The 115,343-nt window shown below is 31.7% G+C and carries 126 protein-coding genes, 3 tRNA genes and 4 pseudogenes (2 of these 133 only partly in view); 57 read left to right on the top strand and 76 right to left on the bottom strand.

Going from position 1 to position 115,343, the window contains the following annotated elements:
• From modA to DZ68_RS0106385, 8 genes are all read right to left on the bottom strand, one after another.
• On the bottom strand, window positions 1-736 hold the 5' portion of the coding sequence (gene modA, locus DZ68_RS0106425) for a molybdate ABC transporter substrate-binding protein (RefSeq protein WP_024787805.1). 11 nt of this gene lie to the left of the window's left edge; 736 of the gene's 747 nt are visible here — the first part of the coding sequence; the start codon lies at window positions 734-736; the stop codon falls past the left edge of the window.
• 78 nt (window positions 737-814) lie between these two features.
• A complete protein-coding gene (wtpA, locus tag DZ68_RS0106420; RefSeq protein ID WP_024790905.1) occupies window positions 815-1,768 on the bottom strand; it encodes a tungstate ABC transporter substrate-binding protein WtpA in 954 nt (317 codons plus the stop codon).
• A 168-nt stretch (window positions 1,769-1,936) separates the two neighbouring features.
• Complete coding sequence (locus DZ68_RS0106415) at window positions 1,937-2,878, bottom strand: formate dehydrogenase subunit gamma (protein WP_024787804.1); 942 nt, start codon at window positions 2,876-2,878, stop codon at window positions 1,937-1,939.
• Window positions 2,879-2,887: 9 nt separating this feature from the next.
• A complete protein-coding gene (gene fdh3B / locus DZ68_RS0106410; RefSeq protein WP_024787803.1) occupies window positions 2,888-3,484 on the bottom strand; it encodes a formate dehydrogenase FDH3 subunit beta in 597 nt (198 codons plus the stop codon).
• Window positions 3,485-3,494: 10 nt separating this feature from the next.
• The gene (locus tag DZ68_RS11235) at window positions 3,495-6,320 is read right to left on the bottom strand and encodes a formate dehydrogenase subunit alpha (RefSeq protein ID WP_255327380.1); all 2,826 of its coding nucleotides are present in this window, start codon (window positions 6,318-6,320) and stop codon (window positions 3,495-3,497) included.
• A gap of 9 nt (window positions 6,321-6,329) precedes the next feature.
• Window positions 6,330-6,527 (bottom strand): twin-arginine translocation signal domain-containing protein, encoded by a 198-nt coding sequence (locus DZ68_RS0106395; protein ID WP_024787800.1) that lies wholly within the window; start codon window positions 6,525-6,527, stop codon window positions 6,330-6,332.
• A gap of 63 nt (window positions 6,528-6,590) precedes the next feature.
• Entirely contained in the window at window positions 6,591-7,325 is a 735-nt protein-coding gene (locus DZ68_RS0106390; protein WP_024787799.1) for a molecular chaperone, read from the bottom strand.
• Window positions 7,315-8,976 carry a 4Fe-4S dicluster domain-containing protein gene (locus DZ68_RS0106385; RefSeq protein ID WP_024787798.1) on the bottom strand — a complete coding sequence of 554 codons (1,662 nt, stop codon included), beginning with the start codon at window positions 8,974-8,976 and terminating at the stop codon, window positions 7,315-7,317. The genes DZ68_RS0106390 and DZ68_RS0106385 overlap by 11 nt, the downstream gene beginning before the upstream one ends.
• A gap of 89 nt (window positions 8,977-9,065) precedes the next feature.
• Between DZ68_RS0106385 and DZ68_RS0106380 the strand changes: the two genes are divergently transcribed.
• Genes DZ68_RS0106380 through DZ68_RS0106370 form a run of 3 tightly spaced genes read left to right on the top strand, consistent with a single transcriptional unit; the run spans window position 9,066 to window position 12,299 of the window.
• Entirely contained in the window at window positions 9,066-10,160 is a 1,095-nt protein-coding gene (locus DZ68_RS0106380) for an ABC transporter substrate-binding protein (protein WP_024787797.1), read from the top strand.
• Window positions 10,157-11,641, top strand: a complete 1,485-nt coding sequence (locus tag DZ68_RS0106375; protein ID WP_024790904.1) for a sensor histidine kinase — start codon at window positions 10,157-10,159, stop codon at window positions 11,639-11,641. Before DZ68_RS0106380 ends, DZ68_RS0106375 begins: the two co-directional genes overlap by 4 nt.
• A complete protein-coding gene (locus DZ68_RS0106370) occupies window positions 11,628-12,299 on the top strand; it encodes a response regulator (protein WP_024791904.1) in 672 nt (223 codons plus the stop codon). Before DZ68_RS0106375 ends, DZ68_RS0106370 begins: the two co-directional genes overlap by 14 nt.
• Here the strand turns inward: DZ68_RS0106370 and DZ68_RS0106365 are convergent.
• From DZ68_RS0106365 to fdhF, 14 genes are all read right to left on the bottom strand, one after another.
• A complete protein-coding gene (locus DZ68_RS0106365) occupies window positions 12,283-13,011 on the bottom strand; it encodes a winged helix-turn-helix domain-containing protein (RefSeq protein ID WP_051428196.1) in 729 nt (242 codons plus the stop codon). The two genes, DZ68_RS0106370 and DZ68_RS0106365, sit on opposite strands and share 17 nt — an antisense overlap.
• Window positions 13,012-13,020: 9 nt before the next feature.
• On the bottom strand, window positions 13,021-13,809 hold the full coding sequence (fdhD, locus tag DZ68_RS0106360) for a formate dehydrogenase accessory sulfurtransferase FdhD (protein ID WP_024787793.1): 789 nt from the start codon (window positions 13,807-13,809) through the stop codon (window positions 13,021-13,023).
• A gap of 167 nt (window positions 13,810-13,976) precedes the next feature.
• Complete coding sequence (locus tag DZ68_RS0106355) at window positions 13,977-14,855, bottom strand: formate/nitrite transporter family protein (protein WP_024787792.1); 879 nt, start codon at window positions 14,853-14,855, stop codon at window positions 13,977-13,979.
• An 86-nt stretch (window positions 14,856-14,941) separates the two neighbouring features.
• Window positions 14,942-15,382, bottom strand: a complete 441-nt coding sequence (locus DZ68_RS0106350; RefSeq protein ID WP_024787791.1) for a hydrogenase maturation protease — start codon at window positions 15,380-15,382, stop codon at window positions 14,942-14,944.
• On the bottom strand, window positions 15,382-15,723 hold the full coding sequence (locus tag DZ68_RS0106345; RefSeq protein ID WP_024787790.1) for a formate hydrogenlyase maturation HycH family protein: 342 nt from the start codon (window positions 15,721-15,723) through the stop codon (window positions 15,382-15,384). Before DZ68_RS0106345 ends, DZ68_RS0106350 begins: the two co-directional genes overlap by 1 nt.
• On the bottom strand, window positions 15,720-16,550 hold the full coding sequence (locus DZ68_RS0106340) for an NADH-quinone oxidoreductase subunit B family protein (RefSeq protein ID WP_024789927.1): 831 nt from the start codon (window positions 16,548-16,550) through the stop codon (window positions 15,720-15,722). The genes DZ68_RS0106345 and DZ68_RS0106340 overlap by 4 nt, the downstream gene beginning before the upstream one ends.
• Window positions 16,547-17,080 (bottom strand): formate hydrogenlyase complex iron-sulfur subunit, encoded by a 534-nt coding sequence (locus tag DZ68_RS0106335; RefSeq protein WP_024790903.1) that lies wholly within the window; start codon window positions 17,078-17,080, stop codon window positions 16,547-16,549. Before DZ68_RS0106335 ends, DZ68_RS0106340 begins: the two co-directional genes overlap by 4 nt.
• A gap of 9 nt (window positions 17,081-17,089) precedes the next feature.
• A complete protein-coding gene (locus DZ68_RS0106330) occupies window positions 17,090-18,826 on the bottom strand; it encodes a hydrogenase large subunit (RefSeq protein ID WP_024787788.1) in 1,737 nt (578 codons plus the stop codon).
• A 9-nt stretch (window positions 18,827-18,835) separates the two neighbouring features.
• Window positions 18,836-20,317: a hydrogenase 4 subunit F gene (locus tag DZ68_RS0106325; RefSeq protein ID WP_084021799.1), complete on the bottom strand. Its 1,482-nt coding sequence runs from the start codon at window positions 20,315-20,317 to the stop codon at window positions 18,836-18,838.
• A gap of 3 nt (window positions 20,318-20,320) precedes the next feature.
• On the bottom strand, window positions 20,321-20,965 hold the full coding sequence (hyfE, locus tag DZ68_RS0106320; protein WP_024790902.1) for a hydrogenase 4 membrane subunit: 645 nt from the start codon (window positions 20,963-20,965) through the stop codon (window positions 20,321-20,323).
• 1 nt (window position 20,966) lies between these two features.
• Window positions 20,967-21,893 carry a respiratory chain complex I subunit 1 family protein gene (locus DZ68_RS0106315; RefSeq protein ID WP_024787785.1) on the bottom strand — a complete coding sequence of 309 codons (927 nt, stop codon included), beginning with the start codon at window positions 21,891-21,893 and terminating at the stop codon, window positions 20,967-20,969.
• 12 nt (window positions 21,894-21,905) lie between these two features.
• On the bottom strand, window positions 21,906-23,876 hold the full coding sequence (locus DZ68_RS0106310) for a proton-conducting transporter membrane subunit (RefSeq protein WP_024790901.1): 1,971 nt from the start codon (window positions 23,874-23,876) through the stop codon (window positions 21,906-21,908).
• Between the two features lie 3 nt (window positions 23,877-23,879).
• Complete coding sequence (locus DZ68_RS0106305) at window positions 23,880-24,452, bottom strand: 4Fe-4S dicluster domain-containing protein (RefSeq protein ID WP_024787783.1); 573 nt, start codon at window positions 24,450-24,452, stop codon at window positions 23,880-23,882.
• A gap of 1 nt (window position 24,453) precedes the next feature.
• The gene (fdhF, locus tag DZ68_RS11365; protein WP_084021798.1) at window positions 24,454-26,685 is read right to left on the bottom strand and encodes a formate dehydrogenase subunit alpha; all 2,232 of its coding nucleotides are present in this window, start codon (window positions 26,683-26,685) and stop codon (window positions 24,454-24,456) included.
• Window positions 26,686-26,821: 136 nt separating this feature from the next.
• On the opposite strand from fdhF, the gene DZ68_RS0106290 reads away from it, so the two are divergent.
• The 10 genes from DZ68_RS0106290 (at window position 26,822) to selD (ending at window position 37,166) form a co-directional block, all read left to right on the top strand.
• On the top strand, window positions 26,822-27,463 hold the full coding sequence (locus tag DZ68_RS0106290) for a Crp/Fnr family transcriptional regulator (protein WP_024790900.1): 642 nt from the start codon (window positions 26,822-26,824) through the stop codon (window positions 27,461-27,463).
• Between the two features lie 194 nt (window positions 27,464-27,657).
• Window positions 27,658-28,971, top strand: a complete 1,314-nt coding sequence (locus tag DZ68_RS0106285; protein ID WP_024787779.1) for a double-cubane-cluster-containing anaerobic reductase — start codon at window positions 27,658-27,660, stop codon at window positions 28,969-28,971.
• Entirely contained in the window at window positions 28,971-29,738 is a 768-nt protein-coding gene (locus tag DZ68_RS0106280; protein ID WP_024787778.1) for an acyl-CoA dehydratase activase, read from the top strand. Before DZ68_RS0106285 ends, DZ68_RS0106280 begins: the two co-directional genes overlap by 1 nt.
• Entirely contained in the window at window positions 29,731-30,321 is a 591-nt protein-coding gene (yedF, locus tag DZ68_RS0106275) for a sulfurtransferase-like selenium metabolism protein YedF (protein ID WP_024787777.1), read from the top strand. The genes DZ68_RS0106280 and yedF overlap by 8 nt, the downstream gene beginning before the upstream one ends.
• Window positions 30,322-30,329: 8 nt before the next feature.
• Window positions 30,330-33,758 carry a molybdopterin-dependent oxidoreductase gene (locus DZ68_RS0106270; protein ID WP_024787776.1) on the top strand — a complete coding sequence of 1,143 codons (3,429 nt, stop codon included), beginning with the start codon at window positions 30,330-30,332 and terminating at the stop codon, window positions 33,756-33,758.
• A gap of 11 nt (window positions 33,759-33,769) precedes the next feature.
• Entirely contained in the window at window positions 33,770-34,894 is a 1,125-nt protein-coding gene (locus DZ68_RS0106265; protein WP_024787775.1) for a transglutaminase domain-containing protein, read from the top strand.
• Window positions 34,894-35,478: a mercuric transporter MerT family protein gene (locus DZ68_RS0106260; protein ID WP_024787774.1), complete on the top strand. Its 585-nt coding sequence runs from the start codon at window positions 34,894-34,896 to the stop codon at window positions 35,476-35,478. Before DZ68_RS0106265 ends, DZ68_RS0106260 begins: the two co-directional genes overlap by 1 nt.
• Window positions 35,479-35,760: a heavy-metal-associated domain-containing protein gene (locus DZ68_RS0106255; protein ID WP_024787773.1), complete on the top strand. Its 282-nt coding sequence runs from the start codon at window positions 35,479-35,481 to the stop codon at window positions 35,758-35,760. It abuts the gene before it with no gap.
• Complete coding sequence (locus DZ68_RS0106250; protein WP_024787772.1) at window positions 35,757-36,113, top strand: DsrE/DsrF/TusD sulfur relay family protein; 357 nt, start codon at window positions 35,757-35,759, stop codon at window positions 36,111-36,113. The genes DZ68_RS0106255 and DZ68_RS0106250 overlap by 4 nt, the downstream gene beginning before the upstream one ends.
• A 9-nt stretch (window positions 36,114-36,122) precedes the next feature.
• Window positions 36,123-37,166, top strand: a complete 1,044-nt coding sequence (gene selD, locus DZ68_RS0106245; RefSeq protein WP_084021797.1) for a selenide, water dikinase SelD — start codon at window positions 36,123-36,125, stop codon at window positions 37,164-37,166.
• Between the two features lie 10 nt (window positions 37,167-37,176).
• Here the strand turns inward: selD and selB are convergent, their stop codons facing one another.
• Window positions 37,177-39,006, bottom strand: a complete 1,830-nt coding sequence (selB, locus tag DZ68_RS0106240; RefSeq protein WP_024787770.1) for a selenocysteine-specific translation elongation factor — start codon at window positions 39,004-39,006, stop codon at window positions 37,177-37,179.
• Complete coding sequence (selA, locus tag DZ68_RS0106235; RefSeq protein WP_024787769.1) at window positions 39,003-40,352, bottom strand: L-seryl-tRNA(Sec) selenium transferase; 1,350 nt, start codon at window positions 40,350-40,352, stop codon at window positions 39,003-39,005. Before selA ends, selB begins: the two co-directional genes overlap by 4 nt.
• A 62-nt stretch (window positions 40,353-40,414) precedes the next feature.
• Between selA and DZ68_RS0106230 the strand changes: the two genes are divergently transcribed.
• Both DZ68_RS0106230 and DZ68_RS0106225 read left to right on the top strand, forming a co-directional pair.
• Window positions 40,415-40,723, top strand: coding sequence for a NifB/NifX family molybdenum-iron cluster-binding protein (locus DZ68_RS0106230; RefSeq protein WP_024787768.1), 309 nt, complete (start codon window positions 40,415-40,417; stop codon window positions 40,721-40,723).
• A 63-nt stretch (window positions 40,724-40,786) separates the two neighbouring features.
• Complete coding sequence (locus tag DZ68_RS0106225; RefSeq protein WP_024787767.1) at window positions 40,787-41,653, top strand: YfdX family protein; 867 nt, start codon at window positions 40,787-40,789, stop codon at window positions 41,651-41,653.
• 71 nt (window positions 41,654-41,724) lie between these two features.
• On the opposite strand, the gene DZ68_RS0106220 is transcribed toward DZ68_RS0106225, so the two are convergent.
• Both DZ68_RS0106220 and DZ68_RS0106215 read right to left on the bottom strand, forming a co-directional pair.
• Window positions 41,725-41,823, bottom strand: a tRNA-Sec gene (locus DZ68_RS0106220).
• Between the two features lie 70 nt (window positions 41,824-41,893).
• Complete coding sequence (locus DZ68_RS0106215; protein WP_024787766.1) at window positions 41,894-42,238, bottom strand: hypothetical protein; 345 nt, start codon at window positions 42,236-42,238, stop codon at window positions 41,894-41,896.
• A 301-nt stretch (window positions 42,239-42,539) separates the two neighbouring features.
• On the opposite strand from DZ68_RS0106215, the gene DZ68_RS0106210 reads away from it, so the two are divergent.
• From DZ68_RS0106210 to DZ68_RS0106195, 4 genes are all read left to right on the top strand, one after another.
• Window positions 42,540-42,842 carry a F0F1 ATP synthase subunit C gene (locus tag DZ68_RS0106210; RefSeq protein ID WP_024787765.1) on the top strand — a complete coding sequence of 101 codons (303 nt, stop codon included), beginning with the start codon at window positions 42,540-42,542 and terminating at the stop codon, window positions 42,840-42,842.
• 434 nt (window positions 42,843-43,276) lie between these two features.
• Complete coding sequence (gene thrS, locus DZ68_RS0106205) at window positions 43,277-45,112, top strand: threonine--tRNA ligase (RefSeq protein WP_024787764.1); 1,836 nt, start codon at window positions 43,277-43,279, stop codon at window positions 45,110-45,112.
• Complete coding sequence (infC, locus tag DZ68_RS0106200; protein ID WP_024789897.1) at window positions 45,109-45,639, top strand: translation initiation factor IF-3; 531 nt, start codon at window positions 45,109-45,111, stop codon at window positions 45,637-45,639. Before thrS ends, infC begins: the two co-directional genes overlap by 4 nt.
• Window positions 45,639-46,862, top strand: coding sequence for a molybdopterin molybdotransferase MoeA (locus tag DZ68_RS0106195; protein ID WP_024787762.1), 1,224 nt, complete (start codon window positions 45,639-45,641; stop codon window positions 46,860-46,862). The genes infC and DZ68_RS0106195 overlap by 1 nt, the downstream gene beginning before the upstream one ends.
• On the opposite strand, the gene DZ68_RS0106190 is transcribed toward DZ68_RS0106195, so the two are convergent.
• The 6 genes from DZ68_RS0106190 to DZ68_RS0106170 form a co-directional block, all read right to left on the bottom strand.
• Complete coding sequence (locus DZ68_RS0106190) at window positions 46,855-47,172, bottom strand: hypothetical protein (protein ID WP_024790899.1); 318 nt, start codon at window positions 47,170-47,172, stop codon at window positions 46,855-46,857. The genes DZ68_RS0106195 and DZ68_RS0106190 overlap by 8 nt on opposite strands.
• Window positions 47,173-47,183: 11 nt before the next feature.
• Complete coding sequence (locus DZ68_RS10490) at window positions 47,184-47,594, bottom strand: hypothetical protein (protein ID WP_051428193.1); 411 nt, start codon at window positions 47,592-47,594, stop codon at window positions 47,184-47,186.
• Window positions 47,587-48,138 (bottom strand): rhodanese-like domain-containing protein, encoded by a 552-nt coding sequence (locus DZ68_RS10485; RefSeq protein ID WP_051428191.1) that lies wholly within the window; start codon window positions 48,136-48,138, stop codon window positions 47,587-47,589. Before DZ68_RS10485 ends, DZ68_RS10490 begins: the two co-directional genes overlap by 8 nt.
• The gene (locus DZ68_RS0106180; protein WP_035907181.1) at window positions 48,128-50,164 is read right to left on the bottom strand and encodes a molybdopterin oxidoreductase family protein; all 2,037 of its coding nucleotides are present in this window, start codon (window positions 50,162-50,164) and stop codon (window positions 48,128-48,130) included. The genes DZ68_RS10485 and DZ68_RS0106180 overlap by 11 nt, the downstream gene beginning before the upstream one ends.
• A 202-nt stretch (window positions 50,165-50,366) precedes the next feature.
• Window positions 50,367-50,442, bottom strand: a tRNA-Asn gene (locus DZ68_RS0106175).
• 46 nt (window positions 50,443-50,488) lie between these two features.
• Window positions 50,489-51,202: an SDR family oxidoreductase gene (locus DZ68_RS0106170; RefSeq protein ID WP_024787759.1), complete on the bottom strand. Its 714-nt coding sequence runs from the start codon at window positions 51,200-51,202 to the stop codon at window positions 50,489-50,491.
• 13 nt (window positions 51,203-51,215) lie between these two features.
• Here DZ68_RS0106170 and DZ68_RS0106165 point away from each other — a divergent pair, with 13 nt between their 5' ends.
• Window positions 51,216-51,941, top strand: coding sequence for a YdcF family protein (locus DZ68_RS0106165; RefSeq protein ID WP_024787758.1), 726 nt, complete (start codon window positions 51,216-51,218; stop codon window positions 51,939-51,941).
• Here DZ68_RS0106165 and DZ68_RS0106160 read toward each other — a convergent pair.
• From DZ68_RS0106160 to fabG, 3 genes and pseudogenes are all read right to left on the bottom strand, one after another.
• Window positions 51,934-52,803: an AEC family transporter gene (locus DZ68_RS0106160; protein WP_024787757.1), complete on the bottom strand. Its 870-nt coding sequence runs from the start codon at window positions 52,801-52,803 to the stop codon at window positions 51,934-51,936. The genes DZ68_RS0106165 and DZ68_RS0106160 overlap by 8 nt on opposite strands.
• Entirely contained in the window at window positions 52,800-54,314 is a 1,515-nt protein-coding gene (gene thrC / locus DZ68_RS0106155; RefSeq protein ID WP_024787756.1) for a threonine synthase, read from the bottom strand. The genes DZ68_RS0106160 and thrC overlap by 4 nt, the downstream gene beginning before the upstream one ends.
• A 148-nt stretch (window positions 54,315-54,462) precedes the next feature.
• Window positions 54,463-55,204 (bottom strand): annotated as a pseudogene (gene fabG, locus DZ68_RS10160) (3-oxoacyl-ACP reductase FabG).
• Between the two features lie 44 nt (window positions 55,205-55,248).
• On the opposite strand from fabG, the gene mraY reads away from it, so the two are divergent.
• The 7 genes and pseudogenes from mraY (at window position 55,249) to DZ68_RS10150 (ending at window position 59,583) form a co-directional block, all read left to right on the top strand.
• Window positions 55,249-56,304, top strand: a complete 1,056-nt coding sequence (gene mraY / locus DZ68_RS0106145) for a phospho-N-acetylmuramoyl-pentapeptide-transferase (RefSeq protein ID WP_024787754.1) — start codon at window positions 55,249-55,251, stop codon at window positions 56,302-56,304.
• Window positions 56,305-56,356: 52 nt separating this feature from the next.
• Window positions 56,357-57,163 (top strand): signal peptide peptidase SppA, encoded by an 807-nt coding sequence (gene sppA, locus DZ68_RS0106140; protein WP_024787753.1) that lies wholly within the window; start codon window positions 56,357-56,359, stop codon window positions 57,161-57,163.
• Window positions 57,160-58,331, top strand: a pseudogene (murD, locus tag DZ68_RS10155) (UDP-N-acetylmuramoyl-L-alanine--D-glutamate ligase). Before sppA ends, murD begins: the two are co-directional and overlap by 4 nt.
• Before the next feature lie 84 nt (window positions 58,332-58,415).
• Window positions 58,416-58,491, top strand: a tRNA-Phe gene (locus tag DZ68_RS0106130).
• A gap of 97 nt (window positions 58,492-58,588) precedes the next feature.
• Entirely contained in the window at window positions 58,589-59,011 is a 423-nt protein-coding gene (locus DZ68_RS0106125) for a thioredoxin family protein (RefSeq protein WP_024790898.1), read from the top strand.
• Window positions 59,012-59,074: 63 nt separating this feature from the next.
• Window positions 59,075-59,215 (top strand): hypothetical protein, encoded by a 141-nt coding sequence (locus DZ68_RS11070; protein ID WP_236618678.1) that lies wholly within the window; start codon window positions 59,075-59,077, stop codon window positions 59,213-59,215.
• A 23-nt stretch (window positions 59,216-59,238) separates the two neighbouring features.
• Window positions 59,239-59,583, top strand: a complete 345-nt coding sequence (locus DZ68_RS10150) for a formyltransferase family protein (RefSeq protein WP_051428189.1) — start codon at window positions 59,239-59,241, stop codon at window positions 59,581-59,583.
• On the opposite strand, the gene DZ68_RS0106115 is transcribed toward DZ68_RS10150, so the two are convergent.
• From DZ68_RS0106115 to DZ68_RS0106080, 8 genes and pseudogenes are all read right to left on the bottom strand, one after another.
• Complete coding sequence (locus tag DZ68_RS0106115) at window positions 59,573-59,863, bottom strand: hypothetical protein (protein ID WP_024787750.1); 291 nt, start codon at window positions 59,861-59,863, stop codon at window positions 59,573-59,575. The two genes, DZ68_RS10150 and DZ68_RS0106115, sit on opposite strands and share 11 nt — an antisense overlap.
• Before the next feature lie 257 nt (window positions 59,864-60,120).
• On the bottom strand, window positions 60,121-60,477 hold the full coding sequence (rplS, locus tag DZ68_RS0106110) for a 50S ribosomal protein L19 (RefSeq protein ID WP_024787749.1): 357 nt from the start codon (window positions 60,475-60,477) through the stop codon (window positions 60,121-60,123).
• 106 nt (window positions 60,478-60,583) lie between these two features.
• Entirely contained in the window at window positions 60,584-61,267 is a 684-nt protein-coding gene (trmD, locus tag DZ68_RS0106105; protein ID WP_024787748.1) for a tRNA (guanosine(37)-N1)-methyltransferase TrmD, read from the bottom strand.
• On the bottom strand, window positions 61,264-61,815 hold the full coding sequence (gene rimM / locus DZ68_RS0106100) for a ribosome maturation factor RimM (protein ID WP_024790897.1): 552 nt from the start codon (window positions 61,813-61,815) through the stop codon (window positions 61,264-61,266). Before rimM ends, trmD begins: the two co-directional genes overlap by 4 nt.
• Window positions 61,808-62,047: a KH domain-containing protein gene (locus tag DZ68_RS0106095; protein ID WP_024787746.1), complete on the bottom strand. Its 240-nt coding sequence runs from the start codon at window positions 62,045-62,047 to the stop codon at window positions 61,808-61,810. Before DZ68_RS0106095 ends, rimM begins: the two co-directional genes overlap by 8 nt.
• A pseudogene (gene rpsP, locus DZ68_RS10145) lies at window positions 62,047-62,288 on the bottom strand (30S ribosomal protein S16). Before rpsP ends, DZ68_RS0106095 begins: the two are co-directional and overlap by 1 nt.
• 79 nt (window positions 62,289-62,367) lie before the next feature.
• On the bottom strand, window positions 62,368-63,717 hold the full coding sequence (ffh, locus tag DZ68_RS0106085) for a signal recognition particle protein (RefSeq protein ID WP_024787744.1): 1,350 nt from the start codon (window positions 63,715-63,717) through the stop codon (window positions 62,368-62,370).
• Window positions 63,718-63,794: 77 nt separating this feature from the next.
• Entirely contained in the window at window positions 63,795-64,529 is a 735-nt protein-coding gene (locus DZ68_RS0106080) for an RluA family pseudouridine synthase (RefSeq protein WP_024787743.1), read from the bottom strand.
• Between the two features lie 199 nt (window positions 64,530-64,728).
• On the opposite strand from DZ68_RS0106080, the gene DZ68_RS0106075 reads away from it, so the two are divergent.
• The 12 genes from DZ68_RS0106075 to purF all read left to right on the top strand — a co-directional run bounded on the left by DZ68_RS0106075 (window position 64,729) and on the right by purF (window position 77,248).
• Window positions 64,729-65,067 carry a hypothetical protein gene (locus DZ68_RS0106075; protein ID WP_024787742.1) on the top strand — a complete coding sequence of 113 codons (339 nt, stop codon included), beginning with the start codon at window positions 64,729-64,731 and terminating at the stop codon, window positions 65,065-65,067.
• Window positions 65,068-65,175: 108 nt separating this feature from the next.
• Window positions 65,176-66,681, top strand: a complete 1,506-nt coding sequence (locus tag DZ68_RS0106070) for a DUF3373 family protein (protein ID WP_024787741.1) — start codon at window positions 65,176-65,178, stop codon at window positions 66,679-66,681.
• Window positions 66,682-66,779: 98 nt separating this feature from the next.
• Complete coding sequence (locus DZ68_RS0106065; RefSeq protein ID WP_024787740.1) at window positions 66,780-69,452, top strand: molybdopterin-dependent oxidoreductase; 2,673 nt, start codon at window positions 66,780-66,782, stop codon at window positions 69,450-69,452.
• A gap of 3 nt (window positions 69,453-69,455) precedes the next feature.
• Entirely contained in the window at window positions 69,456-70,124 is a 669-nt protein-coding gene (locus tag DZ68_RS0106060; protein WP_024787739.1) for a 4Fe-4S dicluster domain-containing protein, read from the top strand.
• Window positions 70,125-70,133: 9 nt separating this feature from the next.
• Complete coding sequence (locus DZ68_RS0106055) at window positions 70,134-71,438, top strand: sulfide reductase (RefSeq protein ID WP_024787738.1); 1,305 nt, start codon at window positions 70,134-70,136, stop codon at window positions 71,436-71,438.
• Between the two features lie 247 nt (window positions 71,439-71,685).
• A complete protein-coding gene (locus DZ68_RS0106050) occupies window positions 71,686-73,152 on the top strand; it encodes an NAD(P)/FAD-dependent oxidoreductase (RefSeq protein WP_024787737.1) in 1,467 nt (488 codons plus the stop codon).
• 16 nt (window positions 73,153-73,168) lie between these two features.
• Window positions 73,169-73,357, top strand: a complete 189-nt coding sequence (locus DZ68_RS0106045) for a hypothetical protein (RefSeq protein WP_024787736.1) — start codon at window positions 73,169-73,171, stop codon at window positions 73,355-73,357.
• Window positions 73,358-73,399: 42 nt separating this feature from the next.
• The gene (trxA, locus tag DZ68_RS0106040; protein ID WP_024787735.1) at window positions 73,400-73,717 is read left to right on the top strand and encodes a thioredoxin; all 318 of its coding nucleotides are present in this window, start codon (window positions 73,400-73,402) and stop codon (window positions 73,715-73,717) included.
• A 48-nt stretch (window positions 73,718-73,765) separates the two neighbouring features.
• Entirely contained in the window at window positions 73,766-74,152 is a 387-nt protein-coding gene (locus tag DZ68_RS0106035) for a hypothetical protein (RefSeq protein WP_024787734.1), read from the top strand.
• Window positions 74,153-74,241: 89 nt separating this feature from the next.
• The gene (gene trxB, locus DZ68_RS0106030; RefSeq protein ID WP_024787733.1) at window positions 74,242-75,144 is read left to right on the top strand and encodes a thioredoxin-disulfide reductase; all 903 of its coding nucleotides are present in this window, start codon (window positions 74,242-74,244) and stop codon (window positions 75,142-75,144) included.
• Complete coding sequence (gene dapB / locus DZ68_RS0106025; RefSeq protein WP_024787732.1) at window positions 75,141-75,908, top strand: 4-hydroxy-tetrahydrodipicolinate reductase; 768 nt, start codon at window positions 75,141-75,143, stop codon at window positions 75,906-75,908. The genes trxB and dapB overlap by 4 nt, the downstream gene beginning before the upstream one ends.
• 2 nt (window positions 75,909-75,910) lie before the next feature.
• On the top strand, window positions 75,911-77,248 hold the full coding sequence (gene purF / locus DZ68_RS0106020; RefSeq protein WP_035907728.1) for an amidophosphoribosyltransferase: 1,338 nt from the start codon (window positions 75,911-75,913) through the stop codon (window positions 77,246-77,248).
• Here purF and DZ68_RS0106015 read toward each other — a convergent pair.
• The 3 genes from DZ68_RS0106015 to DZ68_RS0106005 all read right to left on the bottom strand — a co-directional run bounded on the left by DZ68_RS0106015 (window position 77,243) and on the right by DZ68_RS0106005 (window position 79,551).
• Window positions 77,243-77,698: a Fur family transcriptional regulator gene (locus DZ68_RS0106015; RefSeq protein WP_024787730.1), complete on the bottom strand. Its 456-nt coding sequence runs from the start codon at window positions 77,696-77,698 to the stop codon at window positions 77,243-77,245. The two genes, purF and DZ68_RS0106015, sit on opposite strands and share 6 nt — an antisense overlap.
• 218 nt (window positions 77,699-77,916) lie before the next feature.
• On the bottom strand, window positions 77,917-79,062 hold the full coding sequence (locus DZ68_RS0106010; protein ID WP_024787729.1) for an OprD family outer membrane porin: 1,146 nt from the start codon (window positions 79,060-79,062) through the stop codon (window positions 77,917-77,919).
• Window positions 79,063-79,131: 69 nt separating this feature from the next.
• Window positions 79,132-79,551 carry a transcriptional repressor gene (locus DZ68_RS0106005; RefSeq protein WP_024787728.1) on the bottom strand — a complete coding sequence of 140 codons (420 nt, stop codon included), beginning with the start codon at window positions 79,549-79,551 and terminating at the stop codon, window positions 79,132-79,134.
• Between the two features lie 232 nt (window positions 79,552-79,783).
• Here DZ68_RS0106005 and DZ68_RS0106000 point away from each other — a divergent pair, with 232 nt between their 5' ends.
• The 8 genes from DZ68_RS0106000 to DZ68_RS0105965 all read left to right on the top strand — a co-directional run bounded on the left by DZ68_RS0106000 (window position 79,784) and on the right by DZ68_RS0105965 (window position 84,692).
• Complete coding sequence (locus DZ68_RS0106000) at window positions 79,784-79,975, top strand: hypothetical protein (protein WP_024787727.1); 192 nt, start codon at window positions 79,784-79,786, stop codon at window positions 79,973-79,975.
• A 10-nt stretch (window positions 79,976-79,985) separates the two neighbouring features.
• Window positions 79,986-80,672, top strand: a complete 687-nt coding sequence (locus DZ68_RS0105995) for a FeoA family protein (protein WP_024787726.1) — start codon at window positions 79,986-79,988, stop codon at window positions 80,670-80,672.
• Window positions 80,673-80,684: 12 nt separating this feature from the next.
• On the top strand, window positions 80,685-80,906 hold the full coding sequence (locus tag DZ68_RS0105990; protein WP_024787725.1) for a FeoA family protein: 222 nt from the start codon (window positions 80,685-80,687) through the stop codon (window positions 80,904-80,906).
• On the top strand, window positions 80,903-81,130 hold the full coding sequence (locus DZ68_RS0105985; protein WP_024787724.1) for a FeoA family protein: 228 nt from the start codon (window positions 80,903-80,905) through the stop codon (window positions 81,128-81,130). The genes DZ68_RS0105990 and DZ68_RS0105985 overlap by 4 nt, the downstream gene beginning before the upstream one ends.
• Window positions 81,131-83,242 (top strand): ferrous iron transport protein B, encoded by a 2,112-nt coding sequence (gene feoB, locus DZ68_RS0105980; protein ID WP_024787723.1) that lies wholly within the window; start codon window positions 81,131-81,133, stop codon window positions 83,240-83,242.
• Between the two features lie 9 nt (window positions 83,243-83,251).
• Entirely contained in the window at window positions 83,252-83,401 is a 150-nt protein-coding gene (locus DZ68_RS10760) for a FeoB-associated Cys-rich membrane protein (RefSeq protein WP_156920223.1), read from the top strand.
• Between the two features lie 46 nt (window positions 83,402-83,447).
• Complete coding sequence (locus tag DZ68_RS10755; protein ID WP_156920222.1) at window positions 83,448-83,603, top strand: hypothetical protein; 156 nt, start codon at window positions 83,448-83,450, stop codon at window positions 83,601-83,603.
• A gap of 153 nt (window positions 83,604-83,756) precedes the next feature.
• Complete coding sequence (locus DZ68_RS0105965) at window positions 83,757-84,692, top strand: TIGR01212 family radical SAM protein (protein ID WP_024790896.1); 936 nt, start codon at window positions 83,757-83,759, stop codon at window positions 84,690-84,692.
• On the opposite strand, the gene DZ68_RS0105960 is transcribed toward DZ68_RS0105965, so the two are convergent.
• The 3 genes from DZ68_RS0105960 to DZ68_RS0105950 all read right to left on the bottom strand — a co-directional run bounded on the left by DZ68_RS0105960 (window position 84,689) and on the right by DZ68_RS0105950 (window position 87,557).
• Window positions 84,689-85,270, bottom strand: a complete 582-nt coding sequence (locus DZ68_RS0105960) for an MBL fold metallo-hydrolase (RefSeq protein WP_024790895.1) — start codon at window positions 85,268-85,270, stop codon at window positions 84,689-84,691. The genes DZ68_RS0105965 and DZ68_RS0105960 overlap by 4 nt on opposite strands.
• Before the next feature lie 207 nt (window positions 85,271-85,477).
• Window positions 85,478-87,037, bottom strand: coding sequence for a ribonuclease Y (gene rny, locus DZ68_RS0105955; RefSeq protein ID WP_024787720.1), 1,560 nt, complete (start codon window positions 87,035-87,037; stop codon window positions 85,478-85,480).
• A complete protein-coding gene (locus DZ68_RS0105950) occupies window positions 86,964-87,557 on the bottom strand; it encodes a 5-formyltetrahydrofolate cyclo-ligase (protein WP_024787719.1) in 594 nt (197 codons plus the stop codon). Before DZ68_RS0105950 ends, rny begins: the two co-directional genes overlap by 74 nt.
• A 40-nt stretch (window positions 87,558-87,597) precedes the next feature.
• Between DZ68_RS0105950 and DZ68_RS0105945 the strand changes: the two genes are divergently transcribed.
• The 4 genes from DZ68_RS0105945 to radA are packed head-to-tail and all read left to right on the top strand — an operon-like array spanning window position 87,598 to window position 90,398.
• Window positions 87,598-87,999: a hypothetical protein gene (locus DZ68_RS0105945; RefSeq protein WP_024787718.1), complete on the top strand. Its 402-nt coding sequence runs from the start codon at window positions 87,598-87,600 to the stop codon at window positions 87,997-87,999.
• On the top strand, window positions 88,000-88,872 hold the full coding sequence (gene ftsY / locus DZ68_RS0105940; protein ID WP_024787717.1) for a signal recognition particle-docking protein FtsY: 873 nt from the start codon (window positions 88,000-88,002) through the stop codon (window positions 88,870-88,872).
• Complete coding sequence (locus DZ68_RS0105935) at window positions 88,865-89,113, top strand: hypothetical protein (protein WP_024787716.1); 249 nt, start codon at window positions 88,865-88,867, stop codon at window positions 89,111-89,113. Before ftsY ends, DZ68_RS0105935 begins: the two co-directional genes overlap by 8 nt.
• Window positions 89,100-90,398: a DNA repair protein RadA gene (radA, locus tag DZ68_RS0105930; protein WP_024787715.1), complete on the top strand. Its 1,299-nt coding sequence runs from the start codon at window positions 89,100-89,102 to the stop codon at window positions 90,396-90,398. Before DZ68_RS0105935 ends, radA begins: the two co-directional genes overlap by 14 nt.
• Window positions 90,399-90,416: 18 nt before the next feature.
• Here radA and DZ68_RS0105925 read toward each other — a convergent pair whose 3' ends face one another.
• The 27 genes and pseudogenes from DZ68_RS0105925 to DZ68_RS11230 form a co-directional block, all read right to left on the bottom strand.
• Window positions 90,417-90,995 (bottom strand): V-type ATP synthase subunit D, encoded by a 579-nt coding sequence (locus tag DZ68_RS0105925; RefSeq protein ID WP_024787714.1) that lies wholly within the window; start codon window positions 90,993-90,995, stop codon window positions 90,417-90,419.
• Window positions 90,988-92,313 (bottom strand): V-type ATP synthase subunit B, encoded by a 1,326-nt coding sequence (locus DZ68_RS0105920; protein WP_024787713.1) that lies wholly within the window; start codon window positions 92,311-92,313, stop codon window positions 90,988-90,990. The genes DZ68_RS0105925 and DZ68_RS0105920 overlap by 8 nt, the downstream gene beginning before the upstream one ends.
• 1 nt (window position 92,314) lies before the next feature.
• Window positions 92,315-94,030 carry a V-type ATP synthase subunit A gene (locus DZ68_RS0105915; protein WP_024787712.1) on the bottom strand — a complete coding sequence of 572 codons (1,716 nt, stop codon included), beginning with the start codon at window positions 94,028-94,030 and terminating at the stop codon, window positions 92,315-92,317.
• Window positions 94,024-94,527 (bottom strand): hypothetical protein, encoded by a 504-nt coding sequence (locus tag DZ68_RS0105910; protein ID WP_024787711.1) that lies wholly within the window; start codon window positions 94,525-94,527, stop codon window positions 94,024-94,026. The genes DZ68_RS0105915 and DZ68_RS0105910 overlap by 7 nt, the downstream gene beginning before the upstream one ends.
• Window positions 94,505-94,798: a V-type ATP synthase subunit F gene (locus DZ68_RS0105905; RefSeq protein ID WP_024787710.1), complete on the bottom strand. Its 294-nt coding sequence runs from the start codon at window positions 94,796-94,798 to the stop codon at window positions 94,505-94,507. The genes DZ68_RS0105910 and DZ68_RS0105905 overlap by 23 nt, the downstream gene beginning before the upstream one ends.
• Complete coding sequence (locus tag DZ68_RS0105900; protein WP_024787709.1) at window positions 94,795-95,073, bottom strand: ATP synthase subunit C; 279 nt, start codon at window positions 95,071-95,073, stop codon at window positions 94,795-94,797. The genes DZ68_RS0105905 and DZ68_RS0105900 overlap by 4 nt, the downstream gene beginning before the upstream one ends.
• Window positions 95,048-96,763 (bottom strand): V-type ATP synthase subunit I, encoded by a 1,716-nt coding sequence (locus DZ68_RS0105895; RefSeq protein ID WP_024790894.1) that lies wholly within the window; start codon window positions 96,761-96,763, stop codon window positions 95,048-95,050. Before DZ68_RS0105895 ends, DZ68_RS0105900 begins: the two co-directional genes overlap by 26 nt.
• A complete protein-coding gene (locus DZ68_RS0105890) occupies window positions 96,763-97,497 on the bottom strand; it encodes a V-type ATPase subunit (RefSeq protein ID WP_024790893.1) in 735 nt (244 codons plus the stop codon). Before DZ68_RS0105890 ends, DZ68_RS0105895 begins: the two co-directional genes overlap by 1 nt.
• Window positions 97,485-97,790, bottom strand: coding sequence for a hypothetical protein (locus DZ68_RS0105885; RefSeq protein WP_024790892.1), 306 nt, complete (start codon window positions 97,788-97,790; stop codon window positions 97,485-97,487). The genes DZ68_RS0105890 and DZ68_RS0105885 overlap by 13 nt, the downstream gene beginning before the upstream one ends.
• Before the next feature lie 31 nt (window positions 97,791-97,821).
• Complete coding sequence (locus DZ68_RS0105880; protein ID WP_024787705.1) at window positions 97,822-98,640, bottom strand: DnaJ domain-containing protein; 819 nt, start codon at window positions 98,638-98,640, stop codon at window positions 97,822-97,824.
• Window positions 98,621-99,352, bottom strand: a complete 732-nt coding sequence (locus tag DZ68_RS0105875; protein WP_024787704.1) for a class I SAM-dependent methyltransferase — start codon at window positions 99,350-99,352, stop codon at window positions 98,621-98,623. The genes DZ68_RS0105880 and DZ68_RS0105875 overlap by 20 nt, the downstream gene beginning before the upstream one ends.
• Window positions 99,353-99,472, bottom strand: a pseudogene (locus DZ68_RS11360) (modification methylase); the annotation flags it as partial. It abuts the gene before it with no gap.
• Window positions 99,473-99,566: 94 nt separating this feature from the next.
• Window positions 99,567-100,325: a site-specific DNA-methyltransferase gene (locus tag DZ68_RS10135; RefSeq protein ID WP_035908502.1), complete on the bottom strand. Its 759-nt coding sequence runs from the start codon at window positions 100,323-100,325 to the stop codon at window positions 99,567-99,569.
• Window positions 100,312-102,183, bottom strand: coding sequence for an AlwI family type II restriction endonuclease (locus DZ68_RS0105860; RefSeq protein WP_024790891.1), 1,872 nt, complete (start codon window positions 102,181-102,183; stop codon window positions 100,312-100,314). The genes DZ68_RS10135 and DZ68_RS0105860 overlap by 14 nt, the downstream gene beginning before the upstream one ends.
• A complete protein-coding gene (locus DZ68_RS0105855) occupies window positions 102,180-103,199 on the bottom strand; it encodes a DNA adenine methylase (protein WP_024787700.1) in 1,020 nt (339 codons plus the stop codon). The genes DZ68_RS0105860 and DZ68_RS0105855 overlap by 4 nt, the downstream gene beginning before the upstream one ends.
• On the bottom strand, window positions 103,199-104,161 hold the full coding sequence (gene ribD / locus DZ68_RS10130) for a bifunctional diaminohydroxyphosphoribosylaminopyrimidine deaminase/5-amino-6-(5-phosphoribosylamino)uracil reductase RibD (RefSeq protein WP_035907725.1): 963 nt from the start codon (window positions 104,159-104,161) through the stop codon (window positions 103,199-103,201). Before ribD ends, DZ68_RS0105855 begins: the two co-directional genes overlap by 1 nt.
• Window positions 104,158-104,598: a ribosome maturation factor RimP gene (gene rimP / locus DZ68_RS0105845; RefSeq protein WP_024787698.1), complete on the bottom strand. Its 441-nt coding sequence runs from the start codon at window positions 104,596-104,598 to the stop codon at window positions 104,158-104,160. Before rimP ends, ribD begins: the two co-directional genes overlap by 4 nt.
• On the bottom strand, window positions 104,591-104,944 hold the full coding sequence (gene rbfA / locus DZ68_RS0105840) for a 30S ribosome-binding factor RbfA (protein ID WP_024787697.1): 354 nt from the start codon (window positions 104,942-104,944) through the stop codon (window positions 104,591-104,593). The genes rimP and rbfA overlap by 8 nt, the downstream gene beginning before the upstream one ends.
• Before the next feature lie 2 nt (window positions 104,945-104,946).
• Window positions 104,947-107,358 (bottom strand): translation initiation factor IF-2, encoded by a 2,412-nt coding sequence (gene infB, locus DZ68_RS0105835; protein WP_369792330.1) that lies wholly within the window; start codon window positions 107,356-107,358, stop codon window positions 104,947-104,949.
• 48 nt (window positions 107,359-107,406) lie between these two features.
• The gene (locus DZ68_RS0105830) at window positions 107,407-107,679 is read right to left on the bottom strand and encodes a DUF448 domain-containing protein (RefSeq protein WP_236617366.1); all 273 of its coding nucleotides are present in this window, start codon (window positions 107,677-107,679) and stop codon (window positions 107,407-107,409) included.
• 25 nt (window positions 107,680-107,704) lie between these two features.
• Window positions 107,705-108,586 (bottom strand): homoserine kinase, encoded by an 882-nt coding sequence (gene thrB / locus DZ68_RS0105825; RefSeq protein ID WP_024787695.1) that lies wholly within the window; start codon window positions 108,584-108,586, stop codon window positions 107,705-107,707.
• 9 nt (window positions 108,587-108,595) lie between these two features.
• Window positions 108,596-109,051: a hypothetical protein gene (locus DZ68_RS0105820; RefSeq protein ID WP_024787694.1), complete on the bottom strand. Its 456-nt coding sequence runs from the start codon at window positions 109,049-109,051 to the stop codon at window positions 108,596-108,598.
• A complete protein-coding gene (gene lpxC / locus DZ68_RS0105815; protein WP_024787693.1) occupies window positions 109,032-109,907 on the bottom strand; it encodes a UDP-3-O-acyl-N-acetylglucosamine deacetylase in 876 nt (291 codons plus the stop codon). The genes DZ68_RS0105820 and lpxC overlap by 20 nt, the downstream gene beginning before the upstream one ends.
• Window positions 109,908-109,950: 43 nt before the next feature.
• Window positions 109,951-110,427 (bottom strand): septum site-determining protein MinC, encoded by a 477-nt coding sequence (locus tag DZ68_RS10125; RefSeq protein ID WP_051428187.1) that lies wholly within the window; start codon window positions 110,425-110,427, stop codon window positions 109,951-109,953.
• Window positions 110,424-111,749 (bottom strand): M23 family metallopeptidase, encoded by a 1,326-nt coding sequence (locus DZ68_RS0105805; protein ID WP_024787691.1) that lies wholly within the window; start codon window positions 111,747-111,749, stop codon window positions 110,424-110,426. Before DZ68_RS0105805 ends, DZ68_RS10125 begins: the two co-directional genes overlap by 4 nt.
• A complete protein-coding gene (locus DZ68_RS10120) occupies window positions 111,746-112,564 on the bottom strand; it encodes a bifunctional oligoribonuclease/PAP phosphatase NrnA (RefSeq protein ID WP_236619706.1) in 819 nt (272 codons plus the stop codon). The genes DZ68_RS0105805 and DZ68_RS10120 overlap by 4 nt, the downstream gene beginning before the upstream one ends.
• The gene (locus tag DZ68_RS11230; RefSeq protein ID WP_255327379.1) at window positions 112,557-112,688 is read right to left on the bottom strand and encodes a hypothetical protein; all 132 of its coding nucleotides are present in this window, start codon (window positions 112,686-112,688) and stop codon (window positions 112,557-112,559) included. The genes DZ68_RS10120 and DZ68_RS11230 overlap by 8 nt, the downstream gene beginning before the upstream one ends.
• A 222-nt stretch (window positions 112,689-112,910) precedes the next feature.
• On the opposite strand from DZ68_RS11230, the gene DZ68_RS0105795 reads away from it, so the two are divergent.
• The 6 genes from DZ68_RS0105795 to DZ68_RS0105770 form a co-directional block, all read left to right on the top strand.
• Entirely contained in the window at window positions 112,911-113,183 is a 273-nt protein-coding gene (locus DZ68_RS0105795) for a 4Fe-4S dicluster domain-containing protein (RefSeq protein WP_024787689.1), read from the top strand.
• A gap of 63 nt (window positions 113,184-113,246) precedes the next feature.
• Window positions 113,247-113,660, top strand: a complete 414-nt coding sequence (ndk, locus tag DZ68_RS0105790) for a nucleoside-diphosphate kinase (RefSeq protein ID WP_024787688.1) — start codon at window positions 113,247-113,249, stop codon at window positions 113,658-113,660.
• Complete coding sequence (locus DZ68_RS0105785) at window positions 113,661-113,987, top strand: DUF177 domain-containing protein (RefSeq protein WP_024787687.1); 327 nt, start codon at window positions 113,661-113,663, stop codon at window positions 113,985-113,987. It begins immediately after the preceding gene.
• Window positions 113,988-113,996: 9 nt separating this feature from the next.
• Window positions 113,997-114,146, top strand: a complete 150-nt coding sequence (gene rpmF / locus DZ68_RS0105780; protein WP_024787686.1) for a 50S ribosomal protein L32 — start codon at window positions 113,997-113,999, stop codon at window positions 114,144-114,146.
• Window positions 114,146-115,147 (top strand): phosphate acyltransferase PlsX, encoded by a 1,002-nt coding sequence (gene plsX / locus DZ68_RS0105775; protein WP_084021795.1) that lies wholly within the window; start codon window positions 114,146-114,148, stop codon window positions 115,145-115,147. The genes rpmF and plsX overlap by 1 nt, the downstream gene beginning before the upstream one ends.
• On the top strand, window positions 115,131-115,343 hold the 5' end (the start) of the coding sequence (locus tag DZ68_RS0105770; protein ID WP_024787684.1) for a beta-ketoacyl-ACP synthase III. 756 nt of this gene lie beyond the right edge of the window; only the first 213 of its 969 coding nucleotides appear in the window; the start codon lies at window positions 115,131-115,133; its stop codon lies off the right edge, out of view. Before plsX ends, DZ68_RS0105770 begins: the two co-directional genes overlap by 17 nt.

Raw genomic sequence — 115,343 nt, 5'->3', positions numbered from 1 at the left:
ATCCCCATTTTTTCCAAATTTGTTTTGATTTACCAGAAGAGAGATAATTATTAAATTTATTGGCAAGTTTTTTATTTTTACAAATTGTTCCAACCGCAGTAGGTATTGTTTTAATTATATTTTCATTTTCAGGAATTTTAATAACTTCCAATTTCCCTTTCTGTTTTGCCCAAGAAACCATATCTTCCCACATTATTGCAGCGTCAGCCTGTCCCATTACCATATATATAAGCAATTGATTAACGGTCCCAGCATACATAGCAATATTTTTTTTGACATTTTTATAAAGATTATTCTTTTTTAAAATTTTTATACTGACTTTTCCTATAGCCGTAGCCCTCGGGTCACCTAAAATTATTTTAATATCAGGACGAGTTAAATCTTTAAGGGTATGAATATTTTTTGGATTTCCTTTTTGAACAACCAATACAGGAATATGTTTTGTTATTATTTTAACGCTTTTTTTATAAACTAAATTTTTATTTAAAGCTTCTTTTGTATAATAATAAGCGCCAGGAATAAACACATCGCAGCCGTTAGTCTGTAAAATTGAAAAAAGTTCTCCCGAACCTCCGTAATGAATATCTATTACTGCATTATTTTCATTTTCAAAATTTTTCACTATTTCATTTATCGGCTTTATAAGCCCCGCTCCCGCGCAAATTTTTATATGTTTAATATCAGCTGAAAATATTTCGGTTACTAAAACTAAAAATATAAATAAAATCTTTTTCATTTTTCCTCCTTTTTATGCATTATTTGCATATTTTTTGTTATAAAAAAAGAAAAAAGGGATTAACCCATAATTTATAAATTAATAATTTTTTAATATACTGTCATCGCCTTCAATTATCGGAGGATTTATTACACCCTGACCGTTTTTTTTCATTATTGCCTGACCTTCGGGAGAAAGAACATATTTTACAAATAAAACAGCACCTTTTTCATGAGGAGGAAGTCCTTCTTTTTTATTTTCCACAACTGTTATTCCGTAAACCATAGGAGCGCCTTTTTTTACAATATAAGTTCCCGGTTTTTTACCTGTAACTTTAAAACTCGCTTTTTTATAAAAAGATGCATATTTTTTATCACCTAAATTAATTTGAGGAGGCAAAGTAATAAATTTTAAATGATGCTGCATTGCAACAGATTTATAAATAAACAGATAATCAAACGCTCCGGCTTCAAGTAATCCCAATAAATCTGTCTCTTTCGGTCTGACAACTACTTTATTTCTGTTTTCCTCACCGTTTTCATAACTGTCTCCGTAACCGAATAACTTATCAAAAAATTTTGGTCTTTTATAGTAAATTCCGGCAAGTTTTGCTACAATCATTGCTCTATATCCACACGGGTCTAAATTAGGATTGGAATGCCCCACTTTTACTCCAGGTTTTAATAAAATATCCATCCAATTATTTGAATTTATTTTATCAGCATATTTTGAATGCGGCGTATAGGCTATAATCATCTCATTTGTTGCAAACAAAGCATTGAATTTTGCATATTTTGGTCTAAGCAGGTTATCTATAACTTTATAATCAGCACTTGCCATTACATCGGCTTTTTTATGTAAATCAGTAATTTTTCGGGCACACGCCCTGCTTCCGGCAGCTTCCCTTACCACATCATACTGAGGATATTTTTTCTCAAACTTTTGTTCAATCTGTGAAAACGGGACACTTAAACTTCCGGCATGGAATACAACTATTTTTTTACCAAAGGCAAATAAAACGATAACACTGAAAATTAAAGCAAATTTTTTCATTTTTTCTCCTTTTATTTATGGAAATTTTGCATATTTTACTATATAAAAAAAATAAAAATGTCTTTTATATGACAAAAACGCATATTTTTTTATGCATTTTTTGCATATTTTTTATGAGATAAATCCAAAAAAGTAATAAAAATAAACAGACTAAAAATTAGTCTGTTTTTAATCTTTGCATTTTTCGGCAAGTTCTTTGTCTTTGCCTTCTTTAACAATTTTTTTGTAATAAATAGAATGTAAATGTTTAAGCTCATCTTCACTTTTACAACCGTCTATCATACTCTCAATTGAACCTTTAATGGCAAAAAGAGACATATATAAATGAGTAAAAAAGAATGCAACAATAAATAATGCTAATGTTAAATGAATAATAACAGCTAATCTTAACAAATCTATCTGATATAAATTCAGTTTTCTAAGGAGGGCTATGTCGAAATCCTGAAAATACATCATTACACCTGTTATAATCATAACCATTCCGCCAAACATAGCAAGCCAATACCACATTTTTTGACCAGCATTAAATTTACTTGCAGGGATTTCCTGTTTTCTTTTAACCAAATAACCTCCAAGTATCATCATCCATTTAATATCCCAAAGTCTCGGAAGCATTTCTTTAAACCACATTACAGTCATAGGAATTACAACCAGTGCAAATAAAAATGCCCCTATGTCATGCAGATATCTCATAAATCTAATAGGAGTACCTCCTCCAAAAAATTTAGCATAAATAATAAAAAAGCCTGAAGGGACCAATAAAATAAATGCCAAAGCAGCTATCCAATGTATAATTCTCTGCCATGTCGGAAAAATTAAAAATTTTCTTCCTTCATGGGAAAAAATTTTGGGACCTACAATCAAATAATGAAGCAAAAAAACTGCAGGCACCGCTATTAAAACAACTAAAAATAAAATTTTGCTCCAGTGTGTCTGTAAATATAAAAACAGTTCTCCATATTTATGCCAAGAAGGGATTGCTTCTATCAATTCAGGAGAAATCAATCTACTCCCAGGATGCTCGGGAGCCTGATTTGGCTCCACTAAAGGAACAATCCCGGCATATAAAAGAGAAAAACTTATTACGCTAAATAGCGGTAATTTTTTCATAACAACTCCTTATTTATACGCCTGATCCCATCCGTATGGAGTCATAGGCCCTTTGCCTTTAGCTGCGTCTCTTTCTCTTATTATTTTAGAAACGCTCTCGGCATCCCCAACAATTAATGCATTAGTAGAGCATACCGCAGCACACATAGGTACTTTTCCTTCTGCAATTCTGTTTTGACCATATAACTGATACTCTTTTTCAGAAAAAGTGGGAGCAGGACCTCCAGCACACATTGTACATTTATCCATAACTCCCCTAATTCCGAATGCTCCGTCTCTTGGAAACTGAGGAGCACCAAAAGGACAGGCGTATAAGCAATAACCACATCCTATACATTTATCTTTGTCATGAAGTACTATTCCGTCTTCTCTGATATAAAAACAATCGACCGGACAAACTTGTGAACAAGGTGCGTCGGTACAGTGCATACAGGCTATAGATACTGAAAATTCTTTATCCTCAATTCCTTCATTTAATGTAACTACTTTTCTTCTGTGAATACCCACAGGCAGTTCATGTGCTTCCGCACAGGCTATTGTGCAGGCATTACATTCAATACATCTGTCTTCATCACAATAAAATTTCATTCTTTCATATTCATACATATCTTACTCCTTATGCTTTCTCAATGCGGACTAACCCCGCTTTTGTTTCAGGAATTTGGGTAACAATGTCGTATCCATAATTAGTTACTGTATTTGCACTCTCACCGATTGCATACGGTTTTGTGCCTTCCGGATAATTTTCGCTCATATCAACACCTTGCATAATACCAGCCCAATGATAAGGCAAGAAAATTCTATCCGGTGCTACTGCATAAGTAAATCTTGCTTTTACTTTGATTTTTGTTCCCTCGGGTGAGTGAATCCAAATCATATCTCCGTCATTAATTCCATAATTATAAGCAAGTTCTGGATTGATACTTACAAACATTTCCGGAGCTAATGCAGCAAGATATTTACTGCTTCTTTCTATAAGTCCGGCACCGCTGTACATTACAAGTCTTCCTGTTGTAAGAATAATTGGGAATTCTTTTGCCCAGTCGGTTTTTTGAATAGAAATAAATTTAGTATCAACTCTATATTGGTCTTTTTTATCAGGATATGTTGGATATTTTTTAGCCAAATCATATCTTGGTGTATGAAGCGGCTCTCTGTGCATTGGAATTTTATCAGGGAATGTCCATACATATGCTCTTGCTTTTGCGTTACCGTATGGTGCAACTCCGGCTTTAAGAGCATATTTTGCAATTAGTCCGCTTAAGTCGACTTTCCAGTTTTTACCCATAATAGCTTTTTCTCTCGGTGATAATCTGATACCGAGAACTTTTTCAATATTTTCTTTTGTAAGTTCAGGATATCCGCCTTTTACTTTTGCACCTTTTATAGTTGCATGATCTCCGGCCAATAAATTCTGACCTTTATATTCAGTTCCAAATCTTGCCCTGAATCCCATTCCGCCTTCCATTACAGGAATATCAATGTTATATAAAACAGGGCTTCCTGAATGGTATTCTGTCCAACAAGGCCATGGCAATCCGTAATATTCGCCTTTCATCGGACCAATACCTTTAAGAGTTACTTCATCAAACATATGCCAGTTTTGCTGATGTCTTTTAAGTCTTTCAGGTGTCCAACCGGTTAAACCGATAGTTTTAATGGTTCTTGCAATTTCTCTTGTTGCATCTTCTGGCCATTTGAATGAATTTTTAACTTTTACGGCTTTGCCGTTTTTTACACCCATCATCAAACCGCTTACAAATTCTTTGTAAAATCCGAATTTTTTGGCAAATGTAAACATAATTTCTTCATCGGTTTTAGATTCATAAAGCGGATCTACCACTTTGCTTCTCCACTGAGCTGTTCTGTTTGTGGCGGTAACACTACCTTCACATTCAAACTGACTTGCTGTTGGTAAGATATAAACATTGTCTTTTTTGTTTGTAATTACAGCAGCCTCATTTGCAAAAGGTTCGGCCACAACCAATAAATCCAATTTATCAAGAGCCTGTTGTACTTTTGCTGTCTGGGCAATAGAAGTAATACCGTTACCCTGAACCCATAAAGCCCTGATTGGAGTTTTTTGATAAATTTTTTCTTCCTGTAATACACCTTGCCACCATTTAGCAAGAGTGAATCCTTTTGTATGCATCATTTTTGGAGTGTCAAATCTGCTTTGTAACCATTTAAAATCAACTCCCCAGTTATGTGCAAAATATTTCCAGCTTCCTTCACTTAATCCGTAATATCCCGGTAATGAATGCGACAAACAGCACATATCTGTTGCACCCTGAACATTATCGTGTCCTCTTAAAATGTTACATCCACCACCAAATTTACCCATATTACCTAAAGATAACTGTAAAATCGGAGCCATTCTTGTATTAGAAGAACCGATTGAATGCTGAGTTAGACCCATTGCCCAAATTAATGTTCCAGGCTTACTTGTAACGTACGCTCTTGTAATTTGAATTAATGTATCAACATCAACACCTGTTACATCGGCAGTTCTTTCAGGAGTCCATTTTTTTGCTTCTTCTATAACATGTTCCATTCCAAACACTCTGTCTTTAATAAATGATTCATCCTGCCAGCCGTGTTTAAATATTAAATGAAGCATTCCATACATAAACGGAATATCGGTTCCAGGTCTTACCCTTGCATATAAATCTGCTTTTGCGGCAGTTTTTGTATATCTTGGATCTATAACAATTAAAGTAGCATTATTTCTTTCTTTTGCTTTTAAAATATGTTTAAATCCTACAGGATGGTTTACTGCCGGGTTAGCACCAAATATTATAATAGCTTTAGAATTTTGAATATCTCCCAAATGGTTTGTCATAGCGCCATAACCCCATGTGTTCGCGACCCCCGCGACTGTTGCGCTGTGTCATATCCGCGCTTGGTGATCTATATTGTTAGTACCCCACATTGCGGCAAATTTTCTAAAATAATAAGCCTGCTCTGTGCCCATTTTTGCAGACCCTAAAAACATTGCCGCATCAGGACCACTCTCTTTTCTGATATTTAACATTTTTTCTGAAATTTCGTTAACAGCCTGATCCCAACTGATTCTTTGCCATTTTCCGTTAACTTTTTTTAACGGATGTTTAACTCTTTTTTCTGTTCTGATAACATCGATTGAATCAATACCTTTACAGCAGTGACTTCCGTGACTGATCGGATGGTCTTGGGCAACTTCCTGTCTTACCCATACACCGTTTTTAACTTCTGCTATAATTCCACACCCAACTGAACATGTAGTACATACAGTTTTTACTTTTTTACTACCTGGGTAAGGGCTTTTTAATTCTTCTTCGCTTGCATCTCTAAGAGCCGGTGCAGCGTTTAGCATTGTTGCACCCGCAACTCCAGAGAGTGCAGCCATTTTTAAAAACGCCCTTCTGCCCACTCTAACGTTTAATTTTTCTTGTGAGCTCATTTTCTCTCCTTATATTGCATTTTTGTAATAAATTTCCCAATTTTTAGTTTTTCTGTAGAGAATCTCTTTTTTAGGGGAATGTCCTTTTACAACCCCATTTCCAACATCTTCATCGTCGGCTTTGGCAAAAACCAACGTTGAAGAAGCCACGCTCAATGCACCGACACCAAGTGCACCTTTTAAAAAGCTTCTTCTTTTCATTTTCACTCCTTTTTTGGATTTATCTCATATAGAGATAACGGCAGGGCTCATAAAGCTCTGCAGATATCTCTATACATCATCTTCCACATCCCCGCCTTCTTCCAAATTACAAACAAGATTTTTTTCTTTTTTCTTTTTAGCTTTTCTTATTCTTGCCTCTTCATCCTGAACGGTTTTAATATCAATTTTTTTGGAAACTTTCTCAATAGTAGGTTTTGGTTTTTCAAGATACATCCTCTCTGTTTCTATAAAAGCTTTTAATACCACGGCAATATCTTTGTAAAGATCTGATGCTGTATGCATATAAACATTTTCTATAAAATCATCAATAAATATATTTAAAACATCAAATGTTTTTTCCTCAAGCCAAACCGCTTTTTCATCTCCGTTTATTTTTTCTAAAATCAAATAATGCATAAATGGCAAAATAAAACCTATATCATCTTCTGTATCAGTAAATTTTTCATTTTTTCTGAATTTGGACGATAAAACAATATCAACCATTTTAACCCTCATTTTTCCATTTTCTATCTCTTCATCATAATAAGAGGCTGTAGTTGGCACAGGGTCGTTTGCCAAATCATAAAAAATATCATCATATTCCTGAATTAATTTATTTTCATCAAAATTTTCAATAAAATGTTTTAGTGCTTCTTTTGAATTCGGCTCAAGCGCATTTTGATATAAAATTTTTGCAGCTTCTTTAACCCCCTCAAATCTTTTTTCATCATCAAAAAATGTAAACAGTTTTGAAAAAAAACCGTAATAAAAGGCTCTGGCTTCTTCTAATTGTTTATTTTCCATTGGTTTTCCTTTCTATATATTCATTGAACAACAGCTTCGATTTGCATTCAGGACAGCAGTAAATAGATTTTTTCTTTAATTCATCTGTAAAAATAGGTAATAACTGTGCTGCAATTCTCTCAATTGCTTTTTTTGGAGCAAACGGTTTCCCGCACATTATGCAATAAAAAGGTTCGTCTTTTGCCATTGTTTTCTGTCCGAAAAAGTCTTTATTTAATTCAAGCTTATCAGGAATTACTTTAAGGCATTTTTCAGCACATGCAACCTCGCAGTATCCGCAGGCTGTACACATAGAAGCATCAAATTTTAAAGTACCGTCTTCATCATGAGCGGTTAATGCCCCGACATTACAGACGCTCACACATCCCATGCACAAAGTACATTTATTTTCATCAATTTCTACTTTTCCGTAATGGATGAAATTATTATCACTTAAATCGATAATCCCTAAATCATCATTTTCAATTAAATGTGAAAGTCTGATTGAAAAAATCTCCCTTTTATTTAAGTTGTTTTCATTTATCATACATTTTGCTTCAGGTATTTTTTCTGCTTTGTTTAAAAGATTTTGTGCTTCTTTAGGACTCTGGGTAAATAAAACGGCATTTTTTCCAAATTTTCTGTTTGAAATCTCATTTATTAATTTAACTGCCTCTTTTTCACCTTTTGAAAAATTATCATTTAAAAACACTATTTGAGCCCCGCTGTCCTGAAACAGAGTCAATAAATGAACCTCATCCAAAAATTTTCTGCCTTCTATTACCAAAGGCATTACATTTTTAGGAAGTTCAATTTCAAGATTTTCAACCATATCTTCCGGCACGATAAAAGGAATAAATCCGCTGAAAATTTTAGAAATTTCATAAAAAGAATCTCTTGGAATTGCACTGAAATCCAACGCACCGCTCGGACAAACACTTACACATCCGCCGCATCCGTCACAGTCAATATGCGAAAAAACAAGCTCTTTTGTTTCATCGTCTTTTATAATAGCATTTGTAGGGCATACATTTGCACAGTTTCCGCATGTTTCTTTTAATACCCTGTGATGATACTGACATACATCTTTATTGTATGTAACATAATTTCTATATTCATAAATTCCTACTCTTTTTCTTATAATCTGTTTTGCTTTTTCCACTCCTATATCAAACGGATCAACTATTCCTCTTTGTTTAAATGCAATTTCAGGGGCGTTAAACCATATTGCCTGGTCTACTTCCAAATCAATTGATTCATTTCCTTTTTGAATTGTAAATTTCAAATTTCCTATTGTTCCACTAATATCTTTTATCCATTCAGGAAGGGAATAATATTTGTCAAATTCTTTTAAATCATCAAAATTCTCAGCTTCTTCTTTATTCCCTATAATTAAAAGCCTGTTTTTAACTTCTTTTTTATATTCGTTAAATTTCGCATAATCTAATTTTATCCCCCTGATCTCATAAAATTTATTTATTACATCAATTTTTTCCAAAATATGTGCTTTTGAATGTTTAATATAAAAATTAATTTCAGGGGCATAAACTATCGGGTTTGTTTCTTTTGAATTTGATATAATTGTAGGAGTATTTGAATCGTTTATTACAATTATATTTTCACTTAACGGAAAATCCAAAGGTTCAGTTGTATAAAAAGCATATTCAATCATTTGCAGCCTTTTAATTTTTGATTAATGCTATTATAACACCAAAAAGCTTAAAGTTAGCTTAAAAAGTAAAAATTTTTAAAAGGTTTGTTTTGAAAAAAATTTTTTTAATTTTAATTTTGATAATTATTATTATTTCTTATATTCTTTTTTCAGCTCCAAAAAAATATATAATCTCATCTTCACTTCCTCTTAGCGGAATAATGAAAAACATGGGAGAAAGTATAAAATATGGAACATTAGCATATTATAATAATTTCAATATTCCCAATAAAGAAAAAATTAAATTTATTTTTAAAGATGATAAATACGAACCCGATTTAATGAAAATGAATATTATAAATTTTTATAATAACAATTCATTTCTGTTATACGGCCTCACAGGAACCCCTACGGTAAAAGCGGTTTTACCTTTTGTGAATGAACATTCAATTTTCGTTTTTGCCCCTTTCACAGGTGCAGAATTTTTAAGAAAAAATAAAAATGTAGTTAATTTTAGAGCATCTTACAAAGATGAAATTGAACACATTATAAATTATCTGTTAAAAAAACATATAAATAAAATTTCTCTTTTATATCAAAATGATGATTACGGTGATGAAATATATCTTCATTTATGTGATACGTTAAAAAAACACAAACTTTCATTATCAAGTGTGGGGACATATGAAAGAAACACATATTTGATTGATTCAGCCTTAAATTCAATCTCTTCTTCAAAACCGCAGGCTATTATTCTCGGTTCAACCGCGGAAATAGCGGCTCTGTTTATTAAAAATTACAGAAAAATAGATAAAAATGTTTTATTTATTACAATTTCTTTTGTTAATCCCGACAAACTTATATCTTTGATAAAAAATAAAAACAATATTATTTTTTCAGAAGTTGTTCCCTATTATAAGGCAAATATAACAGAAGCCAAAAATTATCTGACATCTCTACACAAATTAAATCCAAAAACAGAGCCGACATTTTACGGATTTGAATCATATCTTGCAACAAAAATTTTAATTAACGCATTTAATCATCTAACATTTCCCTATACTCAGGAGCATTTAAAAAAAATTATAAAAAAAACACCCAAAAACATTCTTAAAGGTATTCCGATTGAATATAAAAACAATCATCTTTTAAATAAAACATATTTATATAAATATAAAAACAATGTTTTTAAAGAAATACAATGATAAAAAAATTTATAAAAACCGGTTTTTTAAATAAAACAAAACTTATTGTCTCAATAATTTCGATATTGCTTTTAAGTATTATTTTTATGTCCCAATATACTATATTTTCATTTAAAAACGATATTGACATACTTTTTCAGAAAAGGCTTGTTTCATCTGTAAAGCTTTCTCACATAAAAGATTTATACAAAATAAATATTTATGAAACCATAAATCAATATAAAAGAAAAGAAATCGGTTTTAAAGAAGCAAATAACGTTATAAAACTCGCAAATATTTTAATACAAAAAGAGTGGAATAACTACTTAGAAACAGAATCAATACCAAAAAACACATTTGAATATCTGATATTCAACAATATAAAAACACTGAAAAAAGAGATTGACAATAAATTAAACAAATTTTTAACAACAAGAGAAATCAACATTCAAAAACTATCTAATAATATAAATTTAATTAATATTTATTTATCAAACCTGATTAACATAAACCTCAAAAAAGCAATAATTCAAAAAAACAACACAGATAAAAAATTTTCTTTTGCCGTGAAAGCTTCAATTATAAGTATTATTATTGTATTTATCATTACAATTACATTAATATTTTTGATTATTGAAAAATTTAAAAATATCAATACATTACTTGAAAAAAAAGTTGAAGAAAAAACCAAAGAATTACAAATAATGAATAAAACACTTGAAAAAAGAATAGAAAAGAAAATTAATGAAATCAGGAAAAAAGATAAAATTATGTTCCAGCAAAGTAAATTAGCAGCAATGGGAGAAATGCTTCAAAATATTGCACATCAATGGAGACAACCACTTGCTAATTTATCCATGATTATCGAATCTTTTCAAATAAAAAATGAATTGGGTAAACTTGATAATAAATATATAGAAAACAAAACAAAAGAAGCATTGATGATTGCGGAAAATATGTCAAAAACAATAGAAGATTTCAGAAACTTTTTTAAACCTGATAAAGTTAAAAAAAGATTTTCTTTAAAAGAATGCTTAGAAAAAACTCAAAAACTACTTTCTTTTATTCTACAAAAAAATAACATTGATTTAAAAATAGATATTAAAAAAGACATTAAAATTTTAGGCTATCCGAATGAGCTTTCGCATGTATGTATCAATTTTATAACAAACGCCATTGAAGCTTTGATAAATTCAGATATAAAAGAAAAAAAGATATTAATAACGGTAAAAGAAACAAAAAAAGATATAATTATAAGTATAATAGATAATGCGGGCGGAATAGATGAATCAGTAATGGATAAAATTTTTGAGCCCTATTTTACCACTAAAACAAAACAGCAGGGAACCGGTATAGGGCTTTATATGGCGGAACAGATTATATCCTTTATGGAAGGAAAAATAAAGGCAAAAAATATAATTCATAAAATGTGTACGAAAAAATTTTACAAATGTGCAATGTTTGAAATCATTTTGCCAAAGGCAAATAATGAAAAATTATGATATTTTGAAAAATTTTAACATTTTATATATAGAAGATGATAAAAATTTATTAAACACTTTAGGTGAAATTCTTAAAGATTTTGTTAAAAAAATATATCTGGCAAGCAATACACAGGAAGCTTATAAAATATTAAAAGAAAACCATATAGATTTAATTATAAGCGACATTTTAATAGAAGATAAAAACGGAATTGAATTTATCTCTTTTTTAAAAAATCAGGGTTTTAAAATTCCTTTTATTTTAACAACCGCCTATACCGAAACAGATTATTTACTTGAGGCAATAAAAGAAAAAGTTTCAAATTACTTAGTAAAACCGATAAAAATAAAAGAATTATTGGACAGTATTTATGAAACACTGCTTCCTAAATACCAAAAAAAAGAATTGGAAAACTCTACTATTTTATTTAAATTAGCTTCTTTAGTGTGCGAAAGCAAACAATTGGAAGTTATAAAACTTATAGTAAATTCTTTGGATGATAATTACAATTTTTCACTATCCTACCCTGAAATAATGAAAAGAATTGATATCAGCAAACCTACCTTGATAAAACTGTTTAAAGATTTGCAGGATAAAAATATTATTACAAAACTGCCAAAGAGAAAATATAAATTAAATGTTGATATAATTAATCATCTTTTTAATTCTTCTTCTTAGGGCCTTTTAATTTTTTTAAAAACAGCTCTTTAAACCTTTTATTGGCAAATTCCTGAATTTCACTTTCCAATTCTTTAAAAATTTCAATATACTCCTTTGCCTTGGGAGTTAAATATGTGCCGCCTTTTACACCTTTTTCTACGGTTACCAGTTCATCATCAAGGTTTTTCTGAAGTGTTTTGATATGCGACCAGGCTTTTTTATAATTAAGTCCCATTTTCTCAGCCGCTTTTGCAATCGAACCTTCTTTTTCAATTAATTCTAAAATTTCAGTTTTTCCTTTTCCAAACAGTAATTCACCTTTTTGATTTTCTATCCAGACTTTTGTTTTAATAAAAGCACGTGGACGTTTTTTTTCTTTAAAAACACCCAGTTCGCAGTATATTACTTCAAATCCGTTATCTTTTATAGCACTTCTTACTTTTTTCAGATTATATTTTTCGGCAAGTTTTCTTGCATCTTTGCAAAAAACCCTTTTTTTATCATCACTCAGTTTTTCAAGCTCTTTTACAATCTCTTCTTCATAATTGTCCGTAAAATCAAGCCCTCCAAACTGTCCGAGACCGCAGTCAGTAATCCTAACCCCCATTTCATCAGCCGTCTTACCTACAACGATAGGTTCAACCCCAGCTTTTTTAGCCACAACATAAGCTTTTGCACAAGTTAATTTATTTTCATCGTTTTTATATTTTTCTATTAATTCTTTTATCATACCTGCTCCTTAAACAACAATTCTGTAATCATGGGTATATACATTCATTTTATCTCCCCTTGCAAAACCCACAAGCGTCAAATTAAATTTTTCAGCTATTTTAAATCCGAGGCAGGTTGTAGCTGTCCTTGAAATTAAAACGGGTATTTTATGCATAACCGCTTTTACCACCATTTCACTGCTGAGCCTTCCGCTTACCATCATAATTCCATTTTGCGGATTAAATTCATTTAAAATAGCTTTTCCCACCGCTTTATCAATAGTAGAATGCTGGGCAATATCTTCTGCGTCAAAATAGTTATTTTCATCAAAATAAATTCTTGCAGTATGCACACATCCGGTTTGTTCGTACAGAGGGCATGATTTATAAAATTCATCCATCTGTTTTGAAATTTCACTTGCTTTTATTTTAAAATCACTCTCTATTTTTGCAGCATCTATTTTTGCAGGGTCAATATCTAAATTTGCACTGATACTTTTTCCGCATCCGCTTACTATTATACCCTCTTCACTTAGCTTTTTAGCTTTTTCTTTATTTATTTTTGCCTTTATATCAACAATCAGTCCGTCTTTTTTTAATTTTAAATTTTCTATATCTTTAATATCTTTTATAATCCCCTCACTTATCAAATATCCTATCGCCAGCGCTTCCTGGTCAACAGGGGTAGCCATCATTGAAACAATTTTTTCATTGTTTACATAAATATCCAATCTGATTTCCCTGATTAGGGTATCATTGAATTTAAATTTTTTATCACCTTTAATTTTTGTAATTTCAAAATTATATGTAGCATCCATTTAAACTCCTTTAAAAGTATTATACAAAAAAATAAAATTAAATATGACCGGAAAAGAAGAAGGGCTTTTAGGAGGAATAAAATGAATGAAGCAATATCCTAAGGAGTTTTTATTTTTTTCCGGCCATGTTTAATTTTATATCCGTCAATAAGACGGATATAATTTAATTAATGATTATTACAACCGCTTTTTTCAATATCGGGTTTATGAGCCATAAGAGCCACAATTCCGACAAAAATAACTCCACCTACAATATTTCCCAATGTTACAGGTAATTCATTATCCAATAAAAAAGATTTTATATTTAAATGTTCTATCGCTTCAGCCGGAAGATGAAGGGCACTGGCAACTGCATGAATATCGCCGCCAAACTGAGCCATATAATGTGCTTTTGCTATTAGACCTTCTGAAATAATAAACATATTAGCAACACAGTGCTCATATCCACTGGCAACAAATGCCGCAATAATAAATGCGATACCCCAGACTTTACCTGCACCGTCTTTACATGCAACAGCAAGCCAGACAGCCATACAAACTAACACATTACAAAAAATACCTCTTATAAAGGCTTCTGTAAAAGTTAAAGATACTTTTGCTTCTCCTAAATGAACAAAATGTTTTAAAATAGCTTCATGATATTTTAAAGGAAGCCCTGATTTGTAATAAAGCCAGGCTGTAAAAGCGGCTCCCACAAAGTTAAAAATCCAAACAATTGTCCAATAACTTACAACTCCACCAAAAATTCCAACTTTTTTTTCACAACAGCTAACACCACTCAATACTGAACTTGTAAATAAATGTCCTCCGTAAAATACAACTAACATCAATCCTGCGGAGAATGCAAAACCTCCTATAAAATTAGCAATACCTGGTGCCAGTTTTGCACCAACACCCACTGTGGCATGAGCCCAGAAAATATCACCTATTGCAATGGCGCTTCCGGCCATAATAGCAAGAAGAATAACGCTTAAAATAGGCAGTTCCGCTTTATGTTTTGACATGTCAGATAAAGCAACTATTGTTTCATGAGGTGCTTTTACCATTTTTACTCCTTTTTAAAATTTAAATACATAAAAGTTTATAATGAATTAAAAAAGAATTGTGTCTTATAAAAGACGGTTAAAAAAATTTAATTAAATAAAGAGTTAAATTTTTTTATCTGTAAAAAAGCATTTAATGAGTTTTCTTTTGCTTCATCAGAAAGGTTCATATTAATTCCGCTTAAATTTTCCTTTTTTACATTTATTCCTAAAAAAAAGACTTTTTTGGCAAAATTTTCAAGCAGATTAATAAGAATATGAGTAGGAATATTATGGGTAGTAAAAATATATTCTGGAGATGATTTAACTTCTAAAAATTCACTTTTAGATTCAAGCCCTACAACCGAATCTGCAACAACCAGCAAATCGGGATTAAAATCCCTGATTTGATAAATTTTATCTTCAGGTGTATCATTACCGAAAAAAACTTTCCATTCAGGTAAATTTTTTTCAACCAGTTTTCCAAGATATAATGCAGCGCCGTCATCACCTCTTAAATCATTACCAATAACCAAAAGGGCTTTTTTCATTATTTCAGCCTTAATACAAAATATCCCTCTTTTAAGGATAAAAAAAGATTTTTTAATTCACATTCAGCCATTGAATCTTTAAGTTTTTCAATATGTTCGGGAAAAATTTCTATTTCCCTGTATTTCAAAAGATTACCCAGTTTAAATTTGGCATAATCTTTTGAATTTTCCAAAATATTATTAAATTCTTCATCTTCAAGTTTCATAACACACTCGACAAAATCAATAGTACCCACCCCATGTCCTGTAAGAGTGGAAAATATTTTAATCTGCTCTAACTCTCTTGGCATTTTTTTAGGTTTGTCCACATGCCTTTTGGTTAATCTGTTTACCTCAATCATATTTTTTCCATAATATTATATTTATCTATATTTAAATAAAAATGTTTTTTTAAAAAAGGAAGATAAACTTCATTGAATAAAGTAACCATACATTCCCTGTATCTTGAATCTTGTTCATTTTTTATATTTTTTATAAAAGAATTTTTTGTAATTTCCGGATTTTTAGGATCTTTTGATTTTTTCATAATATCAATGAATTTATTGTAAAGTTTTTTACCAAACAAATATCCCATAAGCCTTTTAGATTCCATATAAACATCACGTTCAAAAAGAATATTGTCTAAAAGAGATTTCTCAATTTCAGGTGCATCCCCGCTATCTCCATCATGTTTTTTATATTCAAGACGCTGTTTTAAAATATCAAGCCCGACTGCAAGTCCGTAAATAATACTTGCCGGATGAGGTGGACAGCCCGGCACAAACACATCAACAGGCACTGTGCTTTTAATACCTCCCCAGACTGCATAAGAATCATAAAATATACCACCGCTGCATCCACAAGCCCCAACAGCAACCACAACTTTAGGGTCTGGGGTGGCTTCATAAGCCCTTAAAAGAGGATAATAAGTCTGCCTTGTAAGAGGCCCTGTACAAACAAGAATATCCGCATGTCTCGGACTTGCAACAAGTTTAAAGCCAAACCTCTCAGGGTCCCACATAGGAGTAATAGCAGCAAATATTTCTATTTCACAACCGTTGCAGGATCCACAGTCAATCCTAAAAACATTAAAGCTTCTTTTTATATTTTGTAAATGTTTAATTTTATCTTCCAGCTTATTTGCTTCAAATATTTCATTTGGCAATATTACTGTTGGTTTTTTACTCATTTTTTACCTCCAAAGTGCTCTTCTGATATAAATTTTTCAACGGCACCAGATTTTTTACATTCGGGACATGTATGCAAATAATCGATTTTTTCTTCATTAATTACCGCACCCGCAACCTCCATTCTTTCTATGGCATAATTGATAAGTCTTTTTGTTGTAAAAGCTTTACCGCATATTTTGCATTTTACAACTTCAAGTTCACTCTCTTCTTTTAGATTTTTATAATCAAATCTTACTGCCATTTCATATAAAGGTGAAAGAGCTATTGCTCCGGTAGGACAAACTTCTTCACATCTTCCACAAAATATACATCTTCCGCAGTCAAAAGACCAGATTACTTTATTATTTTCTTTGTCATATTTTACATTTAAAGCATTAGGAGGGCACGCTATTGCACATGCACCGCATCCTATACATTTTTCATAATCATATTCAGGTTTTCCACGAAAACCTTCGGGAACTTCATATGATTTAAACGGATAATCATATGTTATTATCCCGATTTCTTTTGATATATCTAAAAGTTTCATTTTTAACTCCTATTTCTTTAATGGAGAGTTTTTAAGTGTCTGCGCATATTTTTTTAACTCTTTTTGAGTCACTATTCTTGCTTTTTTGGTCTTTACATCAATAACCGTAACCCTTTCCGTACATGAATAACAAGGGTCCAATGATGTAACAATTAAAGCTGCGTCGGAAATATCGTTACCCTGGAATTGGTATCTTAGTGACGGCCAGTTATTATATGTAGCCGCCCTGCATCTCCATCTGAATACTTTCTGGGCATTTCCATGCATTACCCAGTGAATATTTCCCCCCCTTGGAGCTTCATCGTTTCCCAATGCAAAAGCTCCTGGTTTAATAACAGTATCCTGCGGCTTGATAAATATTGAAGTATTTGGCATAAATTCAATACACTGTCTTATAATTTTAAGTGATTCCAATACTTCTTTGTATCTTACGGTTTCCCTTGCCAAAACATCGCATCCATTTTCTACTGCCACATCAAATTCCAATTTTTCAAAAATATCATACGGATGGTCGTATCTTGTATCTCTTTTAAATCCGCTCCCTCTGATATTCGGGCCTACGGGTGAAAAATCCCTTGCAACTTTTCTATCAAGTATTCCAACACCCTTCCATCTTGAAATCTGAGCATCATCTTCCATAACTGCATCCCAGACCTCTCTTGTAAGAGAATCTATTTTATCTACAAGCTCCAGTGCTTTTTTCATCTCTTCAGCACTCATATCTCTTCTTACACCGCCAACCATTACGTTTCCATAAGTTTTTCTGCCTCCTGTAACTAATTCCGCAAGCTGCATAGTGTATTCACGAACTCTAAATATATGCATAAAAGCCGTCACATTACCCGTAACTTCACAGGCAAGACCGATATTTAATAAATGTGAATGCAGTCTTTCAATTTCAAGACACATCACCCTAATCGCCTGGGCACGCAAAGGAATGTTCATTCCGACAGCCCTTTCGGCCGCTTCTATACAGGCGATTGAATGTGCAAATCCGCAAATTCCACATACCCTTTCAGCCAAAAACCCCATCTGGTCATAATTCATTCTGTTTTCGGCAAGCTTTTCCATACCTCTGTGCTGATAATATAACCTGTAATCCGCATCTATAATTGTTTCACCATCGCAAAAAAGCCTGAAATGACCCGGTTCATCACTTGTAATATGCAAAGGCCCCCATGGAACATCAACGGTGCCTTCACCTTCCGGTGTTATAAATTCATAATCAGGCTCATCTTCTGGAGCGAGTGCGTCGGGCCTGTATCTGTAATCCATTGCATCTTTTCTTAAAGGATGAATTCCATCCGGCCAGTCATCAGGAAGTACCAGTCTTCTTGGATCAGGTAAACTTTCTGCCACAATCCCAAACATATCATATGCTTCCCTTTCATACCAGACGGCTGCCGGAACTTTTTTTGTAACTGATGGATAAATGGGATTTGTAGAAGGCAAATAAGCTCTTACGGTAATCCAGCATTTGTCATTTTGACTTAATTCATCTTCAGGATTTATTTTACTTCCTTCCATTGATAAAATAAAATAAACCCCATAGCATCCGTTTATTTCCCTCTCATCGGTTGGAACCATACTTGAAAGCCATCCGCCCATATCATAATAAAGCATTCTCACAGCTTCTGGCAAATCGTTTCTATCGACTGTAATAACAATCTGATCTTCAGGATTTCTCACAATATCCTTAATTTTAATTTTTTGTTTTAATCTGTTTATAAATTTATCTCCAACCATAATTTCTCCTTAAATATGTAAAATATTTTTTACTGCATTATCAAGCAATAAATACCAGTCTTGAATATAAAAAACTCCAAAAGCTATTATCAAAGCCCCCAAAACTATTAAAGGCAAATGAGCATTTGCTCCGAGTGTTTGTGTTTTAACCTCTCCTCTTGGTTTTCCAAACACAACATGATTAAAGTGAGCCAAAACACCTATAACAATAATTCCAAGTCCGACAACAAATAAAAATACCGGCAAATACTGGGTAGTCATGATACTTGCTTTGACCATTAAAAACTCACTTACAAATACAGCAAGCAAAGGTGCGCCGATTAATGAAAATATTGCAATGGCAAAAAGCACCGCCGTTAAAGGGTTTATTTTCATAAGTCCTCCCATTTTGTCCATATCCCTTGTGCCATAAATTTTCATAATATTTCCGCTTACACAAAAAGCAAGCGCTTTTGAAAGAGAATGGGCCATTGTATGAAAAAGCCCTGCAAAAACGCCTAAAGGTCCGCCGATTCCAAATCCAAAAGCAATTATCCCAACGTGTTCTACTGAGTGGTATGCAAACATTCTTTTTATATCTTTTTGGCGAATTATAAACATTGCCGCAATAAATATTGAAAGCAGTGATACAACAAGTGTAAGTATTTGAACATACGTAAATCCTACGTTTTCTCCTATAACAGAATAATATCTGACTATCGCCAATATTGCACATTTTAATAAAACTGCGCTTAGAATAGCTGAAGTCGGAGAAGGACCTTCTGAGTGAACGTCAGGAAGCCATGTATGCATTGGTGCAAGACCTGCTTTTGTTCCAAATCCTATTAAAGCAAAAACAAAAATCAATTTTAATGCACTCGGGTCTAAAAGTTTTGCATTCGTATATAAAGATGTCCAAAGCATCGCACTTTCACCGTTTTTTAATGCATGATATCCTGCTCCATACATTAATACAGTTGCATAAAGTGCAAAAGCCAAACCGACACTACAAATAATTATATATTTCCATCCGCTCTCAGTAGCTCTTTTGTTTTTGTAAAGTGCTACCATAAATACAGATGAAAGTGTGGTTGCTTCAATCGCAGCCCACATTATTGCAATATTGTTTGCAACTACTGATGTAATCATTGTAAATATAAATAAATTCATTAACGAATAATATAATTTAACATCTTTTATTTCTATTTTTCCTTCTTCCAAATCCCATTGCATATATTTTACGGCATAAATATTAATCAAAAGCCCTGTCAGAGCAATAAGTGTCAAAAATACTCCTCCTACAGAATCTAAGAAAAAAAGTTTGTCCCAAAGAAAATATATGCCACCGTGAATAACATTTGAAATAGCATAAAAAGCTATTATTGATGTGGCAAATGAGCCTATTACATGAAAAATTGAAAGCGTGGAAAAGTTGTTCGGTAAAAAATATATAATAATAGCCGTTGCTAACGGAATTATCATTACAAGAGCCAATAATAAATGCATACTCATAACCTATCCTTTTAAAGTATTTGCTTTGGAAGTATCTAAAGAACCAAAAAATTTATAAAATCTTGTTGCTAAAATTGACATGATAATTACTGCAAAAATGGCATCTGTTAAAATTCCTATATCAACAATTTCAGGAGAATTATAAGCAACAAGCGCAAGTGTTAAATGTGTTCCGTTTTCAAAAAGACATAATGATAAAATCTGTTTAACGGCGTTTTTTCTTAAAATCAGTCCAAATATTCCCAATGAATAAATAGTTAAAGACGCTACTAAAGGTATATCTTCTTTAAGTAAAGCAAAACTCTTTAAAACAGGAAAAAGCATCATTGCAATGGCCAAAGAAAAACCGAGAGCAATAACCGGACTTACAAAAAATCCTTCTACCGGAGTTTCTTCAGACTTGACACCAAGTTTATTAATAAGCCTTAAAATTATGTAAGGCACAATTAAAACTTTTGTAAAAAAAGCAATAACCGCCCATCCGTAAAGTGAATTTACTTGATATTTTCCTGCCAATGTAAAAAAAATACCAACTAAAAGCAAAGTTTCTAATATATACGCATATGTTGCAAATTTAAGATTTCTAAGGGAAAACACCAAAAATGATGCAATTATCATCAAAATTGCCAAAAAACTTACCATATCCATTTTAAACTCCTACCACATAAAGTATTAATGCAACAAATGCAACCGAAAATGCAAAAGAGGCATTTTTTTTGAAACCTTTTAACAATTTATAACGAGGTCCCAAATTATCTATAAATGTTGCGCCTACATAAAAAATTCCAATCTCAATAATAAAAATAAATAATGCCAAAAGGGGATTTGTAAAATTCCAAGGTTCAAATATAGATAAAAAAAGTCCTATCATTGCAACCTGTTTTATCATTAATGCCACATCAACTATTGCCAAATCGCTTCCTGAATATTCTCCAGCAACTCCTTCAAGAACCTCCTGTTCAGCTTCGGCCAAATCATAAGGATTTCTTCCCGTTTCAACATAACTTGCCCAAAGAAATGCTATTGACGCAACGGCAAACGCCGGGATTTGATATCCTACCACGCCTTCCCTTACTAAATTTTGAATAACAACTAAATTTGATGTTTTGGCAAGAAGCATTACTACAATTAAACAGATAATCGCCACCGGCTCTACAAAAACAGCGAGCATCTGCTCCCTGCTCCCCCCTATTGCGGCAAATGGACTACCGCTGTCCATGGAAGCAACACCGAAAATAAATCTTACAAGAGCACCTAAGTAAATAATTACAAATATATCCGCATATGCCCCGGCATTGATATTATCGCTGTAAGTAATAGGAAGTGCGGCTAAAATTGCCGCATTTGCTGCAAAAAGCATAAAAGGTGCATATCTGAAAAACCAGTGGGAATATTTAGGGGTTGTTTTTCCTCCTCTTTTCAATAATTTAAAAATATCGTAATATGTCTGAAAAACACTGTTAGGACCTTTTCTTGATTGCATCCTTGCCCTGACAATTCTTGCAATTCCGTCAAAAAAAGGCATAACCGCCACTATTGTGACAACTTGAATTACCATCCAAAATATACTGTTCATAGCTTTCTCCTTTTATAGCAAATATGCTATACCGACGAAAATAAATAACGTCAATAAAATATATAAAATGTAAATATTTGTATTACCGTTTTGCAAATATTTCATTTTTTCTGATAAATAGGCCGTAATTTTGATAAATGGAGAATAAAATAAATTCCACCAGATATCCCTGGCATGATAAATAAATTTTACAGGTTTAAAATATCCCTGGTCTTCTACTTTTGTATCTGATCTGTATAACCAGTCCATTAATCTTCTTAAACTTCCTGTAAACGGAGCGGCAGTCATCTGCATTCTTGGAGAATATTTAAATCCGCATGCCCAAGGGTCAGTTTCTCTGATAGTTACTTTTGTTTTTGAATTATTAATATATATAACTACAAAAATAAACGGCAGTGCCAAGAAAGAAATTAACATAATGGCTATAAACGGCGTTGAAACCATTGAACCTAAAGGTGAAACTAAATTTCCTCCTGCCGTCGCCTGATAGTTCCCCGCAAATGAAGAAACCACATTCATCAAATAATTAACTATCTTCGTTGCTCCAAGACCGAATGCGAAACATGCTATAACCAATAAATACATTCCTGTAAGCATTGAAAGAGGAACTTCTTTTGCTTTTTCATAAATTTTTCTGTTTCTCGGAACTCCGCCAAAAATTACACTGTATACTTTTACAAAACAGAATACAGCAAGTGCACCTGTAAGTGCTAAAGCCACAATTGAAAGTGTAAAGGCAAATCTATATAAAATTCCGTCGCCAAGGGCGGCCTGAAGCATAGACTGATAAGTTAACCATTCACTAACAAATCCGTTTAGAGGAGGAAGTGCTGATATTGCCATAGAACCAATTAAAAACGCAAAAGCAGTTAAAGGCATTTTTTTTGCAAGCCCGCCTAAAACTTCCATATCTTTAGTGTGAGTTGTATATAATACGCTTCCCGCACCTAAGAAAAGCAATCCTTTAAATGTTGCATGGTTTAACACATGATATAAACCTGCCAAAAATCCAACTGCCGCAAGAACAGGAGAATGTATGGCCATACCGTAAACGCCTGTTCCCAAACCTAAAAGGATAATCCCAATATTTTCAACTGAATGGTAAGCCAAAAGTGCTTTGTAATCATGCTGCATTAAGGCATATAATACACCAAGTAGTGCTGAAAGTGCACCTATAATTAATATTGTAATTCCCATCCATGAAGTCAAAGGCAACCATAAACAGGTTTGAATCATTCCAAAAATTGCAACTTTAATCATAACGCCACTCATAAGGGCTGATACATTAGAAGGTGCAGCCGGGTGGGCCATAGGCAACCATACATGAAGCGGGAACATACCCGCTTTTGAGCCGAAACCGAAAAATGCAAATAAAAATATAATAGCTGCCATTACAGGTGAAAGAGAAAGATTATAAAAATGACTGAATTCCAAAGAACCCGCCTGATAAGAGAGTAACAATAAAGATATTAATATCATTACACCACCGAAATGGGCAATTCCCATATAAATAATGGTAGCTTTTAGAGATTTTTGAGAATCATTAAAACAAATTAAAAAATATGAAACCCATGTCATTAATTCCCAGAAAATCATAAACCAAAATACATTTGCCGCTGAAATAACCAAAAGCATTGCAAGTATAAATGCACTGTAAAAAAACGCCATTACCCCAAGACTTCCAGCTTTTGAATATTCTTCGGCATAATTCATTGAATAAATTGAAGCAGCCAGTCCTATAAAAGAAATTACCAAAGAAAAAAAGTTTCTTAATGGATCCAGCATAAAATGCGGATTAAAGATAAAATAATTTCCAAGAGATAAAGATTCGGTTGATGTCAGATGAATTAAAAAATAAAAAACAGCATAAGCCGAGGCCAATGCCGTTAAACCAAAGCCCACTTTCAGCGCTATTTTATTTTCTTTATATAAAACCAAAGAAGTAACAGCGGCTATTATATAAAGTGAATATACCACTCCCATTTTTTATCCTTTATGTTGGTGAGAAGTTTCTACTGTTTTTTCCACTGCTTTTTCAGATTTTTCCAAAATCATGTTTTCCTGTTTATTAGGTTCCAAAAACATCAATGCCCCTGTAGGACATGCTTCAACACAAGCAGGCCCGCCTTCTCTTCCTTTGCATAAATCACATTTTACTGCAACCGTTTTTAATCCCGCAACAGATTCCAGTGTAAGCATAGTATCTGGTTCAAGAGCATAATCAACCGAAGGCATTGTTTCCGCTGCAGGTCTTATAGCCCCAAAAGGGCAGGCAATAGTACATAATTTACAACCAATACATATTTCTTCATGCAGTTCTATACAGTCATCTCCAAATGTGAGCGCACCCACAGGACAGACATTTGCACACGGCGCATCATCACACTGTCTACACTGATTAGGCATTACTCCGTTAAAAGTTCTTGTTACAATCAAGCGAGGGGTTGCAAGTTTTCCTCTTTCATATGCGGACTTGTAACAAGCCGCCATACAGGTAGCACATCCTATACATACTTCTGGATTGGCTATAACAAATTTATTTTTTCTTGTTGATTGCATTTTAACCCCTCCTTTCAATAATTTCAGGTTCTATTTCTCTAAGAATTTCTGTTCTTATTTTTAAAAACTCTTCTTCGGAAATTTTTTTAATATCCGCTATTGACATTTTAAGCGGCGGCATTCCTGATACCGGGTCTGATTCTTCTGCATTGGTAAGTTCGTTTCCGTCTGCTTCCGCATAATGAAATGTGGTAAATATAGTTCCGTATCTTAAGTCTTTATTTACCAACACTTTCGCAGCAATCTTTCCTCTTTTATTATAAACCACGGCATAGCATCCATTCTCCAAATTTTTTTCTCTTGCTATATCTTCGCTGACCTCAATAACAGGTCCCATAATATCTGCTCCCATTTCCAAAGGTTTGCATTTTCTTGTCATTGTTCCTGTATGATAATGGTAAACTTTCCTGCCTGTTGTGTACATACAAGGATATTCTTCTGTAGGCTGTTCACTAGGACACCCAACGCCTACAGGATAATCATCAGGAATATTAAAAGTTTTTCTTAATTTATTTTCTAAAACAATTCTTTCATTTTTATCAAGTGTATAACCGATAGGTACAAGTCTGAATTTTCCGTCAGGTAAAAAAGATTTGTTATCTTCATACAAATAAGGAGTTCCCTGATGCTCTTCATCGGGGCAAGGCCAGTTTATTCCGTTTAATTTAGCCATTCTTTCATAAGTAATACCTTTAAATTTGAAAGGATTTAATTTTCTGACTTCATTCCAAATTTCCTCAGCCGTATTAAAATTAAAACCTTTTAATCCTACTCTGTTTGCTACATTACAGATTACTTTCCAGTCCGGATTTAAATTTGCAGGAGGCTCAACAGCTTTTCTTACCAATTGAACTTTTCTTGAAGTGTTACTAAATGTTCCGTCTTTTTCACCCCAGCACGCACTTGGCAATACAACATCCGCTTCCTGGGCTGTTTCTGTCAAAAATATATCCTGAACAACTATAAAATCTGTTTTTTTCAAAGCGTGAATAAAATGTTCCGTCCACGGATCGCTCATTACAGGATTCTCTCCAAAAATATATAAAAATTTCACTTTTCCCTCATCAATTGCATGAGGTACCTGAGAAAGCTTTAATCCCGGGTTAGAATTTATTTTGAATCCCCAAATTTCCTCAGCTTTTTCACGGGCTTTTGGATTAGTCACTTTTCCGCTTGGCAAATCACCAGGAAGAGCACCCATATCACCTGCACCCTGAACATTGTTTTGGCCTCTTAATGGATTGACACCCCCTCCTTTTTTACCTAAATTTCCTGTAACAACTGCAAGGTTTGAAACATCCATTACATTATATGTTCCGTCTATAAACTGAGTAATTCCCATTGTATAAAGTATTGCGGAAGGATTTCCTTTTGCATATAATTCAGTAGCTTCAATCAAAAGTTCTTTTGACACACCTGTTTCTTTTTCCACTTTTTCAAAAGTAAAATCTTTAACTGTTTCTTTTAACCATTCGAATCCGTTTGTATATTTCTCAACAAATTCTTTATCATATAAATTGTTTTGAATAATATAATTTATCATTGCATTAATTAAAGGTATATTATATCCGCTCGGTATCTGGATAAATATATCCGCTTTTTTTGCCATATCTGTTTTTTTAATGTCAATTACAACAAGCTTTGCACCTCTCTCAAGGCCTCTTAAAACCTGCATAGCTATAATAGGGTGGCATTCGCTTGTATTTGTACCTATAAGCAAAAAAACATCCGTATCTGTTGCAAATTCCGCTAAATCGTTTGTCATAGTCCCGCTTCCAAGTGTTTTAGCCAGACCGGCTACTGTAGGACCGTGTCAAAAACGAGCACAGTGGTCTACATTATTTGAACCAAGTGCCCTTATAAATTTTTGAAAAATATAATTTTCTTCATTTGTACATCTTGCTGATGAAAAACCCACAACACTATCAGATGAATATTTTTCAACTGTTTCTTTTAATTTTGAAGCAACAAGAGCGTATGCCTCTTCCCATGAAGATTCTTCCAAACGCCCATCTCTTGAATATTTACCATCTTTTTTTCTGATTAAAGGTTTGGTCAGTCTTTTTGGAGAATGTATATATTCCCATCCAAACATACCTTTTAGACACAATTCACCGTCATTTACAGGATGGTTTTTAGTGCCTTCCGCTTTAACGACTCTTCCGTTTTCAACAATCAAATCTATATTACAACCTGTCCCACAATAAGGACATGTGGTTTGTACTTTTGTCATTATTCCTCCTTTTGGGATTTTTATTCATCAAAATAATATATCTTTTTTATAAACAACCGTGTCATATAAAAGACGCTCTGATTACAAATGAATAATAATTCATTATTTGTTATAATTCCATATAAAAGGAGTTAAAATGAAATTTTGCAGAATTAAAATTGACAGTTTTGATATAGAAAAAATTTTAAGTAAAGAAGATTTATCAAAATTTGTAAAAATGCATTTTAAAAAAGGGGAAATATTTTATCCTGAAGAAAAAACAAAACTGTTAATTTTTAAAGAAGGTGAAGCAAAAGTTTCTTTTTTATATGAAGACAAAGAATTTATATTATATTTTTTATCGAAAAATAATATATATGTAATGCATCCGGAATCTATAATTGAATTTATAAGCGACTCCGTTGTTTTATCTCTTGATGTTACAAAATATTCTGCCGTTTTCGATAATCCTATGTTTTGTAATTCTGTATTAAATTCATTCAGAAATATTATGATGGTTGAAAAAGATATCATTAAAGGCTTGGTTTTTGAAAACTGCAAAAGAAGAATAATTTCATTTCTTTTGGAAATTGCAAAAAAAAGCGGTAAAAAAACTGATGAAGGTATTGAAATAGACTTATCTTTAAGCATAAAAGATTTGGCAACTTTTATCGGTTCGCAAAGACAGACTACTTCCAAATTTTTTAACCAGCTGATAAAAGAAAAAATTTTGAAAAAAATCGGCAAAGACAAATACATCATTATAGATATGAAAAAATTAAAAAATTATTTACAATAATTTAAACTTTAAGCAAACTTTAAGAAAAAAAGAGTTATAATTCTCTAATTAAGCTCCCAGGCTGGGAAACACATGAGGCATAAACTTCAAAAAAGCTTCATGATGTACTTCTAAAACCTTCAAGATAAAATGTTGTTAAAAGGATAAGGCTTATCCTAAAAAAATAAAAATTAAAAAATTAAAAAAGGATAAGTATGTCTAAAGATTACACACCTATGTATCAAGAATTAGGAATGGATGTAGAAAAACACAATGAACTCTTAGCTGCTCTTGGTGAAATATATCCTGAGTTTTATTTAAAGCAGGAAAACAGACCAAAAGCAATGGAATATTTTGATTATGTAATGAGTGAAATACACGGTAAAAGAATAGAAGAAATTTTAGAAAAGAAAAAAGAAGGAAAACCTTTAGTTGGAACTTTTTGTATATTTGTCCCGGAAGAGATTGTTGTCGGGGCTGAGGGAGTATGTTACGGATTATGCGGCGGGGCTGAATTTTCTATTGCAGATGCCGAAAGGGATTTACCGAGAAATATATGCCCTTTAATTAAATCTGCGTATGGATTTAAAGTTCAAAAAACATGTCCGTATACACAGGCTTCAGATTTTATTTACGGGGAAACAAGCTGCGAAGCTAAGAAAAAAACGTGGGAAATTTTAAACGAATTGCACCCAACTCATGTAATGCATATTCCTCAAATGAAAAGAGAAAAAGAAAAAAAACTTTGGAAAAGTGAAGTTTATGATTTTAAAAAACATATAGAATCAATTATAGGAAAAGAACTTACATTTGAAGAGCTTAAAAAGGGAATTGAAATAATAAACAAAAAAAGAGAAGCAATGCAGCGTCTTGACAAATTAAGGGGAATGTATCCTGATGTTGTGCCAATTAGCGGGAAAGACGGGCTTTTAATTAACCAAATCTCTTTTTATGATGACCCTGAGAGATTTACAAAAAAAGTAAATGAACTATGCGACGAACTTGAAGAAAGAATCAAAAACAAAGTTTCAGTCGTGCCAAAAGACACTCCTAGAATTATGGTGATAGGTACGCCTATGGCGCCTCCAAACTGGAAACTTCACCATATAGTAGAAACTACAGGAGGAGCAATAATAAACGAAGAAGCCTGCATAGGCCACAGATATTATAAAGACAATATCCAAACAGAAAATGCAAAAAACATTGATGATTTGATGAATAATATGCTCGATAGATATATGAAAATAGACTGTGCATGCTTTACTCCAAATGATGATAGAATAGATAAAATAATCAAAATGTATAAAGAAAGAAAAGCTGACGGTATTATTTATTATTCACTCTCTTTTTGCCATACATACAATGTAGAATCAAAAAGAGTAATAGACAGACTTCAGGCTGAAAACATTCCTGTACTTAGAATTGAATCAGACTATTCAATGGAAGATATGGGTCAGATTAAAACAAGGGTTGAAGCGTTTTTGGAAAGTATTTCATTTAAAAAGAACGTTAAATTTAAAGGATTTTAATGTATTACGGAGTTGACATAGGCTCAACCTATACAAAAATTGTTGGAATTGATGATAATAAAAACATAATTGACATTAAAGTATTGGATACCGTTATAAATCCCGACGAGCAGGTAAAAGAATATTTAAAAGATAAGCCAATAGAAACTTTGGTCGCAACAGGTTATGGAAGATATATGATACAAGAAGCGTTTGACGTTCCGGTAATCAGTGAAATAAAAGCCCATGCCAAAGGGGCTTATTTTTTCTTTTCCGATGTAAGAACTGTTATTGATTTAGGAGGACAGGACAGCAAGGTAATAAAAGTAACCGAAGGTGGAAATTTTGATAATTTCAAAATGAATGACAAATGCGCTGCCGGAACCGGAAAATTTATAGAAATGGCGGCTGCGAAACTCCAGATTCCGCTTGATGAATTTGGGGATTTTTGCAAAAATGCCGACAAAGTTATTCAAATTTCTTCAATGTGTGCGGTGTTTGCAGAATCTGAAGTAATTTCACTTATAGCAAAAAAAGAAAAACCTGAGAATATAGGATATGGAATTATTGATTCAATTGCTAATAGACTTGCCGGAATGGCCAAAAGCATTAGACCGGAAGACAAAATTGTTTTTACAGGGGGAGGTGCTAAAAATTCACTTCTTAGGGAATTGCTTTCAAAAAAATTAAAAAAAGAAGTATATACACCGGAATATCCTCAGATGATGGGGGCATTTGGAGCGGCTCTTGCCGGATACGAAACAACAAAAGGAGTAACAAATGAATAAAAAAATAGACTGTAGAAATGCGGCATGTCCAAAACCTGTGCTTGATACAAAAAAAGCCCTCGAAGAGATGGACGAAGGAATTTTGGAGGTTTTGGTAAATTCTGTTTCATCCGTTCAAAATGTTAAAAGATTTGCGGCAAACCAGGGACTGGTTGCAGAAGAAGAAAAACTGGATAACGGTGAAACCATAATCAGGATTGTAAAAGGTTATGAATGCAGCATTGCACCAAAAGAAGAAGATAATGATAAATTTTTAGATAAGGTGCTTTTTATAAAAGACGACAAAGTTGGCGAAGGAGAACTTGGGCATATATTAATGGAAGGATTTTTAAAAACAACACTCGAATTTAAAAAACTTCCTGAAATTATAGTTTGCGTAAACAAAGGCGTATTTTTAACCACTAAAAATGAAAAAACAATAGAAATTTTAAAAGAATTTGAAAAAAGAGGCGTAAAAATTTATTCATGCGGTGTTTGTATGAATTTTTACAAAATTCCTCCAGAAGAACTAAAAGTTGGAGAAATAGGAAATGCATACGACACAATGGACTTTTTACTGCATAAAAATACGATAAGTTTATAAGGAAAACAATGGAAAGAAGAGAATTTTTAAAAATTGGAGCATTTAGTGTTTTAATCAGCACAACAACATTTAAATTTGCTAATGCTGAAGAAAATGAATTTATGCCTGTTTTAATATATGACCAAAGCAGATGTTTAGACTGCAAAAGCTGTATGGCAGCATGTCAACTTGAAAAAAATCTTCCTTATGATGTAGTGTTTTTCAAAATAGAAAAAGAAGAAATAGGAGAATATCCAAAAGCCAAATTAATTACAAAACAAAAAAACATTTGTGCTGAGTGTTATACAAAACCTTGTTTAAAAGCATGTGAATATAATGCAATTAGTGTAAAAGATGGAGTTATATTAATAAATGAAGACAAATGTGATATCAATTGTGCCGAAAATAAACAAAGTTGTGCTAAAGCCTGTCCTTTTGACGCTATAGTTTTTGATAAAAAAGCAAAAAAATGCGATATGTGTTTTGACAGAATTATTCAAGGAGACATTCCAAGATGTGTCAGTATTTGCCCAGGCGGGGCTTTAGTTTATGGAAATCTTAAAAATCCTAAAGGAAAATTAAAAGAACTTCTAGAAAACAATCCAACTTTAAAATATGCACTTTATCACCATTTAGCGACTTTTACTGATGTTACACCTATTTATAAAGAAAAATATGGATTTTATGAAACAAAAAAACCAAAAGCAGATAAAATAGTAAATACCGTCTGTTTAGCTTGTAATGCAAGATGCGGTTTAAGAATAGCCGTTAAAGACAACAAATGTGTACAAGTTGATGGAAATCCTTATCACCCATATAATAGAGATTTCAACCAAATTTCTTATTCAACAGATATAGAAAAAAGTTTTAAATATTCAGCATCAACGTGTGCAAAACCGCAAATGAATAATGAATATGTTTATAATCCTTACAGAATAACAAAACCTTTAAAAAGAATCGGTGAAAGAGGAAGCGGAAAATTCGAACCTATAGATTGGGATACTTTAATAAATGAAATAGCTTTCGGAGGTAAAAATTTTAAACATTTAGGGGATGAAACATATTATCCAGGCATAAAAGATATTTTATCTGATGAACCTATCAATAAAGAAGCTGAAGAATTAGGTTCTAAAAGAAACCAATTTGTATGGTTTACAGGACGTTCCCAAGGAGGAAGAGTAGATTTTATAAAAAGATGGGTTTATAATTCTATCGGTTCAAAAAATTATATTGCACATACTGATATATGTGGTATCGGCTTTAGAATGGGTAATTACGCTTTTACAGACGGAAAAGAAGCTGAAATGAAGGCAGATTTTCAAAATTGTAAATATATGTTAATATTTGGTGCTAATATTTATTCAGCATTACAGCCTGGAGTAAATACATCAGGAAGTATAATTGCAAAAAGAACTGCAAATAATGATTTAAAAATCGTATTAATTGATCCAAAAGCTCCAAAAGCAGTAAAAGTTGCTCACAAATGGATACCGATAACCCCTACTAAAGACGGTGCATTAGCTATGGGTATAATAAGAATACTCATAGAAAATAACTGGTATGATAAAAACTTTTTAAGAATTCCTTCTTTAAAAGAAGCTAAAAATAAAAAAAGATCAACATTTTCAAATGCTACACATTTAGTAATAATTGATAAAGAAAACAAAAATTATGGAAAATTTTTAAGAGGGTCAGATATTGGACTAAAAAATGATGATTTTATGGTTTATGAAAATGGAAAAATTATTCCTTCAAATAATGCTAAAAATCCAAAATTAGAATATGAAGGTAAAATAAAAGGAATAAAGGTAGTTACAGCATTTAAAATAATGAAAAACTCTGTTTTTGAACATTCAATTGATGATTATGCTAAAGAATGCGGAGTTAATAAAAAAAACATTTATATATTGGCAAAAGAATTTTGGGAAAATGCCCCACACAGTGCAGCTTTTGCGTATCATGGAGGAGGAAACTATATAAACGGAACTTATGCAAGTTATGCAATTTCTATGTTAAATGCATTAATTGGAAATGTAAACAGAAAAGGAGGATATTTAGGAAGAGGCAAAAAAGCAGCTGATTGGAAAAAAGGCGTTTATGATTTAACAAAATTTGCTGGAATGAAAAAGCCTCAAGGTATTAAAATTTCAAGAGAAAAAGCAAAATATGAAGAAACTGCAGAATTTAAAAAACATGGATACCCATCAAAATTACCTTGGTATGAATTTACTAAAGGAGGATTAAGTGTAGCCGCAATGAGCGGTATAGACCAAAAATATCCTTATAATATAAAAATTTTATTTACATACTTCTCTAATATAATATATTCTATGCCTGGAGGATACAGATTTGAATCTACGTTAAAAAATAAAACAAAAGTTCCTCTGTTTGTATCAATAGACACAACTATTAATGAAACAAATATCTATGCAGATTATATAATTCCTGATGTATCGTATTTAGAAGGACATTATGGCTTTTTAAATCCACATGCTCCTGGAGGTCATTTTACTGGTGTTAGAACACCTATAATAGAGCCTCTCACAAAAAATAATATTAATTTAGAAAAATTTTTGATTGACCTTTCTAAAAAATTAAAATTACCTGGTTATGGAGAAAAAGCTATAAACAATAAATTTTCTTTAAATACCCAAGAAGATTATTATCTAAGAGGTATTTACAATCTTGCACACAATGCAAAAATATCTAAGGCTGATAAAAAAACTATTGATTATGTAGAAAAAAATTATATTGTTACAAAACACAAACATATTTTACAATCAGAAGAATGGGAAAAAGTATGTAATGTTTTAGCAAAAGGAGGTGTATTTAAAGAGAACAATTGGTTTGATGAAAATGACAATTATATATTTGGTTTTGAAAAAATACATATATATAATGAAAAACTTGCAACTTCTACAAATACCATAATAGGAGAAAAAAATTTCGGTACATTAAAATTGATTAAAACCGATAATCGATTTGGATTTTATTTAACATCATACAAATCGGCATTACATACACAATCAAGAACTATATGTTTAGATAAAGCCCTTTATTACGAACCAGATATTACATTAAAAATAAACCCAATTGATGCTAAAAAATTAGGATTAAAAGACTATGACAAAGTAAAAATAGTAAATGAAGATGGAAAAAATCTAATTACGACAATTAAAATTACAAATTTTGTTGCCAAAGGATGCTGTGCTTATTCGCATCATTTTGGACACTGGCAACACGGAGCAAATACTTTATTTATAAAAAATGCTGCTGATGTAATGTTAGGAGATGTTACTAAAAATAATTACGTAATTCCTGATAAAAAAAGAGCAATGGGAATTTGTGTAAATAAAATTAGTAAATTAGACAAAAAATTTTATGATTTACCTTTGGTTGATCCGATCGGAGGTATACCAGATTTTAGTTCAACAAAAATAAAAATACAAAAAATTTAAAAGGAGTAAAAATGGAAAGAAGAGAATTTTTAAAAACAGGTGCGGCTTTAGGCGTGGCAGCTTCTATGCCAAGTATAGTAAGTGCTAACGATGAAAACACAAGAAGATTCAGGGTTGAATATTATTTTGACATAAAATACGACGAGTCAATTTATCCTGCAAGATTATGGAACCCGCTTCCATATAATGCACCATATCAAAAAGTTAAATTTTTAAGATTTGGCGGAAATTATAACGATTATGATATTAACAATAAAAATGAATATGATGCAAATACTTTTTATGCATATTGGGAAAAATCAGCTATGCCTAAAATTTTGACCATGGAAATGGAAATTGAAACAAAAGATAGAAGTGTTCCATTAAAATTAATAGAAGAAGCCAGCAAAAAAAATCTTCCTTTTCCAAAAGAAGTGTTAAAATATCTTGAACCTACTGCCCATATTCCTACTGACGGACTTGTAAAAGAAGTGGCGGAACTTATCACAAAAGGTAAAAAAGACAGATTTGAAAAAGTAAAAGCAATTTATTTATGGTGTACAGCCCATACATTCAGAAATCCAAAAACTATTGGATGTGGAAAAGGTGAAGTTGGCAAAATGATGCAGGAGCAAAAAAAACCGACAGCCGAATATATTTATAAAAACGGATGGTTTGGAGGAAAATGTACAGATTTAAGCTCACTTTTTACCGCCCTAACAAGAGCGGCAGGCATTCCTGCAAGAGAGGTTTTTGGTATCAGACTTGGAAAAAGCCACTTTGACAAGGCCCTTGGAAAAAGTGACAGCAAAGGTTTTGCAAATATTACCACTTGGCAACACTGCAGGGCTGAATATTATATTCCAGGGGCCGGATGGATACCTACAGACCCTGCTGATGTTACAAAACTAGAATTAGTTGAAAAATATCCTTACAACCACCCAAAAGTTCAAAAATTAGTAAAAAAATATCTGCATTCATGGGAAATGAACTGGGTTGGATTTAATCATGCAAGAGATTTCATACTTTATCCAAAACCTGTTCAATATCCATTAAATATGTTTGGTTATCCGTATGCAGAGGTAAATGATGATGTGTTAAATTATTATGTTCCAAAAAGTTTTGAATATAAAATTACTTCTCAGGAACTGTTTTAATGGTAAAAAAGCTGGATTTAAGAAATTTAGCTTGTCCGGAACCAGTTCTTAAAACAAAAGAGGCATTAGAGGAAATAGAAGAAGGAATTATTGAAATAAGACTTAATTCCTTCTCTTCTATTCAAAATGTAAAAAGATTTTTGCAAACGCAAGGAATTTATTTTAATGAAAAAAAAGAAGGAAAAGATACAATAATAAATGCTATAAAAGGTTACAGTTGCGAAATTCAAAATGAAAGTAAAGAGTCAAAATCTTTTTGGGCTTTAATAGCAGGTGCGGCAATAACAGCAATTTTGGCTAGCACATGCTGTTTAGGGCCTTTGCTTTTTTTGATTTTTGGAGTAAGTGTCGGCAGTCTTTCATTTTTACATATTTTTGCACCATATAGAATATACTTTACAATTGCGGCTGTTGTAATTATTGTTTATCTGTGGATAAATTATTTCTTTAAACTTAGAAAAAGGCCTGTTTGCAGTGGCAGTATTTGCAAAAATTATGTAAAATATTTAAGTATAGGTACTGTTTTTGTACTAATTATGCTGACTTACCCTTTTTGGGCTCAATATCTGTTTATGGGAGAATAAATGAAAAAAATTATTTTAAATTTAATATTATTTTGTTCACTTTTTGGTGCTGAAAAAATAGCTATTATTAAAGTAAGTGGAATGACTTGTCCATTATGTACAATGGCTGTAAAAAGAAGCTTAAAAATGACACCGGGTGTTATAAAAGCAAAAGTACTACTAAACACTAAAACAGCAACGGTAATTTTTGACGATACAAAAACAACACCTCAAAAACTGTTACACGCAATAGAAATCGTAGGTTATAAAGGAAAAATAAAAGAAATTAAGGAGGTTAAATGAAAATTTTAATTATATTCAATCACGAACCTTATGACGGAAGTGATGTTGCTTGGAACGGGCTTAGACTTGCAAAAGTTTTATTTGAAAAAGGAAACGATGTAAAAATTTTTTTAATGAATGATGCCGTGGATATGGCAAGGGATTGCAATAAAAAACCAGAAACTTACGATAACGATTTGGTTGCAATGTTAAAAGAAATGTATCAAAACGGTATAAAATTAAAAGTATGCGGCACATGTCAGGCAAGATGTGGATTATTTAAAAACGAGCCATATTTTGCACCTGAAATCAAAGCTACAATGAAAGACTTGGCTGCCTGGGTTGAAGAAGCAGACAAAGTTATAACATTTTAAAGGATATATATGCTTAAATTAAACAACAGCGCAAAACTTACAAAATATGTAAGAGCAGCCGGCTGAGCAGGAAAATTGGCTCCGGAGGAGCTAAACAAAGCTACAAAAGTTCTTGATGGAAAAAACGAAAATTTAATAGTCGGATTTGAAGGAAATGAGGATGCAAGTGTTTATAAATTGAGTGATAATATAGCACTTGTACAAACAGCCGATTTTATTACACCTGTTGTTGACGACCCGTTTATTTACGGACAAATTGCAGCTGCAAATTCCCTAAGCGATGTGTTTGCAATGGGAGGAGATGTTAAAACAGCACTTAATTTAGTCGGATTTGATAATTGTCATCATGGAAAAGATGTATTAAACGAAATTTTAAAAGGCGGTGAAAATAAAATAAAAGAGTGCGGAGGGGTATTGGCCGGAGGCCATACAATAGAAACTCCCGAAATGATTTACGGACTTAGCGTTACAGGTACAATTCATCCTCAAAAAATTATAAGGAACAATACATTAAAAAAAGATGATGTAATTGTGCTTACAAAACCGCTTGGAATGGGAATTTTAACAACAGCAATAAAAGCTGATTTAGTAGATGAAACAACAGCTTCTGAAGTAGCTGAAATTTTAAGGACATTAAATTACAAACCAAGTCTCATTGCAAGAGAAATCGGTGTAAATGCAATGACTGACGTTACAGGTTTTGGTCTTTTAGGACATTTATATGAAATGAGTGCTAATAATTTCACTATAGAAATAGAATTTGAAAAAGTGCCTTTCCTAAAAGAAGCGATTAATCAGGCATCCATGGGAATAATTCCTGCCGGAAGCTATAATAACCAGCTATTTTTAGAAGGAAAAGTAAAATTTGAAAAAGAACTCAGTTTTGAAGAGCAGATGATTTTATTTGACGCCCAAACAAGCGGAGGACTTTTAATCAGCGCCTCTCAAGAAAAAGTTAATGAACTTTTAAAAAGAATGGAAAATGAAGGAGTGAGTGCTAAAGCAATAGCAACTGTTAAGGAATTTAAAGAGTTTCCTTTAGTTGTTAAATAATTTTTCCTTCTTATTTCTTCAAATATCTTTTATTATCTACTTTAACAATATCCCCCATATTGTCCAAATAATCAAGATAAGCCACAATATATTTTCTGCTCATAGGCATCTCTTCTTTAAATGTTTTAATATCAATATATCCTTTTTTCTCCATAATTTCCCGCATTTTTTTCATTGCATAATTTATATTTTTATCACTTACAAACAAATTATGGGCAAGCCTTACAACTTTTTTAGCCTTAGTCAGGTTCTTCATAGCCTGATCGCCCACTTTTCTGTCAATATTTAATTTTTCGTATATATTATAAGGTGCTTCGGGAGTCAAGCCGGAATTATCCAAAAGCGAATAAAGCCTGTGCTCGACTGATTTTTCAATATTCACTTCACCAAGATCTTTTCTTTTATAAATATTGCCTTCTTTTATTAAAAATCCTTCTTCCACAAATTCATTTAAAACAGTTTCAATCAATTTTTCACTCGCCCATTTTAATCTGAGTTTCAGTGATGCAGGAGAAAGAAAGGCAAATTTGTTTTTTTCATAAGTTTCTTTTATCACATTTTCTATCTCTTTTTTTACATCCATTGAAAAAATATTATAATTTTCTTCATCTATAAAGACATTTTTTAATGTTTTTGCAATACCGAGAGCTTCATCGGGCGAAAAATTAAATCTCTGATAACTTTGAAGAAGTCCGAAACCTTTTTTGTGATTTTCAACCAAAATAGAAAATGCTTTTTGGAAATCCCTTTGTTTTAAAGCATTTAACAGCAATAATTTTTTATTTCTTTTAATAGGGTCGCTTATAGGATTTAAAATTTCGCCTCCTCCGATAACCCTTCCTTTATGAAGCACCACAAACGGATCTTCATAAACAAAAAATCCTTTTTCCTGCAACTTCATAGTTGCAAAACCTTCTTTTGCATTTGAATCAAACATCAAAATTTTCGCAGGTATTCTTTTTGCACCGCTTATAAATAAAACTTCCATATTATGCTTAATCTCTTTTCCTTCAACCGGTGCAATATAAACATCAATTAATTTAAATCCTCTTAAGTATCCTTTTGTACTTAACAAATATCCTTTTTTAAGTTCATTGTGTGAAATATTGAGATTAATGGCAAGTCTTTGATGGGTATGGGCAACACTAACATTTTCACCATGAACCTGCAGGTTTTTAACCGTTGTAACAGTAGCCGTTTCATTAATATAAACTTTATCTTTAAGTCTGACTTTTCCGCTTAAAACAGTCCCTGTTACAACAGTTCCTATTCCTTTTAGGGAAAACACCCTGTCTATATAGTATCTGAAAAATTTGGAATGTGTAATATTTCTCGGAGGCAGGTTAAACAGATAATTCTTAAGATTTTCTATAGTCTCAGGCATTTTAGTGGAAGTCGGGATAATATCAAGAAGCTTTAAATTCTTAAATTTAGCTATTAATTCTTTTATCTCTTTTTTTCTTTTTTCAATAGTCTCTTCACTTGCCAAATCTATTTTTGTCAAAGCCACAATGATATTTTTAACTTTTAAAATATCAAGTACTTCCAAATGCTCTATGGTCTGCGGCATAACACCTTCGTTTGCATCTATTGCAAAAAGCGTAGCGTCAAATCCAAACGCCCCGCTAATCATATTTTTTACAAGTTTTTCATGCCCCGGAACGTCTATAAATGCCACATTTACATCATCTCTTTTCATATTTGTAAAGCTTAAATCAATTGTAATTCCTCTCTCTTTTTCTTCTTTAAGCTCATCTCCGTTATATCCGGTCATAGCCTCAATCAAAGATGTTTTTCCATGGTCTACATGCCCTGCGGTTCCAATAATAATATTTCTCATTGTTTCACCTCACAGCTTATTAATTCATTTATTATATTTGCAAGTTTTTCTATTTCATCATCCTGAATTGTTCTTACATCAAGAACAAAATGTTCATTTTCTATTCTACCGATAACAAGTTTTTCCCTGAATTTTCTCTCCCAATTCACAGCATTTCCTTCAATTTCAATTACCGCGGTAGGAATGGCTTTATTTGGCATTGTCCCGCCGCCTACGTATGTTTTTGATTCTTTTATATTAGCCCTTAGGGCTGGTGTTAGGCTAAGAATTTTTTTTGCCCTGTTTTTAAGTTCATCAATAGATGCAAAAATCTGTCTGAGGGTTGGAATTTTTTCATATTCTTTTTTAATATACGCTAAAGTTGTTGCCTGAATTAAAGAGAGTGTGATTTTATCTACCCTGAACATTCTTAATATCTGATTTTTTTTAAGTTTATTAATAAGTTCTTTTTTACCAAGAATTATTCCCGCCTGAACTCCTCCAAAAAGTTTATCACCGCTGAAACTAATAAGTGAAGGTGAAAATTTCATTATATCATTAATTGAAGGCTCAGCGTTTGAAAGTCCGTAAGGAAGCTTTGGAATATATGCACTTCCCAAATCATAATAATCAAGCAGATTATGTTTACGGGAAAGATTGACAATTTCATCAATATAAACTTCTTCACTAAACCCTTCAATAGTATAATTTGATTTGTGAACTTTCATAAGCATTGCTGTATTTTCATTGATTGCCTCTTCATAATCTCTTAGTTTTGTTTTATTTGTAGTTCCGACTTCAACAAGTTTTACACCGCTTGCTTTCATAACTTCAGGCACTCTGAAACTTCCCCCTATTTCAACAAGTTCGCCTCTTGACACTATAACCTCTTTGTCTTTTGCAAATGTGTTTAAAATCAAAAATACAGCCGCCGCATTATTATTAACAACCAACGCATCTTCACACCCAAAAAGAAAACTCAAATGTTTCGCACTGTGATGATACCTGTCCCCCCTTTTTCCTTTATCCAAATCATATTCTAAATTACAGTAATGCGTACTGACTTTCTTTGCTTCATCAAAAATCTCTTCATCTATCAAACTTCTGCCGAGATTTGTATGGATTGTAACACCTGTGGCATTAATTACATTAATTAAAGAAGGGCTTAATATGCCGCAAGCTTTTTTTTCAATTTCATTTATTATTTTATTTTCATCTATTTTATCTATTTTATTATTTTTTATTTTTTCTCTGAGTTCATTCAAAACTGAATGTATGGAATAAAGCAAAACATTCTCTGGAATATCTTGAAGATTTTTATTTTTTAAAAGTTTATCCACTTTTGGAATTTGTCTAAACAGATTCATTTCTTTCCTTTGTAAAATACCGCCGGTATTTTTGTTAATATTTTATCAAAAAAAGGATTTTTATGAAAATAATTATAACAAGCGACGGAGAATGGATGACTTCAAAATTTTGTCCACATTTTGAAGAATGTAAATATTTAATTCTTTATGACACTAAAACAAAAGAATATTCTTCTATGAAATCACCTTCATATCAGACAAAAGACAAAACTAAACTAATTAATTTTTTAAAAGCCGTTTTTATGAAGCATATTATAACAGGTGAAAATATTGATGATAAATACTTCAAAGTTTATATACCTCAACAAAAAAAATCGACAGTCGAAGAAGTTATAATCGAGTATTTAAAAAATATAAATAAATATAAATAAAATTGTTGACAATAAACGACTAAAATTATATAATTCTAAAAAATAAAACTTTAGGAGGGAAAAATGAAAAGAATTTTAACATCAGTGGTATTGGCTTCCATTTTGGTATCATCTAGTTTAGCCGCAGATGCAAAAACCGCTCAGGTGAGTAAAAAAGCCGTAATCAAAGCGGAAAAAAAAGCCCAAAACACTGAACTTGCAAATGAAGCGGTAAAAGCTATCCAATATACCCAGGATACATTAATATATATAAGCGGAAAAAATACTAAAAAAGCAAAAGACTCAATAAAAAAAGCTATTGGGGAACTTAGCGATTTATTAAATAGACCTAATACACCTTATCTTTTACCTGTTGATGTTCAAATTAACGCATATCAATATCAAGGAGATGTAAAAGACGTAAAAAAACTTGCAAGTGAAGCAAAAATACTTGTAGCAGAAAATAAATTACCTCAGGCAAGGGAAGTGTTAAATTCTCTGAGAAGCGAAATTGTGATCAAAACAATCAATTTACCTATTGCAACATATCCGGCTGCTCTTAATTTGGCATTAAAATATATAAATGAAGGAAAAGCCAAAGAAGCAAAAGATGTTTTGTCAATGGCACTTTCAACATTGGTAGAAACAGATACCATTATTCCTATCCCGCTTATCAAAGCTCAAGCCCTTGTTAAAAATGCAAGCGAGAGTGTTAAAAAAGACAAAAATCAGGCTTTAAAATATTTGGATGAAGCAAAAAAACAGTTATCTTTAGCTGAAATTTTAGGATATACAAGCACAAGCGATACAACATACAAAATGTTAAAAGAACAAATTACACAGCTTGAAAAAGAGATTAAAAACGGCAATAAAACAGAAAATATATTTAAAAAACTTCTTCAAAAAATCGAAGAATTTAAAGAAAAAGCAGTTAAAACTTTTCACAAATAATTTTCTTTCTCTTTTTTTTTATTTCAATAGTGTCAGACACTAATTATTTATAAATAAAATTTATAATTTTTTGGCGGAAGGGGGAAGGAATCGAACCTTCCGGGCAAACAGTCACCTGCCGCCCCACCGGGTTTGAAGCCCGGGGTGTCCACCGGGATCACATCCCCTCCATCGAAGGGAAAAATTATATCAAAATATTTAAGAAAACGTAAGGCTTCACCGAAGCCCTGTTAAGCGTTATCAGCCAGCTGGAATTTTACCGTTAACCATTCCTACCAAAAAGTCTTTTAAATCGTTAAGTTTATGTTTTTTAACGATTTTTTCAATAGCTTTAGCAGCTTTTTTTTGACCTTTTTTTTCAAGTAGAGAAATTAACGGTTTTGCATTATTTTTAAATAATGCATTAATATCATCAGGTGTTTGAGCACCTATGATTTTAAGGAATTTAGTACCTTTGATATGTGACATTCTTTTCACATATTTTTCGTAATACTTAAATCCTTTGTTGTAATCAGCAAATGCCATTGTTGCTGTGACACTTGCAAGTAGCGCTCCAGCTACCAACATTTTTGCTAAGCGTCTCATGTTTTCTCCTTTTAATTTTATGTGTGCATTCATTAACCTAATGAATACACATTCGGTGTAATTATACAGCCTAAAACTTAAATAAAGCTTAAGATAAGTAAAACTTATCTATGATTATTATATCATAAATTAATTAAAAAAACAATTGAAAAAATATTTTATTTTAATTATTTATACTTATTATTAAAAAACATACCTTGCAAAAAAATTAATTTTTATTTATAATTGCAATGCGCTGTGTGATAAGTAGGGATACGCAAGCCGAACGGACATAGCGTAATAAAATATACAGGAGAAGAAAATGAAAAAAATCACTCTTTTAATGGCAGGATTTTTGGCATTTGCATTTGCAGGTGATTCTACTATGATTCAAGCTTACAGCGTAGTAGCTGCCGTTGTAGGTTTAGGTTTGGCTGCACTTGGTGGTGCTATCGGGATGGGACATACTGCTGCAGCAACAATTGCTGGTACTGCAAGAAATCCTCAGCTTGGCGGTAAATTAATGGGTACAATGTTCATCGCATTAGCGATGATCGAAGCACAAGTTATTTATGCACTTGTACTTGCTTTAATAGCACTTTATGCTAATCCATTCTTAGGATAATCCCTTCTTTTGGGATTTTTCTTTTTAACACAAAAATTTCTCTGACACCTTATTCAATGTAAAATGTATAATTGGAAATAAAAAATAAATGTAAAAACATTTTATTAAAATTTTCTATTTATAATTTTTACTTTTCGTTTTTTAATTTTCCATTATTAATACCAATTATTATAAAAAAATTTACATTTATTTACCATTCACTACTCACTATTCACTCATTATCAAATTGTCAAAATAACCGTAGGGTTGGTATATTTCTCCATTCTCCATTATTTTTTGTTGACATTAAAAATTAATTAAGTTAAAATTCATACCAAAAAAGGGGTTAATTTAATTGAAAATCAAAAATGTAAAATGGAAAATTAATAAAGTAGGATTTTACATTTGATTATTATTTCTACTATTAAACCTTCAAAATACTTCAAAGGACAAAAATGCATAACGATATAATCGGTTATAAATATAATGATAAAATTATTGATATTCAAACAGCTCAGGAAATGGGTATTGAAAATTTAGAACCAATATTTTTTGATAACTCTTCTGAATCACTCGAACTTATAAGACACTCAGCTGCCCACTTAATGGCTCAGGCTATAAAAGAGCTTTATCCCGATGCTAAATTTTATGTGGGGCCTAGCATAGAAAACGGATTTTATTATGATTTAAAAACAGAAGAAAGCATTACCGATAAAGATTTAAAAAATATTGAAAAGAAAATGAAAGCCCTTGCTAAGAAAAAAATTCCTATTGAAAAATATTATATTTCAATGGATGAGGCAAGAAAAAAATTTAAAGATGATGAACTGAAACAGGCGGTTCTGGATATGATCAACGAAGACAAGGTTTCTATTTATAAACAGGGGGATTTTGAAGATCTGTGCCGCGGACCCCACGTGCCAAACACCAAATACCTTCAAAACGTAAAACTTCAAAAAGTTGCAGGTGCCTATTTAGGAGGAGACAGTAAAAACGAGATGCTGACAAGAATTTACGGAACCGCTTTTGCAACAAAAGAAGCATTGCAAGAGTATCTTAAAATGCTTGAAGAGGCAAAAAAAAGAGACCACAGAAAACTCGGAACTGAGCTTGAACTTTGGATGTTTGATGAAGAAATCGGGGCGGGTATGCCTATTTGGCTGCCAAAAGGTACACTTCTAAGGGGAAATCTTGAAAAACTGTTATATTCCGCACATATAAGAAGAAATTACCTGCCCGTAAAAGGTCCCGAACTTCTAAGAAGCCATATGTGGAAAATTTCAGGGCATTATTACAACTACAAGGAAAATATGTATTTTACAGAAATTGAAAACGACGACCCCAACAAACCGGCGGAAGAATACGGTATTAAACCTATGAACTGCTTAAGTCATGTCAAAATTTTCGGGCATAAAGTAAGAAGTTATAAAGAACTGCCTCTTAGATTTTTTGAATTCGGAACAGTCCACAGACACGAAAAATCAGGCGTTTTACACGGACTTTTAAGAGTTAGGGAATTTACCCAGGATGACGCACATATATTCTGCAGGGACGACCAGATAGAAGATGAAGTAATAAAAGTACTCGAATTTGTAGATGCCATAATGCAAAGATTCGGCTTTGAATATGAAATGGAAATTTCTACAAGACCTGAAAAATCAATAGGAAGCGATGAAATCTGGGAAAAAGCAACCAATGCCCTCAAAGGTGCATTAAACAGACTTAACAGAAATTATGGAATAGACGAAGGCGGTGGGGCATTTTACGGTCCGAAAATAGACATAAAAATTACTGATGCAATAGGGAGAAAATGGCAATGCGGAACAATTCAGGTAGATTTTAACCTGCCTGAAAGATTTGACATAAATTATATTGATGAAAACAACACCAAAAAACGCCCGGTAATGATTCACAGGGCGATTATAGGAAGTTTTGAAAGATTTATAGCAATCCTTACAGAACATTATGCAGGCGAATATCCTACTTTTATAGCCCCTGTTAAAGCGATTTTTGTTCCAATTAATGAAAATCATGTAAATTATGCAAAAGAAATTCAAAAAGAACTTCTTAATGACGATATTATTACCGAAATTTATGACAGCAGTGATTCACTCAATAAAAGAATAAGAAATGCTGAAAAACAAAAAGTCGGATATGTAGTAATTATAGGTGATGAAGAGGTGGAAAATGATTTGGTTGCCATAAGAGACAGAAAAAAAAGAGAACAATATAAATTAAGCAAAGGAGAATTTGTAGAAATGATCAAAAAATTATGCGAGGTTAAATTATGAGTAAAGACAAGGTTTTATTGAACGAAGAAGTAGTTGATTTTACAGACAGAGTAAGATTTGTAGACACCCAAGGTGAGCCTAAAATAGTAGATTCAGCCAAAGCGCTTGAAACAGCATATAATAAAGGTCTTGATTTGGTATGCGTAGCCCCAAATGCCAACCCTCCAGTTGCTAAAGCCATGGATTACGGAAAATACAGATACGAACAGGAAAGAAAGAAAAAAGAAGCAAAGAAAAAACAGGTTAAAATTGAAGTCAAAGAAGTAAAATTTACAAGTAAAATTCAAGACAACGATATAAATTATAAAGTTAAACATATAAAAGATTTTCTTGAAAAAGGAAAACATGTAAAACTAAGAGTTTTTTTAAGAGGAAGAGAACTTGCAACACCTGAGAAAGGTTTTGAAGTTATAAACAGGGTTTGGGAAATGATAAAAGATGTGGCTGAAAAACAAAACGAGCCTAAACTTGAAGGAAATTATATAAATTTACTGGTAACCCCTGTAAAAAAATCCAAGAAAAAATAATGTTAAATAATATTCCCTATAAAGAGGCTTTGGAAGTTTCTTTAAAAGAAAGTTTTTTATCAACTTCCAAAAATGTTTTTATAAATGAAGCATTAGGTTATTTTTTAGCCGAAGATGTAAAAGCCGCTAAAAACAACCCTTCATTTGACAACTCCGCCATGGATGGGTTTGGATTTAAGCATTCAGACAAAAAAAAATTTAAAATTATAAAAACTATTTATGCCGGAGATAAATTTGATGATTTTGATATAAAAAACAATGAATGCGTTAAAATTATGACAGGGGCAAAAATCCCAAAAGGTATAGACACTGTAATTCCGATTGAAAACTGCTTAAAAGTTACAGGTGAATATATTGAAATTCCAGAAATAAAAAAAGGCGCCAATGTAAGAAAAAAAGGCGAAGATATCCAAAAATGGGAAATTTTAATAAAAAAAGGCGAAGAAATAACACCTGAGACAATCGCACTGCTTGCAAGCCAGGGAATTACAAATATAAAAGTATATAAAAAACCTTCTATTGCCATACTTTCAAGCGGAAATGAACTGAAAGAGCCTTATGAAAAAGCCGATGAAGATGAAATATATAACATCAATTCTTACTCAATTTATTCACTCTTAAAAAAATACAGTTTTAATGCCGATATTATCGGAATTGTAGCAGATACTTACGAAGAAACATTAAAAGAAATAAAAAATATACTAAATTTTTATGATGTAATCATAACAAGCGGCGGAATAAGTTTCGGGGAAAAAGATTTTATGTTTAATGTTTTTAAAACCTTGGGATTAAAAGAATTTTTTCACGGAATAATGGTAAAACCCGGACGTCCTACCATGATAGGAAAAATAGGTAAAAAATTTATTTTTGCAATGCCCGGAAATCCTTTAAGCAGTTTTTTAAATATGTTTTGCATAGGAATACCAGTTTTAAGAAAAATGAGCGGTGCAGACAAATATTATCATGAGACTTATTTTGCAAAAAACAAAAACGATTTTAAAGTTAATTCAAAAAAAGACCATACGGCACTCGGATTTTATGAAAACGGAGAATGGGAAGTATATAACAGTTATAAATACGGTTCAGGAATGCTAAAACCCCTCCTTAAATCCAATTCGGTTGCAATTATTCAAAAAGGGAATGAAATAATTACAAAAGATACAATTTTAAAAATCATACCTTTTGTAAATCAGTTTAGCAATAAAAACAATATGTTCAATTAATACCTTTTATATAAAAAACATTTTCTTTTACTTCTTCTAAAATTACATTATATTTTTTAGCCCATTTTTCAATAATCTCTTTTGCTTCATTTAATAATTCCCCGCTATTTTCAATTTTGATTTTTAAATGCGGCACAGAATTTGAAAAAGCAATAAAACCGTTTAAATATTTTAATTTATCATTTAAAGAAACCAAATGATTTTTAATTTTCTTAAAATTTGGAGTATTTTGTTTTATTTTTTCCAATTCTTTAATATTATTCTCAGAATATCCAAGCTGTTTTAAAAGTCCTAAATCTTCTATTTTCATAAATCTCCTTTTTAAAAAATTTTAACAAATTTTTCTTTTATTTCTTTTAATTTTTTCAGTGTTGTTTCAATATCCGTATTTAAAATAAAACAATCTGATTCTTTTTTTTTATAAACTTTGTCATAATAATCCACAAGCAATATTTTTGCCACTTTTTCCAGATTGCCTTTTTCAAAACTGCTGAATATTTCGTTATAACTTTCATTTGATATATATTTTTTAATTTTATTTAAATTTTCGCTAAAAGCATTTTTATCGATATCTCCGTAATATTTCAAAATTCTTTTAATTCTGTCTTCCAAAGGTGCGTTTATTTCTATTTGTGGGAAAGTTTTTATTTTTTTTGTTAAATTCCCGGGAAGCAGTAAATTTCCGAGCCTGGAACTTTCGGCCTCTACAAAAATAGAGTCATTTTTATCCACTTTTCTTAAGAGAAGGCTGTTTTCCTTTTGAACCGAAAGAACTTCCGTAATGATTGGCCAAACCTTCTAAATCAAGACTCGGGTTTAAATTTTGTAATAATTCACTTTTACCGCACCCACTCGGCCCCCTGAGCACCAAAAAATTATTCGGAATATTTTGTAAATATCCGCTGACATATTTTCTATATGCCTTATAGCCTCTGTTTAATTTGTAAACATCAAATCCGAGCTGTCTTAAAATCACATAAAAAGATTCGGAGCGTTTTCCTCCCCTTGCACAGTAAATCAGAATTTTTTTATTTTCAAATTCATTATTTTCAAGATGCGAAGCAATGTTTTTTAAAATATATATAACACCCTTTTTATTGGCGGCTTTTTTGGAAACCTGTTTATATAAATACCCTATTTCGTGATGTTCTTCATTATTTAATACATATAAATTTATACTTCCCGGAATATGGGATTCTTCAAATTCTCTGGGGCTTCTGGTATCTATAATCATATCAAAATCAGTTTTCAGATAATCATTCATATTAATCAACATTTATTATTTCCACCTCCACAGCTTTAAAATTTGGGGTTTTTACTTTATGGTCATGTTCGTCTCCAAAAAGATAATTTATTTTATTTTTTGCAAAATGAAAAGTTGTAAAAAGAGTATAGGGTCTGAGGGAATTTGTAAATTTTACTTTCAAATGCCCGCTCTCTCCGTAATGTGATTTTAATTTAACAGTATTGCTTATTTCGTTTTTATGAACAGGATTTACCAATAAAACATCATCATCATATTTTTTAGTTAATTTTTCCGAATATCTGGTTTGTGCGGCGTTATTATACTGCGCAAGAGCCCTTCCTGTATTTAACCACCATCTTTTTTTATTTTCAAGTATATCTTTTACTTCACCTCTTAAATGGTATTTGTGATAATGAAAATGGCCTTTCCCATCAGGCGTGGAAAAAGTTTTTGTATGCAAAATGGGTGAATCTTTTCCGTCTTTTGTTACTGGCCATTGGAGAGGTTTTTTTTCTAATCTTTCATATGTGGCTCCCTCAAATCTTTTGACTTCTTTTTTTACTTCATTAAAAACCTCTTCGCTTGAATTAAAATTAAAACGCTTTCCTAATTTTTCAGATATTGCCTGCAATACTTCCCAGTCATCAGGCATATCTGATTTAATTAAAGGATTTGAAAGGTGAAGCCTTCTTTCCGCATTTATATAAACACCCACTTTTTCATATGCACTTTTTACACCGAATACAATATCGGCCTTTTTTGTTATAACACTCGCCATAACTTCCAAAACTGCCAAAAAGTCCAAATTTTCAAAAGCTTTATTTATTTTATTCTGATTGGGATGAATATGCAAAATATCTTCCCCCATATTTATTATGGCTTTTATTTTACCTTTTAACATCTCTTCTATTATATCCGGAGTCATCTCCCCTATTTTTTCAGGTATTGCATAATCAGGCCCGTAATAAGGCAAACACCCCACATCGCAGGCACCCTGCACGTTATTCTGACCCCTGAGAGGCAATACCCCTGCACCTTTTTTTCCAATATTACCAGTAAGCATAGCCAAGTTGCTTATGGCGTTAACCGCCTCAGTCCCGTCAATATGCTCCGTTACCCCGAGTCCCCATGTAAAAATTGTTTTTTTGGTTATCAGTTTCGCAATTTCTTCGATTTGCTCTTTTACCTGCTCAAACCCTTTTAATTTTTTGAAAAAATGTTTATCATATTTATCATGAAATAAAAGCTCTTTATATCCTTCGAATTTAACACATCTTTTTTTTATAAAATCAATATCAGTTAAATTGTTTTCAATCAGTTCTTTTGCGATTGCATTTAAAAATAAAAGATTACTTTCAAGCGGCAAAATAACTTTAACATCGGCAAATTTCATAATAGGAATTTCCCTAACATCAACAACTATTATTTTAGCGCCTCTTTTTTTGGCTTTTATTATCCTGCTTGCAACCATCGGGTGTGCAACCGTTGTGTTAGAGCCGATTATAAAAATAACCTCGGCGTCAAAAATTGCATCATAATCCACACTGCTCGCCCCCTCCCCTATACTCATTTTAAGTCCGCTGAGGCTTGGAGCGTGGCAAACCCTTGCACAGTTATCGATATGAGGAGTTTTTATAACTTCCCTTGCAAACTTTTGAAACATCCAGGCACTTTCAACGCTTGTTCTGGCCCCACCTATACAGGCGACAGAATGGGAAGAAAAATTTTTTATAATCTCTTTTAATTTCCATGCGGTTATGTCAACAGCCAAAGACAAAGGAGCTTCATAAAAATTCTCATCAAATTCTTTCAAATTAGCAAGCCTGACCTGAAGCTCAAGCGGCATATTATCAGCGTTATTTTCAATAAATTTATAACTTATCAGATGTTTATTAATTCTGTTGTTTAAAAATTCAAATCCGTATTTTCCTTTTATACAAAGTTCACCACCACTTGAAATTCCGTCTTTAACAGGATTTATTTTTACTATTTTATTATCCTGAATTTTGGCATCTATTTCACATCCTACACCGCAATATGTGCAAACAGATTTCATTAAAAGCCTTTTTTGGATTTAATATATCTTATTTTAAAGATTTTTGCAAGAGAAACACAAAATCAATTATTAAGAGCGTATAAAATTATAAATATAAATAATTCAATAATTATATTAATTCAAAATTTAACATCAATTATCCATGATTCTTTATTAGTGCCAGACACCTTAAAATAAAATTTTACATTTTACATTGATTTTGTGGCTCCGGCGAGAGGACTCGAACCTCTGACCCGACGGTTAACAGCCGTCTGCTCTACCGACTGAGCTACGCCGGAATATTTGTGGATTGAAATTATACATAAAAAATTTTTTTAATGCAAGTTAATTTGCAAATTTTTGCAAAATTTTATCCTGAATATTTAAAGGGAGCAGATTAAACATTTTCAAAATATAATAAAATCTTTTTGGAAAGGCATACTCTTTTTTTTCTTTTTCAATTGCATCAATAATTCTTTTAGCACCTTCGTTTAAATCCATTAAAAATGGCATATAAAAATCGTTTTTTGCAGTTAAATCGGTTTTAATGAATCCAGGCATTATATTTATAACTTTTATATTATATTTTGCTAACATATTTCTAAGACTCTGGGCATATGAATTAAGAGCCCTTTTTGATGCCGAATAAGGAAGAGAGGTTGGAGATGCAATAATTGATGCAAGAGAAGAGATAAATACAATTTTCCCTCTTTTTCTTTTTTGCATATCTGGCACTATGTTTTCTAAAAGTGCGTGAATGCTTAAAAAATTTATTTGAAAAAGTTTTTCAAACTCTTCATACGGAGTAAAATCTGGAGCATGTGGAAGTGAAATTCCGGCATTGCAAATAACTAAATCAATTTCATCAAATCTAAGTTTTCTAACTTCATTAATATTGCTTAAATCACAGACTATAGGAATTATATTTTCATTTTCTTTTTTTAGTTCATTTAACTTAATTTCATCTCTTGCAATGGCAAAAACTTTATTCTTTTTTGCGTAATATCTGGCAAGTTTCCTGCCTATTCCCCTGCTCGCACCTGTTATAATTACATTCAAAAAAGGCTCCTTTATGTTTATAATTTCAAAGCTGTTTACTTATCTTTTCCTGCCGCCAGGAATTTTTATAATTATACTGATATTTGCCGGTATTTTTGCTAAAAAATTAAAATGGCTTTTTTATATATCTGCTTTAACTCTTTACTTACTATCAAATAAATTTGCTGCAAATTTACTTCTTTATCCGCTTGAACATAATTATAATAAAGATTATATCAAACCAAAAGCCGTTGTTGTACTTGGTGGAGGAGTAAATCCAAACGATATATTAAAAGCATATCCCGATGCATTTAAAAGGGAAATTTACGGCTTACTTTTAGCCAAAAAATATAATCTTCCGTTTGTTTATACAGGAGGCGGGATTAAAATAAAAGAAGCCGATTTCATAAAAAAAGATGTTGGAAAATTTAAAAAAATATGTAATTGTAAAATTAAAGATTTTTATGAAAGAAATTCACTTGATACCTATGAAAATGCAAAATTTACTTCAAAAGTTTTTAAAAAATTACATCTAAAAAAAGAGATATTTTTAGTAACAAGTGCATTTCATATGAAAAGGGCTATAAAACTTTTTAAACATTTCGGATTTAAAATCATTCCAAAACCTGTGGGATTTTATTACAAACCTTATTATACAATATGGGACATTTTTCCAAAAGAAGGAAATTTTCATAAAAGTTATAAAGCAATTCATGAATATTTTGGACTTTTGAGTCTTACATTACGAGGAATTAAATAAATAAAAAAGATACAATCAAAAATAAAAAAGTAGTTAAAAGAATTAAAAATGCAACTTTTCTCGGATATAAATCAAAAAGACTTGCCAAATTTACATTTGTAATTGCCAAAGGTGTCATTACTTCCAATAAAATTGTTTTAAAAAAAATTTCGTTAAATCCAAAAATTTTTAAAATCAAAAAAGCGACAAAAGGGAAAACCACAAATTTATTAAAACTTGTTAAAAAAGCCAGTTTAAAACTGACCTCTTTTATTTTTATTTCAGCTATATAAATGCCAAAAATCAGTAATTGGGTAACTATGGAGGCAAAAGCGCCCATTTGAAGTATTTTCATTGTTTCTTTATCAAATTTGATATCAAAAAGGTTAAGCGATATTGCCAAAATCCCTATCCATATAACAGGAATTTTTATAATTTTTTTGAAAGCGTTTTTAAAATCAAATTTTGAGCTTGCATAAAAAAATATACCAAAGGTATAAATAAAAAATATATTTGCAAGATTAATCAAAGTCGCAACACTTGCACCGATTTCTCCAAAAAGTGCATAACTAAGAGGAATCCCTAAATTTCCGGTATTTCCGATTAAAGGAGTTAGAGTTGCTATTATTTTTTCTTTTCTTTCAAGCCCTCTTGAAAAAAAATATGTAAAAATCAGTGCCGTAAAAACAGCCATCAGATAAATCAACGGTGCCAAAACAAGCTCTTTATTTAAAGGAATAAGCATTATGCCCCAAAGGGTAAGAAAAGGCTGGAGAAAATAGGTCGAAAGAATAACCAGGGTTTTTACCTCAATTTCTTTAAAACTTTTTTTAGACAAAAACCCCAGTAAAATAAATAGATATATTCCTAAAACAGTTTTCATTCAGCAATAAATTCTATAATTTTTTCTTTAATTTCTTTTTTATCGATTACAGTTTCTTTAATATCTTTTTCAAAAAGCTCTCTGATTATTTCAGGGGCTGTTACATCTAAGCTGGCTTCAATATATGCAATTGCATCTTTATCGGAAATTGTTCTCTCTTCCAACTCGGCTATTTCCCTTTCAACATCCTCGCCTGTCAGGGCTTTATATATGCTTGGAGCGAATTTTGTCCATTCGGCTGTGGAATAAGCTACAACTTTATTATTAATCAAACTTTTGTTTTTTAAATATTCATAAGCCTTAACGGCTGTAGCGGTGTGTGGGTCCATTAAATAATTGTTTTTTGTATATTTGTTAATAATTTCTTCGCATTCTCCATCAGTTGCAAAATCAGCCAAAAAATCTTCTTTTATTTTTTCGTGTTCTTTAGGAGTTAATTCAAAATACCCTTCTTTTTCAAGATTTTCCATCAATTCTATACATCTTTTTTCTCCAAATTTGTCGAATAAAAGTCTTTCGACATTTGATGATTTTAAAATATCCATGGCAGGTGATATTGTTTTAATTAAATTTTTATCTCTCAAATCATATTTTCCGTATGTGACAAATTCATATAAAACATTGTTTTTATTGCTTGCAATTACAATTTTTTCAATAGGCAAGCCCATTTTTTTAGCATAATATGCCCCGAGTGCGTTTCCGAAATTTCCGCTTGGAATAATAACATCTATTTTATCATTCATTTCTATTTCCATTCTTTCAACGAGTTTCAGATACGCCCAGAAATGATAAACTGTCTGAAAAATAATTCTTCCGAAATTTACACTGTTTGCAGCTGAAAGTTTAATATCGTTTGCTTTTAAAGTTTTTCTAAATTCTTTGTCTTTTAATAAATTTTTAAGTGCCGTTTGTGCATCGTCAAAATTACCCATGATTCCAAGGACTTTTTCATTTTCAGCATCAGTTGTTACCATTTGAAGTTTTTGAACTTCGCTTGTCCCTTTATAAGGATAAAGGCATACCACTTTTATATTTTCTCTGTTTTCAAATGTTTTAAGGGTCGCAGGCCCGGTATCTCCGCTTGTTGCAGCTAAAATTAAATAATTTTCTTCTCTTTTTTTGGCAAGATTTGAGAATATCACTCCAAATGGCTGAAGCGCCATATCCTTAAATGCACGGGTAGGACCGTGCCACAGCTCACCTATAAAAAGATCCTCGTTTATTCTTACCACAGGCACGACTTCTTCATCGTCAAAATTTCTTAAATATGTAAACAGTGCTTTTTCTATTAATTTATTATCAATATCAACTTTAAATTGTTTTAAAATTCCTCTTGCTATATGTGTATAAGGTTTGTCTCCTTGCACATCATAATATTTTAAAAGCCATTTTTCATTAATTTTAGGCAGTTTTTTAGGAACATACAACCCTCCGTTCGGTGCGGCAGGGTCCAAGATAACTTCGCTGAATGTTTTTTCTTTATCTGTCCCACGGGTTCCTATGAATTTCATATCGCTCCTTTAATTTTTTTTCAATTCACAACTTCAAAATCAACATTCAAAATTCATCATTCAAAACTCATAATTCATAATTCAACATTCATAATTATTAACTCACCACCCCGCCGCTTTGCAAGCGGCCGGGCAAGCTCACCACTTATTACATATACATTCCGCCGTTTACTTTAAGGGTTTCCCCTGTTATATAACTTGCCCCGTCACTAAGTAAAAATGCAACCGCATTTGCCACCTCAGCGGGCTTGGCCATTCTTTTTAGAGGGATTTTATTTAAAATTTCTTCTTTTACCTTCCCTGGAAGTTTTTCTGTCATATCGGTTTTTATAAATCCGGGCGTAACAGAATTAAATCTTATGCTTCTGGCTGCCCCTTCAAGCGCAAATGTCTTGGTCATGGAAATAATTCCGCCCTTGCTTGCAACATAATTGACCTGGCCCGCATTACCAGACTCGGCAACAACGCTTGCAACATTTACAACAGCCCCGAATCTTTTTACCCATTACTTTAAGTGCTTCCCTGCATCCTATAAAGGTGGAAACCAAATTGGCATCAATTACTTTTTTAAAATCATCAACACTCATTCTCATTGCAAGCTTGTCGTTTGTAATTCCCGCATTGTTTACTAAATAACTGAGTTCGCCGTCACTCTCAATTATAGTTTTTATACCTTCAATAAAGGCTTTCTCATCACTTACATCAAACCCTATCACTCCTGCGATTCCTCCGTCGGATTCAATTTCTTCTTTTAACTTATCGGCTAAGTTTGCAGAGCTTTTGTAATTTATCCAGACTTTCAAGCCCTTTTTGGCTAAAACTCTTGCAATTTCAGCACCAATTCCCCTGCTGGCTCCGGTTATTAATACATTTTTACCGCTAAAAGTCATTTTAACCCTTTTTTTGATACAATTTTACCTAAAAAAGGGATTTTATGCTATATTTTTTATATGAGCATTTTCATATACACCTTTTTCATTATCTTTCATTCAGGGCAATATTTGCTTTTTTTACAGCTTTTTTTCTGGCAATATTAACATATCCAATGTTTATAAAATGGGCAAAAAACAAAGCGACCCAGCCTATTTACGAACTCGCCCCCCAAACCCATAAAAGCAAATCATCAACCCCTACAATGGGAGGGGTTGTTTTTATGATTTCATCCTTAACAGCCGTTCTTTTAAGCGCCAAACTCAATAATTTTGTTTTGATTACAATTTTTACGGCCGTTTTTTTTATGATTATAGGAATAATAGACGACTGGGGCAAAATAAAAGCTTCATCCAATCACGCAGGCCTCACACCGAAACAAAAATTTATTTTTCAATGGATAGGCGGGTTTATAGTTGCCTTTTTATTATATAAAAACGGATTTGACACAAAACTTTATATTCCTTTTTATAAACATCCTCTTTTTGATATGGGAATTTTTTCTATAATTTTTTGGGCATTTGTAATTGTGGGAATGAGTAATGCGGTAAACCTTACAGACGGACTTGACGGACTTGCCACCATACCGAGCATATTTGCCCTGCTTACACTCGCTATTTTTGCGTATATTTTAGGAAATGCGATTTATTCTCATTATCTTTTTTATCCTTTTGAAAAAGGTGTGGGAGAACTCAGCATAATAGCATTTGGTTTAATAGGCTCGCTTCTTGGATTTTTGTGGTACAATGCAAATCCTGCAGAAGTTTTTATGGGTGACAGCGGCAGTTTAAGCCTTGGAGCCATTATAGGAATATTGAGTATTTTTACAAAAAACGAAATACTTCTTATTTTTATAGGATTTGTTTTTATAATGGAAACAGTATCGGTAATTTTGCAGGTCGGAAGCTATAAAACAAGAAAAAAAAGAATTTTTAAAATGGCCCCCATTCATCATCATTTTGAAAAATCAGGGTGGATGGAAAATAAAATCACCATACGCTTTTGGATAATTGCACTTATCACAAATATTATTGCTATACTTTCAATAAAGATAAGGTGAAAAATAGTGAGTAGTGAGTGGTGAATGGCCAAATTACAAGTAAAGGAAAAATATGGAAGAAAAGTTGAAAGCCGAGCTTAAAATTTATAAATTAAAAGCATTAAAAGAAAAAATTGTTTTAATAGGAGTTATTTTAATATTACTTGCGGAAGTTTTTATTTTGTTTTTATTTTTTAAAAAAAGTTTTTCGTTTAATAAACCTGTTACAAAACCGTATGTGGCAGAAATTAATATAAATAAAACCATAACAATAAAATATATAAATTCTTTGATGGACAAAATAAACAGACTTAAAAAAGACAAAAACTTAAAAGCCTTTTTATTTATATTTAATACTCCCGGCGGAAGTCCGAGCGGAAGCGATGAATTTAATGCATATCTCAAAGTTTACGCATATGTCGAAAGTATGGCGGCAAGCGGGGGATATTATATTATAAGCGCAGTTAAACCGATTGTTGCAAACAAAAACGCAATTGTTGGAAGTATAGGCGTTATTATGCCGCATTACGTAATAGCAAAACTTGCCAAAAAACTCGGTATAGAAGAAGACACCATTACAGTCGGAAAATACAAAGAACCGATAAGCTGGTTTAAAAAAGCAACACCTGAGCAAAAAGAGTATCTGCTTAAACATCTTCTGCTTCCTACTTACAATAATTTTCTTGACACAGTGGCAAAAGACAGAAATATTTCAATTGATAAGCTCAAAAAATATGCAGACGGAAAAATATATATAGCAAGCAGTGTAAAAGGAATTTTGGTTGATCAAACTTCAAGCCTTACGGCATTTAAAGAAAAAATTAAAAAAGAACTTAATACTGATTTGGATAATCTGCTAAAAGGATATCTTAATAAATGAAATCTCTGTTTGGATACGGATTAACCACAAAATCCATTGCAAAAAGCGGGGGCTGGGAAATATATGACGACAGATTTAAAAAAATAGAGTTTGATAAATACGGCAATATTCTTTTGCCCCCTTTTCTTTTTAAAGCGGAAAAAAGCCATCTTGAAATAACGTCTCCCGGTATTCCCCCTTATAATTCGTTAATAAAAAAAGCCAAAAATTTAATCAGCGAATTTGATTATTTTAATGAAGCTCCTTTTCAGATATGGGTAACAGGTACAAACGGAAAAACAACAACTACCGAGATGATACATTATCTATTACAAAATTCTGATATTGGTGGAAATATCGGTATTCCACTTGCTGATATGGATAAAAACAAACAATTTTGGGTGATAGAAGCCAGCAGTTTTCAGCTCCATTATACAAAATTTGCGAAACCGAATATTTTTATAATTTTACCTATAAAAGAAGACCATATTTCCTGGCATGGAAGTTTTGAAAATTATGTAAAAGCAAAACTTTCGCCTCTTAAAAGAATGAGTGAAAGAGACGTGGTAATAATGCCAAAAATACTTAATTCACCGACAAAAGCCTTTAAAATCCTTTATGAAAATGAAGAGGATTTACTACATTATTTCGGATTTAAAGAATTTGAATTTAAATCTCCGTTTTTACTTGATGAAATACTGGCAAAAGCTGTTTATTATATTTTGTATTTTAAAGAAAAAAGTTTAAAAAATTTTAAAATAGACCCGCATAAATTAGAAGAAATAAAAGATAAATATGGAAGAATCTGGGTTGATGATTCAAAAGCCACAAATATAGATGCAACATTAAATGCACTCAAAAGATACAAAAATAAAAAATTTATTTAATTATAGGCGGAGATGATAAAGGTCAAAATTTCGAAGAACTATTTAAATATATGCAAAAACTTGATATTGAACTTTTTATAATAGGGGAAAAAAGAGATTTATTTATTAATTTAGCAAAAAAACATCAAATACCTTTTAATGATACAAAAACACTGCAAAACGCTGTTAATTTAATTGATAAAAAACATAATGAAGATTCACTCGCCCTGCTTAGTCCTGCCTGTGCAAGTTTCGACCAGTTTAAAAGTTATAAAGACAGGGGAAATATTTTTAAAAAAATAATTATGAATTTTGAATTATAAATGCTAAATTTAAGATAAAATTAAATTTAATTACATATAATTTCATTTATTATTTATAATTTAACATTTAAAATTATAAAATTTGCCCAGGTAGCTCAGTCGGTAGAGCAAGGGACTGAAAATCCCTGTGTCGGCGGTTCGATTCCGTCCCTGGGCACCATTTAATCAAATGTATAATTGAAAATGTAAAATGCATAATTAAATAATAATATTTTTAATCTAAATTATAAGTGTTTGACACTGATTTAAGGATAAATATGAAAAAGTTTTTATTTCCCTTTATTTTATTAATAAATTTATTCGCATTTAACTGGTACGGAAACATTCATTGGGTTAAATCTTATGACATGGCAAAAATATTGGCTAAAAAAAAGCATAAACTTATTTTGACGGAAATAGCTGGTATTAAATGCCCTCCTTCAAAATATCTTTCAAAATATGTATATTCAGATAAGAAAGTTTCTAATTTTATAAACAAAAATTTTATTCCTGTTTTTTATTTTATTCAACAAAATTCCATTCCCGAAACAATAAAAAAACATTTTAAAGGTGTTACCCCTACATTGATTTTTTCTAAACCTAACGGAAAAATATTTTATATTTTAACAGGCTCAAGAAACAAATCGGAATTTTTTAAGGGTATTAAAAGCCTTAATCAAACAATATCATCAAAAATTTAAAAAAGCTTCCATCAACTCTCCAAAACCGGTATGGCTGCAAATTCCAAAAAATAAAAAGAATAAATGAAAAGAGTAGTTGTATTTTTTGGAAAAGGCGGAAGCAATTTTTTAAATTTAATAAAAAAAGAAAATAATTATAAAATAATTGCAGGCATTACAAACAGAGCCGATTCTGATGCTTTAAAAGTTTACCTCCTATTTTAATAAGCAGTGATTTTAATGAAATTTTGGAACACCTTAAAAATTTAAATCCCGATTTAATAGTACTTGCAGGATTTATGAAAATAGTGCCTTCTTTTATAATCAATGAATTCAAGGGCAAAATAATAAATTTACATCCAAGCATTTTACCGAATTTCAAAGGCTTAAATGCAGACAAATTGTCCTTCGAGGCAAAAAAAGCATGCGGTATAACAGTACATTTTGCATCAGAAGAGCTTGACAGCGGCGATATTATTTTACAATATCACATAAATCCTTATAAATTTAAAACTTACGAAGAATATCATAAAGAATTAAAAAAAGCCGAATGGACTTTTTTACCGGATGTTGTCGAGAGAATCAATCTTTAAGTTTAATTAAAGTTCCCATTGAATAATAATCAAGTACATCTATTCCCTCTTTATTTTTAGAAGGAGTAATGGTGACAGTAATATTTTTTACCCCGTCAGCTTCCATTTCTTTAGCCTGTTCCTGAAGCATTATAATAACCTGTTTAAAAGCATCGGTAGGCAATACATCATCATACATTCTTGCCTGTTCCACCCTTACGCTTCCGTATGCAATTGTAATACATTCATGAGGTTCTTGAATTTCCCCAAAACTTAAAATCTGTTCATTATAATCTCTCATCCTCTGCCTTTTTTTAAAAATTATATCAAAATATATTTTTATTATTATTTTAATAAAACAAAGTGTTAAAAAAGTGCCCGTATAAAAATTATGAATTATGAATGTTGAATGTTGAATGTTAAATGTTGAATGTTAAATGTTGAATTAAATATTAAATTAAAAAAATATTCAAAAATCTCTAATTCAGAACTCAACATTCACAATTTAACATTATTCACAGTGTCTGTCACTATATTTATTACAAAAAAAGAAAGAGATTAATCTCTTCTTTCTTTGATTCTTGCTTTTTTACCTGTTTTTTCTCTTAAATAATAAAGTTTTGCCCTTCTGACTCTACCTTTTCTTACCACTTCGATACCGGCAATACTTTCGCTGTAAAATGGAAAAATTCTTTCCACTCCGATATTGTTTGCACCGATTTTTCTCACGGTAAATGTTTTGCCTGCACCGGTGCCTTTAATTGCAATTACCACACCTTCAAAATTTTGAATTCTTTTTTTATCGCCTTCTTTAATTTCAACCGCGACCCTTACAGTGTCTCCGGGTCTGAATTCAGGAACATTTTTTCCTTCAATTTGTTTAGCTTCAAAAGCCTCGATGTATCTGTTTCTCATTATTTTCTCCTTTGTGCCATTGGCCGCTTAGGGCATCCACACTTATTTTGAAGCGTAATTATATCAAAAATTAACAAAAAAACAAATTAAATTCTAAACATTAATTTTACATTTTCAATTTTTTATTATTTATTTGAAATAAATCAGGTCTATGAAATTTAGTTTTAAAAAGCGAAGTTTTTTCTTTCCACTTTTTTATTTTTTTATGATTTCCGCTTTTTAAAATTTCCGGAATTTTACCCGTTTTTGAAAATTGGGGGGCTTCAAGCAGATTATTGTTAAAACTCTCTTCAACTAAACTTTCACTGTTTCCTAAAACTCCCTTAATATTTCTTAACACACTATCAGCTATTATTAAACTTCCAAGCTCTCCGCCTGTTAGTATAAAATCGCCTATACTTATAACCTCATTCGCAAAATCTTCTATAAGCCTTTCATCAAATCCCTCATATCTTCCGGAAACTAATATTAAAACATCCTCGTAACTTAAACGAACAGCGTCTTTTTGATTATAAACTTTTCCAACGGGAGTTAAAAAAATAGTTTTTGCATTTTGATATTTATTTTTTAAAAAATTTAAACATCCCCTTAAGGCAATATTATCAATAACCATTCCGGCCCCACCCCCGGCAGGAGGAGTGTCTATATGCATATGTCTATTTTCGGCAAATTCTCTAAAATTTACAAATTCTATTTCAAAAACAGATTTTTCTAATGCTTTTTTTAAAATAGAATCTTCAAAATAAGGTTTTATTAAATTGGAGAAAAGAGTAACAAAAACAATTTTCATTTAAGACTTTCAAGAATATCTATTGCACCTTTAGCATAAATTTTTTTATTTTCAACATCCACATTTTCCACATTTCTTTTAAAATCAATTAAAAATCTTTTTGGATAACCTTTATTTACCAGAGATTCACCGGTTTTAATTATTAAATAATCTACATCCACCCTTTCTATTTCAACCACTTTTCCTAAAACTTGGAACTTGGAACTTCCAACTTGGCGATTCTCAATATTTTCCATTACTTCACATCCGATAATTTCAAACCAGAAATATTCGTTTTCTTTTAATTTTATTTCTTCTTTTGTTTTTTCAGAAGTGGTATAAAGGACTCTGTTAATAAGTTTCTTGGCTTCTTCGGGTGTATTTATGCCTTTAAATTTAACCAGATTTCTTTTTATATCTATTTTTTCTATGGTTAAATCTATTCTGTCGGATTCAAATGTAGCATTAGGTTTGAACTGCTCCGGAAAGTCGGTTAGGAGGTGAAGTTTCTGCCATCCCTTCACCCCGTAAGTTTTTCCAATTTTTGCAATTGGAATTTTTTTATTCATATGCTTTTAGTGTAATTTTATAATTTTTATCTTCTTTTGCCCTGCAGCCGCTTATAACGGTTTTTATAGCTTTTACCATTGCCCCGTCTTTACCTATTATTCTGCCCACATCGGCTTTTTTTGCATAAATTATAATTTCATCAAAATCACTATGCGGCACAATTTCACTTTTAATTACATCAGGTTCAAATGCCAAAAGTTTGGCATATTCCCTTACAAAAGATTCAACCATTAAGCGTTTTCTTCAGCTATTTTTTTTAGTTTAATAACTCTTTCACTCATTTTAGCACCTACACCAATCCAATAATTTACCCTGTCTAAATCCATTTTTACTGTTGCTGGTTCAGTTAAAGGATTATAATATCCTACTGATTCTATCCATCCTGAATCTCTTCTTTTTTTGAATCTGTTACAACTATTCTGTAAAAAGGTCTTTTTTTTCTACCAAATCTTGCAAGTCTGATTTTTACCACGTGTATCTCCTTAGTTTATTTATTTATTTTTTATCCCGCCCAAACCGACCCATTAAAAATAATGTGAAATTTTAATACATTATTTTGGAAAATTCAAGCCTTTTGTCATATTCATAAGCTCATTCATATTTGGAATTTTCTTACCGGCAAATTTTTTTGCCATTTTTGCCGCATTCTGAAACTGTTTATTGATTCTGTTTACTTCCTGTACACTAAGTCCTGCTCCGCTCGCGATTCTTCTTCTTCTACTTGCACTCTCTTTTAGTAATTTCGAATTGGTTCTCTCTTTTGGGGTCATGGAATTTACCATGGCTTTTATTTTTTTAATTTCATCAGAATTTTCAAGGTCAATTTCTCCTAACTGTTTTAACATTCCGCCCATTCCGGGAATCATTGAAAGCAGGTTTTTCATACTCCCGAGCTTTTTAATCTGTTCAAGCTGCTTTATAAAATCTTCGTAATTAAATTCGCCTTTTTTAATTTTTTTGGATATTTTTTTGGCTTCTTTTTCATCCATTATAGCGGCCGTTTTTTCAACAAGCCCTTCTATATCCCCGGCTCCTAATAATCTGTTTACAATCCTCTCGGGCATAAATACTTCCAAATCTGCTATTTTTTCTCCGGTTCCCAGGAATCTCAGAGGTTTATGGGCCTGATGGGCAATGCTTAAGGCAACCCCGCCTTTGCTGTCACCATCGTATTTGGTTAAAATAACACCTGATATATCAAGTTTTTCATCAAAAGTTTTGGCGGTATTTATTGCATCTTTACCCGTGAGCGAATCGGCTACGTAAAAAATTTCATCCGGATTCACCTCTTTTTTCATTTTAACAAGTTCGCTCATAAGCTCTTCATCAATAGCAAGGCGTCCCGCCGTATCTATAAGCACAACATCATAATATTTACTTTTAGCAAATTCAACACCTTTTTTAACAACTTCAACGGCGTCTTTTGCAAATTCATCATAATATATATCAAGCCCGTTTGCCTCGGCTAACTGTTTAAGCTGTTCAACCGCTGCAAGTCTTTGTAAATCGGCCGCAACCATTAACACTTTTTTCTTTTTAAATGTTTTAAGATAATATGCTAATTTTGCAGTTGTGGTTGTTTTACCGCTACCCTGAAGGCCTGTCATCATTACAACAGTGGGAGGTTTGGGAGAAAATACAAATCCGAAATTTCCCGGGGCTTTAAGTATTTGGGTTAGGGCATCTTCAAGCGCCATTAAAAAATTTGCTTTTCCTATACCTTTTCTTTTTGTTTCAATTTCCACTTTTTTAATAAGTTCTTTTACCGTTTTAAAATGAACATCCGCTTTTAACAAGTTTTTTTTAAGTTCATCGAGCGCTTTTTTTAAAGATTTCTCATCATCTTTAAGTTTGATTTTATTAATTGCATTTCTAAAACCTTCACTTATTTTTCCAAACATTATTCTCCTTTACATTTTAGTGAGTTGTAAAAAAAAGTAACAATAAAACTAATTTTTAATTTTCCATTTTCAATTGATTACTTTTCTTCCTGCATTTTAAAATCATCTGGCTCTGGTGAAATAAATTCATAATCAAACAGTTTAAATTTATGGTGGTGAAGCATTACCCTTGCGTATTCTTTTCCCCCGTATTTCACATCTCCTATAATAGGATGTTCAATCGCTTTTAAATGAGCCCTTATCTGATGTGTTCTTCCTGTATGGATAACGGCTTTTATTTTAGATTTTGTCCTGAATGCCAAAATCGGCTCAATTTGGGTAACCGCCTCTTCACCTTTTGGTGAAATTTTAGCAAAAGAAGCCGATTTTGTCTTAATAATTTCAATAGGAAGGTTTATAATGTCATTTTGGGCGATTATACCTTCTACCCATGCAATATATTCTTTATAAACATTTTTATTTCTAAATTCTTCAATGGCCCGTTTTCTAAACTCTTTATTTTTTACCATTACAAGAATACCGCTTGTTTGCTTATCAAGCCTGTGCAAAAGCGGCTGTTTAAATTTTTGAGAAATTTCTTCGCTCGTAATAAACGGGGGTTTGTCAACTACCACTATATTTTTATCCTCATAAATTTTTCTTATATCAGGAATATTGATAATTTTAAATTTTATATTAGCAGGAAGAAGCCCTCTTGCTATCTTTATTTTTTTTTCCCTTGCATAAACCAAACCTCTGTCAATGAGTTCCTTGGCCTTTCTGTTTGATATGTTTTCCTGTTTTGCCAAAAGTATATACGCTTTTTCTTTCAATAACTGCCTTTTTTATAAAATTATATCATATTCTAATATTAATAAAAGGATTGAAAAATCATACAAAAATCTCCAAATTTCATTTATTTAGCAAAAATTTGTTAAATTTGTTATAAATTTTTTTTATTTTAAGCAAACTTTAAGGAAAAATGATGTATCATTTCATTGCAAATGAACATTTATTCATTAAAGGCGGATTATGAAATTTTCTAAAATTTTAGTCAGTGCAATTATGCTTGTATCTTTTGCTTATGCAATCAACGCTTATACAGCGGGTTACAGAGCATACATAAGATACATCAAACATTCGGGCGGCCATACATTAAAAGCGCCGGAGCTGTTAAAAAAATTAAATGTTGTCACACCAGATCAGTTAAATGAATTGTTTGCCGATAACGCAAAACCTTTTTTAGAAAAGCTAAAAACATTGAACCCAAAAGCTGCTAAAGGAATGCAAAAGATAATTGAAAAAGGCAAACTCCCTTATTTAAAAGTATTCTTCACCCAAATACTGCAGGGAAGAATACCTCCCGGATGACTTTAAAAAAAATACCTCCGGGAGAGGTAGACAATTACATTAAATTTGTTATAATTTGCACTGACTAAAAAAATGCGAAATTAAATTAAAAAATCAAAGGAGAAAAAAATGAAAAAATTTTTACTTTCAGCTTCAGTTGTAGCAGGACTTTTCGCACAGCCTACGGTTGAGCAGTTACAAAAACAAATTGAGCTTTTACAGCAACAATTAAATCAGTTAAAAACCAGCCAGCAAAAAGTTGAAAAAAAAGTTGACGAACAAAACAGCAGATACTATAAAAAAGTATCGCCTGTGGTAGCAAACTCTCATCTATTCTGGGGATTCGATTTAAGAACGGCATTCGATTATCTTAACAAACAAACAACAGCCGGATTAACATATAATGTTGGACCAGATATGACAGGACAAAGCGGACATCAATTTGCTGGTGTAGTTACAGGACAAACTGACAAAAAAGATCATATTGGTCAGGTTTTACAAAACAGAATTATCCTAACAGGTGTATACAAACCCGCAGATAATTTAAAAGCAACTGTAAGAGTCGAAGCCAATAAAGTATTTGGTATGACTTCAATTAACAGCATGAATCAACCTTTCCAAAATGTTGACTGGGTAGTAAATGAAACACCTGACGATGCAAATATCAGAATCAAAGAAGCTTTCTTTAATTACTGGTTTGGTCCGGATAACGGATTAATGTTCAGTGCGGGTAGAAGACCGGCGACTCAGGGATTTCCAGCTAATTTAGTTGACGAAGACAATGCAAACAGTCCGCTTGGACATTTAATCAATATGGAATTTGACGGATTCAGTTTTGAAGTTGGAAACTCATTATTCTCTAAACTATCAGATAAATTTGCTGATTGGGGAACATGGATTAAATTCTGTTTGGGAAGAGGTTATACCGCTTCTAACGGAAAATGGTCATTAAACAACACTCAACCTGATTATACAAAAGGTAATGCTCATCATGCAGATTTTGGAGGATTTTTATTAATTCCTTATGACGACGGACAATATTCATTAAAAACAGAAACAGTCTGGGCGTTTAACCTTCAAGGTTTTAAAATGGCTTTCACAGGTCCTAGTACATTTGTTGCTGACATGGCAACATTAGGAAATTATTTCGGTGAAAACGCCGTATTTGCGGCTCAAGGAATCGGTGACGGGATAAGCGATTTTCTTGACAACACTACAGCATTTGTTTCTTGGGCATTTTCAGAAACAAGACCTAAATCCGGACAAACTATGCTTGGTTCAGATAAAAAAAGAACAGGTCACAGTATCTGGGTAGGTGCTGATATGCCGGGATTTGCAGATAACGACAGATTCGGTCTATCTTATGTAAACGGAAGCAAATACTGGAGAAGCTTTACTTACGGAGAAGATACATTAGCCGGAAGCATTGCAGCAGTTAGAGGACACGCTTTTGATGTATATTACAATCATCAGATTATTCCTCATCTAACAGCACAGTTAAGATATACATACATTAAATACAATCATCCTGGAAGTGATGCATTCTTTGGTGATATGGGTAACCCAGATAACACAATGTTCAGTTATGTTAAAAAAGCTAAAGACATAAGAGCTTATATCAGATATAACTTTTAATTAAATTAAGATAATTTTCTCTTATATCCCTCTTCGGGATATATATTTTTTTCAATACTATGCTACAATTACTACGTAAATTTCTAAAAGGAGAATCAATGTCTGAAATTGTTGATTTAAAAAGAAGGAGCTTCCTGAAAGGTTCAGCAGCTGCGGCAGCAGGTGTAGCGGTAACCGGCTCATCAGCATTTGCTTTTGGACCTTATGAAGAAGGTTTAAACGAAAAAGAAAAGAAAGAAGAAGATATTAAAAACGCAAAATTTACCCCCAATGTTTGCGGTATGTGCGTAAACATGTGCGGGGTAATTGTTAGAAACGTTGATGGGAAGGTAACAAAAATAGACCCGAATCCGCTTTATCCAAAAAGCAGAAATTTTATGTGTGCAAGGGGTAATGCGGGAATTGCGGAAGAATACGACCCGGATAGAATTACAACACCTTTAATCAGGGTTGGGAAAAGAGGTGAAGGTAAATTTAGAAAAGCCTCTTGGGATGAAGCGCTTGATTATATTGCTAAAAAAATGATTAAAATACTTGATGAGGAAAAAGATAACAGAAGCACATTCCTTTTCGGTGTCGGTGCAACATCAGGGGTAGTTGATGAACCAATTATAATGAACTTGGTAAACGGAATCGGTACTGCCAATTTTATTGACCACTTTTCAACATGTTTTGCGCCTTCATTTATAGCAAACAGCTTAACATTTGGAAGTTGGGGACAGGGAGATTTCAGAAACACAAAATATCTTTTGAACTTAGGAGCAAACAGGGCTGAGGGAATTGTAACCCCGGATACTCTTGATATGTTTAAAAGAACACACAAAAGAGGAATTGAAAAAATCGTGTATGTTGATGTAAGATACACTAATACAGCTGCCCAGGCTGATGAATTTATTCCTATCAAACCTGGAACCGACGGTGCTTTAATCCTTGCAATGATTCATGAAAGCATTAATAAAGGTTTTCATAAAACTCCTTATAAGGCTGATTATATTAAAAAATATGTTACCGGAGTTGAAGAACTTGAAAAATTCTTTACAACGGGTGAAGGTGCCAAATATACTCCTGAATGGGCTGAAAAAATAACTGAAATTCCTGCTTCTACAATCAGAAGAATTACAAAAGAATTTTCAGATGCGGCTGAAAAATATAAAGGTGCCGCAAACTGCTACAGAAGCAGAAAATCTACCTGGTATTATCAGGATTTTGATTTTAGACGTGCTCAGGCGATTTTCAATTCAATTCACGGATGCGTTAACAGACCGGGCGGAATTATTCTTGGAAGAGGATTAAAATTTGAAAGCTATGAATATGAGGATTTTCCTATTTATGATAACGCAAAAACAAGAATTGATATTGCCTGCTTAAAACCAAACACATATCCATTGGGCAACCCTCAAAAAGGTAGCTGGCCTATTATCAGAGATACAATTTTGGATGTAAATACCAGATGGAAAAAAGGCGAAAAATTAGCTGATAATGAATATCCTGTAAGAGCGGCATTCCATTATAAACAAAATCCGCTTCAATCGGTTCCTGATTATGAAAAAACCGCCAAAATGTATGAAACAATGGATTTGGTGGTTGTAATTGACATTCAGGGAACCGATACAGCTCTTTATGCAGACGTAATCTTGCCGGATACCGTTTATGTAGAAAGAGAATCCCCTTTAAAAATGTTTAATACAATAGAACCTTACATTACCTGGAGAAGCCAGGGAGTCGAACCTAGAGGATACGCTCAGGATATATATTTTATGTGCAAAGAACTTTCAAAAAGAATAGAAAAGCCTTTTGCGGCAATTACATTTAAATATACCTGGGACGAAGGCGGTTTTGGAGTAAAACTTCCAAAAAACTTTGATTTAACCAAATATTTAACAGATGATTTTAAAATAGATAAAACAAAATTAAAAGCAGATATTAAAGATGAAAAACTTCTAAAAGCGATTTTAGAGCATGCGAGCGATGATGATTTGGGAATTGAAACATTCAGATTAACAGCGGCTTATGATAAAACTGTTTCTGAGTATAACGAAGAAACAATGAAGGAACTATACGGAGAAGAAGCCGCCAAAATAGCAAAAGAATGGGGGGTTTACTGGCCTGGAATAGAAAATGCAGTTAAATCAGGTATTTTGGATGAACATTTAAAAGCATTCAAAAAAGATACTCAAAATAAAAATGAATTAGCTGAAACTGTTTATCAAAAATTTACCACTCTTCCGAAAGATTATTATATTGTCCCTAAAAAAGGAAAATATATTAAAGTAGCCTTAAAAGGATTGGAAGGTAAAAAATTCACAAATCCTATAAACGGTAAAATAGAAACTTTAAGAATGTTTCCTATGTGGAGAGACAGCTTATATAAAGCTCCAAACACCAATGAAAAAGAAGTGAGGGTGGTAGTCGGAAGACACGCATATTTTACTCAAAGTTTTCATTCAAACAACTATTTACTGCTTGATTTAATGAATTATAATTATATGTGGATAAATGATGAACTTGCAAAAGAAATGGGGCTTAAATTCAAGGATGAAGTGGAACTTACAAGCGAACAGGGTAAAAAAGTAAGAGCCAAAGTTTATCCTACAAAAAGAATCAGAAAAGATACGGCGTTTATCGCAACAGGGTTTGGATCTCAGTCTCCAATGATGACACTTGGATACAAAAACGGTATATCCCAGGCTATGATTTGTGAAAACGCAATTGATCCAATTCTTGGTTCCGCAAGTATGAACGAAACTCTTGTAAAAATAAGAAAGGTGTAAGCCATGGCAAATTATGCAATTGCACTTGAATATCAAAACTGTATAGACTGTAGAGCATGTGAAGTGGCATGTAAAGACGAAAACGGAGTAATGTTAGGAGCTGATAAACAAAGAATATGGGTTGGTATTGTAGAAGGCGGAAAAACACTCGCTGACGCGTTTTTAAATTTTTATCCGTCTCAATGTAATCACTGTATTGACGCACCATGTGTAACTGTATGTCCTACAGGGGCAAGCCATTATGCAGAAGGGGGACTTGTTAAAGTAGACCCTTCCATGTGTATTTTATGTAAAGGTTGTATGGAAGCCTGCCCTTACGGCGCAAGATTTGTGGATGAGACAAAACACGCAGTTGACAAATGTACATTCTGCGACGGAAGAATCCAGGAATACGGAACAACCGCCTGTAGTGCGACATGTCCGACTAAAGTTAGAACATTCGGTGATTTGGAAGATGAAGATTCCGATTTGGTAAAACTTTTAAAACAAAGAGAATTTTTCTTCTTAAAAGAAGAAGAAGGCACGCTTCCTAAATTATTTTATCTTGTACCGGAAAATAAAGAATATGCAAAAAGAACATTGGGTGATGTTAAAACACACACATGGGATGAGATTAAACCATTATATGAAGCTGCAACTCAGGCCAAAGAACCTGAGTGGAAAAAAGCGTAAGGAGCCGCTATGAAAAATTATATAAATTGCTGCGGATTAAATATAAATAGAGTCAGTTTTACAGAATTATTTTTTAACAAAGTAATGCTTATTGCATATGTTTTAATAGCGATAGGTTTGGTAGGCTGGTATGAACTGTTTCATTTAAGATATTTTCACGATTTTATTTCCCAGGCAGGAATGGTGGCAGCCGGAGGTGACCCTGAAGCACTGAAACATGCCGCTATTGCTTTGAAAGAGCAGATTTTTAATCTACCGGAAATAGAAGAAGTAAACAAAGCGGAACCTTGGGGCGTATTTGTAACTCAGTATGTTTATCTGCTTTACGGCGGAAGCGCCTTGATTTTCTTAACTGCATTGGGAGAACTTTTCCATGTAAAAGTTGCTCCAAAAGTAGCAGCCGCTATGATGACTTTCGGTATTTCAATGGTTTTTGGCGGATTAGTTTCTATCGCAAGCGACTTAGGTAACTTATTACATATTTACTGGATGGTTTTAAATCCTCAGCCTCAGGCGGGTATGTGGTTAATGCTGCCTTTATACAGTATTTATATACCGTTTACATTTATCGAAATTTATTTCTTAATTACATCCAAAAGAGATTTGGCGAAAAAACTTGCGTTAATTTTGGTTATATTAAGTTTATGTATTGACTTGGGAGAATTTTATATCCAAGGTTTATTATTTAACCAAAACACACCAAGACATTTATGGACTGATATTCCTCAGCTTTGGATTTATTTCCTAATTACAGGTGGAATCACAGGAATAGGCGGAGCAATTATTTTTGCATTTTTAGGATTAAGAGAAAAACCTTATTTTGACGACTTTATTAAAATTGCAGCAAAAACAGGGATTGTTTTAACAGTTTTGGCCGCTATTTATGAAATAATAGATTTTATGTTGGTAGATCCTAAATGGGTAAATTTAATGATTAAAGGAAGCCCAATCAGCTGGATGTATTGGGGATGGCTGATTTTGGGAATTGTAATTCCTTTTATCCTGTTTTTTTCAAAGAGTAAAGGTGCTGTATTAATAGGCGGCATTTCTGCAGTTATAGGCGCATTTTTAATGAGACAGGCATTTATTTTCGGAGGTAATATTATTCCTATGAGCGCAAGGGTTGACGGTCTGGGATATCAAGCAAACGGTGTTTACCAGTTAGACGCAATTACCCCATATGCATATATTGCCCCTCATCCAATGGAATGGATGATAATTATAGGATGTCTCGGTATAGGCATAGCGGTTTTTGCATTGCTTGATAAAATATTCGATATAAGAAACGTAACAGATTCTTACGAACATCATTAACTCCCTGCCCTTTTGGGCAAAACCCAATATAATTATAAATGTTAAATTTCAAATGTTAAATTAATTTTTATTTTTTTAATTTATAACTCAACATTTATAATTTCTAATTAAAAGTTGTGTCTGTCACCTTTATAGTCAATAATTTCAGATTATAGTTTTTAATAACTTTTAATTAAATAAAGATAAAAATTATCTTAAATTAGATATTTGAGTTATAATTAAACATAAAAAAATAAAAAGGTTAAAAATGAAACCAAAAATAGTTGTTTTAGGGGCAGGTATTTCAGGACATACGGCAGCTATGAATTTAAAACATAATCTTAAAAATAAAGCAGAAGTTATTGTAGTTTCTCCTAATTCAAAATATCAATGGGTTCCTTCAAATATCTGGGTTGGAATAGGTGCTATGAAGCCTGAACAGGTATATTTTGAATTAGCTCCTGTATATTCTAAACTTGGAATTGAATTTAAACAGGCAAAAGCTCTTAGTATTCATCCAGAAGGTGATGCAGGAGAAAGCAAGCCGTATGTAACTATTGAATATACTGCAGGTGCAAGAGCTGGAGAAAAAGAAAAAGTTTATTTTGATTATTTAATTAATGCCACCGGTCCAAAATTAAATTTTTCAGCCACTCCCGGGCTTGGACCGGAGACAGGAAATACTACATCTATATGCAGTTACAATCATGCGGATCATGCATGGAAAGAGCTTCAAAAAGTTATAGAAAAAGCAAAAAAAGGTGAAAAACAAAAAGTTCTTATCGGTCTTGGACATGGTGGATGTACTTGTCAGGGTGCTGCGGTTGAATATACAATGAATGTGGCATCTTTAATATATGATTTGGATTTAATGGATTATATTGATGTAACTTATATTACTAATGAAATGGATTTAGGTGATTTGGGCCTTGGCGGTGCATATGTTAAAAACAACGGTTATATCACACATACAAAAAACATAATTCGTTCTATGTTTAGTGAATATGGGGTTGACTGGATTAAAAGAGCAAGTGTTTATAAGGTAGAGAGAGGCAAAGTATATTATGAGACATATGAAGGTGAAGAAAAAACAGTCGAATATGATTTTGCAATGCTTATTCCTCCGTTTAGCGGTGTCGGAATTACAGCAGTGGGACCCAATGGAGAAGATTATACAGATAAACTGTTTAAACCAAATGGTCTTATGATAGTAGATGCAGATTATTCAAGCGGACAAAAACCGTATCATGAATGGAGTGGTGAAGACTGGCCAAAAAAACTTCAAAATCCGACATATCCAAATATTTTCGCTGTTGGTATTGCATTTGCACCACCTCATCCGATATCAATGCCAAATAAAACTAAATCGGGCCGTCCGTTGACACCGGCACCTCCAAGAACAGGTATGCCAAGCGCTGTTATGGCTCACGCAACAGCTCTAAATATAGCAGAATGGATACTTGAAGGAAAACCAAGCTTCAGACATAAAGCAAGTATGGCAGAACTTGCAAGTATTTGTATTGTTTCCATAAATTACGGATTTAGGGGAATTGCAGGAAGTATGTCTGTTTATCCTACAATACCTGATTTCAAAAAATATCCGGATTTTGGAAGAGATATTAAATATACAATAGGTGAAGTAGGAAGTGCCGGTCACTGGTTTAAGTGGCTCATGCATTATCTGTTTTTATACAAAGCGAAAGCAAAACCTTTTTGGTATTTGATTCCAGATTAAAATTAAGGAGAAAAAAATGGCAATTAGAAGTCCTCAAATAGGATTAAAAATAAAAGAATGGGAAAAAAGAGCATATGATGAAACTAAATTTGGGATGTATCCGACTCCTTTTGAGAGATGGAAAAGAAAATGTATAATTTGGCAGTTTGTAAGATTTGTTATTTTATCGTTAAAATTTAAAAAAACAGCCTCTGTTAATGGGTAATTAATAAAATTTTGGGTATAATTCAATAAAAAAAGGATTAAAATGGCATTAGAAATTACTAAAGAAAATTTTGAAGAAACTGTAAAAAACAATAAATTAGTTGTAGTAGATTTTTGGGCGCCTTGGTGCGGACCTTGTAGAATGGTTGCTCCTATTATTGAAGAATTAAGCGAAGAATATAAAGACAAAGGCGTAGCAGTAGGTAAAATCAATACAGATGAACAACAAGAACTTGCTATTCAATTTGGAATCAGAAGTATTCCAACAGTTTTGTTTATTAAAGATGGTGAAGTTGTAGATGCAATGATAGGTGCTGCACCAAAAGCTATGTACGAAGAAAAAATAAACGCTCTTTTATAATTGAAAAGCAAATTTTTTTATACTTTCAGCTCCTTTTTCGGAGCATTAATGGTAGCTGCTTTTTTTTTCTACTATAAATATAAATTCAGTGAATATAAGTTTGTTAATTTTGAAAATATTATACTTTACACCAAAAATGATATTTTTATACCCAAAAAAAACGAATATACTTTGCTTATTTTCAGCTCACGTATGAACAATCTCAAAAATTTAATAAAACACATAAAAACACATTACCCTGTTTTAGCGGTGGATATTTTTCAAAAACGCAAAAATTATCCAAATATTATCTATACAACAGCCGGAATAAATACTATAATTAAACTTATACAATATCTTAACATTTATGAAGTACCTGTTGTAGTAAATATAAAAAGATATCATAAGTTATTATATAAACAAGATGGACCATTAAAAAAAGTGAGTGGTGAATAGTGAGTTGTGAGTTGCAAAATATCAAGTTATAAGTAGCCAAGTTGCCAAGAAGTTAAGTAGCTGAGTTGAAAAGAAAAATGGAGGAAAAAATGGAATATGATGTAATTATAATCGGAGGAGGACCTGCGGGACTAAGTGCAGGAATATATGCAAGCAGACTCGGAGCAAAAACTCTAATTCTTGAAAAATTAAATCCCGGAGGGCAGATAACTTTGAGCAGTGAAATAGAAAATTACCCCGGAGTGTGTGAAGTTAAAAGCGGACTTGAAATGATGATGTGCTGGCCCGAGCAGGCAAAAAAATTCGGATGCGAGATAAAAAGCGAGGAAGCATTACAATTAATAATGGAAAATGGAAAATGGAAAATTAAAACGCATAAGAATGAATATACGGCAAAAGCGGTAATTTTGGCAACCGGTGCAACACCAAGAAAAGCAGGATTTGAGGGCGAAAGGGAATATACCGGCAAAGGCGTCAGTTATTGCGCGGTGTGTGACGGGTTTTTCTATAAAGACAGAATCGTAGCCGTAATAGGAGGGGGAGATACAGCTTTGGAAGAAGCCCTGTATTTAAGCAAAATTGCAAAAAAAGTATATTTAATCCACAGACGCTCTGAATTCCGTGCAGCCCCGTCAACTCAAAAAAAAGTCTTTAATACCCCTAATATAAAAATAATTTATGAAGAAAGAGTAAAAAAAGTTATCGGAAATGAGTTTGTAGAAGGTATAATTTTATCTTCAAACGAAAAAATTAAAGTCGACGGAATATTTGTATTTGTAGGTATGAATGTAAATAATAAGCTGGTAAAGGATTTAGCCGAACTTAACGAATTTGGAGAAGTAAAAGTAAATTTAAAAATGCAAACCAGTTTAAAAGGGCTATATGCGGCTGGAGACGTAAGGGAATCAAGCATCAAACAGGTTGTTGCGGCAGCGGGAGATGGAGCAACAGCGGCTATTAATGCTATAAAATACCTAAAGGAGAATAAATGAAATACGGAATTGTTGGTGCAACCGGAAGAGTGGGTCAGCTTTTAGTAAATATTATTAAAAATTCGGATGACATTCTTTCAGCTGTAATGTTTACAGGCAAACAGAGTGTTGAATTTCCTGAAAAAACTATAATAACAAATGATGCAAAAACACTTCTTGAAAATTCTGATGTAGCAATTGATTTTTCGGCACCGATTGCAACTCAAAAACTTCTTGAGGCAGCCCTTGAAAATCCAAAACCCCTTGTTATCGCCACTACAGGTCTTAATGACCACCAAAAAAATTTAATGATTGAGGCAAGCCAAAAAGCACCTATTTTATATGCCACAAATATGAGCTTAGGTGTTGCTATTTTAAACAAACTCGTGGCAATGGTCAGCGAAAAACTTAAAGATTTTGATATTGAAATAGTGGAACAGCATCACAGATACAAAGTCGACGCTCCAAGCGGTACCGCCTTAACATTAGCAAAAACATGTGCAAATGCCAGGGGACTTGAACTTAAAGATGTAATGATTACCGGAAGAAGCGGCCATGTGGGGGCTAGAACAAAAAATGAAATAGGTGTTTTTGCCTTGCGTGGCGGAGACGTAGTGGGAAGACATACTGTAGGATTTTATAATGACGGGGAATTCTTAGAACTTAATCATACGGCTACAAACAGGGAAACCTTTGCAAGGGGCGCCATTAAAGTTTCAAAATGGCTTATAAATCAAAAACCGGGGCTTTATTCAATTAATAATGCATTGGGATTAAGGAAGTAAAAATGTGTTCAGTAGTAGGTATTTACGGTAATGAAAATGCGAGCAAACTTGCATTTTACTCTCTTTTTTCAATGCAGCACCGCGGTCAGGAGGCGGCAGGAATCAGCAGCAGTTTTAAAGGTCACATCAAAACAGTTAAAAACAGGGGACTTGTAACACAGATTTTTAAAGAAGAAGATTTTAAAATTTTAAAAGGCGATATGGCAATAGGCCATACGAGATATTCCACCGCAGGAGACGATTCCATACTTGATGCCCAGCCTATATTTGCAAGATACGGACTTGGGGAAATTTCAATAGTACATAACGGAAATTTGGTAAATGCAAAAGAAATAAGAAAAGAACTTATAAAAAAAGGGGCTATTTTCCAAAGTAATATGGACACAGAAAATTTAATTCATCTTATAGCCAAAGATTATCAGAAAAACACTCTCAAAGAAAGAATAACAGATGCCGTTAAAAAAGTAAAAGGGGCTTTTTCACTGGTTATTCTTTCCCGTCATAAAATGTTTGCCTTGAGGGATCCGTTTGGATTCAGGCCTCTTTCTATCGGAAAAATACGCTCAGGCGGTTATATTGTAGCCAGCGAGACATGCGCATTTGAGCTGGTAGATGCCGAATTTATAAGAGATATTAAACCAGGAGAAATGATTATTTTTGAAGATAATGAAATTAAAAGCGAAATGGTTTTCAAGCCTTCGCCAAAGCAGTGTATTTTTGAATATATCTATTTTGCAAGACCTGACAGCGATGTTTTTGGAAAAAATGTTTATCTTGCAAGAAAACAGATGGGAAGAGAATTAGCAAAAGAACTTCCGGTTGTTGCCGATATGGTTATTCCTGTACCAGACAGCGGGGTTGCAGCGGCTCTGGGGTATTCAGAAGAAAGCGGCATCCCGTTTGAAATGGGAATTATGAGAAACCATTACGTAGGAAGAACATTTATTGAACCTACACAGGAAATAAGAAATTTAAAAGTTAAAATGAAACTCTCTCCAATTATTGAAAAAATAAAAGGTAAAAGACTTGTTGTAATTGACGATTCAATCGTCAGGGGGACAACATCCAAAAGAATAGTCAGAATGCTAAGAGATGCGGGTGCAAAAGAAGTTCATATGAGAATAGCGGCTCCGGCAACCATAGCACCTTGTTATTATGGTGTAGACACTCCTACAAAAGAAGAGCTTATCGCCAGCAAAATGAATGTGGAGGAAATCAGAAAATATATTGAAGCTGATTCCCTTGCATATCTTACAATTGACGGAATTATAAAAGCTATAAAAGATAAAAAAGAAAATTACTGTTTTGCCTGTTTTGACGACAATTACCCTGTTTTATGATTTTTTTTCTTTTTTCTGGCATTCTTCACAAAGCCCGTATAACTGCAAAATATGATTAGTCAGTTTAAATCCGTTTTCTTTTGCTATTTTTTCTTGCAGTTTTTCTATTTCATCATTATGGAACTCAACTATTTTTCCACAAGAAGTGCAGATTAAATGATCGTGATGGGATTTTGCTATTTCAAATTTTTTACCATTGTTACAGTGAATAGAACTAATCAGACTGTTTTCTTCAAGCATTGCAAGTGTGCGATAAACCGTTGCTATTCCTATATTCAATTCAGGGTATTGTTTTTTTATTACAAGATATAAATCCTCTGCTGTTAGATGATTAGGATTTTTATAAAGCGTAGAAAATATAATTTCCCTTTGTTTTGTAAATTTAAGCCCCGCTTTTTTGAGGATATTTTTAAATTCATCCAGGAGTTTATTGTAATCGAAATTTTTCATTTATCTTCCTTTTTTGATAATGATAATCATATTATAACACAAAAAATATTTTTAAATTAATTCCAACATTCCAAAATCAATTTTCTCTAATATATTAAAAACAGCAGTATAAATTATAACAGAAGAAAATATTGCCAAAAATAAAACAATACCCTGAATTAAATATTTTTTATTTTCATTCTATCCACCTTTTTTTTTAAAGACACAAAAAAGTGTCTTTAAAAAGCGTAATTTACAAACACTCTTGTATTTTTAAATTTATCATCATTAATCTTGTCATCAACATCTGAATAAATTACATCCAAGCTCAAATTGTCATTAAACGCATAACTTAGCCCTGCATCAAATTCTGTGCTTTTTGTATCATCTTTATCATGCAAAGTCACATATCCGGTATTTAAACTAAGACCTTTTATAACATCACTTGCGTCCCATTCTCCGTTTACCAATACTGCATCTCCGTCTTTTCCAGCCTCAGCAATTGTTAAGAAGTTTGCAGATGTAAAGAAAGGCCCTCCCCCAAATCCGTTATCAGCTCCGTTATCATTGCTTTTATTATAAGCAACACCTAATGTAAAACCTTTATACCCTGCACTTGCACTAAATCCGTAAACTTTAGCTGAATCTTCATTAGAAGCATTATAATGCTGATTTGCATATTGAACGCCTAAGCTATAAGAAAAATCATCCTTTTCACCCTCATAATTTGCATCTGTATAAAAAATCCTGTCTATATCATTATCTTTAAGATTGTAATACCAAGCCGATAAAGCAAGATTTTCTATACCTTCATAAGTAATACCGCCTACCTGAACGTTGTGTTTATCAATTAATTTAGTAAATTTAGAAGGCTCGTCAGTATCAACCCCGGCCCATCTTTGAATTTGACCTAAAACAATTGTAGTTCCAAGCAAATCCGTATTTGTAAGAATTTCAGCCTCAAAAGTATTAGGAATCATTCCGTTATCGTCTGTATCTGCAAAAGGTGTGTCAAGTTCCTGTCTACCTATTTTAATAGTTGTATTTTTAAATTTTCCAAGTAAATAAGCTTCACCTAAAATAGAATAAGATTTATTGTCAGCATCAAAAAAAGGAACACTTCCCCCATCGTGATTATTTCTTATAGCATTGGTTGTATAAAAACTGACCCCTGCACTTATTCCACTAAAAGATTTAGTTTCAGCATGCAATTTACCGCCTATTGCCAAATCAGTTTTTGAATCTTTATCATCGTGTTGATAACCAAGCCTAACATAACCATCTACTTTTTTTAAAAGATCTGAATTTACAACATTATTGTTTTCCGCAAAAGCAACTCCGCCTAACATAAGAAACGCCACTGCGCTAAGTGTTATTTTTTTCATTTATTCTCCTTGTAAATTTATTTGATGTAAAAGAGTAAAAAACTCAAAGGAGAAAGGGTAGCAACGGGTTCAACCCCCTCCTGTGAATTTTTTACTGCATATTTCACAAGTTTTATGAATGGTTAAATATTTTATATCTTTAAAAATTTCACTACATTTTTCTAACTCTATATCAATATTAGTTTTTATAACTCTGTGGCATTTGTTGCAGACTATAAACGCTATAGGTTTATCTTCTTTTAAACAGTAAAATGCTTTTTTATCGTCATTTTGAACGACTACTAATAAACCGTTTGCTTCAAAAAAATCAAGGTGCCTGTAAATTGTATTGAGTGAAACATTTCTGTTATATTTCATTAATAATTGTTTTTTTATACCTATAACACAAAAACATCTGTCTTTATTCTCTGAGAATATACGGTATATTGCCTCTCTCGACCATGAATAATTTATTTTTTTATTTTTGACTTTTTCATAAAAACCATTCATAAAAACCCCTTTAAAATAATTATGATAATAATTATCATTTCTGTAAAAGAATAATACTCGCATTTTATTAAACAAATATTAAGTTGATAATAGTTATCATTTTTGTTTAATTTTATATAAATAAAAAATTAGTTAAAAAAATGAGAATGATTGTCAATTTTATAACATAAAAAAATTTTTATGCTACTATTTCTTTGATAGTAATTATCAAAATTACTAAAAGGAGTTGACAATGCCTACTTTTGTAATAGACAAATCAAAATGTCGTAAATGTGCAAAAGCCCTGAGAGCAGGAAAAGGATTGATAAAAAAAGCTTCTGACGGATTTTATGAAATAGCAAGACAGCCGCAATGTGAAAAAGAATTATGTGCAATGGAGTGTGCATGTGAAAACTGCCCTTTTAGGGCTATTAAAAAAATATAAGGAGAAAAAAATGAAATTAGCAGAAGCAAACAGGGGAGTAGAATTAAAGGTTGTGGGATTTGAAGATTCACTTTGTGAATATTCTAATACAAAATTGGTTGAATTTAATATTGATGAAGGGTCTACTATTATAATAAATACCCATTTTCAATCTAAACTTCTTGTAAATGTTGAATATAAAGAAAGACTTATAGGATTTGAATCGGCAAGAGCTGTTATTATGGAAAACGGAAAAAGACTGGCTGAGTTAAGTCCGGGGGAGAGTGCAGATGTTGCAAATTTTGAAGGTGGGAAAGAAGAGTATAAAAGATTTAAAGATTTAGGTATTGATATAGGGGAAAAAGTAACAGTTGAAGAATTTTTACCGGAAGGGGAAGAAAGAATTATAAGAATTGAAGATGAAAAAGTAGTTCCTGTCGGAGCAACAAAAGCAATTCTTGTTAAAACAGAAGAAGGGGAAAAACAAATCGGACTTATGAAAAAAAGGGAAAAAGGTGTTATAAGTTTTGTATATGCATCTCACGGGGAAGAAGAAGTGCTTGATGATTTATGGATAAAAGAAGGTTCAAACATTGAAGTTTTATACATTAAAGATATAGAAAAAATACCTTTAATGGTAACTGTTAAAGAAACAGGCAAAAAACATGTGATAGGTGAAGGACTTGCAGATAAGATTTTCGTTGAATATATTAAATAAGGAAATTAAAATATGCCTCTAAGTATGGCTAATGTAGGCAGCAGATTAAAAATTATAGACATCTGCGGAAGAAAAAAAGCAATGGAGAGGTTACTTGCTATGGGAATTTCAACCGGCATTGAAATTACACTTTTAAAAAATGACGGAGGACCTTTGCTTATAAAAGCAGGAGAATCCAGAATCGCCCTTGGATTTGGACTTGCAAACAAAATAATTGTGGAGGAGATAAAATGAAACTTTCCGAATTAAAAGTTGGAAAAGAAGCCATTGTTAAAGCAGTGGTGGGAGAAAATAAAACAATAAAAAGAAAATTAAGAGATATGGGAATTATCAGAGGAGAAAAAATTAAAGTTGAAAAAATGGCTCCTCTTGGAGACCCGATAGAAATAACCATCAAAGGATATAAACTATCCCTTAGAAAAAATGAGGCTCAAATGATTGAAGTGGAAGGAGAATAAATGAAAAATTGTACAGTTGCTTTTGCAGGAAACCCGAATGTGGGAAAAACCGCATTAATTAATACTATTGCAGGTGCAAATTTAAAAGTCGGGAACTGGCCGGGGGTAACGGTTGAAAAAAAAGAAGCAGACCTTGTAAGCAAAGATATGACTTTAAAACTTATCGACCTTCCGGGAACATACAGTTTAAGCCCTTATTCCATAGAAGAGAGAATTACCAGAAAATTTCTTCTTGAGGAAAAACCGGATAGTGTTGTTAATGTGGTGGATTCTACCAACCTGCAGCGCAATCTTTATCTTACAGTCCAATTGATGGAATTGGAAATTCCAATGGTTACGGCTTTAAATATGTGGGATGATTTTGAAGAAAAAGGATATCAGTTTGATATACAAAAATTTTATGAACTTACAGGAATTAAAGCAGTGCCTACTATTGCAACGAAAGGATGGGGAAAAGACAAACTTTTAGATAAAATAAAAGAAATGTGCAATACAAAAGAAAAGCCAAAAACCCCTAAATATTCAGACGATACCGAAGAATTTATAACAAGGGCTATGAAATTAATCCCTTCAGATTTTTCATATCCTAAAAGATGGACGGCTATTAAAATATTAGAAGGGGAAAAAGAAATTATTCAAAAGCTGCCTGATTCTGAAAAATGTATGGATTTACACAATGAATTTGAAGCATTTTTTGATAATGATGCCGAAGGTGTTATTTCCGAAGAAAGATATGCATATATCTCAGTTTTAACTAAACAGACATTAAAATCCACCCTTCCAAAGAAAAAAGATTTAACAGATATTCTTGATTCCATATTTTTAAACCGTTTTTTGGGAATTCCTATTTTTATTTTTATGATGTATATTGTTTTCAAACTGACGTTTGACGGAAGCGGACCGTTTATCGACTGGACAGACGGACTTATAAACGGTTTTCTTGGAAAATGGACAGGTGTTATGCTCTCGTCAGCACCAGGATGGCTGCAGTCTTTAGTTGTGGACGGAATTATCGGAGGGGTCGGTCTTGTATTGACTTTCGTGCCTTTAATGTTTTTCTTATATTTCTTTTTAGGACTTCTTGAAGAGAGCGGATATATGGCAAGAGCCGCTTTCGTTATGGACAGGGCTATGAGAAGCATAGGACTTCATGGTAAATCTTTTGTTCCTATGATTATAGGCTTTGGTTGTAATGTGCCTGCCATTTACGCTACGAGAGCATTGGAAAACGAAAAAGACAGAAAACTGACAGCACTGCTTGTGCCTTTTATGTCCTGCGGCGCGAGACTGCCTATTTATGCGCTTTTTACAGCCGTATTTTTTAAAGCGCATCAGGCAAGTGTTGTTTTACTTATGTATCTTATCGGTATTGCAGTGGCAATTGTTGTAGGTCTTATCTTGAAAAAAACCGCATTTAAAGGAGAAGTTCCGCCTTTTGTTATGGAACTGCCGCCTTACAGATTTCCTACAGGAAAAATGCTTTGGAAATCCATTGCTTCAAGAACCGGGGCTTTTGTAAAAAAAGCGGGAACGGTTATTGCGGCTACAATGGTTATTTTATGGGCTTTTATAAATATTCCTTACGGGGCGAAACCTCAGGATACAATTCTCGGGAAAACAGCCACAGCAATTGCGCCTATCTTTAAACCTGCGGGATTTGACGACTGGAGACCTGTTGCTGCATTGATTCCTGGTACTATAGCAAAAGAAGCGGTTATCGGTTCTTTATCTCAGGTATATAATGTTCAGGAAGATGAAGATTCAGATGAAAAAACCACTTTTATGGAAGATTTAAAAGAACAGTTTACAGGTTTTTTTGGTGCTGTCAAAGATTCTATCAGCGCAATGTTTGGAAGCATAATGACCGAAATGTTTGAATTAGAAAATGAACCAACTCCTTTGCAAAAGAAAATTAAAGAAAGTTTTACAGCGCTTTCAGCATTTTCTTATATGGTATTTTGTTTACTATGGATTCCGTGTATTGTTACATTAGGGGCTATTTATCAGGAATTTGGATGGAAAATGGTTGGGGGTGCAGTTGCACTTACAACAATAGTTCCTTATATAGTTTCAACATTAATTTATCAAATCGGACTATTGTTCGGTTTTTAGGAGTGAAAAATGGAAAATTTAATAATTGGATTAATAGGCATAGCAAGCATATGGTATGTTTATAAATATTACACGAAAAAAGATGCCAATGGAAATTCAAATGCATGCAATACATGTAAAGGATGCTCCCATTTTAATTCATGCACTTTAAAACATTAAGGGGAAATATTTTTCTCCTGTTTTTTAAAATAATTAAAGGGAAAGGATGGAAAATACAAAAATAAGAAAAAGAAATTTAAACAAATTAAATTATATAGATTTAAAAATAGAGTTAAAAAATAAACTGATAGCTGAACTTAACAAAGCACTAAAAGAAAAAGGATTTCTTACCAACAAAGGAACTTTTTTAGAAAACATTTGAGCCCCTCTTAAAACTGTTTCTTCTTTTTTCAAATTTAAATATATTTTTATTATAAAAAATTTATTTATGAATAGAAAAATTTTTTAAACATTATTAAAACCTATATAGACTTTTCTTCTCTTTTTTGTTATAAAAAGATAAAAAAGAAGGTTGATGGATAAATTATATACATTCGGAAAATATTTAAAACAAAAATTTGATAAAAGAATAAAAAAAGTACCGATTTCAGTTCCGGGTTTCACCTGCCCGAATATTGACGGGACTAAAGCCAGGGGAGGGTGTGTGTTTTGTGAAAATGAAAGCTTTTCCCCCAATTTTAAAAAAGAAAACTTTAACCCCTTTAAAAAAGAAAACCCTCTTTTAAAAAAACAGTTAAAAGAGCTGCATTCCCAATATAATGAAACCGTAAAACTTTATAAAGATTTGTATAAAAGTGAAAAATTTTTAGTCTATTTCCAAAGTTACACAAACACTTACGCCCCTTTTTCAACTCTGAAAACACTTTATCAGGAAGCTTTGAATTTGCCCGACGCAATTGGTCTCAGCATCGGCACAAGAGCCGACAGTATAGATGAAAATACTTTAAATTATTTAAAAGAACTCAGTAAAAATTATGAAATATGGATGGAATACGGGGTTCAAAGTTCTAACAATAAAACACTTGCCAAAATAAACAGGGCCGAAATTTTTGAAGACATTGCAAAAACCATAAAAAAAACAAAAGAAATGGGGATAAATGTATGTGCTCATATAATTTTCGGACTTCCGGGGGAAACACAAAAAGATATGCTAAAATCCGTAGAAGATGTAATCAATCTCGGAGTGGATTCAGTTAAATTTCATCCGTTATATGTAACACAAAACACACTTTTAGCGCTTGAATATAAAAAAGGAAATTTTGAACCGATAGACGAAGAACTTTATATCGACACATTAATTAAAGCCATTAAAATGCTGCCGCAAAACGTATCAATACAAAGAATGACGGCAGGAACTGAAAACCTGCTTGCTCCCAAGTGGTGTAAAAACAAATCTGTTCAAATGAGCCATATTCATAAAGCCCTGTTAAAAGAAGGAATAAAGTTTTAAAGATATTCAAGCCACATCGGCAGAAATTTCTGGGCATTTTTTATTGTTGTGGCAGATCCGTGTCCCGGATAAACTTTTTTATCATAAGGAATTTTTAAAAATTTTTTGATTGATTCCTTCATATCCTCAGGATTTGAATAAGGAAAATCGACCCTTCCTATGCTTCCGTCAAATATAAAATCACCGCTAAACATAAAATCCCCTATTTCAACAGTGATACTGCCCGGTGTATGCCCCGGAAAATGACTGATTAAAATATCAAAATCCCCTATTTTATAATTACCTTCATTAAGTAAAAAATCCGGCTTTACTTTTGGAGGGTTAAAACCAAACTGGTCGTTTTCCAAGAAAAATGCATCATTTTTATGAATGTAAATTGGAATATTAAAATATTCTTTAATCTTTTTATCATCCCAGATATGGTCAAAATGTCCGTGGGTGTTTATTATTGCAACGGGGTCTTTTACATTCTCTCTTATCCATTCAAACGCCCCTATTCCAGGGTCTATTATTAATTTTTTATTTAGTATGTAACAGTTTGTCTGAAACTCTCCAAATGGCCTTGCTAAAACTTCCATTATTTACCTTAATTATTCATTTTACACCATGGCCGCTTTTCAAGCAGCCAGGTGAGCAAGCTCACTTTTCGCTTGGAACTTGGCTACTTGGTGGAACTTGACCACTTTCAATTCATAATTCATAATTCATAATTCACTACCCCGCCGCTTTGCAAGCGGCCGGGCATGCTCACCACTCACAACTCACTACTCACCATTTTCACTATTTTATGCCGCCGCAAAAGATATGGCCCTTTTTTCCCTGATAACGGTTACTTTAATTTCACCCGGAAAACTAACCTCATTTTCAATTCTTTTTGCAATTTCTCTGCTTAAAAGAACCGCCTCATCATCATTTACCAAATCGGCTTCAACTATTACCCTAACTTCTCTTCCCGCATTAAGAGCATAAGCATTTAATACCTCAGGATAAGAAGTGGCGATATTTTCTATCGATTCAACCCTTTTTAAGAATGCTTCAAGAACTTCTCTTCTTGCTCCCGGCCTTGCGGCAGAAAGGGCATCTGCCGCACAGACAGCCGCAGCTTCAATACTTTTAGCTTCTTCATGTCCGTGATGTGCTTTTATTGCATTAAGCACAACTTCCGGTTCTTTATATCTTTTACATAAATCATACCCTAACGTTACATGGTCTCCTCCAAAATCATGAGTCAGAGCTTTACCTATATCATGTAAAAGACCTGCCCTTTTTGCCAAAAGTTCGTCTCCTCCCATTTCAGCAGCCATAATGCCTGCCAAATGTGCAACTTCCAAAGAGTGCGCAAGTGCATTTTGTCCGTAACTTGCACGGTATTTAAGCCTTCCTATTAATTTGACAATTTCGGGATGTATTTTGGCACTTGTAAGTCCTAAATCTATTATTATATCTTCACCCTCTTTTAAAACTTTTTCTTCAAATTCATCTGTAACTTTTTTATAAATCTCTTCGATTCTGGCAGGCTGGATTCTTCCGTCTTCCACCAACCTTTTTATGGTTTCAACTGCAATTTGACGTCTGTAAATATTGAAACTGCTGACAGTTATGGCTTCCGGGGTATCGTCTATTATAATATCGCAGCCTGTCACCATTTCAAGTGTTTTTATGTTTTTACCCTCTTTTCCTATAATTCTGCCTTTCATTTCATCATCTCCTATTGGAACAACATTTATAAGCCTCTCACCTGCAAAATCTCCTGCATATCTCGTAGTTGCCTGTGCTATTATAAACTGCGCTTCTTTTTTTGCGTTATTTTCAGCTTCTTTGATAATTTTTCTGGTAAGATGCGCCACATCATCTTTTAAATCCTCTTTTAAGGAATTTAATAAAATTTCTTTTGCTTCATCTTTTGTAAGACCTGCCGCATTTTCAAGTTTTTCCTGAAGTATTTTTATTTTTTGGTTAAAAGTGTTTTTTAATTTTTCAATAACTTTTTTTTCTTTTTCAAATAAATTCTTTTCCCGTTCAAGTTTTTGTGCATCCTGCATTTGCTGCTCAACCAATTCTTCAATTTCTTCTTCTTTTTTCAAAATTTCATTTAATTTGTTTTCATACTCTTTTTGAAGCTCGATTTTTTGTTTTTCCAAAGAATTTTTAGCTTCAAGTTCTATTTCTTTTGATTTTGATTTTGTATTTTCAAGCAAAATTTCAGCTTCATGTTCAATAGCTTTTGCTTTGGCTTTGGCTTCTGAAAGATAAATATCATATTTTGCCACATCAATTTTTCTGGCTATAAAGTATCCCGCCAGAGCGGATAATATCGAAACGGCTAAAATTATTAAAACGTTCATTTTTTCTCCTTATATTAAAACTTATATATTCATCCGCCTTAATATCAAACTTATCTGCCACATTTAATTTTGTGGCGCAAGGCGTTAACTGCAAGAAAACAATTTTTGGTTTATATTTGAGATTGGCGAAAAATCTGTCATACATTCCTTTGCCAAACCCTATTCTTTGAAAATTTTGTGTTATTCCCACAACAGGCACTATTGCAAGATCTATTTTTTGTAAAGTTTTTTGTTTGTTTACAGGCTCGAAAATTGAGAATTTTTTCTTTTTTATCGGCAATTGATATTTTACCATCTTAAAGCTTAAATCTTGCATAAACGGGACGAAAATATTCTTTTTTTCTCTTCTTAAAGCGTTAATCACCCCTTTTATATCAGGCTCGTTTTTCAAAGGGATAAAAAAAAGTATATTTTTATAATTTTTCGCCAGATTGTAAATTTCTTTTGATATTTTCTTTGAAAGCAAATATCTGTTATAAATTTTTTTATCCAAACACTTTTTTCTAAATTTGTTTTTCATTTTTATACCTTTTTGATAAAATTACATAAAAAGGACTGGTTTGAAATATTTTTTTTTAATAATTCTTATATTTTTAGGCTGCAACAATTATCATACAAAAAATAGCAATAATTTGCAAAAATCTAAAACAAAAATCACTAAAAAAACCCTGGAATCAAACATTACGGTTATTAGGTTAAATGATATAAATTTAACATTCAAAAATAAAAAATTAATTTATCCCAATAAAAAAACTTATCTTCTTTTTTATAATAAATCAAATTATTCAAAAATGCAAGAAGATGTCTTAAATTACCTGAAAATCAAATATATAAAAACAGACAATAAATTTTTACAGGATTATTTTAAAATAAAAATCTATCCTACCACTGTTATTTTAGATAAAAACAAAACCGTAAAATTAGAAAATTTCACACCTGTTGAAATATTAAAAGGATTTTAAATGTTCAAAATTTTAAAAAAAAGTTTAAATAAAACAAAAGAAGCAATTAAGCAGATTGTGGGAGTAGAAAAAAAAGAAAAAATTCCAAAAGATTTGCTTGAAGAAGCTTTAATTGAAGCGGACATAGATTATGATTTGGTAGAAAAACTTCTAAACAAACTTCCAAATGAGGTAAGCAGAGAAAGACTTAAAAAAGAATTGGATAAAATTTTTAATCTGCCTGAAAACAAAATTGAAATAAACGATAAACCGTATGTATTTTTAATTATCGGGGTAAACGGAGCTGGAAAAACAACAACAATTGCCAAATTAGCATACAAATTCAAAAATGACGGTTATTCTGTAATCTTAGGGGCTGCGGACACTTTCAGGGCTGCTGCAATCGAACAGCTTAGCCGATGGGCTGAAATTTTAGATGTTCCTATTATAAAAACCCGTCAGGGGCATGACCCGGCGGCGGTGACTTACGACACTATAAGCTCGGCTAAAGCAAAAGGATTTGATATAGCACTTATTGATACTGCGGGAAGGCTTCATAACAAAAAAAATCTTCAAAATGAACTTAAAAAAATAGTAAATGTCGCAAAAAAAGCATATCCTAACGCACCTCAAAAAAAATTTTTGGTAATTGACGCAACACAGGGAAGCAGTGCAATAAACCAGGCGAAAATATTTAACGAAGTTGTGGGAATCGACGGAATAATTGTCACAAAACTGGACGGAACAGCCAAAGGCGGAAGTTTATTCAGCATAGTAAATGAACTTAAAATCCCTATATATTTTGTAGGGGTCGGAGAAAAAAAAGAAGATTTAATTGAATTTGATAAAAATGAATTTATAGAAGGAATGTTAGAGGGCATTTACAGTGAATAACATAGTTTTTTATTTTGGAAGCATTATTATAATAGTTTTTTTTACAGGCCTTGCAATAAAAAGATTTAAAGAAGACGATGAAATTGATTTAAAAAAACATAAATGGATTGTGGCAATATATATTATATTACTTGTAATGGCCATAATCTCCTGGAGAATTTTAGATTTGATGGTTGAGGCAAAAATGATGCAGATAAATAAATACAATAAAACGATAGAAGAATTCAATGGCAAAAAATAAAACGGCTTACGAATGCACCGAGTGCGGTTACAAAAGCGCAAAATGGATGGGAAAATGCCCCGCCTGCGGAGCGTGGGACAGCTTTGTTGAAGTAAGTGAAACAAAAAAAAGCAAAACATCTTCAAAACCTTCAAAAATTATAAAATTCGAAAATATTGAAAAAGAGGAAATTGAGCGTTTTTCATCTTTAGACAGTGAACTCGATTTGGTATTGGGCGGCGGCATAGTGCCGGGCAGTTTAGTATTAATAGGCGGAAGCCCGGGAGTTGGAAAATCAACATTAATGCTGAAACTTGCGGGAAAACTTAATAAAAAAGTTTTATATGTGGCAGGGGAAGAAAGCCCAGGGCAAATAAAACTGAGGGCTGAAAGGCTCGGCATTAAAAATAAAAATCTTTTTATTATGCCCGAAATTGTAATTGAAAACATACTTGAAGAAATAAAAAATTATGATTTGGTAATAATAGATTCCATTCAGACAATCTATTCAGAAAACCTTTCATCAGCCCCCGGAAGTGTTTCGCAGGTCAGGGAAGCTACATTTGAGCTTATGAGGGTGGCAAAAGAGACTAAAATCCCTGTTTTTATAATAGGCCACATCACAAAAGAAGGCTCAATTGCCGGGCCAAGGGTGCTTGAGCATATGGTAGACACGGTTTTATATTTTGAAGGGGATGCAAGCCGGGAACTTAGGATTCTCAGGGCATTTAAAAACAGATTCGGTTCAACCAGCGAAATAGGTATTTTTGAAATGACAAAACAGGGATTAGTCAGTGCAAAAAACAGAAGCTTCTTTTCAAAAAAAGCGCTTCCCGGAAGTGCAATTACAGTAATACTTGAAGGGACTCGTCCAATAGTTCTCGAAGTTCAGGCACTGGTCAGTGAAAGCTACGGCATACCCAAAAGAAGCGCTACCGGATTTGACCTCGCTAGACTCAATATGATTTTGGCTTTGCTTGAAAAAAAACTAAATCTCCCTTTTAATCAATACGATGTTTTCGTAAATGTAACAGGTGGAATAAAAATAAACGAAACGGCAGCGGATTTAGCCGTTATTGCCGCAATAGTAAGTTCATTCAGAAACAGACCCATCAGCAAAGAAACAGTTTTTATCGGGGAGGTAAGCCTGGTCGGAGACATAAGGGAAATCCCCGGGCTTGACATAAGGGTAAAAGAAGCAGCAAATTTAGGATTTAAAAAAGCCATTGTGCCAACTTTACCTATTGAAAAACCCCTAAAATGCTATGAAGTAAAAGAAGTAGAAAAACTGATTGAATGGATGTAATAGCAATTGAAAATTAAATTAATAATTTTTTAATTTTTTAATAATACTAATAAATTCTCTTTCATTTTCTTCTAAATGATTTTTAATTTCTTTTATTTCTTTTTCATATTTTGGTGTATAATAAAATTTAAGGGCATTTACTCTAATCATTGTTTTTTTAAGTTCTTCTGAAAGTTTCCATATTTTAATCTCCATTTCGCTGAGTTCTAAAATCATTTTTAATGCTTCAAAAAAATTTTCCCTTGCTAAATCTGTGAAAATATTCGAATCTATTTTTATATTAGGTTTTGATGATATTTTAAAATCAATTTTTGGTACAACAAGACCTAAAAATGTTTTTTCAACTACTTTTAATTCAGTTTTAACAAAGCCTTCTTTTTCAATTTTTCCACTGTTTTCCATAAAAGCTTTTATCAAAACATTATAACAGCTCCTCATATGCTCGTTAAGTTTTTTTCTTCTTGTATCAACAATATCAACTATTTTCATTATTTCTTTAATAAGTGCGTCTCTTTTTTGTTCAAGTACATTTTCTCCTTCTTTTATTATTTCAAGTTCGGTTTTTAATTCCAATAAGGTGGTTTTATTCTTAACCATTTATATACTTTTTAATCTCTTCGTCAGTAAGACGTATAAGTTCACTTTCAGGAAGTATTTTTAATAATTCCCAGCCTTTGTTAAATGTTTCTTCAAAAGTTCTGCCAATATCCTGATTTATAAATTCTTTTTCAAATTTTTTTGAAAAAAGAAGATATTTTTTTTCTGTTTCGCTTAACTCCTCTTCTCCTATAATTGAGGCAAACATTTCTATTTTTTTTGCTTTGGCATATGAAGAATAAAGCTGTGAAGCAAACCGTTTATGTGTTTTATCTATTGCTGAATTCATAAGTCTTGAAAGAGAGGTTAAAACATTTACGGGTGGAAAAATACCTTTTTTGTATAAATTTCTATCCATCGTTATTTGACCTTCAGTAATATAACCTGTCAAATCAGGAATCGGATGCGTTATGTCATCATCGGGAAGTGTCAGTATTGGAATTTGCGTAATAGAACCTTCTTTTCCTTTTAAAATACCGGCCCTTTCATAAATACTCGCCAAATCACTGTACATATAACCTGGATATCCTTTTTTACCCGGAATTTCTTCTTTTTTAGCTGAAATTTCCCTTAAAGCATTTGCATAATTTGTCATATCATAAAGAATCACTATTACATTTTTACCTTTTTCAAAAGCCATATATTCTGCAAATGTCAGCGCACTTCTTGGCAATACAAGTGAATTTACGGCAGGTTCGTTGGCAAGATTCAAAAACACCGTTACATTTTGATTATTTTTTACAATATTGTCAATTAAAAATTCGGCTCTTTCATGCCTCAGTCCTATTGCCCCAAGAATTACAACAGAATTTTCAATTTCTATCTGGGTGGCCAGTTTAGCGACAAATTCATCGTTGGGAAGGCCGCTTAATGCAAAAATTGGAAGTTTTTGCCCTTTTATAAGGGTATTTAATGCATCAATTGAGCTAAACCCTGTTTTTACAATGTCCTTGGGATAAAGTCTTTTTGCAGGATTATATGCCCCTACATTGATATTTTGATATTTTTCTACGTTTACTATACTCTTATCTAAAATTTCTCCAAAAGAATTTAACACTTTTCCGCTCATCTCTTCACTAAGAGGTATTTGTACAGGTTTGTATTTGAATTCAACCTTTATATTTTGTAAATCAAGTTCATAAACTTCACCTAATATTTCTATAACGGTAATTTGTTCATTTATAGAAGAGACAATTCCCTTTAAAATCTTTTCATTTGAACGGATAGCAACTTCTTCGTTTAACCCCACATTTTCTACTGTTTCAAAGAAAAGCAGATTTCCTTTTATTTCAAGCGCACCCTCATATTCAATTCTCATGTTATTCTCCGTAATTTTTTATAAAATCTTCATAATACTGCTTTATTTTATCCCTTAAATCTTTATATTTTTCATATTCATCATTTTTTATAAAATATTTACTCTGTATAAATTCGTTTATTATTTTTTGATTTTTTAATATTTCTACAGGAATTTTCTGAACCATCCCCTGCTTGAAAATATTATAAATTAACAAAATGGTTTTTGCAATTTCCATCTGTTTTTCAGCTGAACAGAACGCATCCACCTCATCAAAGGCATTTTGCTGTAAAAAAGCCTCTTTTATAATTTCCGCAATATAAACGGTTAACTTTTCTTCTTCAGGTAAAGCCTGAATCCCTAAAAGTTTAACAATTTTTTGAAGCTGCTCGTCTTTTGAAAGAATATTGTTAAACTCCTGTCTGATTTCACTCCAATTTCCTATTTTTCCCCACCACTGTTTTAAATTTTCAATATAGTTGGAATAACTGTTCAAGTAATTGATTGCAGGATAAAATCTTGCATTTGCAAGTGTCTTATCAAGAGCCCAGAAAACGCTTGTAAATCTTTTGGTATGTATAGTAATCGGTTCTGAAAAATCCCCTCCTGCAGGAGAAACCGCACCTATTATGCTTAAAGAACCGGCCTCTTTATTTACCGTTTCAATTTTTCCGGCCCTTTCATAAATAGAAGCGATTTTTGACGAAACATCTGCAGGATAACCCTCTTCCATCGGAAGCTCACCCATTCTGCTGGAAAGTTCTCTCATAGCTTCAGCCCATCTTGAAGTAGAATCTGCCATTAAAGCCACACTATATCCCATATCCCTAAAATATTCACCTATGGTAATGCCAAGATATATGGATGATTCTCTTGCGGAAACGGGCATATCTGACGTATTGGCTATTAAAACAGTTCTGTTCATTAAAGGCTGTTTGGTTCTAGGATCAATTAATTTGGGAAATTCTTCTAAAATTTCGGTCATTTCATTGCCTCTCTCACCGCACCCGATATAAATTATCACATCCGCATTACAATATTTTGCCAGTGTTTGCTGCAAAACGGTTTTTCCTGTTCCAAACCCCCCAGGAATTGAAGCACTCCCGCCTTTACTTATAGGAAACATAAAATCTATAATTCTCTGTCCTGTAATTAACGGCTCGTCTAACGGCACCCTTTTTATTTTATTTGTAATCCTTAGGGGTCTTTTTGTAAGCATTTGAACACTGTTTTCCCCAACTATTGCAATTGTTTCTTTTATATTAAACTCCCCTTCTTTTAAACCCTCTATTATTCCTTCAAATTCACTTAAAATTTTATATACAAAATTATTATCCTCCACCAATCCTAAAATCTGCCCTCTTTTTATATATTCCCCGTTTTTTACAGAAGGTTTGAAATAATATTTCTTTTCCATATCCAAAGGAAAAGATTTTGCCCCTTTTACAATTCTTTCTTCTAAATTAAACAAATTCCTTTGAATTCCGTCATAAACGCTTCCCAAAATTCCGGGGGCTAAATATGCACTTAAAAGAGAAGAAGTCAGTTTTACATTTTCTTTAAGTTTAAGAGATGTTGTATCCTCATATACCTGGATTGTAATTTCATTTTTTGTAACCCTTATAATTTCACCTATTAATTCATTCTCCCCTACATAAACACACTCGTTCATTAAAGGATTTTCATTTTTATATCTTGCATTTACAATAGGCCCGTTTACTGAAGTGATTTCTACCATTTTAAACTCTTTAATTTGTTTTCTATAATTTCATTAAAATCCAAAACAATGTTTTTTCTTTTATATTTAAAAATAACCGTTTTTAATTTATGCTTTTTTATTGTAAACTTTGAAGTAATGTTTACATCCTCGGGAATAAACAGTTCGCCTTCAAAATATTCTTTTTCGAGTTTTTTAATAAAACAGTTTATTAGATAATCTTTTTCTTTTTCAATTTTTTCCATAATCAAACTTTTCATAACATCATATTTTTTCTTAAAAAAATTATTATATAAATCAATATAATGCTTGGTAATTTGAAGTTTTTTTATTTTTATAAGCTTTTCATATTTTTCTTTTAATAATTTTCTTTCTGTTGAAATATCAAGCTGCTTTAAATATTCTTCTTTTTCTTTTTTGATTTTTATTTTAGCCTCATTTATCTTTTTGTTTCTCTCTTCAATGGCTTCTTTTAAAGTTTCTTCTTCTAAAAACTTAAAGTCTGATTCCAAGAACATTTGAAAGATACCTTTTTATATTTTCGTTTAAATATGTTTTTTCAAAAGAAGGGACAAACACAATAGAAGGCACGGCTTTTTTTTTGATAAAATGGGAAAAATTTTCTTTAAAAATTTCATAATACCTGTCTGCAATAATAATTAAACCCACATCTTTATCTTTAATTACTTCTTTGAAATCTTTTTTAAAATCGCCGACTTCCAGCGTGCCTATCCCACACAGAGAAAAACCGATACACTCTTCTTTTATTCCTAAAAAAACTATTTTCATATTTTCCCTAAAATCATAATTGAAACAATAAGACCGTATATTGCTATACCTTCAGCCAAACCTAAAAATATAAGAGCTTTAGTTGAAATTTCAGGTTTTTCACCTATTGTCCCCATAGCAGCCGCACCCACAAGCCCTACAGCAATACCTGCTGCAATACTTGAAAGTCCCACTGAAAGGGCAGCGGCAATATATGCATATGCATTATCATCTGCAAACATTAAAACAGGCAACAAAAACAAAATAACTTTAACTCCCAAACGGTTTGTATTCATATCCTCCTCCTTCATAAAATCTTTTAAAAAATTCATAATACTCAAGTCTTAATGTCTGAATAAAAACAACAACCCCTTCCAGTATTATAATAAAAATATTGCCAAAAAAAACAACAATCCAATATCCGCTCTCATTTAACATTCTGGCAATACTGAAAATAGCCATAAACAAAGCAGCGTGAGCCAGGGCAAAAGCACCTGCTCTTACAAAAGAAATAGTATTTGTGATGTTTTCCAAAAAAGCAATCAATACTTCAAAAAATGATTCGGAGGTTTTTTTACTCTCATAAATCAAATGTCCCAAAAATACAGCCGCTAAAACAAAAAGCATAGCCAAATCTATTTTTATGGAAACATTAAAAACAAATGTTTTTACACCTATCCAGATTAACAACATATAAATCATAAAGCTTACTATTCCGTTTTCACCCCAAATTAATTTTTTTAAATTATTTTTTTTATAATTAGTAAACATAAAAATAAAAAAACCGAAACTAATAATAAAAACACCTGCTACAATACTGATAACAATCAAAGAATTTATATTTTCCAAAGGGGAAAAGGTATGAAAAATTTCAAATCCGAAACAATGCCCGTATATAACACCGAAAATCATTGATGAAATTCCGCTTAAAAAAAGAATATTGCCAAATAATGATTTTTTAGACAAAACATATCCTAAAATTGCCAAAATCAACCCCTGTCCCATATCCCCGAACATTAAACCGAACAAAAACAAAAACACAATGGCAAATGCAACTGTCGGATTTATTTCATAAGGTTTCGGAAGGGAATAATTTTTTACCAAAAGTTCAAACGGTTTAAAAATTTTAGGAGTATTCAAAAGAGTAGGCGCGTCAGTATAATCTGTTTTTTTTGAAATTAAAAAAGGAAGTTTTTCAAATCTGCTTTTTGGAATCCAGCCCTCTAAAATATAAAAACCGTCCTTTTGCTGTAAAAAACTTTTTACATCATAAATCTGATACAAATATTTTAAATGGGAATAGACTTTTATAAGTTTTTCTTTTTCTTTTTTAATATCTTCTTCAAGGGCTGTTAATACCTTTTTTTCTTTTGCGATATCTTCTTTTTTTAATAAAAATAAATCTTTATTTATCGTAATGATTGAAAATTCTTTTAAAATTTCAAAAATTTTATTATGCCTTTTAGGTGGTGAGATAAAAACAGTATATACATTATTGTTTTTTATTTCATAAACAGAAAGAATATTGTAATTCAACATTAAAAACTTTATTTTTTCAAAATGTTCAACAGGTATATTTGCACATTCAAAAGTTAAAAATTTCAAAGAATTCAGAAATTCTTTACCTGTTTTTACAATATTTAAAAAAGTGTTTAATTTATTTAAGTTTTCTTCTTTTCTTAAAATTTCTTTTTTTAAATTGATATATTTTTCAAATTTTTCAGAAATACCCATTAAATATTTTTCAATTTCATCAAGCGTAAAATTTTCTTTTTTTGCATTAACAGGAGGAACTTGAGAAATTGAAATATATTTTTTTGCAATTGCAAGTAAATTTTTTACTTTATAAAACTCTTCTTTGAAAAGTCTATTTTCTTCTTTTTTTATATGTAAAATCTTTTTTTTAATTAAAAAATCCAAAAAATCATCTATCTTATCTTCAGGAACTTTAAAGGTTACCTTATACATTGTTTCAGGAAAAAGCATTACACAACCATTTTTTTTATTTCTTGCTTGTCTAGGGAATATTTCAATCCTATGACAAAAGAAGAAATATTTTTAATTTCTTTTTGTTTAATCTGCAAGAACACAAAAGGCACTGAAAGCTTAAAAGGATATCCATACCACACTTGTCTTAAAAAATCATAATAATTATCAAAAAGTGCTTTTTTAACCAGAGAATAATCATTTACATTTAATCCCAGCTTACTTGAAAAATCATATAAATTTTCTGATGACGCTATTTCTTTAAGTTCCGATAATGATTTGTTTCCGTATGGAATAAGATATGCGAAAAATTTTTCTATTTTAAGAGAATATATTATTTTATATTTTAAAATGGTAATTAGATTAAGGACATCAACATAATTTTTTATTATTTTTTCTATATCTTTTTTGTCATTTTTTGAAATTTTAAAAACAGCTTTTTTTAAATCATCAATATTTGGATTTTTTTCAAAAAAAAAGAGAGTAAATAAATGTTTTTCATTTTTATTTAGATTTTTTGTTATTTTAAAAAATAAATTTAGATAATAATTTTTTAATGAAATCAATAAATCATCATTTTTTGGAGAAATTAAAAAATTTTTATAAACAGTTGTTTGAAGCAATGAATATAAATCAGAGAGATTATTACACTCAAAAAGTTTTTCTTTTGAAATTTCTTTTGTTTTAAGACTTCTTACCAAAGCATTTATATATGCATATTTTAATGCGGACATAATTCTTCTTTTATGCTTTCAAAAATTTTATTAATCTGTTTCTTTTCATCAAAATTTAAAAAATTTAATTTTTCTTCATATTTTTTAATTATTTCTTTTTTATAATTTTCTATTTCTTTTTTCATCTGTTTTTGTAAAATATTTTCATATTTTTTAATGTCTACCTGAAAAGATTTAAGAATTTCCCTTTTTTCTTCTTCCCACACTTCATACATATCAGAAATTTCACTGTTTGCTGAAGCAATTATCTCAAAAGCTTTTTGGTCTAATTTTAAAATATCTTCAATATCCATAAAAATACCTTTTTTTTATTATATCGAAAATTTAACGGCTTGCTCTGTTATTATAATATTCTTCCAAAAGCTCATAACTCTCTTTTACCCTTCTGAATTTTTTATCATATATTTTTCTAATAAGCTCTGGTTTAGTCCTGTGTAAATCGGGATGATATTTTTTTGCAAGACGTCTGTATTCTTTTTTTATTTTATTCCATTCATAAATATTATCGACACCGAATAATTCCAATGCATTTTTTATTTTAGTTAAATATTCTTTTAACGAACCTTCGACGTTAAAACTCTCAGTGCTTTCAAATTCCTCTTTTTTTACCCTAAATTCAACCTTATATCCCATAACGGAATACTTTGAAATAAGGGCACTTACCAATCTTTTACTCTCCCCGTTCAGCGAAACGATAATTTTATCTTTGCTAAAATCCAAAATATCAAATAGAAAAATCCCTTTTATATAATTAAAAACTTTTTCTTTCGGATTTGCAAAAAGAATTTCAAACTCTTTGGAAGAAATTTTTCTAACAGTAATATAAACTGCTTTTTCATCAAATAAAACCTGATATTTTTTTATTTTTACAATACAGTCTTTTTTAAAATTTAAAATAAGTTTTTTATATGTGGCTTTATTAAAATCTTTTCTCTTTTTATACATATTGCCAATGGCGTTTATCAACAATTTGTGTTTTTCAATATTATTTTTGTCAAAATAAATTTTATAAACATTCTCTTTTATTTCAAGTTTATTGAAAGAAAGTCTGATGAATTCTATAAAACCCTTTATCTTAAATCTTGAATCTATAACAACTTCAATATTGTCAGCAATTTTTATTTCAAATATCCTGTCGTCCATTTTTCTTTGCTATTATTAATGTCGCAACGGGAAAGATAAGTTTTTCTTTCATTACTATTTCATAACCTTTTAAATTTTTTAAAATATCCTCTTCATTCAATGAATTTATACTTTTCCCCAGCAACTTATATTCCTCTTTCATTCCAAGCAGTATCCCGGCAATTAAAGGCACTATTTTATTCATGTACCACATAATTAATTTAGCTATCAATGAATCGTTTTTTACCATTTCCACAATTGCAAAATATCCCCCATCTTTTAAATGAGCCGTTAAATTATTCATTCCTTTTTGTAAATTATCAAAATTCCTAAGTCCCATAAAAGAAGTAATCAAATCCGCTTTTTCATCAATCTTAAAATTCTCAGCCGTATCTTGAATAATTATATATTCTTTTTTATCTTTTTTTAACTTAATATACTGTCTTTCCTGGAACTGTACTTCAAATTTTTCTTCCTCAAATCCGGCACTCTTAAATTTTTCCACCATTATTTTTACCATTTCAGAGCTTGGTTCTATAAAATAAATCTTATCAAAACCTGTTTTTGCCATTTCGCCCGTAGCACTTGCCGCGTCAATCATCACCCCGTTTTTTATAAATTTTTTTATTTTTCTGATAAACATACATCTCCAGATTTCTTCTATCCCGAAACTGACTATTTTTGTAGCCAAATCATAACGGCGGGCAAGTTTGTCGTATATTTTTACATCCATCTATTTCCTTAAAATGTGCAAATATTCATAAGTTTTATCAGCTTTATGGTTTCTGTTACTATCAGCTTTAAATCTTTGATACTCTTTTTTTACTAATTCGTATTTTCCATATTTAGACATAATTTCTTTCTCTTTCATTAATTTACAAAATCAAAAAGAGTTTTTTCTTTTCTTTTATCAGTAATATTATCTATATAAAACTCCCCTAATCTTTTTAAAATAGCCTTATAATATTTTTTTCTTTTTCAATAGCAATGAATTTTCTATTATATTTTTTTGCAACATATGGTGTTGTTCCACTTCCAGCAAATGGATCAAACACAATATCACCTTCATTTGAAAAACCTAAAATTATTCTTTTTAATAACTCTTCCGGTTTTTGAGTAGGATGAAGAGCTTTACCATTTTCATCTTTTAATCTCTCTTTCCCCTGACATAAAGGTATCTGCCAAACATCTCTAAGCTGCTTTTTCCTACCATCCTTTGTTCTTTCCGGATTTAATTCTTTTAAAATTTCATAATTAAAAATCCAATTTTTACCTTTAACAGCCCAAATAATAAATTCAGTTGAATGAGTTAAAACTCTTCTTGTCAAATTTGGCATTGCATTAGTTTTTTGCCAAGTAATTATATTATTTATCTTAAATCCATTTTCTTTAAGCCCCATAGTGCATTCACCAATATTGTGATAACTACAACAAATAAAAATACTTCCATTTTCTTTTAATATTCTCTTACAAGCTTTTATCCACTTATTTGTAAAGTCTTTATACTCTTCAAAACTCATTTTATCCCACTCTTCATTTACCATAAAGTAATCCCCGCCTGTTTTATTACCCACCAGTTTTAATCCATTACCACTAAGATTATATGGAGGGTCTGCAAAAATTAATTGAATAGAATTATCTTCTATTTTATTTTTATCGTTTAAAACATTAAGACAATCATCATTATATATTTTATTGATTTGCATTAAATTTTCCTTTTACCACACTTTTATACCATTTAACTCCATCATTTTCTTTATCAGAAATACAACTATTTTTAATATCTAAAAAATCGTTCAAATCTATATTTTGCTTTAAAATATAAATTATTTCATCTATACTTAATGGCAAAATTTCAAGTCCCTTTATAACTTTACTATAATCCTTTATATCATAAAAATTTAAATTTTTATATGCTCTAAAAATGACTAAAACATTAGGGTCTAAATAAGGAGCTATAAAAACACCAAATGCTTTTTTTTGAAAATTATGTCTTCCAATATGTCTAATAACAGGTTCAAGTTCCATTCGCCTTTGATTCTCATCGGTTGTCAAAGTAACTTCAATAATCATATCCATTTCATCAAAGTTAAATACTATATCAGCTTTATTTCCACTTGCAAATCTAATAGGTAACATAGAAGCATTCAAACTCATATTCAAAAAATCTAAATCGATAGTTTTACTTATTTTATAAAAAACTATCCCTATTAAATATTCAAAAATAGTTGGAATATTTGCATCCCAATCCACATACGAACTTATATACTTATCTTCTCTTTTTTTTATTTTTTCAAATAATGTTATCAAATTATCATTAGAAAAATATTTATTAACTAACTTATCAAATATTCTTTTTTTATTTTGTAACTTAATATTTTTGATATACTGCCTTAAATTTTCATCTTTAGCAATTTTATATTTATCTTTTATTTTATTGAAAAAATAGTTTTCATCAAACTTTAATACACCTGATAATAATTTATTATAATCTTTTTCATTATTTAATTCATCCTCAAAATATAATTTTACTAACTCATCTAAATAAATATTTTCATTATCAAAAATAATTACTTCACTTAATTCAATAAATCTTTTATTTAAATCATAATAATCTTCTAAATTAACTTTCCATTTTGAAGTGTGAAAAAAATAAAATAATTCTTCATCTTTCAAATTGTCTAATTTTAATTTTTTAAATTTTTCAAAACTATTTAAACAAAGTCTTTTTCTAAATTCTGGTTTAAGTTTTGAAGAATCAAATTTATTAACTATCTCTTTTAATTTTGTGAATTTATCTTTTGAATTATTAAAAGTTTTCAATTCATTAAAAAGTTCTAAAAAAATTTGTGAATTTTTTTTACTTTTTCTATCCATTAAGACTATTTCAAAAGTTTTTAAATTTTTATCATTTTCTAAAAAAAATTTTAATGCCTTTTCATAATTATTTTTTTCTTTTATTTTATTTTCTAAATATTCATAAATATTAAAATTTTTATTCTGTTTTAAAAATTTTTCTAAATCTAAAATATCATTAAAATTTTGACATAAACTAAGAGCATACATAAAAACTTTTTTAGAAATAGAATCAAATTTTATAAGTAAATAAATTAATGACAAAAAAGGATTTATATTGAAATTTTTATATGCTCTTTTATTTTTATTAAAATTTATTTTTAAAAGTTGTTTAAAATATAAAAATGCATCATTTCTTAAAAAAAATAAATTATTAAAGTTATAATTTTTATCATAATTAATTTTATATAGTTTTTTTCCTATCTCTGTTAATTGTCTTTCATTATCAACTAATCCCAAATCTACCAATGGAGATGTTTTTTGTCTTGCATCTTTTGCTTTATTTTTTGAAGTTTCTTTTGCTAATCCTTCTTCTAATAACATTTCAAAATAAATTTCTTGTAAATCTTTCCAATTTTTATCAGGATAAATATTTCTTAATTCTTTTAATCTAATAAGTTGTCTTTCTATTTTATATTTTAATTCACTTACTCTAAAAGAAGTAGTTCCATAACTCCAACTATATGTTTGAAACTTTATTTCATTCATTTCATAACCTTCACAAAAAACACTCTTTCTTTATGATTGTTTCTTTCACTCTTTCCACTTCTAAAATCTTTATACTCTTTTTCAAAAACTTCCACTTTTCCTTTGTGTTTTAGCATTCTAAAAATATTCTCATCACTTATTCTTGCATTACTTCTACTATGGCCTTTATCCTCCATATTATTATAACTAAAAAGAATATATTTAGCTTTAGCATTCTTTATTAAATCCTCAAAAAATTTAACAGCTTCTTTTTGATTATATCCACTTTTTAAATGAGTAGTATCAAATTTTTTTGCAACTCCTTTAACTTCCGGTTTTTGCCATAAAGCTAAATTTTCTAAAAGATGATACATATTTGAATATTGTCTTGAATTATAAGGAGGATCAACATATAATATATCACACTCAATTTCTCTAATTAAAGTATTTGCATCCATATTATAAATCTCATTATTTTTATTTCTTTTCAAATCAATATCAGGCATTTTTAATTCAAATTCTTTTTCTTTTATCACTTTTTTTATATATGCATCATAATGTCCAACTGTATTTGCTATTTTATCAATCGCATAAATTAAAGAAGTTAAAAGAATATTTTTCTCCTTCACATTTATTTTACTTTCCAAAAACCAATTATTTATTTTTTTTCTAATAGCCCCTATTTTAATAGCATTTTTTTTACAAAAATATTTATCTCCAAAATTTATAGAAAAATAATTTTCTTCAAATACACTTAGATTATTTAGTTCATCTATTAATTCCAATATCTTTTTCTCATCAAATTTTTCATCGCTCAAAAAAGCTTTTAAAGCTATAAAATTATGATATAAAAAATCATTAACAATTATTTTTTTATTTTCTTCATTAAAAAAAGCCCCAACGCTTCCAGTACCTGCAAAAATATCGCAAAAAGAATAATATTCTTTTACATTTTCATCTACTATTTTTTTTATTAAATCTAAAACTTTTGTTTTATTTCCTAAATATCTTCTTTGATTAATTTTAAACGAATCCATCACCTCCCCCATACAACAAAATCATCTTTTTTTTCAATATGCATTATCTCAATTTCATCATTTGTTTTAAAATTATTTCTCATAAACATTTTAGGAGTTATTATAAAAACTTTCCAATCTACAAAATCTTTAAGCTCATTATATAATTTTTCACCGCCTTCAACCATTATAAAATTATAATCATTTAGCCTTTTTAAATTATCCTCTATAAAAACTCTTCGTCCTTTTACATTAAACAAAGGAATAGTTTTATCAAATTCTTTTTGTTTTGAATAAATAAGCACATCCGGAGCAATTCCTTTTACTCTCCTGCTGTCAAGTGTGGGTCTATCAATTCTGACGGTATTCCCGCCTATTACCAATAAATCAATTTTATCCCTTATCTGATGCACCCACTTTAAAGAGCTTTCACTGCTTATATATCCTCCTGTAATTACCCCGTTTAAACTCTGGGCTAATTTAAAAAATATAAATTTATCTTTATTCCATTTTATAAAAGGTTCAATCAAATCAAAACATCTTTTATCATTAATTACTTCAACTTCAATACCGGCATTTTTAAGTATTCCAGCCCCGCCGCTGTGTTCAATTATTGGATCAAGCCAGCCGATTGTTACTTTTTTTGGTTTTAAAACTGAGAGTAAATTTGCACATGACGGTGTTTTTCCTATGTGGGAGCAAGGCTCAAGCGTGACGTAAATCTCGGCATCTTTAAAAAAATTGTTATGGTTTTTTATCAAAAATTCATGGATTTCTTTAGCTGAGTTTAATTTCGGAGTTTTATGAAAAAAAGAAAAGGCCTTAAAAAGAGCGTTTACCTCTGCATGAGGCTCGCCCGCTTTTTTATGGGCATCTGTAAAAATTTGATTTTTAACTATTACAGCGCATCCAACAGCCGGATTCGGGTAGGTTAAAAGCTGGTATTTCCAGGCTTCATTAACGGCTAAACTTAAGGCTTTTATTTTAAGCCTTTATAATTATTCCAATCAACATATGTTTTTGCTTTTTTTATATCTTCAAACTTTACTTTCTCTTTTCCTATTTCTGCAACATCTCCGTCAAAACTTTTTAATGTGCCTTTTATTTTTTTGCCTTCATTTGTTGTTACTTTAACATTTTCTCCTATACTTTTTTCAAAATGCTCTTTTTTGGTAAGTTTTCTCTCAAGCCCCGGTGAACTGACTTCTAAGAAATATCTCTCTTTTATAGGCTCTTCCACATCAAAAATTGGTGAAAGCATATTATTTATGGCTTCGCAGTCGTTTAAATTAACGCCGCCCGGTTTTGTTATATAAATTCTGAAATATTTGTGTCCGCCCTCTTCTGTAATTTCAACATCATAAAGGTCACAGCCGTAATTTTTAACTGTTTTTTCAATAATTTCTTTTAAATTATTCACCTTTTGCCTTTATTTTTTCAAATAATTCTTCCATTTTGTTTTCTTTTTCAAGGAGTTCGTCAAATGTAAAAGTTAAATTTGGGACTTTAAACCAGCCGGTTGATTTTAGGCAGTAATTTTGAATATATCCTCTCGCCTGTTTAAGCTGTTTTAGGGCCTCGCGTTGTTCTTTTTCATTTAAATAACTTTTTTCTAAATAAACTTTTGCATCACTTCCATCGCGGGAACAAACAACATCAACAACCCCAAGGCCTCTGATTCTGCTGTCATTCATCTGAGCAAGCACTTCAGGAATAATTTCTTTAAGCAGGGATTCTTTTCTTTGGACTTTTATACTTTTATCCATTATTATCCTTCAAAATTGGCTTTTTCTTCAATTTTTTGATAAGTTTCAAGTATATCCCCCACTTTAATATCGTTAAATCCTTCAATCATAATACCGCATTCAAAACCTTTTCCCACCTCTTTTACATCTTCTTTAAATCTTTTAAGAGATGCAAGTTTAGTGTCGTAAATAACAACCCCGTCTCTTATAACTCTTACAAAATCGCCCCTGTGAACCATACCGTCTATCACATAACATCCCGCAACGGTTCCGACTTTAGGTACGTTAAACGTATCCCTGACCTCAACAGTTGCTGTTACTTCTTCTTTTATTTTAGGAGTCATCAAACCGCTTAAAAGCTCTTTTATATCATCAATCAAATCATAAATAATAGAATATGTCCTTATTTCAATACCTTCCTGTTTCGCCTTGTTTTTAGCCCCGCTTGTAGGTCTTACGTTAAATCCTAAAATAATGGCTTTAGGCTCGCTTGCTTTTGCCAAAATTACGTCATTTTCCGTTATAGCCCCCACATCGGAATGAATAACATCCACTTTTACTTCCTCGTTTTTAAGTTTAGCCAGACTTCCTTTAATAGCTTCAACACTTCCCTGGGTATCTGCTTTTACAATTACAGGAAGTTTTTTAAGTTCACCCTCAAGTATCATTTTTTGTAAATCTTCAAGCGTTGCTTTTGTTGATTTGCTTCTTTCTTTGGCTTCAAGATAATTTTTCCATTTTTCGGCAGTTTCTTTTGCCTCTTTATCACTCTCTACAACCACTAAATTATCCCCGGCGATAGGAGCTTCGTCAAATCCTGTAATTTCCGCAGGCTCGCCCGGTTTTACCTCTTTTTTCTGTTTTCCCAAATCATCTATAATTAATCTTACTCTTCCATGGGTTATTCCGCATACAAAACTGTCCTGTTTTTTAAGTGTTCCGTTTTTAACTATAACTGTTCCGACAGGCCCTTTTCCCTTTTCTATTCTGCTTTCGATTACAATGGCTTTTGCAGGGCATTTTGGATTGGCTTTAATTTCCATAATTTCAGACTGCATCAAAATTGTTTCAAGCAAATCGTCTATGCCTTCGCCTGTTTTTGCCGAAACTCCTACAAATTCATATTCTCCACCCCATTCAACGGGAGTTATTCCCATTTCCGCAAGCTGTGATTTAACCAAATCCGGATTGGCCTGAGGTTTGTCTATCTTGTTTACCGCCACTATAAAAGGTACCTCGGCGGCCTGGGCGTGTGCAATAGCCTCTCTGGTTTGGGGCATAACACCGTCATCAGCAGCTACTACAATAATTGCAATATCTGTAACCTGTGCGCCTCTTGCCCTCATTTCTGTAAACGCTTCATGCCCCGGTGTATCGATAAATGTAATTTTTTTACCGTCTTTTTCCACCATATAAGCACCGATATGCTGGGTAATTCCTCCGGCTTCTTTTGCTGTTATTCTAGAGTTTCTTATTTTATCCAAAAGACTTGTTTTTCCATGGTCGACATGTCCCATAATAGTCACAATAGGCGGTCTTTGTTGCAAATTATCTGAATCTTTGCATTTTTCATCATATTTTTTTATATAATCAAATTCCGCAAGAGGATCATATATTTCTATGTTTGAGCCAAATTCCTCTGCAAGGGTTTCAATATATTCTTCACCCAAAAAGTCGTTTTTATCCCTTTCTTCACCAAGAGATCTCAATGTTTCAATCACATCCTCTATAGGCTTTTTGATTAAAGTGGCAAATTCATGGACTCTTACTTCTTTTGGAATTCTTATAATCTCGATTTTGACTTCTTTTTTCTTTTTTCTTTTTTTCTTAAGCCCTTCTTTTATTAATCCGCCTTCACTTACTTTTTTTCTTTTAACAGTTTTAACCGCTTTTTTTTCTTGTTTTTTATCTTCTTTAATAGTTTTTTTTGTTTTTACTTTTTCACTTATTTCTTCATCTTTTAATGAAACATCATTAAAATAGAGATCCAAAAGCTCAACCTGGTTTTCTTCTATAACGTCCATATCTGCCAAATCCACATTAATAGTTAATTCTTTTTCCTGAATTTTTTTAGGTTTGGCTGGCGCCTTTTTAACTGTTTTTTTAACAGCTCTGGTATTTTGTTCTTCTTTAATTTCTGTTTTTGGTTTTTCTTCCTTAGGCTCTTCTTTTCTTTTAACGAGAGTGATACCCTGTTTTGTTTTTTTAACCAAATCGTTAAATGTTTTTCTTCTGCGTCTAATTGGTTTTTTTTCTTCTTCTTTTTTTACTTCCTGTTTTTTTTCTTTTTTTACCTCTTCTTTAGGTTCTTTTCCTTTATTTAAAAAATACTCCTGAATTTTAGCCGCTTCAAGAGGCGTAATTTCACCTCTTGCTTTTGCTTCTATCCCGATTTCTTTTGCAAGTTCAACCAGTTCTTTTGCTTTAAGACCCATTTCTCTTGCAACTATTGATACCTTTATCTTCAAACAAACTCCTTTTCTTTAATGTAAAATGGAAAATGGAAAAGTTAAAATTTTCTGTTTTGCTTTATCTTTATTTAAATTACATAATCTTGAAATATATCTGACAAATTTTTTTGAATTTATGCAACTTTCACAGACATAAAAACTTCTGCCGTTTCCGCTGAATTTAATTAATTCGTTATTAATGCACTGTAATCTGTACAAATTACTTTGCAAATCTCTTTTTCTGCAGGCAACACACATTCTAATCTGTTTTCCATTTCCTATTTGACATTTATTTTTACTATTCACTGTTCACTCTTCTCTAATTTCACCACTAATTATATACTTTAACTCCCAAATTGTCAAAATTCAATATTTTAACACTAAAATCTTTAAAATTATCTTTTAAAGCGGCATAAATACTATATGCATCATCTTTATACGCCATATTAAAAAACGTTGAACCGCTTCCGCTGAGTGTGGACATTAAAGCGCCTTCTCTCAAGGCTATCTCCCTTACCTTAAACAGCTCCGGAACCAGCCTCATCCTGTTTTCCTGATGAATTCTGTCCTCTACAATATATTTTAAAATATCAAATTTTTCAGAAAAAAACGCAGCGGTAATCATTGAGGAAGATGAAATATTACTGACCACATCTTTTAGAGAATAATATTTTTTTAACGCCTCTCTGCTTCTCTGGGTTGAAATTGGTCTGTTTGGAATTACAATAACAGCCCTTAGGTAAGTTGGAATAAATTTTTTAAGAAAATAAACCCTGTTTTTTCTCAGTTTTGCAACACAAAATCCCCCAAGTGTCGCAGGGGTGATATTATCGGGATGCGGTTCGTAATTTAGTGCCAAATTTATAATTCTGTCTTTTTTATACGGGACCTGAGCCATTTCATATGCAGCCGTAATCGCGGCTATTATTACAGCCGAACTGCTTCCAAGCCCGCGCGAGAGAGGTATTTTATTATTAAATTTAAATTTAAATTTTACTTCTTTATCTGTCAAATATTTATAATGTTCACTAAATATATCCACAAAATAATTTCTCGGAAGTTTTCTTAAAAAATCGGCATTTTCGCCGTAAATTTCTATTTCAATTCTTTCACTTGGAAGAATTTCAATTTCATTTCTTAAATTAAGCGCCAAACCTAATGTATCAAATCCTGCACCTAAATTTGCACTTGTAGCCGGAACCGTTATAATCATAAAAACCTTTCAAACTGCTTTTAACACATAAAGAGGCGAATTATCCGCAGAAAAATCATCTTTATTTAAAATTTCCGGTAAAAAAAATTCGCCTTCTTCTAAATTTTTTTTAAGTGTAATTATACCCTCTTTTTTTACAAAATAACTTTTATGGACAGCTTTTATGGGTCTATTGTTATTAAAATAAAATCCGTCGGCTGCAAATAATTTAATATTTTTTGCTGTTTCGAGGGTTTTAAAAAACACAAAAGCTAATTTTATGGACATAAAACTTCCCGGCCCTTTGGAATAAAAAATGGAATCAATTTCATATTTTTTTAAAATTTCATCAAATATTTCAGGCAAAACATCACTTGTTAAACCTTCTTTTTGTATAGTTTTTATTAATCTGTTATTTTTATAGATTCCAACTTTTACGGGCTTTGAAATTACAACTGCTACAACATCAACCAAAGGCTTTGACAAGTGAAAGCTCCTCTTTTGAAAAAGTTACTGTTTCATAGGCTTTTTGTTCAAACAGTTTTAATGTTAATAAATGATTCAAATGATGCCCGCTGGCAAAAGCTTCATATCTGCCTATAAAATTTCCGCCAAGCAGACTCATATCTCCTATTGCGTCAAGAATTTTATGTCTTACAAATTCATCATCAAACCTAAGAGTGTCGTTCAAAATCCCTTTGTCATCAAGAACTATGGCATTATCCAGGCTTCCACCGAGTGCAAGACCCATGCTTCTTAAATACTGAACTTCTTTTAAAAATCCGAAAGTCCTCGCCCTGGCTATCTCTTCAATATAATTTCTGGTGGAAAAAACAAATTCCCTTTTTTCCTTTCCTATTATAGGATGGGAGAAATTTATTTCAAAATCAAATGAAATTTTTTCATTAGGTTTAAGCCTTGCAAATTTTTCACCTTCTTTTATTTCAACTTCTTTTGTAATTCTTATAAATTTTTTGGGAGCTTCAAGCTCTTTTATACCGGCTTCTTGCAGGAGCATTACAAAACTTATCGCACTTCCGTCCATAATGGGAACTTCATCATTATCCAAGACTATTCTTAAATTGTCCACCCCCAAAGAATAAACGGCACTCATCAAATGCTCGATTGTGGAAACAACCACGTTATTTTCGCCTATTACAGTTGCCATTTTGGTATCCACGACATTTTGAGGTTTTAATTCAATACTTACACCTTTATCGCTTCTGTAAAATATTATTCCGCTGTTTTCTCCCAAAGGTTCAAGCCTTAATTTTACAGGCACCCCTTTATGAAGACCTATGCCTACCGCTTCCACTGCTTTTTTAATTGTTCTTTGTTTCACTCCAGTTCCCTTTTTCCGTCTTTTGTAAATACGGTTAATTTTTCTACCGTTCCGATATTTTCACCTTTATAAAAAATCGTCCCTTTTTTATTTTTTTTACTATCAAATATTCGCCCTCACAAACAATATTACCTTCGCATTCCCCGAATATTTCAACATTTCCGGAAGTTTTTATTTTAGCCCCTGCATTAATTCTATTTAAAAATATCAAATTTTCATCACTGTCTATTTCGACTCCCGCTCTTATAATTTTATCATAAATTTTTGTATTAACTCGTTTTTCTATAATTTTTTCTTTTTCAATAATCTTAACTTCTTGCGTTTTTTCCTTTTCAGAAGTAAAAATATTGTTTTCAACAATATAGTTTAATTTTTTTTCTTTTAAAAAATTTTCTATTGCCTCATTATTTTCTTTCAAAAAAAAATAGTAATTTTTAACCAGAGCATATTTTGATTCTACAACATTTTTTAATTTTTCATAATCTTCTACTATAAAAGCCCTTATGGTTTTTTGCCTCATTTACCTATAAGCCTTTTTGATGAATTAATTATATTTATAATGTTTACTCTTATCCAGTTTCTGTCCATCCATTCAAACGGATTTACAGCTATTCCCTGAATATATAATCCAAAATGTAAGTGATCTCCTATAGCACCTCCTGTATTACCGGTTCTTGCAATAACCTCACCTCTTCTTACACTTGCACCAACAGGCACATCAAATTCTGATGTATGGGCATATAAAGAATAAAGCCCCAAATTATGATAAATAATTAATGTATTTCCATAAATTCCTATCCATTTTTCTGCCGCTACTTTTCCATAATTACTTGCATATATTTTTGCTCTTTTAATTTTAGCAACATCTATTCCTAAATGAATTGAATTAGAAATGAGTTTATTTTTATAAAAATAATGTCTTCTTTCGCCAAAATATGCTTCCAATAAGCTTCTCGGAAGAGGATTAAACGACGCTAATGAAAATGAATTTATTTTATCTTCATAAATTTTACTTGTTAATTTATAAATTTCTTCATTATTCAGTTTTCTGACATATTCGTTTTCTTTTCTAAAAACACTGACAGGATCATTAGGGACACTGACATTCATTTTTTGTAAAATAGGTATGGCTTTATTCTTTATATAATTATCATCAATAATTATCTTAGCATCTGGATATTTATAATGTCTCCAATATAAAGGAATATGGGCTATCGATTTATTTCCGGCATAATCAATTGCAACTAAATTAGCATCAAATGTCTTTTCTTTCACCGGCCAAGCTATTAAAGCAACATAATAATTTTTTTTATAAAATGGAGTTAATTTAAATTTATATTTGTTATCGACCAAGATATAAGCAGCTTTTAAATTAGCATCTGCCACTTTTACCACAACAGCCGCACTGCCGCCGTTTCCTATGGCATAGGAATTATTTACAATCTCGGCATCAGGGGCAATTGTATCAACTTTTAAGGTTACCTCTTTTTTTGCTTCGTTTCCGGCAAACCAGTTCCATTCGGATGTATCTACGGCGTCTATAATTAATTTGATTTTTTTAGAAGCAATCTGTGGCAATTTAACATCCAAACTTATACTTTTTCCAAAATTTCCACTTTTTTTAACCAACACCTTAGCATTTCCATTGATTAATGCCGTTACACTGTAATATTTAATACCTCTATTATCATTTAAACTTATCTTTATTGGATTTTTTAAATTTGTAAAACCGTTTGAATTAACCTTAATTTCAGGAGGAATTCTTTCAAAGATAGGGGAAAACCAGACAAAACCTCCGGCAGCTATTATTAAGACCAATATAAAAATCCAAATTTTTTTCATAAGATCTCCTTTATATCATTTTTAAGCATATGTTTTATTTTTTTTAAATCAAATTCTTTAATTGTAGCCCCGGCTGCCCTTATATGCCCGCCTCCGCCGTATTTCACTGCTATTTTACTTACATCTGCATAATCTTTGCTTCTAAGAGAAATTTTAATTCCCTCATCTTCTTCCCTGAGTAAACATGCAATTTCCACACTTGCAATATTTCTTACACTGTTTACTATAGTATCCGTATCTTCTTTAATAGCTCCTGTAATTTCCATCATCTCTTTTGTAACTTCAACAAAAGCGGCTTTGCCTTCACAGCATAATTCTATTGTATCGTAAGCTTTTGCAAGTAATCTAAGGCGTGATAGCCTGTCTCTTTGAAAGAGCATTTTAGCTACATAATTAGGTTCTACCCCGCATTTAACAAGTTCTGCCGCCATTTCAAATACTTTGTTGTTTACACTTTCATACTGAAAGCTTCCTGTATCGGTTACAAGTGCCGTATACATACATATTGCGCTATCTTTATCAATTTCAACATTGTTGGCTTTTAACATATTAAAGATTACCTGAGAAGTTGAGGCCGCATTTGGTTCTATAAGGTTAATATCGCCATAATTTGTATTTGAAATATGATGGTCTATATTTATAAGAAAAGAGGGTTTGCTTTCAAGTCCCAGTCTGTCAAAACTTCCACAGTCAAATGAAATGGTTAAATCTATTTTTTCAGGCAATCTGTCGGTTATTTTATTAAAATTAGGTAAAAAATCCAAATACTGCGGCAGAAGTTTTGTCATATTAAAAACAGTCACTTTTTTATTCATTTTTTAAAATAGGATATAAGCTCAATGAACTTCCAAGAGCATCTCCGTCAGGATTTACATGGGCTATCAATAAAATATTGTCTGAATTTATTATTTTTTCCCAAACCTGTTTATATAAATTCATATATTAGCCTTTTTTATGGAATTATACCAAATAGTAAAAAGTGAGTTGTGAGTAGTGAGTTGTGAGTGGTAAATTAAATCCTATAACTACTCACTATTTACTATTCACTACTCACTATAATATATTACAAAACGTAACAGAAAAATTTTAAAAAATAACATTTAAGCAAAACTTAAGGTTTGTGTGTTATATTTCTATTACAAAAAAAATAAAGGAGTTAAAATGGCAGTAAAAATTACTGATATTTGTATTAATTGCGGGGCTTGCATAGACGAATGTCCTGTAGAAGCAATTGTGGATGACAGCGAAAACCCAACAGGAGAAGAAACATATTATGTATATCCTGACAAATGCGTAGAATGTGTTGGATATTATGATTCTCCGGCATGTGCTGAAGCTTGCCCTACTGAGGGATGCATAGTTTGGGACGAATGCAAAGAAGGACAAACTTGCAGAGAAGACAGAGGAGAACCTGGTGCTCCTGTAATCGAATAATCCCCTCTTCTTTTTTTCTTCATTTTTTTGTATAATTCCTCTCTAAAAAGCTAAGGAGAGATAATGGAACAGACACTTTCAATAATTAAACCTGACGCTGTAGCTAAAAATGTTATTGGAAAAATAATAGATAGATTTGAAAGTAACGGACTTAGAATCGCAGCTATGAAAAAAATTAAATTAAGCAAAGACGACGCTGCAAAATTTTATGAAGTACATAAAGAAAGACCGTTTTTTAATGATTTATGTGAATATATGAGCAGTGGACCTGTTGTAGTTATGGTTCTTGAGGGTGAAAGCGCTGTGAAAAAAAACAGAGATCTTATGGGAGCCACTAATCCCAAAGAAGCGGCAGAGGGCACAATCAGAGCAGATTTTGCTGAGAGTATTGAGGCAAATGCAGTTCACGGCAGTGATTCTCTTGAAAATGCTAAAAAAGAAATCGCATTTTTCTTTGCAGGCAGGGAGATTTTGTAATTGAATATTCAAAAAAAAATTAATAATATTCAATTTATCGGCAGTAGTGAAAAAAAAGGTGATTTTTATTTAGTAAAAGGAAAAATCACCGGTACATTAGAAGTGGAATGCGTTAAATGTTTAAATACTTTTGAAAGAAAAGTTGACGAAGAGGTTAAATATAAAATTGTAAAACCTCCTTATCACGGTTTTGATGATGAGTATGATATAATTGAACAAGAAAAATTTGATTTAGATGAAATAGTAAAAAGTGAAATAGAAAGTTTAAAACTTGATTATAATATATGCGAAAAATGTAAAAACAAAGAATTTAACAAAGAATTTTAAGGAGAAACAATGGCAGTTCCAAAAAGAAGAAACTCTAAAACAAGAGGAGCTAAAAGAAGAACACATTATAAAATTAGATTATCTAATGTTGTAAAATGTTCAAACTGCGGGGCTTACAAAAGACCTCACAGAGCATGCCCAAGCTGCGGTGAGTATTAATGAAAATAGCGATTGATGCAATGGGAGGGGACTTCGGTCCCGGGCCTATTATCGAAGGTGTTGTTGAAGCATTGAAAAAGAAAGATTTTACCGCTTATTTGGTGGGAGATGAAAAACAGATAAAACCGTTAATTCCGCAAAATTTACAAGAGAAAGTTAGGTTTATAAATAGTGAAGATGTTATAAGCATGACAGACAATGCTACAGATGCTGTAAGAAGAAAAGAATCCACTATTTATAAATCTATTGAATTACTTAAACAAAAACAGGTTGACGCAGTTGTTTCAGCCGGTCACAGCGGAGCCACAATGAGCCTCGCAACACTCAGGCTCGGCAGAATAAAGGGAATAAAAAGACCCGCTATTGTAACTTTTATGCCGAATATCAAAAAATCATATACATTAGTTTTAGATGTTGGCGCAAATGTTGACTGTGATGCAAATAATTTATATCAGTTTGCTTTAATGGGTGAAGAATATGCAAAAGTGGTTTTAAATAAAAACACTCCGACTATCGGGCTTTTAAGCAACGGTGAAGAAGAAAGCAAAGGAAACTCCGTTACCAAAGAAACTTTTAAAATATTAAAAGAAAACTGCAAATCTTTTATCGGAAATGTAGAAGGCTCTGATATATTTAAAGGCGGAGTGGATGTTGTTGTATGCGACGGTTTTATAGGAAATATTGTTTTAAAAACAAGCGAAGGTGCGGCAGAAGCCATATCAACTTTAATAAAACAGGAAATTTATGCCTCAGGAATCTTTCAAAAAATAGGGGCACTTTTATTAAAGCCCGTATTCAAAGGTCTGAAAAAAGCAACAGATTATGCAGAATACGGAGGTGCGCCTCTTCTTGGAATAAACGGATGTGTTATTATAAGCCATGGAAAAAGTAATTCCAAAGCCATAAAAAACGCAATCTTCCAAGCCGTAAAATATATTGAAAACGATGTAACACAAAAAATAGAAAATTCCCTAAAGGTTCATAATGTATGCAAGTTTTAAAAGTATAGGGGCGTATGTTCCTCCTAAAATTTTAACAAATAAAGATTTGGAAAAAATAGTAGACACTACAGATGAATGGATAACAAAAAGAACAGGTATAAAAACAAGACACATCGCTGAAAATGAGGTAACAAGCGATTTGGCGTATAAAGCTTCGGTTGATGCACTTAATAATGCCGGAATGAAACCCGAAGAT

Origin of the sequence: Lebetimonas sp. JS085 (assembly GCF_000523295.1) — a bacterium.
In the GTDB taxonomy this organism is placed as follows: Bacteria; Campylobacterota; Campylobacteria; order Campylobacterales; family Nautiliaceae; genus Lebetimonas.
The sequence above is the reverse complement of the archived record's forward strand: the minus strand, read 5'-3'. Positions and strand labels throughout refer to the sequence as shown.

Excerpts from the sequence above, each read along its gene's own strand:
- yedF (WP_024787777.1), top strand. The coding sequence starts at position 29,731 with ATGAATAAAAAAATAGACTGTAGAAATGCGGCATGTCCAAAACCTGTG.
- DZ68_RS0105985 (WP_024787724.1), top strand. The coding sequence starts at position 80,903 with ATGAAACTTTCCGAATTAAAAGTTGGAAAAGAAGCCATTGTTAAAGCA.
- fdh3B (WP_024787803.1), bottom strand. The coding sequence starts at position 3,484 with ATGTATGAATATGAAAGAATGAAATTTTATTGTGATGAAGACAGATGT.
- DZ68_RS0105905 (WP_024787710.1), bottom strand. The coding sequence starts at position 94,798 with ATGAAAATAGTTTTTTTAGGAATAAAAGAAGAGTGTATCGGTTTTTCT.
- DZ68_RS0105880 (WP_024787705.1), bottom strand. The coding sequence starts at position 98,640 with ATGGACGACAGGATATTTGAAATAAAAATTGCTGACAATATTGAAGTT.
- DZ68_RS0106000 (WP_024787727.1), top strand. The coding sequence starts at position 79,784 with ATGCCTACTTTTGTAATAGACAAATCAAAATGTCGTAAATGTGCAAAA.
- DZ68_RS0106165 (WP_024787758.1), top strand. The coding sequence starts at position 51,216 with ATGTTTATAATTTCAAAGCTGTTTACTTATCTTTTCCTGCCGCCAGGA.
- rplS (WP_024787749.1), bottom strand. The coding sequence starts at position 60,477 with ATGAGAAACAGATACATCGAGGCTTTTGAAGCTAAACAAATTGAAGGA.
- sppA (WP_024787753.1), top strand. The coding sequence starts at position 56,357 with ATGGAAGAAAAGTTGAAAGCCGAGCTTAAAATTTATAAATTAAAAGCA.
- DZ68_RS0105920 (WP_024787713.1), bottom strand. The coding sequence starts at position 92,313 with ATGAGAATTGAATATGAGGGTGCGCTTGAAATAAAAGGAAATCTGCTT.
- DZ68_RS0106010 (WP_024787729.1), bottom strand. The coding sequence starts at position 79,062 with ATGAAAAAAATAACACTTAGCGCAGTGGCGTTTCTTATGTTAGGCGGA.
- DZ68_RS0106375 (WP_024790904.1), top strand. The coding sequence starts at position 10,157 with ATGATAAAAAAATTTATAAAAACCGGTTTTTTAAATAAAACAAAACTT.
- DZ68_RS0106190 (WP_024790899.1), bottom strand. The coding sequence starts at position 47,172 with ATGAAAATAGAAGATTTAGGACTTTTAAAACAGCTTGGATATTCTGAG.
- DZ68_RS0106095 (WP_024787746.1), bottom strand. The coding sequence starts at position 62,047 with ATGGTTGAATCTTTTGTAAGGGAATATGCCAAACTTTTGGCATTTGAA.
- DZ68_RS0106350 (WP_024787791.1), bottom strand. The coding sequence starts at position 15,382 with ATGAAAAAAGCCCTTTTGGTTATTGGTAATGATTTAAGAGGTGATGAC.
- DZ68_RS0106160 (WP_024787757.1), bottom strand. The coding sequence starts at position 52,803 with ATGAAAACTGTTTTAGGAATATATCTATTTATTTTACTGGGGTTTTTG.
- DZ68_RS0106355 (WP_024787792.1), bottom strand. The coding sequence starts at position 14,855 with ATGGTAAAAGCACCTCATGAAACAATAGTTGCTTTATCTGACATGTCA.
- DZ68_RS0106365 (WP_051428196.1), bottom strand. The coding sequence starts at position 13,011 with ATGATAAAAGAATTAATAGAAAAATATAAAAACGATGAAAATAAATTA.
- DZ68_RS0106340 (WP_024789927.1), bottom strand. The coding sequence starts at position 16,550 with ATGAGTAAAAAACCAACAGTAATATTGCCAAATGAAATATTTGAAGCA.
- DZ68_RS0105915 (WP_024787712.1), bottom strand. The coding sequence starts at position 94,030 with ATGGTAGAAATCACTTCAGTAAACGGGCCTATTGTAAATGCAAGATAT.
- DZ68_RS0106260 (WP_024787774.1), top strand. The coding sequence starts at position 34,894 with ATGGTAAAAAAGCTGGATTTAAGAAATTTAGCTTGTCCGGAACCAGTT.
- trmD (WP_024787748.1), bottom strand. The coding sequence starts at position 61,267 with ATGAAAATTGTTTTTGTTACTCTTTTCTCCAATTTAATAAAACCTTAT.
- DZ68_RS0106060 (WP_024787739.1), top strand. The coding sequence starts at position 69,456 with ATGGCAAATTATGCAATTGCACTTGAATATCAAAACTGTATAGACTGT.
- DZ68_RS0105860 (WP_024790891.1), bottom strand. The coding sequence starts at position 102,183 with ATGAATGAAATAAAGTTTCAAACATATAGTTGGAGTTATGGAACTACT.
- DZ68_RS11070 (WP_236618678.1), top strand. The coding sequence starts at position 59,075 with ATGAAAAGAGTAGTTGTATTTTTTGGAAAAGGCGGAAGCAATTTTTTA.
- DZ68_RS0106330 (WP_024787788.1), bottom strand. The coding sequence starts at position 18,826 with ATGGTTGGAGATAAATTTATAAACAGATTAAAACAAAAAATTAAAATT.
- DZ68_RS0106050 (WP_024787737.1), top strand. The coding sequence starts at position 71,686 with ATGAAACCAAAAATAGTTGTTTTAGGGGCAGGTATTTCAGGACATACG.
- DZ68_RS0106370 (WP_024791904.1), top strand. The coding sequence starts at position 11,628 with ATGAAAAATTATGATATTTTGAAAAATTTTAACATTTTATATATAGAA.
- DZ68_RS0106180 (WP_035907181.1), bottom strand. The coding sequence starts at position 50,164 with ATGAAATCTGTTTGCACATATTGCGGTGTAGGATGTGAAATAGATGCC.
- DZ68_RS0106290 (WP_024790900.1), top strand. The coding sequence starts at position 26,822 with ATGAAATTTTGCAGAATTAAAATTGACAGTTTTGATATAGAAAAAATT.
- DZ68_RS0105900 (WP_024787709.1), bottom strand. The coding sequence starts at position 95,073 with ATGAATACAAACCGTTTGGGAGTTAAAGTTATTTTGTTTTTGTTGCCT.
- DZ68_RS0105855 (WP_024787700.1), bottom strand. The coding sequence starts at position 103,199 with ATGGATTCGTTTAAAATTAATCAAAGAAGATATTTAGGAAATAAAACA.
- DZ68_RS0105950 (WP_024787719.1), bottom strand. The coding sequence starts at position 87,557 with ATGAAAAACAAATTTAGAAAAAAGTGTTTGGATAAAAAAATTTATAAC.
- rpmF (WP_024787686.1), top strand. The coding sequence starts at position 113,997 with ATGGCAGTTCCAAAAAGAAGAAACTCTAAAACAAGAGGAGCTAAAAGA.
- thrB (WP_024787695.1), bottom strand. The coding sequence starts at position 108,586 with ATGATTATAACGGTTCCGGCTACAAGTGCAAATTTAGGTGCAGGATTT.
- plsX (WP_084021795.1), top strand. The coding sequence starts at position 114,146 with ATGAAAATAGCGATTGATGCAATGGGAGGGGACTTCGGTCCCGGGCCT.
- mraY (WP_024787754.1), top strand. The coding sequence starts at position 55,249 with ATGCTATATTTTTTATATGAGCATTTTCATATACACCTTTTTCATTAT.
- DZ68_RS0105910 (WP_024787711.1), bottom strand. The coding sequence starts at position 94,527 with ATGTTCTTGGAATCAGACTTTAAGTTTTTAGAAGAAGAAACTTTAAAA.
- wtpA (WP_024790905.1), bottom strand. The coding sequence starts at position 1,768 with ATGAAAAAATTTGCTTTAATTTTCAGTGTTATCGTTTTATTTGCCTTT.
- DZ68_RS0106195 (WP_024787762.1), top strand. The coding sequence starts at position 45,639 with ATGTTAAATAATATTCCCTATAAAGAGGCTTTGGAAGTTTCTTTAAAA.
- rbfA (WP_024787697.1), bottom strand. The coding sequence starts at position 104,944 with ATGGATAAAAGTATAAAAGTCCAAAGAAAAGAATCCCTGCTTAAAGAA.
- DZ68_RS0106385 (WP_024787798.1), bottom strand. The coding sequence starts at position 8,976 with ATGATTGAATATGCTTTTTATACAACTGAACCTTTGGATTTTCCGTTA.
- DZ68_RS10120 (WP_236619706.1), bottom strand. The coding sequence starts at position 112,564 with ATGAATAAAAAAGTGACTGTTTTTAATATGACAAAACTTCTGCCGCAG.
- DZ68_RS0106280 (WP_024787778.1), top strand. The coding sequence starts at position 28,971 with ATGTATTACGGAGTTGACATAGGCTCAACCTATACAAAAATTGTTGGA.
- DZ68_RS0106325 (WP_084021799.1), bottom strand. The coding sequence starts at position 20,317 with ATGAGTATGCATTTATTATTGGCTCTTGTAATGATAATTCCGTTAGCA.
- DZ68_RS0106005 (WP_024787728.1), bottom strand. The coding sequence starts at position 79,551 with ATGAATGGTTTTTATGAAAAAGTCAAAAATAAAAAAATAAATTATTCA.
- DZ68_RS0106045 (WP_024787736.1), top strand. The coding sequence starts at position 73,169 with ATGGCAATTAGAAGTCCTCAAATAGGATTAAAAATAAAAGAATGGGAA.
- DZ68_RS0106285 (WP_024787779.1), top strand. The coding sequence starts at position 27,658 with ATGTCTAAAGATTACACACCTATGTATCAAGAATTAGGAATGGATGTA.
- purF (WP_035907728.1), top strand. The coding sequence starts at position 75,911 with ATGTGTTCAGTAGTAGGTATTTACGGTAATGAAAATGCGAGCAAACTT.
- DZ68_RS0106335 (WP_024790903.1), bottom strand. The coding sequence starts at position 17,080 with ATGAAACTTTTAGATATATCAAAAGAAATCGGGATAATAACATATGAT.
- DZ68_RS10485 (WP_051428191.1), bottom strand. The coding sequence starts at position 48,138 with ATGTTGATTAATATGAATGATTATCTGAAAACTGATTTTGATATGATT.
- DZ68_RS0105925 (WP_024787714.1), bottom strand. The coding sequence starts at position 90,995 with ATGGTTAAGAATAAAACCACCTTATTGGAATTAAAAACCGAACTTGAA.
- DZ68_RS0106215 (WP_024787766.1), bottom strand. The coding sequence starts at position 42,238 with ATGAGACGCTTAGCAAAAATGTTGGTAGCTGGAGCGCTACTTGCAAGT.
- DZ68_RS0106270 (WP_024787776.1), top strand. The coding sequence starts at position 30,330 with ATGGAAAGAAGAGAATTTTTAAAAATTGGAGCATTTAGTGTTTTAATC.
- DZ68_RS0106015 (WP_024787730.1), bottom strand. The coding sequence starts at position 77,698 with ATGAAAAATTTCGATTACAATAAACTCCTGGATGAATTTAAAAATATC.
- DZ68_RS0105890 (WP_024790893.1), bottom strand. The coding sequence starts at position 97,497 with ATGTCCGCATTAAAATATGCATATATAAATGCTTTGGTAAGAAGTCTT.
- DZ68_RS0105875 (WP_024787704.1), bottom strand. The coding sequence starts at position 99,352 with ATGGATGTAAAAATATACGACAAACTTGCCCGCCGTTATGATTTGGCT.
- DZ68_RS0105885 (WP_024790892.1), bottom strand. The coding sequence starts at position 97,790 with ATGGATATTGAAGATATTTTAAAATTAGACCAAAAAGCTTTTGAGATA.
- rny (WP_024787720.1), bottom strand. The coding sequence starts at position 87,037 with ATGAACGTTTTAATAATTTTAGCCGTTTCGATATTATCCGCTCTGGCG.
- ndk (WP_024787688.1), top strand. The coding sequence starts at position 113,247 with ATGGAACAGACACTTTCAATAATTAAACCTGACGCTGTAGCTAAAAAT.
- DZ68_RS0106230 (WP_024787768.1), top strand. The coding sequence starts at position 40,415 with ATGAAAATAATTATAACAAGCGACGGAGAATGGATGACTTCAAAATTT.
- ftsY (WP_024787717.1), top strand. The coding sequence starts at position 88,000 with ATGTTCAAAATTTTAAAAAAAAGTTTAAATAAAACAAAAGAAGCAATT.
- DZ68_RS0106250 (WP_024787772.1), top strand. The coding sequence starts at position 35,757 with ATGAAAATTTTAATTATATTCAATCACGAACCTTATGACGGAAGTGAT.
- DZ68_RS10755 (WP_156920222.1), top strand. The coding sequence starts at position 83,448 with ATGGAAAATACAAAAATAAGAAAAAGAAATTTAAACAAATTAAATTAT.
- DZ68_RS0106255 (WP_024787773.1), top strand. The coding sequence starts at position 35,479 with ATGAAAAAAATTATTTTAAATTTAATATTATTTTGTTCACTTTTTGGT.
- thrS (WP_024787764.1), top strand. The coding sequence starts at position 43,277 with ATGCATAACGATATAATCGGTTATAAATATAATGATAAAATTATTGAT.
- DZ68_RS0105965 (WP_024790896.1), top strand. The coding sequence starts at position 83,757 with ATGGATAAATTATATACATTCGGAAAATATTTAAAACAAAAATTTGAT.
- DZ68_RS11230 (WP_255327379.1), bottom strand. The coding sequence starts at position 112,688 with ATGAATTTATATAAACAGGTTTGGGAAAAAATAATAAATTCAGACAAT.
- DZ68_RS0106265 (WP_024787775.1), top strand. The coding sequence starts at position 33,770 with ATGGAAAGAAGAGAATTTTTAAAAACAGGTGCGGCTTTAGGCGTGGCA.
- DZ68_RS0105995 (WP_024787726.1), top strand. The coding sequence starts at position 79,986 with ATGAAATTAGCAGAAGCAAACAGGGGAGTAGAATTAAAGGTTGTGGGA.
- DZ68_RS0106305 (WP_024787783.1), bottom strand. The coding sequence starts at position 24,452 with ATGCAATCAACAAGAAAAAATAAATTTGTTATAGCCAATCCAGAAGTA.
- DZ68_RS0106415 (WP_024787804.1), bottom strand. The coding sequence starts at position 2,878 with ATGAAAAAATTACCGCTATTTAGCGTAATAAGTTTTTCTCTTTTATAT.
- ffh (WP_024787744.1), bottom strand. The coding sequence starts at position 63,717 with ATGTTTGGAAAAATAAGTGAAGGTTTTAGAAATGCAATTAATAAAATC.
- DZ68_RS0106125 (WP_024790898.1), top strand. The coding sequence starts at position 58,589 with ATGAAAAAGTTTTTATTTCCCTTTATTTTATTAATAAATTTATTCGCA.
- DZ68_RS0105895 (WP_024790894.1), bottom strand. The coding sequence starts at position 96,763 with ATGCTTTTTCCTGAAACAATGTATAAGGTAACCTTTAAAGTTCCTGAA.
- DZ68_RS0106310 (WP_024790901.1), bottom strand. The coding sequence starts at position 23,876 with ATGGGAGTGGTATATTCACTTTATATAATAGCCGCTGTTACTTCTTTG.
- DZ68_RS0106225 (WP_024787767.1), top strand. The coding sequence starts at position 40,787 with ATGAAAAGAATTTTAACATCAGTGGTATTGGCTTCCATTTTGGTATCA.
- DZ68_RS0105795 (WP_024787689.1), top strand. The coding sequence starts at position 112,911 with ATGGCAGTAAAAATTACTGATATTTGTATTAATTGCGGGGCTTGCATA.
- selB (WP_024787770.1), bottom strand. The coding sequence starts at position 39,006 with ATGAGAAATATTATTATTGGAACCGCAGGGCATGTAGACCATGGAAAA.
- DZ68_RS0106390 (WP_024787799.1), bottom strand. The coding sequence starts at position 7,325 with ATGGAAAATAAACAATTAGAAGAAGCCAGAGCCTTTTATTACGGTTTT.
- DZ68_RS0106035 (WP_024787734.1), top strand. The coding sequence starts at position 73,766 with ATGGTAGCTGCTTTTTTTTTCTACTATAAATATAAATTCAGTGAATAT.
- infB (WP_369792330.1), bottom strand. The coding sequence starts at position 107,358 with ATGGGTCTTAAAGCAAAAGAACTGGTTGAACTTGCAAAAGAAATCGGG.
- DZ68_RS0106075 (WP_024787742.1), top strand. The coding sequence starts at position 64,729 with ATGAAATTTTCTAAAATTTTAGTCAGTGCAATTATGCTTGTATCTTTT.
- DZ68_RS0106210 (WP_024787765.1), top strand. The coding sequence starts at position 42,540 with ATGAAAAAAATCACTCTTTTAATGGCAGGATTTTTGGCATTTGCATTT.
- DZ68_RS0106345 (WP_024787790.1), bottom strand. The coding sequence starts at position 15,723 with ATGATTGAGGTAAACAGATTAACCAAAAGGCATGTGGACAAACCTAAA.
- DZ68_RS0106315 (WP_024787785.1), bottom strand. The coding sequence starts at position 21,893 with ATGAACAGTATATTTTGGATGGTAATTCAAGTTGTCACAATAGTGGCG.
- DZ68_RS10760 (WP_156920223.1), top strand. The coding sequence starts at position 83,252 with ATGGAAAATTTAATAATTGGATTAATAGGCATAGCAAGCATATGGTAT.
- DZ68_RS10125 (WP_051428187.1), bottom strand. The coding sequence starts at position 110,427 with ATGAGGCAAAAAACCATAAGGGCTTTTATAGTAGAAGATTATGAAAAA.
- DZ68_RS0105805 (WP_024787691.1), bottom strand. The coding sequence starts at position 111,749 with ATGAAAAAAATTTGGATTTTTATATTGGTCTTAATAATAGCTGCCGGA.
- DZ68_RS0106055 (WP_024787738.1), top strand. The coding sequence starts at position 70,134 with ATGAAAAATTATATAAATTGCTGCGGATTAAATATAAATAGAGTCAGT.
- DZ68_RS0105960 (WP_024790895.1), bottom strand. The coding sequence starts at position 85,270 with ATGGAAGTTTTAGCAAGGCCATTTGGAGAGTTTCAGACAAACTGTTAC.
- selA (WP_024787769.1), bottom strand. The coding sequence starts at position 40,352 with ATGAATCTGTTTAGACAAATTCCAAAAGTGGATAAACTTTTAAAAAAT.
- trxB (WP_024787733.1), top strand. The coding sequence starts at position 74,242 with ATGGAATATGATGTAATTATAATCGGAGGAGGACCTGCGGGACTAAGT.
- DZ68_RS0105990 (WP_024787725.1), top strand. The coding sequence starts at position 80,685 with ATGCCTCTAAGTATGGCTAATGTAGGCAGCAGATTAAAAATTATAGAC.
- trxA (WP_024787735.1), top strand. The coding sequence starts at position 73,400 with ATGGCATTAGAAATTACTAAAGAAAATTTTGAAGAAACTGTAAAAAAC.
- dapB (WP_024787732.1), top strand. The coding sequence starts at position 75,141 with ATGAAATACGGAATTGTTGGTGCAACCGGAAGAGTGGGTCAGCTTTTA.
- rimM (WP_024790897.1), bottom strand. The coding sequence starts at position 61,815 with ATGAATAAAAAAATTCCAATTGCAAAAATTGGAAAAACTTACGGGGTG.
- DZ68_RS10135 (WP_035908502.1), bottom strand. The coding sequence starts at position 100,325 with ATGCAAATCAATAAAATATATAATGATGATTGTCTTAATGTTTTAAAC.
- DZ68_RS0106070 (WP_024787741.1), top strand. The coding sequence starts at position 65,176 with ATGAAAAAATTTTTACTTTCAGCTTCAGTTGTAGCAGGACTTTTCGCA.
- feoB (WP_024787723.1), top strand. The coding sequence starts at position 81,131 with ATGAAAAATTGTACAGTTGCTTTTGCAGGAAACCCGAATGTGGGAAAA.
- infC (WP_024789897.1), top strand. The coding sequence starts at position 45,109 with ATGAGTAAAGACAAGGTTTTATTGAACGAAGAAGTAGTTGATTTTACA.
- DZ68_RS0106115 (WP_024787750.1), bottom strand. The coding sequence starts at position 59,863 with ATGAGAGATTATAATGAACAGATTTTAAGTTTTGGGGAAATTCAAGAA.
- fdhD (WP_024787793.1), bottom strand. The coding sequence starts at position 13,809 with ATGGATGCTACATATAATTTTGAAATTACAAAAATTAAAGGTGATAAA.
- thrC (WP_024787756.1), bottom strand. The coding sequence starts at position 54,314 with ATGAAATTCATAGGAACCCGTGGGACAGATAAAGAAAAAACATTCAGC.
- DZ68_RS0106065 (WP_024787740.1), top strand. The coding sequence starts at position 66,780 with ATGTCTGAAATTGTTGATTTAAAAAGAAGGAGCTTCCTGAAAGGTTCA.
- hyfE (WP_024790902.1), bottom strand. The coding sequence starts at position 20,965 with ATGGATATGGTAAGTTTTTTGGCAATTTTGATGATAATTGCATCATTT.
- radA (WP_024787715.1), top strand. The coding sequence starts at position 89,100 with ATGGCAAAAAATAAAACGGCTTACGAATGCACCGAGTGCGGTTACAAA.